The 104,868-nt window shown below is 61.5% G+C and carries 108 protein-coding genes and 7 tRNA genes; 73 read left to right on the forward strand and 42 right to left on the reverse strand.

All coding sequences use genetic code 11. The annotated features are described in order from the left end of the window. Nucleotides 1-113: 113 nt before the first annotated feature. The gene (gene nadC, locus BN1134_RS13450) at nucleotides 114-971 is read right to left on the reverse strand and encodes a carboxylating nicotinate-nucleotide diphosphorylase (protein WP_042047836.1); all 858 of its coding nucleotides are present in this window, start codon (nucleotides 969-971) and stop codon (nucleotides 114-116) included. Between the two features lie 5 nt (nucleotides 972-976). Next, nucleotides 977-1,459, reverse strand: coding sequence for a retropepsin-like aspartic protease family protein (locus tag BN1134_RS13455; protein WP_042047837.1), 483 nt, complete (start codon nucleotides 1,457-1,459; stop codon nucleotides 977-979). A 23-nt stretch (nucleotides 1,460-1,482) separates the two neighbouring features. Between BN1134_RS13455 and ampD the strand changes: the two genes are divergently transcribed. The 6 genes from ampD (at nucleotide 1,483) to BN1134_RS13485 (ending at nucleotide 10,335) form a co-directional block, all read left to right on the forward strand. Then, nucleotides 1,483-2,058 (forward strand): 1,6-anhydro-N-acetylmuramyl-L-alanine amidase AmpD, encoded by a 576-nt coding sequence (ampD, locus tag BN1134_RS13460; RefSeq protein WP_042047838.1) that lies wholly within the window; start codon nucleotides 1,483-1,485, stop codon nucleotides 2,056-2,058. Between the two features lie 272 nt (nucleotides 2,059-2,330). Beyond that, nucleotides 2,331-3,092, forward strand: coding sequence for a pyruvate dehydrogenase complex transcriptional repressor PdhR (pdhR, locus tag BN1134_RS13465; RefSeq protein ID WP_042047839.1), 762 nt, complete (start codon nucleotides 2,331-2,333; stop codon nucleotides 3,090-3,092). Between the two features lie 58 nt (nucleotides 3,093-3,150). Next, on the forward strand, nucleotides 3,151-5,811 hold the full coding sequence (gene aceE, locus BN1134_RS13470) for a pyruvate dehydrogenase (acetyl-transferring), homodimeric type (protein WP_042047841.1): 2,661 nt from the start codon (nucleotides 3,151-3,153) through the stop codon (nucleotides 5,809-5,811). 14 nt (nucleotides 5,812-5,825) lie between these two features. Then, nucleotides 5,826-7,697, forward strand: coding sequence for a pyruvate dehydrogenase complex dihydrolipoyllysine-residue acetyltransferase (gene aceF / locus BN1134_RS13475; RefSeq protein ID WP_042047842.1), 1,872 nt, complete (start codon nucleotides 5,826-5,828; stop codon nucleotides 7,695-7,697). A gap of 151 nt (nucleotides 7,698-7,848) precedes the next feature. After that, on the forward strand, nucleotides 7,849-9,276 hold the full coding sequence (lpdA, locus tag BN1134_RS13480) for a dihydrolipoyl dehydrogenase (protein WP_042047843.1): 1,428 nt from the start codon (nucleotides 7,849-7,851) through the stop codon (nucleotides 9,274-9,276). A 123-nt stretch (nucleotides 9,277-9,399) separates the two neighbouring features. Then, nucleotides 9,400-10,335 (forward strand): sensor domain-containing diguanylate cyclase, encoded by a 936-nt coding sequence (locus tag BN1134_RS13485; RefSeq protein WP_042047844.1) that lies wholly within the window; start codon nucleotides 9,400-9,402, stop codon nucleotides 10,333-10,335. Here the strand turns inward: BN1134_RS13485 and BN1134_RS13490 are convergent. Then, complete coding sequence (locus tag BN1134_RS13490) at nucleotides 10,332-10,517, reverse strand: hypothetical protein (RefSeq protein WP_042047845.1); 186 nt, start codon at nucleotides 10,515-10,517, stop codon at nucleotides 10,332-10,334. The genes BN1134_RS13485 and BN1134_RS13490 overlap by 4 nt on opposite strands. 259 nt (nucleotides 10,518-10,776) lie before the next feature. On the opposite strand from BN1134_RS13490, the gene BN1134_RS13495 reads away from it, so the two are divergent. The 3 genes from BN1134_RS13495 to BN1134_RS13505 all read left to right on the forward strand — a co-directional run bounded on the left by BN1134_RS13495 (nucleotide 10,777) and on the right by BN1134_RS13505 (nucleotide 17,843). Further along, on the forward strand, nucleotides 10,777-13,038 hold the full coding sequence (locus BN1134_RS13495) for a patatin-like phospholipase family protein (protein ID WP_042047846.1): 2,262 nt from the start codon (nucleotides 10,777-10,779) through the stop codon (nucleotides 13,036-13,038). Nucleotides 13,039-13,254: 216 nt separating this feature from the next. Further along, nucleotides 13,255-15,852, forward strand: a complete 2,598-nt coding sequence (gene acnB, locus BN1134_RS13500; RefSeq protein WP_042047847.1) for a bifunctional aconitate hydratase 2/2-methylisocitrate dehydratase — start codon at nucleotides 13,255-13,257, stop codon at nucleotides 15,850-15,852. Nucleotides 15,853-16,013: 161 nt separating this feature from the next. After that, nucleotides 16,014-17,843 carry an SLC13 family permease gene (locus tag BN1134_RS13505; protein WP_042047849.1) on the forward strand — a complete coding sequence of 610 codons (1,830 nt, stop codon included), beginning with the start codon at nucleotides 16,014-16,016 and terminating at the stop codon, nucleotides 17,841-17,843. A gap of 75 nt (nucleotides 17,844-17,918) precedes the next feature. On the opposite strand, the gene BN1134_RS13510 is transcribed toward BN1134_RS13505, so the two are convergent. The 12 genes from BN1134_RS13510 to lolB form a co-directional block, all read right to left on the reverse strand. Continuing rightward, a tRNA-Met gene (locus tag BN1134_RS13510) sits at nucleotides 17,919-17,995 on the reverse strand. Nucleotides 17,996-18,027: 32 nt separating this feature from the next. Further along, nucleotides 18,028-18,102: transfer RNA gene (locus BN1134_RS13515), tRNA-Gln, on the reverse strand. A gap of 38 nt (nucleotides 18,103-18,140) precedes the next feature. Continuing rightward, nucleotides 18,141-18,215: transfer RNA gene (locus tag BN1134_RS13520), tRNA-Gln, on the reverse strand. Nucleotides 18,216-18,222: 7 nt separating this feature from the next. Then, nucleotides 18,223-18,299 (reverse strand) — tRNA-Met (locus BN1134_RS13525). 34 nt (nucleotides 18,300-18,333) lie between these two features. Further along, a tRNA-Gln gene (locus BN1134_RS13530) sits at nucleotides 18,334-18,408 on the reverse strand. 38 nt (nucleotides 18,409-18,446) lie between these two features. Then, nucleotides 18,447-18,521, reverse strand: a tRNA-Gln gene (locus tag BN1134_RS13535). Nucleotides 18,522-18,528: 7 nt separating this feature from the next. After that, nucleotides 18,529-18,605, reverse strand: a tRNA-Met gene (locus BN1134_RS13540). Between the two features lie 221 nt (nucleotides 18,606-18,826). Then, nucleotides 18,827-19,918 (reverse strand): redox-regulated ATPase YchF, encoded by a 1,092-nt coding sequence (ychF, locus tag BN1134_RS13545; protein ID WP_042047850.1) that lies wholly within the window; start codon nucleotides 19,916-19,918, stop codon nucleotides 18,827-18,829. Nucleotides 19,919-19,956: 38 nt separating this feature from the next. Continuing rightward, complete coding sequence (gene pth / locus BN1134_RS13550; RefSeq protein ID WP_042047851.1) at nucleotides 19,957-20,547, reverse strand: aminoacyl-tRNA hydrolase; 591 nt, start codon at nucleotides 20,545-20,547, stop codon at nucleotides 19,957-19,959. Nucleotides 20,548-20,713: 166 nt separating this feature from the next. Further along, nucleotides 20,714-21,661 carry a ribose-phosphate pyrophosphokinase gene (locus tag BN1134_RS13555; RefSeq protein WP_042047852.1) on the reverse strand — a complete coding sequence of 316 codons (948 nt, stop codon included), beginning with the start codon at nucleotides 21,659-21,661 and terminating at the stop codon, nucleotides 20,714-20,716. 130 nt (nucleotides 21,662-21,791) lie between these two features. Beyond that, complete coding sequence (ispE, locus tag BN1134_RS13560) at nucleotides 21,792-22,661, reverse strand: 4-(cytidine 5'-diphospho)-2-C-methyl-D-erythritol kinase (RefSeq protein ID WP_042047853.1); 870 nt, start codon at nucleotides 22,659-22,661, stop codon at nucleotides 21,792-21,794. Further along, nucleotides 22,658-23,233, reverse strand: coding sequence for a lipoprotein insertase outer membrane protein LolB (lolB, locus tag BN1134_RS13565; RefSeq protein WP_042047854.1), 576 nt, complete (start codon nucleotides 23,231-23,233; stop codon nucleotides 22,658-22,660). Before lolB ends, ispE begins: the two co-directional genes overlap by 4 nt. A gap of 127 nt (nucleotides 23,234-23,360) precedes the next feature. Here lolB and hemA point away from each other — a divergent pair, with 127 nt between their 5' ends. The 18 genes from hemA to BN1134_RS13655 all read left to right on the forward strand — a co-directional run bounded on the left by hemA (nucleotide 23,361) and on the right by BN1134_RS13655 (nucleotide 37,865). Then, nucleotides 23,361-24,617 (forward strand): glutamyl-tRNA reductase, encoded by a 1,257-nt coding sequence (gene hemA / locus BN1134_RS13570; protein WP_042047855.1) that lies wholly within the window; start codon nucleotides 23,361-23,363, stop codon nucleotides 24,615-24,617. A gap of 43 nt (nucleotides 24,618-24,660) precedes the next feature. Continuing rightward, a complete protein-coding gene (gene prfA, locus BN1134_RS13575) occupies nucleotides 24,661-25,749 on the forward strand; it encodes a peptide chain release factor 1 (protein ID WP_042047856.1) in 1,089 nt (362 codons plus the stop codon). Then, entirely contained in the window at nucleotides 25,749-26,588 is an 840-nt protein-coding gene (prmC, locus tag BN1134_RS13580) for a peptide chain release factor N(5)-glutamine methyltransferase (protein WP_042047859.1), read from the forward strand. The genes prfA and prmC overlap by 1 nt, the downstream gene beginning before the upstream one ends. Next, nucleotides 26,588-26,968, forward strand: a complete 381-nt coding sequence (locus BN1134_RS13585; protein WP_042047861.1) for a SirB2 family protein — start codon at nucleotides 26,588-26,590, stop codon at nucleotides 26,966-26,968. The genes prmC and BN1134_RS13585 overlap by 1 nt, the downstream gene beginning before the upstream one ends. Nucleotides 26,969-26,976: 8 nt before the next feature. Then, complete coding sequence (locus BN1134_RS13590; protein ID WP_042047863.1) at nucleotides 26,977-27,789, forward strand: SirB1 family protein; 813 nt, start codon at nucleotides 26,977-26,979, stop codon at nucleotides 27,787-27,789. Nucleotides 27,790-27,799: 10 nt separating this feature from the next. Next, nucleotides 27,800-28,654: a 3-deoxy-8-phosphooctulonate synthase gene (gene kdsA / locus BN1134_RS13595; RefSeq protein ID WP_042047865.1), complete on the forward strand. Its 855-nt coding sequence runs from the start codon at nucleotides 27,800-27,802 to the stop codon at nucleotides 28,652-28,654. Nucleotides 28,655-28,942: 288 nt separating this feature from the next. Further along, a complete protein-coding gene (locus BN1134_RS13600) occupies nucleotides 28,943-30,241 on the forward strand; it encodes a dicarboxylate/amino acid:cation symporter (RefSeq protein ID WP_042047866.1) in 1,299 nt (432 codons plus the stop codon). Nucleotides 30,242-30,403: 162 nt separating this feature from the next. Beyond that, a complete protein-coding gene (ftsB, locus tag BN1134_RS13605; RefSeq protein WP_042047867.1) occupies nucleotides 30,404-30,709 on the forward strand; it encodes a cell division protein FtsB in 306 nt (101 codons plus the stop codon). After that, the gene (gene ispD / locus BN1134_RS13610) at nucleotides 30,702-31,391 is read left to right on the forward strand and encodes a 2-C-methyl-D-erythritol 4-phosphate cytidylyltransferase (protein ID WP_042047869.1); all 690 of its coding nucleotides are present in this window, start codon (nucleotides 30,702-30,704) and stop codon (nucleotides 31,389-31,391) included. The genes ftsB and ispD overlap by 8 nt, the downstream gene beginning before the upstream one ends. Nucleotides 31,392-31,431: 40 nt before the next feature. Beyond that, the gene (ispF, locus tag BN1134_RS13615; RefSeq protein WP_042047870.1) at nucleotides 31,432-31,908 is read left to right on the forward strand and encodes a 2-C-methyl-D-erythritol 2,4-cyclodiphosphate synthase; all 477 of its coding nucleotides are present in this window, start codon (nucleotides 31,432-31,434) and stop codon (nucleotides 31,906-31,908) included. Beyond that, on the forward strand, nucleotides 31,908-32,966 hold the full coding sequence (truD, locus tag BN1134_RS13620) for a tRNA pseudouridine(13) synthase TruD (RefSeq protein WP_042047873.1): 1,059 nt from the start codon (nucleotides 31,908-31,910) through the stop codon (nucleotides 32,964-32,966). Before ispF ends, truD begins: the two co-directional genes overlap by 1 nt. Further along, a complete protein-coding gene (gene surE / locus BN1134_RS13625; RefSeq protein ID WP_042047874.1) occupies nucleotides 32,947-33,693 on the forward strand; it encodes a 5'/3'-nucleotidase SurE in 747 nt (248 codons plus the stop codon). The genes truD and surE overlap by 20 nt, the downstream gene beginning before the upstream one ends. A gap of 4 nt (nucleotides 33,694-33,697) precedes the next feature. After that, nucleotides 33,698-34,315 (forward strand): protein-L-isoaspartate(D-aspartate) O-methyltransferase, encoded by a 618-nt coding sequence (locus BN1134_RS13630; protein ID WP_042047875.1) that lies wholly within the window; start codon nucleotides 33,698-33,700, stop codon nucleotides 34,313-34,315. Next, nucleotides 34,312-34,893, forward strand: a complete 582-nt coding sequence (locus BN1134_RS13635; protein WP_042047876.1) for a YqaA family protein — start codon at nucleotides 34,312-34,314, stop codon at nucleotides 34,891-34,893. The genes BN1134_RS13630 and BN1134_RS13635 overlap by 4 nt, the downstream gene beginning before the upstream one ends. Before the next feature lie 9 nt (nucleotides 34,894-34,902). Next, nucleotides 34,903-35,790, forward strand: coding sequence for a peptidoglycan DD-metalloendopeptidase family protein (locus BN1134_RS13640; protein ID WP_042047878.1), 888 nt, complete (start codon nucleotides 34,903-34,905; stop codon nucleotides 35,788-35,790). A 45-nt stretch (nucleotides 35,791-35,835) separates the two neighbouring features. After that, nucleotides 35,836-36,822, forward strand: coding sequence for an RNA polymerase sigma factor RpoS (gene rpoS / locus BN1134_RS13645; RefSeq protein ID WP_042047879.1), 987 nt, complete (start codon nucleotides 35,836-35,838; stop codon nucleotides 36,820-36,822). A 215-nt stretch (nucleotides 36,823-37,037) separates the two neighbouring features. Then, nucleotides 37,038-37,334: a nucleoid-associated protein HU-alpha gene (gene hupA / locus BN1134_RS13650; protein WP_193001734.1), complete on the forward strand. Its 297-nt coding sequence runs from the start codon at nucleotides 37,038-37,040 to the stop codon at nucleotides 37,332-37,334. Nucleotides 37,335-37,448: 114 nt separating this feature from the next. Then, nucleotides 37,449-37,865: a hypothetical protein gene (locus tag BN1134_RS13655; protein ID WP_042047882.1), complete on the forward strand. Its 417-nt coding sequence runs from the start codon at nucleotides 37,449-37,451 to the stop codon at nucleotides 37,863-37,865. Between the two features lie 31 nt (nucleotides 37,866-37,896). Here BN1134_RS13655 and BN1134_RS13660 read toward each other — a convergent pair whose 3' ends face one another. From BN1134_RS13660 to BN1134_RS13675, 4 genes are read right to left on the reverse strand one after another with little or no spacing between them, the layout of a single operon-like run. After that, nucleotides 37,897-38,316 carry a DUF4426 domain-containing protein gene (locus BN1134_RS13660; protein ID WP_042047883.1) on the reverse strand — a complete coding sequence of 140 codons (420 nt, stop codon included), beginning with the start codon at nucleotides 38,314-38,316 and terminating at the stop codon, nucleotides 37,897-37,899. 19 nt (nucleotides 38,317-38,335) lie between these two features. Further along, nucleotides 38,336-38,626 carry a DUF167 family protein YggU gene (gene yggU, locus BN1134_RS13665; RefSeq protein WP_042047884.1) on the reverse strand — a complete coding sequence of 97 codons (291 nt, stop codon included), beginning with the start codon at nucleotides 38,624-38,626 and terminating at the stop codon, nucleotides 38,336-38,338. Next, nucleotides 38,626-39,177, reverse strand: coding sequence for a YggT family protein (locus tag BN1134_RS13670; protein ID WP_042047885.1), 552 nt, complete (start codon nucleotides 39,175-39,177; stop codon nucleotides 38,626-38,628). The genes yggU and BN1134_RS13670 overlap by 1 nt, the downstream gene beginning before the upstream one ends. Before the next feature lie 60 nt (nucleotides 39,178-39,237). Then, complete coding sequence (locus BN1134_RS13675; RefSeq protein WP_042047886.1) at nucleotides 39,238-39,939, reverse strand: YggS family pyridoxal phosphate-dependent enzyme; 702 nt, start codon at nucleotides 39,937-39,939, stop codon at nucleotides 39,238-39,240. Nucleotides 39,940-39,978: 39 nt separating this feature from the next. On the opposite strand from BN1134_RS13675, the gene tapT reads away from it, so the two are divergent. From tapT to yaaA, 3 genes are read left to right on the forward strand one after another with little or no spacing between them, the layout of a single operon-like run. Beyond that, complete coding sequence (gene tapT / locus BN1134_RS13680; protein WP_042047887.1) at nucleotides 39,979-41,013, forward strand: type IVa pilus ATPase TapT; 1,035 nt, start codon at nucleotides 39,979-39,981, stop codon at nucleotides 41,011-41,013. Between the two features lie 16 nt (nucleotides 41,014-41,029). Then, entirely contained in the window at nucleotides 41,030-42,148 is a 1,119-nt protein-coding gene (locus BN1134_RS13685) for a PilT/PilU family type 4a pilus ATPase (RefSeq protein ID WP_042047888.1), read from the forward strand. 14 nt (nucleotides 42,149-42,162) lie between these two features. Then, entirely contained in the window at nucleotides 42,163-42,939 is a 777-nt protein-coding gene (yaaA, locus tag BN1134_RS13690) for a peroxide stress protein YaaA (protein ID WP_042047889.1), read from the forward strand. A 447-nt stretch (nucleotides 42,940-43,386) separates the two neighbouring features. On the opposite strand, the gene BN1134_RS13695 is transcribed toward yaaA, so the two are convergent. The 3 genes from BN1134_RS13695 to BN1134_RS13705 all read right to left on the reverse strand — a co-directional run bounded on the left by BN1134_RS13695 (nucleotide 43,387) and on the right by BN1134_RS13705 (nucleotide 44,976). Then, entirely contained in the window at nucleotides 43,387-43,782 is a 396-nt protein-coding gene (locus BN1134_RS13695) for a PilZ domain-containing protein (protein WP_042047890.1), read from the reverse strand. Between the two features lie 218 nt (nucleotides 43,783-44,000). Further along, complete coding sequence (locus BN1134_RS19365; RefSeq protein WP_084214811.1) at nucleotides 44,001-44,402, reverse strand: PilZ domain-containing protein; 402 nt, start codon at nucleotides 44,400-44,402, stop codon at nucleotides 44,001-44,003. 82 nt (nucleotides 44,403-44,484) lie between these two features. After that, nucleotides 44,485-44,976, reverse strand: coding sequence for an Rsd/AlgQ family anti-sigma factor (locus tag BN1134_RS13705; protein WP_042047894.1), 492 nt, complete (start codon nucleotides 44,974-44,976; stop codon nucleotides 44,485-44,487). 155 nt (nucleotides 44,977-45,131) lie between these two features. Between BN1134_RS13705 and nudC the strand changes: the two genes are divergently transcribed. Next, on the forward strand, nucleotides 45,132-45,926 hold the full coding sequence (gene nudC / locus BN1134_RS13710) for an NAD(+) diphosphatase (RefSeq protein WP_042047978.1): 795 nt from the start codon (nucleotides 45,132-45,134) through the stop codon (nucleotides 45,924-45,926). Nucleotides 45,927-46,013: 87 nt separating this feature from the next. Continuing rightward, the gene (gene hemE / locus BN1134_RS13715; protein ID WP_042047896.1) at nucleotides 46,014-47,081 is read left to right on the forward strand and encodes a uroporphyrinogen decarboxylase; all 1,068 of its coding nucleotides are present in this window, start codon (nucleotides 46,014-46,016) and stop codon (nucleotides 47,079-47,081) included. A gap of 57 nt (nucleotides 47,082-47,138) precedes the next feature. On the opposite strand, the gene BN1134_RS13720 is transcribed toward hemE, so the two are convergent. The 3 genes from BN1134_RS13720 to cutA form a co-directional block, all read right to left on the reverse strand. Further along, nucleotides 47,139-47,558 (reverse strand): hypothetical protein, encoded by a 420-nt coding sequence (locus BN1134_RS13720; protein ID WP_042047897.1) that lies wholly within the window; start codon nucleotides 47,556-47,558, stop codon nucleotides 47,139-47,141. 74 nt (nucleotides 47,559-47,632) lie between these two features. Continuing rightward, a complete protein-coding gene (locus BN1134_RS13725) occupies nucleotides 47,633-49,384 on the reverse strand; it encodes a protein-disulfide reductase DsbD (protein ID WP_042047899.1) in 1,752 nt (583 codons plus the stop codon). After that, the gene (cutA, locus tag BN1134_RS13730) at nucleotides 49,381-49,698 is read right to left on the reverse strand and encodes a divalent-cation tolerance protein CutA (protein WP_042047900.1); all 318 of its coding nucleotides are present in this window, start codon (nucleotides 49,696-49,698) and stop codon (nucleotides 49,381-49,383) included. Before cutA ends, BN1134_RS13725 begins: the two co-directional genes overlap by 4 nt. A 166-nt stretch (nucleotides 49,699-49,864) precedes the next feature. Between cutA and BN1134_RS13735 the strand changes: the two genes are divergently transcribed. Next, entirely contained in the window at nucleotides 49,865-50,191 is a 327-nt protein-coding gene (locus BN1134_RS13735) for a hypothetical protein (protein ID WP_042047901.1), read from the forward strand. Nucleotides 50,192-50,245: 54 nt separating this feature from the next. Here BN1134_RS13735 and BN1134_RS13740 read toward each other — a convergent pair whose 3' ends face one another. Continuing rightward, the gene (locus tag BN1134_RS13740) at nucleotides 50,246-50,671 is read right to left on the reverse strand and encodes a PACE efflux transporter (RefSeq protein WP_042047903.1); all 426 of its coding nucleotides are present in this window, start codon (nucleotides 50,669-50,671) and stop codon (nucleotides 50,246-50,248) included. Between the two features lie 92 nt (nucleotides 50,672-50,763). Between BN1134_RS13740 and BN1134_RS13745 the strand changes: the two genes are divergently transcribed. Beyond that, nucleotides 50,764-51,666, forward strand: coding sequence for a LysR family transcriptional regulator (locus BN1134_RS13745; protein WP_042047905.1), 903 nt, complete (start codon nucleotides 50,764-50,766; stop codon nucleotides 51,664-51,666). Here the strand turns inward: BN1134_RS13745 and ygfZ are convergent. Then, nucleotides 51,648-52,559 carry a tRNA-modifying protein YgfZ gene (gene ygfZ / locus BN1134_RS13750; RefSeq protein WP_042047906.1) on the reverse strand — a complete coding sequence of 304 codons (912 nt, stop codon included), beginning with the start codon at nucleotides 52,557-52,559 and terminating at the stop codon, nucleotides 51,648-51,650. The genes BN1134_RS13745 and ygfZ overlap by 19 nt on opposite strands. Before the next feature lie 116 nt (nucleotides 52,560-52,675). Between ygfZ and BN1134_RS13755 the strand changes: the two genes are divergently transcribed. The 6 genes from BN1134_RS13755 (at nucleotide 52,676) to parC (ending at nucleotide 58,666) form a co-directional block, all read left to right on the forward strand. Then, nucleotides 52,676-52,945, forward strand: a complete 270-nt coding sequence (locus tag BN1134_RS13755) for an FAD assembly factor SdhE (protein ID WP_042047907.1) — start codon at nucleotides 52,676-52,678, stop codon at nucleotides 52,943-52,945. Then, nucleotides 52,942-53,313, forward strand: a complete 372-nt coding sequence (locus BN1134_RS13760) for a hypothetical protein (RefSeq protein ID WP_052449496.1) — start codon at nucleotides 52,942-52,944, stop codon at nucleotides 53,311-53,313. Before BN1134_RS13755 ends, BN1134_RS13760 begins: the two co-directional genes overlap by 4 nt. Further along, on the forward strand, nucleotides 53,310-53,936 hold the full coding sequence (locus tag BN1134_RS13765) for an NUDIX hydrolase (RefSeq protein ID WP_042047909.1): 627 nt from the start codon (nucleotides 53,310-53,312) through the stop codon (nucleotides 53,934-53,936). Before BN1134_RS13760 ends, BN1134_RS13765 begins: the two co-directional genes overlap by 4 nt. 164 nt (nucleotides 53,937-54,100) lie before the next feature. Continuing rightward, nucleotides 54,101-55,984, forward strand: a complete 1,884-nt coding sequence (gene parE, locus BN1134_RS13770; protein ID WP_042047910.1) for a DNA topoisomerase IV subunit B — start codon at nucleotides 54,101-54,103, stop codon at nucleotides 55,982-55,984. 15 nt (nucleotides 55,985-55,999) lie between these two features. Further along, nucleotides 56,000-56,311, forward strand: coding sequence for an antibiotic biosynthesis monooxygenase family protein (locus BN1134_RS13775; RefSeq protein ID WP_042047911.1), 312 nt, complete (start codon nucleotides 56,000-56,002; stop codon nucleotides 56,309-56,311). Between the two features lie 63 nt (nucleotides 56,312-56,374). After that, nucleotides 56,375-58,666 (forward strand): DNA topoisomerase IV subunit A, encoded by a 2,292-nt coding sequence (gene parC, locus BN1134_RS13780; RefSeq protein WP_042047912.1) that lies wholly within the window; start codon nucleotides 56,375-56,377, stop codon nucleotides 58,664-58,666. A 123-nt stretch (nucleotides 58,667-58,789) separates the two neighbouring features. Here parC and BN1134_RS19370 read toward each other — a convergent pair whose 3' ends face one another. Further along, complete coding sequence (locus BN1134_RS19370) at nucleotides 58,790-59,476, reverse strand: DUF4272 domain-containing protein (protein WP_198133189.1); 687 nt, start codon at nucleotides 59,474-59,476, stop codon at nucleotides 58,790-58,792. 546 nt (nucleotides 59,477-60,022) lie between these two features. Between BN1134_RS19370 and BN1134_RS13790 the strand changes: the two genes are divergently transcribed. Further along, nucleotides 60,023-60,235: a hypothetical protein gene (locus BN1134_RS13790; protein WP_042047916.1), complete on the forward strand. Its 213-nt coding sequence runs from the start codon at nucleotides 60,023-60,025 to the stop codon at nucleotides 60,233-60,235. Between the two features lie 109 nt (nucleotides 60,236-60,344). On the opposite strand, the gene BN1134_RS13795 is transcribed toward BN1134_RS13790, so the two are convergent. From BN1134_RS13795 to BN1134_RS13805, 3 genes are all read right to left on the reverse strand, one after another. After that, nucleotides 60,345-60,719 carry a hypothetical protein gene (locus tag BN1134_RS13795; protein WP_042047918.1) on the reverse strand — a complete coding sequence of 125 codons (375 nt, stop codon included), beginning with the start codon at nucleotides 60,717-60,719 and terminating at the stop codon, nucleotides 60,345-60,347. A 30-nt stretch (nucleotides 60,720-60,749) separates the two neighbouring features. Continuing rightward, the gene (locus BN1134_RS13800; protein WP_042047981.1) at nucleotides 60,750-61,001 is read right to left on the reverse strand and encodes a hypothetical protein; all 252 of its coding nucleotides are present in this window, start codon (nucleotides 60,999-61,001) and stop codon (nucleotides 60,750-60,752) included. A 166-nt stretch (nucleotides 61,002-61,167) separates the two neighbouring features. Next, entirely contained in the window at nucleotides 61,168-61,890 is a 723-nt protein-coding gene (locus BN1134_RS13805; protein ID WP_042047919.1) for an SDR family oxidoreductase, read from the reverse strand. Nucleotides 61,891-62,000: 110 nt separating this feature from the next. Between BN1134_RS13805 and BN1134_RS13810 the strand changes: the two genes are divergently transcribed. Then, nucleotides 62,001-62,816, forward strand: a complete 816-nt coding sequence (locus tag BN1134_RS13810; protein ID WP_042047921.1) for a LysR family transcriptional regulator — start codon at nucleotides 62,001-62,003, stop codon at nucleotides 62,814-62,816. 59 nt (nucleotides 62,817-62,875) lie between these two features. Here the strand turns inward: BN1134_RS13810 and BN1134_RS13815 are convergent, their stop codons facing one another. Then, nucleotides 62,876-64,267, reverse strand: coding sequence for an SLC13 family permease (locus BN1134_RS13815; protein WP_042047923.1), 1,392 nt, complete (start codon nucleotides 64,265-64,267; stop codon nucleotides 62,876-62,878). A 120-nt stretch (nucleotides 64,268-64,387) separates the two neighbouring features. On the opposite strand from BN1134_RS13815, the gene BN1134_RS13820 reads away from it, so the two are divergent. The 5 genes from BN1134_RS13820 (at nucleotide 64,388) to pspG (ending at nucleotide 67,341) form a co-directional block, all read left to right on the forward strand. After that, nucleotides 64,388-65,137, forward strand: coding sequence for an AraC family transcriptional regulator (locus BN1134_RS13820; protein ID WP_232300652.1), 750 nt, complete (start codon nucleotides 64,388-64,390; stop codon nucleotides 65,135-65,137). Between the two features lie 163 nt (nucleotides 65,138-65,300). Continuing rightward, nucleotides 65,301-66,023, forward strand: coding sequence for a 1-acylglycerol-3-phosphate O-acyltransferase (locus tag BN1134_RS13825; protein ID WP_042047926.1), 723 nt, complete (start codon nucleotides 65,301-65,303; stop codon nucleotides 66,021-66,023). 202 nt (nucleotides 66,024-66,225) lie between these two features. Continuing rightward, nucleotides 66,226-66,894: a phage shock protein PspA gene (pspA, locus tag BN1134_RS13830; protein ID WP_042047928.1), complete on the forward strand. Its 669-nt coding sequence runs from the start codon at nucleotides 66,226-66,228 to the stop codon at nucleotides 66,892-66,894. Then, nucleotides 66,891-67,097: a PspC domain-containing protein gene (locus BN1134_RS13835; RefSeq protein ID WP_042047929.1), complete on the forward strand. Its 207-nt coding sequence runs from the start codon at nucleotides 66,891-66,893 to the stop codon at nucleotides 67,095-67,097. The genes pspA and BN1134_RS13835 overlap by 4 nt, the downstream gene beginning before the upstream one ends. Before the next feature lie 25 nt (nucleotides 67,098-67,122). Further along, entirely contained in the window at nucleotides 67,123-67,341 is a 219-nt protein-coding gene (gene pspG / locus BN1134_RS13840; RefSeq protein WP_042047931.1) for an envelope stress response protein PspG, read from the forward strand. Between the two features lie 47 nt (nucleotides 67,342-67,388). On the opposite strand, the gene tolC is transcribed toward pspG, so the two are convergent. Continuing rightward, nucleotides 67,389-68,705: an outer membrane channel protein TolC gene (gene tolC / locus BN1134_RS13845; protein ID WP_042047932.1), complete on the reverse strand. Its 1,317-nt coding sequence runs from the start codon at nucleotides 68,703-68,705 to the stop codon at nucleotides 67,389-67,391. A gap of 324 nt (nucleotides 68,706-69,029) precedes the next feature. Here tolC and nudF point away from each other — a divergent pair, with 324 nt between their 5' ends. The 4 genes from nudF to BN1134_RS13865 are packed head-to-tail and all read left to right on the forward strand — an operon-like array spanning nucleotide 69,030 to nucleotide 71,521. Beyond that, nucleotides 69,030-69,665, forward strand: coding sequence for an ADP-ribose diphosphatase (nudF, locus tag BN1134_RS13850; protein ID WP_042047934.1), 636 nt, complete (start codon nucleotides 69,030-69,032; stop codon nucleotides 69,663-69,665). Nucleotides 69,666-69,707: 42 nt separating this feature from the next. Beyond that, nucleotides 69,708-70,103, forward strand: coding sequence for a DUF1249 domain-containing protein (locus BN1134_RS13855; RefSeq protein ID WP_042047982.1), 396 nt, complete (start codon nucleotides 69,708-69,710; stop codon nucleotides 70,101-70,103). A 22-nt stretch (nucleotides 70,104-70,125) separates the two neighbouring features. Next, nucleotides 70,126-70,944 carry a 3',5'-cyclic-AMP phosphodiesterase gene (gene cpdA, locus BN1134_RS13860; RefSeq protein WP_042047936.1) on the forward strand — a complete coding sequence of 273 codons (819 nt, stop codon included), beginning with the start codon at nucleotides 70,126-70,128 and terminating at the stop codon, nucleotides 70,942-70,944. 1 nt (nucleotide 70,945) lies between these two features. Beyond that, nucleotides 70,946-71,521, forward strand: coding sequence for a YqiA/YcfP family alpha/beta fold hydrolase (locus BN1134_RS13865; protein WP_042047937.1), 576 nt, complete (start codon nucleotides 70,946-70,948; stop codon nucleotides 71,519-71,521). 64 nt (nucleotides 71,522-71,585) lie between these two features. On the opposite strand, the gene BN1134_RS13870 is transcribed toward BN1134_RS13865, so the two are convergent. Continuing rightward, nucleotides 71,586-72,458 (reverse strand): Tim44 domain-containing protein, encoded by an 873-nt coding sequence (locus BN1134_RS13870; RefSeq protein ID WP_042047939.1) that lies wholly within the window; start codon nucleotides 72,456-72,458, stop codon nucleotides 71,586-71,588. Between the two features lie 344 nt (nucleotides 72,459-72,802). Between BN1134_RS13870 and dnaB the strand changes: the two genes are divergently transcribed. From dnaB to BN1134_RS13890, 4 genes are all read left to right on the forward strand, one after another. Beyond that, nucleotides 72,803-74,197 carry a replicative DNA helicase gene (gene dnaB, locus BN1134_RS13875; RefSeq protein WP_042047940.1) on the forward strand — a complete coding sequence of 465 codons (1,395 nt, stop codon included), beginning with the start codon at nucleotides 72,803-72,805 and terminating at the stop codon, nucleotides 74,195-74,197. Nucleotides 74,198-74,394: 197 nt separating this feature from the next. Beyond that, complete coding sequence (alr, locus tag BN1134_RS13880) at nucleotides 74,395-75,468, forward strand: alanine racemase (RefSeq protein ID WP_042047942.1); 1,074 nt, start codon at nucleotides 74,395-74,397, stop codon at nucleotides 75,466-75,468. Further along, nucleotides 75,468-75,887 carry a secondary thiamine-phosphate synthase enzyme YjbQ gene (locus BN1134_RS13885; RefSeq protein ID WP_042047945.1) on the forward strand — a complete coding sequence of 140 codons (420 nt, stop codon included), beginning with the start codon at nucleotides 75,468-75,470 and terminating at the stop codon, nucleotides 75,885-75,887. The genes alr and BN1134_RS13885 overlap by 1 nt, the downstream gene beginning before the upstream one ends. Nucleotides 75,888-75,957: 70 nt before the next feature. Continuing rightward, nucleotides 75,958-76,392 (forward strand): VOC family protein, encoded by a 435-nt coding sequence (locus tag BN1134_RS13890; RefSeq protein ID WP_042047946.1) that lies wholly within the window; start codon nucleotides 75,958-75,960, stop codon nucleotides 76,390-76,392. A 51-nt stretch (nucleotides 76,393-76,443) separates the two neighbouring features. On the opposite strand, the gene fumC is transcribed toward BN1134_RS13890, so the two are convergent. After that, on the reverse strand, nucleotides 76,444-77,835 hold the full coding sequence (fumC, locus tag BN1134_RS13895; protein ID WP_042047947.1) for a class II fumarate hydratase: 1,392 nt from the start codon (nucleotides 77,833-77,835) through the stop codon (nucleotides 76,444-76,446). Nucleotides 77,836-77,997: 162 nt separating this feature from the next. Here fumC and BN1134_RS13900 point away from each other — a divergent pair, with 162 nt between their 5' ends. Beyond that, entirely contained in the window at nucleotides 77,998-78,843 is an 846-nt protein-coding gene (locus tag BN1134_RS13900; RefSeq protein ID WP_042047948.1) for a patatin-like phospholipase family protein, read from the forward strand. Nucleotides 78,844-78,873: 30 nt separating this feature from the next. Here the strand turns inward: BN1134_RS13900 and nadB are convergent, their stop codons facing one another. Next, a complete protein-coding gene (gene nadB, locus BN1134_RS13905) occupies nucleotides 78,874-80,481 on the reverse strand; it encodes an L-aspartate oxidase (protein WP_042047949.1) in 1,608 nt (535 codons plus the stop codon). Nucleotides 80,482-80,662: 181 nt separating this feature from the next. On the opposite strand from nadB, the gene rpoE reads away from it, so the two are divergent. The 10 genes from rpoE (at nucleotide 80,663) to pdxJ (ending at nucleotide 89,203) form a co-directional block, all read left to right on the forward strand. Continuing rightward, nucleotides 80,663-81,244: an RNA polymerase sigma factor RpoE gene (gene rpoE, locus BN1134_RS13910; RefSeq protein WP_042047951.1), complete on the forward strand. Its 582-nt coding sequence runs from the start codon at nucleotides 80,663-80,665 to the stop codon at nucleotides 81,242-81,244. A gap of 20 nt (nucleotides 81,245-81,264) precedes the next feature. Then, a complete protein-coding gene (locus BN1134_RS13915; RefSeq protein ID WP_084214813.1) occupies nucleotides 81,265-81,852 on the forward strand; it encodes a sigma-E factor negative regulatory protein in 588 nt (195 codons plus the stop codon). A 5-nt stretch (nucleotides 81,853-81,857) separates the two neighbouring features. Further along, nucleotides 81,858-82,838, forward strand: coding sequence for a MucB/RseB C-terminal domain-containing protein (locus tag BN1134_RS13920; protein WP_042047954.1), 981 nt, complete (start codon nucleotides 81,858-81,860; stop codon nucleotides 82,836-82,838). A 5-nt stretch (nucleotides 82,839-82,843) separates the two neighbouring features. Beyond that, nucleotides 82,844-83,305 (forward strand): SoxR reducing system RseC family protein, encoded by a 462-nt coding sequence (locus BN1134_RS13925; RefSeq protein ID WP_042047955.1) that lies wholly within the window; start codon nucleotides 82,844-82,846, stop codon nucleotides 83,303-83,305. A 117-nt stretch (nucleotides 83,306-83,422) separates the two neighbouring features. After that, nucleotides 83,423-85,216 carry a translation elongation factor 4 gene (gene lepA / locus BN1134_RS13930; protein WP_042047956.1) on the forward strand — a complete coding sequence of 598 codons (1,794 nt, stop codon included), beginning with the start codon at nucleotides 83,423-83,425 and terminating at the stop codon, nucleotides 85,214-85,216. A gap of 6 nt (nucleotides 85,217-85,222) precedes the next feature. Next, nucleotides 85,223-86,140 (forward strand): signal peptidase I, encoded by a 918-nt coding sequence (gene lepB / locus BN1134_RS13935; RefSeq protein WP_042047957.1) that lies wholly within the window; start codon nucleotides 85,223-85,225, stop codon nucleotides 86,138-86,140. Continuing rightward, nucleotides 86,140-86,811, forward strand: a complete 672-nt coding sequence (rnc, locus tag BN1134_RS13940; RefSeq protein WP_042047958.1) for a ribonuclease III — start codon at nucleotides 86,140-86,142, stop codon at nucleotides 86,809-86,811. The genes lepB and rnc overlap by 1 nt, the downstream gene beginning before the upstream one ends. Then, nucleotides 86,808-87,707, forward strand: a complete 900-nt coding sequence (gene era, locus BN1134_RS13945; protein ID WP_042047959.1) for a GTPase Era — start codon at nucleotides 86,808-86,810, stop codon at nucleotides 87,705-87,707. The genes rnc and era overlap by 4 nt, the downstream gene beginning before the upstream one ends. An 11-nt stretch (nucleotides 87,708-87,718) precedes the next feature. Further along, nucleotides 87,719-88,462 (forward strand): DNA repair protein RecO, encoded by a 744-nt coding sequence (gene recO / locus BN1134_RS13950; protein ID WP_042047960.1) that lies wholly within the window; start codon nucleotides 87,719-87,721, stop codon nucleotides 88,460-88,462. A 3-nt stretch (nucleotides 88,463-88,465) separates the two neighbouring features. Beyond that, the gene (pdxJ, locus tag BN1134_RS13955; RefSeq protein ID WP_042047961.1) at nucleotides 88,466-89,203 is read left to right on the forward strand and encodes a pyridoxine 5'-phosphate synthase; all 738 of its coding nucleotides are present in this window, start codon (nucleotides 88,466-88,468) and stop codon (nucleotides 89,201-89,203) included. A 76-nt stretch (nucleotides 89,204-89,279) separates the two neighbouring features. On the opposite strand, the gene BN1134_RS13960 is transcribed toward pdxJ, so the two are convergent. The 3 genes from BN1134_RS13960 to barA all read right to left on the reverse strand — a co-directional run bounded on the left by BN1134_RS13960 (nucleotide 89,280) and on the right by barA (nucleotide 93,412). After that, a complete protein-coding gene (locus BN1134_RS13960) occupies nucleotides 89,280-90,161 on the reverse strand; it encodes an N-acetylmuramoyl-L-alanine amidase (RefSeq protein ID WP_084214814.1) in 882 nt (293 codons plus the stop codon). 5 nt (nucleotides 90,162-90,166) lie between these two features. Further along, nucleotides 90,167-90,646, reverse strand: a complete 480-nt coding sequence (locus tag BN1134_RS13965; protein ID WP_042047963.1) for a YehS family protein — start codon at nucleotides 90,644-90,646, stop codon at nucleotides 90,167-90,169. Nucleotides 90,647-90,709: 63 nt separating this feature from the next. Then, entirely contained in the window at nucleotides 90,710-93,412 is a 2,703-nt protein-coding gene (barA, locus tag BN1134_RS13970; RefSeq protein WP_042047964.1) for a two-component sensor histidine kinase BarA, read from the reverse strand. A gap of 77 nt (nucleotides 93,413-93,489) precedes the next feature. Between barA and rlmD the strand changes: the two genes are divergently transcribed. The 5 genes from rlmD (at nucleotide 93,490) to eno (ending at nucleotide 101,166) form a co-directional block, all read left to right on the forward strand. Then, the gene (gene rlmD / locus BN1134_RS13975) at nucleotides 93,490-94,812 is read left to right on the forward strand and encodes a 23S rRNA (uracil(1939)-C(5))-methyltransferase RlmD (RefSeq protein WP_042047965.1); all 1,323 of its coding nucleotides are present in this window, start codon (nucleotides 93,490-93,492) and stop codon (nucleotides 94,810-94,812) included. A 121-nt stretch (nucleotides 94,813-94,933) separates the two neighbouring features. Further along, nucleotides 94,934-97,138 (forward strand): GTP diphosphokinase, encoded by a 2,205-nt coding sequence (relA, locus tag BN1134_RS13980; protein WP_042047966.1) that lies wholly within the window; start codon nucleotides 94,934-94,936, stop codon nucleotides 97,136-97,138. 63 nt (nucleotides 97,139-97,201) lie between these two features. After that, on the forward strand, nucleotides 97,202-97,999 hold the full coding sequence (mazG, locus tag BN1134_RS13985; protein ID WP_042047967.1) for a nucleoside triphosphate pyrophosphohydrolase: 798 nt from the start codon (nucleotides 97,202-97,204) through the stop codon (nucleotides 97,997-97,999). Nucleotides 98,000-98,143: 144 nt separating this feature from the next. Continuing rightward, nucleotides 98,144-99,781: a CTP synthase gene (locus BN1134_RS13990; protein ID WP_042047968.1), complete on the forward strand. Its 1,638-nt coding sequence runs from the start codon at nucleotides 98,144-98,146 to the stop codon at nucleotides 99,779-99,781. 83 nt (nucleotides 99,782-99,864) lie between these two features. After that, on the forward strand, nucleotides 99,865-101,166 hold the full coding sequence (eno, locus tag BN1134_RS13995) for a phosphopyruvate hydratase (protein WP_042047969.1): 1,302 nt from the start codon (nucleotides 99,865-99,867) through the stop codon (nucleotides 101,164-101,166). Between the two features lie 141 nt (nucleotides 101,167-101,307). Here the strand turns inward: eno and grcA are convergent, their stop codons facing one another. Further along, nucleotides 101,308-101,688 (reverse strand): autonomous glycyl radical cofactor GrcA, encoded by a 381-nt coding sequence (grcA, locus tag BN1134_RS14000; protein ID WP_042047970.1) that lies wholly within the window; start codon nucleotides 101,686-101,688, stop codon nucleotides 101,308-101,310. A 384-nt stretch (nucleotides 101,689-102,072) separates the two neighbouring features. Here grcA and ung point away from each other — a divergent pair, with 384 nt between their 5' ends. Together ung and BN1134_RS14010 are read left to right on the forward strand one after the other, a co-directional pair. Next, the gene (gene ung / locus BN1134_RS14005; RefSeq protein ID WP_042047971.1) at nucleotides 102,073-102,741 is read left to right on the forward strand and encodes a uracil-DNA glycosylase; all 669 of its coding nucleotides are present in this window, start codon (nucleotides 102,073-102,075) and stop codon (nucleotides 102,739-102,741) included. An 86-nt stretch (nucleotides 102,742-102,827) separates the two neighbouring features. Further along, complete coding sequence (locus tag BN1134_RS14010; protein ID WP_042047972.1) at nucleotides 102,828-103,364, forward strand: hemerythrin domain-containing protein; 537 nt, start codon at nucleotides 102,828-102,830, stop codon at nucleotides 103,362-103,364. Nucleotides 103,365-103,409: 45 nt separating this feature from the next. On the opposite strand, the gene BN1134_RS14015 is transcribed toward BN1134_RS14010, so the two are convergent. Then, on the reverse strand, nucleotides 103,410-103,589 hold the full coding sequence (locus BN1134_RS14015; protein WP_042047973.1) for a DUF3545 family protein: 180 nt from the start codon (nucleotides 103,587-103,589) through the stop codon (nucleotides 103,410-103,412). Nucleotides 103,590-103,733: 144 nt separating this feature from the next. Beyond that, on the reverse strand, nucleotides 103,734-104,684 hold the full coding sequence (gene tal / locus BN1134_RS14020) for a transaldolase (RefSeq protein WP_042047976.1): 951 nt from the start codon (nucleotides 104,682-104,684) through the stop codon (nucleotides 103,734-103,736). Nucleotides 104,685-104,868 lie beyond the last annotated feature (184 nt).

The raw sequence follows: 104,868 nt of genomic DNA on the forward strand, positions 1-104,868 counted from the left end.
GGGCATGTTCCTTCGAGTCTCTCTGAGCGCCTCCCTGCTGCGTCATGCTGGTATTGATAAATAAAAGAAAAGGCGCCGTTGGCGCCTTTTGCAAGTCGAAACAGTGCGGGAGATCAGAGAACCCGCATAGAAAGATCCAATGCCCTGACATGCTTGGTCAGCGCACCGACTGAAATGAAGTCAACGCCGGTGGCGGCGTACTCGGCCAGCGTCTCAATAGTGACGTTACCGGAGATCTCGAGGCGGGCTCTGCCGGCATTGAGGGCCACCGCATCGCGCATCATGGGCACATCGAAATTGTCCAGCATCACGATGTCGGCGCCGGCCGCCAGGGCCAGCTCCAGTTCCGCCAGGCTTTCGACCTCGACCTCGACCGGCTTGCCGGGGTTAAGGCGACGCGCCTCACCCACCGCCTCGGCAATGCCGCCGCAGGCCAGGATGTGGTTCTCCTTGATGAGGTAGGCATCGAACAGGCCGATACGGTGATTCTTGCCGCCGCCGCAGGTGACGGCGTACTTCTGGGCGCTGCGCAGCCCCGGCAGGGTCTTGCGGGTGTCGAGCAGGCGGCAGTGGGTGCCGGCCAGTTGCTCGACATAGCGGGCGGTGAGGCTGGCCACACCGGAGAGGGTCTGCACAAAGTTGAGCGCATTGCGCTCGCCGGTCAACAGTAGACGGGCGGGGCCGGTCAGCCGGAACAGCTCCTGATTGGGAACTAGGGGATCGCCATCTTGCACCTTCCATTCGATCTGTACCTGGCCACCGAGCTGGGCAAAGACCTCATCGACCCACGCTTTGCCGCAGAAAACGCCGGCTTCGCGGGTGATGACCCGGGCGGTGGAGACACGTTCGGCCGGGATCAGCTGTGCCGTGATGTCGGCAGCGGCGTCCGGCAGTCCGTCGGGAGTGAGGGCACCGCCGAGATCTTCCAGCAGCGCGGCGCGTACGGCGCGGGTAATGTCCTGTTGTAACATGCCTTCTATTCCTGCAAGGGGCGAAGCAGCAGAGTCTGCTGCTTCTGGGTCAGTTCGAGTCGGCCCAACGCGTTCATGCCGACCAGCACTTGCTGACCGGATTGCGCCGGGTTAATAAAGACGGCCAGATCGTACAGGGTCAACGGCCCCATCTCCAGTGAATCGATGTGGCCCGTCCCGACGAGCACTTCTCCGGCGGCGGTCGCAACCCGGTCGGTGCCGCGTGGTTCGATACCGAGACGAGCCGCCACCGACTGTGGCAGGCTGACGAGGGTGGCGCCGGTATCGAGCATCAGTTGCACCGGTTGACCATTGATGGCACCCTCCAGCCGATAGTGGCCTGACGCATCGCGCGGCAGCATCAGCACCCCTTCCGCCGTCACCTTGGGGCGGCTCTTCTGGGTAAAATAGAGCGTGAGCAGCCCCAGCAGGGCCAGCCATGCCAGCAACCAAAACCAGCGGGCCGTTGCGGTCGCAAGATTACGCATAGGGGCGCCTGCAGAGAATCAAGATGACCCAGACTAACATAACTTTTTCCATTAATTCAGATGGTTGGTGTGAGCAGGCTCGCAAGGTGCCCTCGCCGCATTACAACGAGCGACCGGTCGCAGAGGATATCTCCCTGCTGGTGGTGCACAACATCAGCCTGCCGCCGGGGGAGTTTGGCGGCCCCTGGATTGACGATCTCTTCCTTGGCCGGCTCGATCCGGCGGCGCACCCCTATTTTGCCGAGATAGGCCAGTTACGGGTCTCCGCCCACTGCCTGATCCGCCGCGATGGTGAGGTGGTGCAGTATGTTCCCTTCCACCTGCGGGCCTGGCATGCGGGCGTCTCTTCCTTTGCGGGGAGGGAGGCGTGCAACGATTTTTCCATCGGCATCGAGCTGGAAGGCACCGATACCCAGCCTTTTACCGAGCCGCAGTATCGTGTGCTGGCCGCGCTCACCCAGGCGCTGATGGCGCGCTTTCCTGCGATTACCCCCGAGCGCCTCACCGGCCATAGCGACATAGCGCCGGGTCGCAAGAGCGATCCCGGCCCCTGTTTTGACTGGTGCGAATACCGCCATCGGCTGCACGTAGACGAGTAATTACTAAAATATTTTTTAATATTTCAAATCAATGGCTTGTCTTGTCTGGCAAGCCATTGCCGCTTCTGTTATCGGCTTGTTTGTGTGATAAGCGTCAACTTTATTGGTCTTACCAATTTCTTTGATGCACATCATGCTGGTTCGAAAATACCTCTCTTTAGCTAGCCCTCTTACTTGATTCAGATCATCTTTTTGATGGACTTCACTCCGTCTCTCTGCTAATTTTCGTCGCACCTATAAAATTGGTAATACCAATTTAACAAAAATACTCCATGCCCTATCGCAAGATCTCCCAGCCCAAATTGGCCGACGCTATCGTGGCCGAGCTGGAAAACATGATTCTGGAAGGCAGCCTGCAACCGGGTCAGAAACTGCCCCCCGAGCGGGAACTCGCCATCCAGTTTCAGGTATCGCGCCCCTCTTTGCGCGAGGCGATTCAACGTCTCGAAGCCAAAGGGCTGCTGTACCGTCGGCAGGGTGGTGGAACCTATGTGCAGAATGCCCTGAGTCAGGGGATGGCTGATCCCCTGTTCGAGCTCCTCTCCAGCCATCCGGAAGCCCAGTATGACCTGCTGGAGTTCCGTCATGCGCTGGAAGGGATCAGTGCCTACTATGCTGCCCTGCGTGGCACCGAGGCCGATTTCGAACGCATCCGGGCGGCCCAGGCCGCCATCGAGGAGGCCGGCAAGCATGGTCTTGCCGAGGAGTCGGTGGCCGTGACCGGGTTCTACCTGGCGGTGGCCGAGGCCTCCCACAACGTGGTGCTGCTGCACCTGCTGCGGGCGATGCGCCCGATGCTGGAGCAGAACATTTTGCGCAATAACGAGATTTTAAATCGCCGTCCCGGGGTGGTTGCCAAGATCCGTCGCCATCGGGTGACACTGATCGAGACGATCCTCTCGGGTGAGCCGGAGCAGGCCAGGACCGCTTGTCATGAGCACCTGGCCTTTATCGAAGAAACCCTGCTCGACATGCAGAGGGAAGAGAGCCGGATCCAGCGATCCATGCGTCGCTTCCGTCAGCAAGAGTCGTAGGGCCTGTTGACCCCATTTTGCAGACTCAACTGCCGTGCAATAACAATAGGAAACAGCCATGTCTGATATCCTGAAGAGTGATGTGGATCCGGTAGAGACCAACGAGTGGCTTGCCGCCCTGGAATCTCTGCTCCGTGAAGAGGGCCCGGAACGTGCCCAGTTCATCCTGGAACAACTGTCCGAGAAGGCCCGCGCAGGCGGTGTCGACATCGCGCAGGGCCTGGTCTCCGACTACCTGAACACCATCCCGGTGGATCAGGAGCCGGCTTATCCGGGCAACCAGAGCCTGGAGCGCCGCATTCGCGCCATCATCCGCTGGAATGCGGTGATGATCGTGCTGCGTGCCTCCAAGAAGGATCTGGATCTGGGTGGCCACATGTCCTCCTTCGCCTCCAGCGCCACCATCTATGATGTCTGCTTCAACCACTTCTTCCGTGCTCGCAACGAGAAGGATGGCGGCGACCTGGTTTACTTCCAGGGTCACATCTCTCCGGGTATCTACGCACGCGCCTTCGTTGAAGGTCGCCTGAGCGCAGCCCAGCTCGACAACTTCCGTCAGGAAGTGGACGGCCACGGCATCCCCTCCTATCCGCATCCGAAGCTGATGCCGGAGTTCTGGCAGTTCCCGACCGTCTCCATGGGCCTGGGCCCGATCGCCGCCATCTATCAGGCGCGCTTCCTCAAGTATCTGACCGACCGTGGCCTCAAGGACTGCTCCGAGCAGAAGGTTTACGCCTTCCTGGGTGACGGCGAGATGGACGAGCCGGAAGCCAAGGGCGCCCTGACCGTTGCCGTGCGCGAGAAGCTCGACAACCTGGTGTTCGTGGTCAACTGCAACCTGCAGCGTCTGGATGGCCCGGTCGTGGGTAACGGCAAGGTGGTCAACGAGCTGGAAGGCCTGTTCCGTGGCGCCGGCTGGGATGTCACCAAGGTCATCTGGGGCCGCAAGTGGGATGAGCTGCTGCAAAAGGACACCTCGGGCAAGCTGATCCAGCTGATGAACGAGACCGTCGACGGCGACTATCAGACCATGAAGTCCCGCGATGGCGCCTATGTGCGCGAGCACTTCTTCAACCGCTACCCGGAAACCGCCGCCCTGGTCAAAGACATGACCGACGAGGAGATCTTCGCCCTCAACCGTGGTGGTCACGATCCGCAGAAGCTGTTTGCCGCCTTTGCCAAGGCTGCCCAGACCAAGGACAAGCCGACCGTTATCCTGGCCAAGACCATCAAGGGTTACGGCATGGGCGCGGCTGCCGAAGGCAAGAACATCGCTCACCAGGTCAAGAAGATGGAGCTGGACTCCGTGCGTCACCTGCGTGATCGCTTCGACCTGCCGGTCTCCGACGAGCAACTGGCCGAGCTGCCCTACCTCGAGATCAAGGAAGGCACCGAAGAGTACGCCTACCTGCACGGTCGTCGTCAGGCCCTGAAGGGCTACCTGCCGACCCGCCTGCGCGAGACCACCATCAAGCTGGAGGTGCCGCAGCTGGAGGCGTTCGACGCCCTGCTCGGCGAGCAGGCCCGTGAGATCTCCACCACCATGGCGTTCGTCCGTTCCCTGAACGTGATGCTCAAAGACAAGTCCATCGGCAAGCGCATCGTCCCCATCATCGCTGACGAGGCCCGTACCTTTGGTATGGAAGGCCTGTTCCGCCAGATCGGTATCTACAGCCCGCACGGTCAGCAGTACACCCCGCAAGACCGCGACATCGTCTCCTACTACAAGGAAGACAAGCAGGGTCAGGTTCTGCAGGAAGGGATCAACGAGCTGGGCGCCATGTCCTCTTGGCTGGCGGCGGCGACCTCCTACAGCACCAACGACTGCCCGATGATCCCGTTCTACATCTACTACTCGATGTTCGGCTTCCAGCGTGTCGGTGACATGTGCTGGGCAGCCGGTGACCAGCAGGCCCGTGGCTTCCTGGTCGGCGGTACCTCCGGTCGCACCACCCTCAACGGCGAAGGTTTGCAGCACGAAGACGGTCACAGCCACATCCTGGCCGGCACCATCCCGAACTGCGTCTCTTACGATCCGACCTACGCCTATGAAGTGGCGGTGATCATCCAGGACGGTCTGCGCCGTATGTACGGTGAGAAGCCGGAGAACGTCTTCTATTACCTGACCACCCTGAACGAGAACTACGCCATGCCGGCCATGCCGGCCGGTGCTGAAGAGGGTATCCGCAAGGGTATCTACAAGCTGGAATCCGTGGCCGGCACCAAGGCCAAGGTACAGCTGCTGGGTTGTGGCTCGATCCTCAATCATGTGCGCAAGGCCGCCGAGATCCTGGCCGCCGACTACGGCGTGGGCTCCGATGTCTACAGCGTGACCTCCTTCAACGAGCTGGCCCGTGACGGTCAAGATTGCGATCGCTGGAACCTGCTGCACCCGACCGAGCAGGCCCGCGTGCCTTACATCACCCAGGTGATGGGCAACGAGCCGGCCATCGCCGCGACCGACTACATGAAGTCCTTCGCCGATCAGGTTCGTGCCTTCGTGCCGGCTGAGAGCTATCGCGTGCTGGGTACCGACGGTTTCGGCCGTTCCGACAGCCGTGACAACCTGCGCCGTCACTTCGAGGTGAACGAGTTTTACGTAGTGGTTGCCGCCCTGAGCGAGCTGGCCAAGCGTGGCGACATCGACGCTCAGGTCGTTGCCGATGCCATCAAGAAGTTCGGTATCGATGCCGACAAGGTCAACCCGCTGTACGCCTAAGAGGATCACGCACAATGTCCAAACAGATTATGGTGCCGGATATCGGTGCTGATGAAGTTGAAGTCACTGAAATCATGGTTGCCGTTGGCGACAAGGTAGAACTGGATCAGTCCATCATCTCTGTGGAGGGCGACAAGGCCTCCATGGAGGTACCCGCCCCGCAGGCCGGTATCGTCAAGGAGATCCTGATCAAGGTGGGCGACAAGGTCGCCACCGGCAGCGCCATCATGGTCTTCGAAGAAGCGGGGGCGGTTGCCGCCGCCCCGGCTCCGGCCGCCGCAGCTCCGGCCCCGGTTGCTGCTCCGGCGGCGAGCGCCGCGCCGCAGGATGTCTTCGTGCCGGATATCGGTGACGACGAAGTGGCCGTGACTGAGATCATGGTCGCCGTCGGTGACATGGTGGAAGCCGAGCAGTCTCTGATCACCGTGGAAGGCGACAAGGCCTCTATGGAAGTGCCGGCGCCGTTCGCCGGTCGCGTCAAGGAGATCAAGGTCGCCGCTGGCGCCAAGGTCTCCACCGGCTCGCTCATCATGGTGTTCGACGTGGCTGGCGCCGCGCCGGCTGCTGCCGCGGCCCCGGCTCAGGCGGCCGCTCCGGTTGCGGCGGCCCCTGCGGCTACCGCTGCCAAGGACGTCAACGTGCCGGATATCGGCGGTGACGAGGTCGAAGTGACCGAGATCATGGTTGCCGTCGGTGACAAGGTCGAGGCCGACCAGTCCCTGATCACCGTGGAAGGCGACAAGGCCTCCATGGAAGTGCCGGCTCCGTTTGCCGGTGTGATCAAGGAGATCAAGGTGAAGGCGGGTGACAAGGTCACCACCGGCTCGCTCATCATGGTATTCGAAGTCGCGGGCGCCGCTCCGGCGGCTGCCCCGGCTCCGGTTGCTGCTCCGGCTCCGGCCGCTGCCGCGCCGGTCGCCGCCAAGGCTGAAGAGAAGGGTGACTTCGTGGCTAACGACGCCTACGTCCACGCCTCGCCGGCGGTGCGTCGCCTGGCGCGCGAGTTCGGTGTCAACCTGGCCAAGGTCAAGGGCTCCGGTCGCAAGGGCCGCATCGTCAAAGAGGACGTGCAGGCTTACGTGAAGGACGCCATCAAGCGTGCCGAGTCTGCTCCGGCGGCGGGTCAAGGCACGGGCAATGGCATGAGCGTGCTGCCGTGGCCGAAGGTCGACTTCACCAAGTTCGGTGAAGTGGAAGAGGTCGAGCTGACCCGCATCCAGAAGATCTCTGGCCCGAACCTGCATCGCAACTGGGCCATGATCCCGCACGTGACCCAGTTCGACGAGGCCGATACCACCGAGCTGGAGGCGTTCCGCAAGGAGCAGAACATCCTGGCCGAGAAGCAGAAGCTGGATGTGAAGATCACCCCGTTGGTGTTCATCCTGAAGGCGGCTGCCAAGGCGCTGGAAGCCCATCCGCGCTTCTGCAGCTCCCTGTCCGAAGACGGCAGCAAGCTCATCATGAAGAAGTACATCCATATCGGTGTAGCGGTGGATACCCCCAACGGTCTGGTTGTGCCCGTGGTGCGCGATGTGAACAAGAAGGGCATCATCGAGCTGTCGCGCGATCTGGCCGAGATCTCCAAGAAGGCCCGCGCCGGCAAGCTGACCGCGGCCGACATGCAGGGCGGTTGCTTCACCATCTCCAGCCTGGGTGGCATCGGCGGTACCAGCTTTACCCCGATCGTCAACGCGCCGGAAGTGGCCATTCTCGGCGTCTCGAAGTCCGAGATGAAGCCGAAGTGGAACGGCAAGGAGTTCGTGCCGCGCCTGATGCTGCCGCTGGCGCTGAGCTACGACCACCGCGTCATCGACGGTGCCGATGGAGCCCGCTTCATCACCACCATGAATGGCGTACTGTCCGACATTCGTCGACTGGTCCTGTAAGTGAGAGGGCGGGCCCACGGCTCGCCCTTTTTACTTCTCAATTCGTTAACAGGATTGTAAACTTGCCCCGGTTTTTCTAGCGCTGACAGCCCACCGATATGGCATTTCATACTGCGCTGTCCGGGGATATAAGAACGACAAAGAGGTCATGATGAGTAAAGAAATCAAAACCCAGGTCGTGGTTCTGGGTGCTGGCCCTGCCGGTTATTCTGCTGCCTTCCGTGCAGCCGACCTGGGCCTCGATACCATTATCGTCGAACGTTACTCCACCCTGGGTGGCGTCTGCCTGAACGTGGGTTGCATCCCCTCCAAGGCCCTGCTGCACGTGGCCAAGGTGATCGAAGAGGCCAAGGCCCTGGCCGAGCACGGCATCGTCTTTGGCGAGCCCAAGACCGACATCGACAAGATCCGCCTGTGGAAAGAGAAGGTCATCAACCAGCTGACCGGTGGTCTGGCCGGCATGGCCAAGATGCGCAAGGTGCAGGTGGTCAACGGCTTCGGCAAATTCACCGGCCCGAACACCCTCGAGGTGGAAGGGGCGGATGGCAAGACCACCGTTACCTTCGACAACGCCATCATCGCCGCCGGCTCCCGTCCGGTGAAGCTGCCCTTCATCCCCCACGATGATCCGCGCGTATGGGATTCGACCGATGCGCTGGAGCTGACGACCGTTCCGGGCAAGCTGCTGGTTCTGGGTGGCGGCATCATCGGCCTGGAGATGGGGACCGTTTACTCCTCCCTGGGCTCTGAGATCGACGTGGTCGAGTTTGCCGACCAGCTGGTACCGGCGGCCGACAAGGACATCGTCAAGGTCTACACCAAGCGCGTGGCCAAGAAGTTCAACATCATGCTGGAGACCAAGGTCACCGCCGTTGAAGCCCGCGAAGACGGCCTGTACGTCTCCTTCGAAGGCAAGCAGGCGCCGAGCGAGCCGGTACGCTACGACAACGTGCTGGTGGCGGTCGGTCGTGTGCCGAACGGCAAGCTGCTCGACGCCGAGAAGGCCGGTGTGACCGTGACCGAGCGCGGCTTCATCGAAGTGGACAAGCAGCTGCGCACCAACGTGGCCCACATCCACGCCATCGGTGACATCGTCGGTCAGCCCATGCTGGCCCACAAGGGTGTCCACGAAGGTCACGTGGCCGCCGAAGTGATCGCCGGCAAGAAGCACTACTTCGATCCCAAGGTGATCCCGTCTATCGCCTACACCGAGCCGGAGATGGCCTGGGTGGGGCTGACCGAGAAGGAAGCCAAGGAGAAGGGGATCACCTTCGAAGTGGCCACCTTCCCGTGGGCGGCCTCCGGCCGTGCCATCGCCTCCGACTGTGCCGACGGCATGACCAAGCTGATCTTCGAAAAGGAGACCGGTCGCGTCATCGGTGGTGCCATCGTGGGGACCAACGGCGGTGAGCTGCTGGGTGAAATCGGTCTGGCCATCGAGATGGGGGCTGACGCCGAAGACATCGCGCTGACCATCCACGCTCACCCGACTCTGCACGAGTCGGTGGGCCTGGCCGCCGAGGTGTTCGAAGGCTCCATCACCGACCTGCCGAATGCCAAGGCCAAGAAGAAGAAATAAGCTCGCTGCGAGCCGCCATAACCGCCCTTCGGGGCGGTTTTTTTATGGGCGGGAAAGTCGACAGGTCAGCGCGGCGGCGTGCGTTTATGCTCATTGGGAGCCCATTTTGTTATGGAGACCCCGATGCAGACCCCCTCCCTGCCCAAGGATGAGGCGCTGCGGCTACGCTGCCTGTTGCGCCTGGAGCTGCTCGATAGTCCACGGGAGGCGCAATTTGATCGCCTGACCCAGCTGGCCTGCGACATCTTCAATGTTCCCATTGCGCTGATTTCGTTGGTCGACCGTGAGCGTCAGTGGTTCAAATCGGCCCAAGGGCTGACGGTGCGCGAGACGGCCCGCGACTACTCCTTCTGTGCTCACGCGATTTTGGGCGACACGGCGCTGGTGGTGGAAGACGCCAGCCGGGATGAACGTTTTTGCGGTAATCCGCTGGTCGATGGGGAGCCGCATATCGCCTTCTATGCCGGCCATCCCGTGCGCGCGCCGGAGGGCGCCAAGATTGGCACGCTGTGCATCATCGATCGTGAACCGAGGCAGCTGTCCGAGCGGGAGCTGCGAATCCTTGCCCAACTGGCGCTGTTGGTGGAAAGCGAGATTGCGATGCATCGGCAGGCTATTCAGGACGAATTGACCCGGTTGCTGAACCGTCGCGGCTTCGCCCTGATGGCCGGTCAGGTGTTGCACCAGTTATATCGGATCGGCATGCCGGTCAGCGTGCTGTTTCTCGATCTGGACGGGGTGCGTCACCTCAATGAACGTTTTGGTCACGGGGAGGGGGATCGGGCGCTGCGCCAGTGCGCCGAGGCGCTCGGGGCGGTATTTCGCGCCTCGGATCTGTGCGCCCGCATCGGGGGCGACGAGTTTGCCGTGTTGCTGGCCGATGCCGATGAGGGGAGCGCGGCCGTGGCGGCCGGGCGCCTGCACGAGGCGTTGCTGCTCAGTGGCCGCTCGGCGGCGCTGGGGTGGGCGACCAGCCACATGCAGGAGTGCCCACAGCTTGACGATCTGCTGCTGCGGGCGGAGCAGGCCATGCACAGGGCAAAAAAAGGGGGCGCTTAGCAGCGCCCCTTCTTCGCTTGCCCCGGCGGGCAGAAGGTGCCGTAGCCCCCGCGTCCGCTGCCGTCATTGACCCGGATCCGGGTATCGTCGACGCTGACATCGGCACCGTGCACCCGTACCGGGCCGTGGCTGCACCCTGCCAGCAGCAGGCCGAGCAGGATCAATCCCATCTTCTGTTTCATCACATAACTCCTGGATGTGTCGCCGTCATCATGCCGTAAAGTATGGCCGAAGAAAGAGGCGGACTGAGGGGCAGCGTCATCCTCTGTCCGCTCGCTGGTGCCGCCTGCTGGGCGGGCCTGAAAGGAGCCGGTGATCGGCGCCCCCAGGGGTTTTTGAGTAAAGAGACGAAAAAAACAGCGTATGCCTGTGCGCTCACCCTTGCGCGGCGAAGCTTGCCCCTTATAGTAGGGGCGCCCAGATCGACTGGAAGGATGCCTCATGACTCTGTTGATGCGCGCGTGTGCGCTGCTGCTTCTGCTCGGCGGTTCGTTGTCGCTGGCCGCGGCCGAACGGCCGAAGATTGCCTTGGTATTGAGTGGTGGTGGTGCCAAGGGGGCCGCCCATATCGGCGTGCTCAAAGCGCTGGAGCGGCGGCGCATTCCGGTCGATATCGTGGTCGGCACCAGCATGGGTTCCTACGTGGCCGGTCTCTACGCCATGGGGCTCTCCGCCGACGAGGTGGAGAAGATCACCCTCGGCATCGACTGGAACAAGGGGTATCAGGATCGGGTGGGGCGCGATGAGCTCTCGATGCGCCAGAAGAAGCAGGAAGAGCTCTATCAACTGCGCACCGATATCGGCGTCAAGGGAAATCAGGTGCAGACGCCGGATGGCTTCTTCCAGGGGCAATCAATGGCGGCGCTGCTGCGCAGTGCCACCTCCAACCTGCCGGTACAAACGAGTTTCGACAACCTGCCCATCCCCTACCGGGCAGTGGCCACCGACATGGAGACGGTGACCCCCTATGTGCTCGATCACGGCAGCCTGGCTAAGGCGATGCAGGCCTCCATGTCGATTCAGGGGATCCTCAAACCGGTGGAGTGGGAGGGGCGGATCCTGGCGGACGGTGGGGCGGTCAACAACATGCCGGTGGACGTGGCCAAGGCGATGGGCGCCGACGTGGTGATCGCGGTGGACATCAGCGCCAAGCTGCGCGACAAACACGAACTGACCTCTGGGCTGGCCATGCTGGATCAGCTCACCACCTACATGACCCAGGTCGGCACCGACAAGCAGAAGGCCCTGATGGGGGAGCGCGACATCCTCATCACCCCGGCCTTCGGCGACATGGGGATCTCCGATTTTGCCCGCATGCCGGAGGGGATCGGTTATGGCGAGGTGGCGGTGCGCCGGGTGGCAAGCCAGCTCGATCGCCTCTCTCTTTCCGCGGCGCGCTACAAGGCCTATCGGGATGAGAAGCTGAGCCGCCGTGCCGAGCGCAGTGGCCTGCCTGCCTATTACATCGATAAGGTGGAGATCCACAACCAATCCTCCCTCGCCGACGAGACCATCCGCTCGGCAATGCGCATCAAGCCGCACAAGATCCAGAGCAGCGAGAACCTGGAGGCGGGGATGCGCCGTCTCTATGCCCTCGAGTCCTTTGACCGGATCACCTATCAGATAGAAGAGCGCGCTAACGAGAACGTGCTGGTGGTCGATGCCAGCGAGAAGAAGTGGGGACCGGGTTACCTCAACTTCCAGTTTGGTTTTTCCGATGACTTCGAGAGCAATTCCAACTACAACGTGGGGGCCTCTTACACCCGCACCAACGTCAACGAGTGGGGCGGGGAGTGGCACAACGAGGCGTCGCTCGGCACCTGGAAGCACCTCAAAAGCGAGTTTTATACCCCCCTGGAGCCGTCGCAGACCTTCTTCGGCCAGGTCGCGCTGGGTTACGACAAGGAGACCCGCCGCCTGTTTTTGAACCGGCAGGGTGGGGTGCAGCCGGAGTATGACCGCAGTGGTTACCTCTATGTCGACAGCCAGTACGGCTTCTGGTCGGGCAATGCCGCCCTCGGCTGGAATAACAAGCCGTGGCAGCGCTTCAGCCTGGGCATGCTCGGCTCCACCGGTCATATCAGCATCGACAACCTGGATATCGGTGACATCCGCACCCGCGCCTGGGGCCCCTTCATCGCCATCGAGCATGACACCCTCGACAGCCGGTATTTCCCCTACTCTGGCCTGCTGCTGGAGGGCTCCCTCGGTTATATGCGGGTCAACCAGGATCTGGTCGACAGCGGCACCGAGCGCACGCGCGGCTCCAATTACGACTTCTCGCTGATCAAGCCCCTGTCGTGGGGGCGCCACAGTCTCAACCTGATGCTGGAGGCGGGGGGAACCCAGACCAATGAAACCCTGCCATTGCTGGCCAAGGATCTGGGGGGGATGTTCCACCTCTCCGGGATCCAGCCTCACGAGCTGTCCGGCCGCTATAGCCTGTTTGGCGGCATGCGTTACATCTATCGGCTGGCGGAGAACGACTTCGGCGCCTTCCGCCTGCCGCTCTATGTGGGGGGCTCGCTCGAGCAGGGTGGGGTGTGGGACAGGGGCAGGGATATCCGTTTCGACACCTCCTACAGTGCCGGCTCGCTCTATATCGGCAGCGATACCTTCCTCGGCCCGGTCTTTTTCGGGGTGGGAACGGCCGAGGGGGGCAGCCATGCGGTCTATCTGCAACTGGGCAGCACCTTCCGCTGACAAATGTTGTGAAGTTGTGATTGCGTTAACAGAGTCAGTATCGGGCCTGTTTCGTAACTGATTGTAAGTAAAGAAAATGCTGCCGTAGCGCCGGAGAGCGGGGCGGGAGTGGATTTTAATTAGTCGTTAAAACTTATATAGTGGGGCGCACCCTACGGGTGTCCCGCAAGGACGATCGCCACCGCGGCGACCCATAAGACCAAAGAGGAATTAGTCGTGCTTGAAACCTACCGTAAACACGTCGCAGAACGTGCCGCCGAGGGAGTTGTTCCCAAACCTCTGGACGCAGAGCAAGTTGCCGCCCTGGTCGAGCTGCTCAAGAATCCTCCCGCCGGTGAAGAGAGCTTCCTGAAAGAACTGTTGTCCGATCGCATTCCCCCCGGCGTTGACGAAGCGGCTTACGTGAAGGCCGGCTTCCTCACCGCCGTGGCCAAGGGCGAGGCCCATTCCCCGATCCTGAGCCGCGAAGAGGCGGTCACCCTGCTCGGTACCATGCAGGGGGGCTACAACATCCAGCCGCTCATCGATCTGCTGGACGACGCCGCCCTGGCCCCGCTGGCCGCCAAGGCCCTCTCCCACACCCTGCTGATGTTTGACTCCTTCCACGACGTGGAAGAGAAGGCCAAGGCCGGCAACGCCTTCGCCAAGCAGGTGATGCAGTCCTGGGCTGATGCCGAGTGGTTCCTCTCCCGCCCGGCCCTGGCCGAGAAGATGACCGTGACCGTGTTCAAGGTACCTGGCGAAACCAACACCGACGATCTGTCGCCGGCGCCGGATGCCTGGTCGCGCCCCGATATCCCGCTGCACGCCTTGGCCATGTTGAAGATGGCCCGCCCTGGCATCACCCCGGATAAAGACGGCACCATCGGCCCCATCAAGACCATCGACGAGCTCAAGCAAAAGGGCTTCCCGCTCGCCTACGTGGGCGACGTGGTCGGCACCGGCTCCTCCCGTAAATCCGCCACCAACTCGGTGCTGTGGTTCATGGGGGACGACATCCCCAACGTGCCGAACAAGCGTGCTGGCGGCATCTGCCTTGGCGGCAAGATCGCCCCCATCTTCTTCAATACCATGGAAGATGCCGGCGCCCTGCCCATCGAGGTGGACGTCTCCCAGTTGGAGATGGGCGATGTCATCGACATCTACCCGTTTGCCGGCAAGATCTGCAAGCACGGCACCGATCAGGTGCTGGCGCAGTTTGAACTGAAGACCGACGTGCTGATCGACGAGGTGCGCGCCGGTGGCCGTATTCCGCTGATCATCGGCCGTGGCTTGACCGACAAGGCCCGCGAGGCGCTCGGCCTGCCCCACTCCGAGGTGTTCCGTCGCCCGCAGCCCGTGGCCGACACCGGCAAGGGCTTCACCCTGGCCCAGAAGATGGTGGGCAAGGCGTGCGGCGTGAAGGGCATTCGTCCCGGCACCTACTGCGAGCCCAAGATGACCACGGTCGGCTCGCAAGACACCACGGGCCCGATGACCCGCGATGAGCTCAAAGACTTGGCCTGCCTCGGCTTCTCCGCCGATCTGACCATGCAGTCCTTCTGCCACACCGCGGCCTATCCCAAGCCCATCGACGTGCAGACCCACCACACCCTGCCGGACTTCATCATGAACCGCGGCGGTGTCTCCCTGCGTCCGGGTGACGGCGTCATCCACTCCTGGCTCAACCGCATGCTGCTGCCCGATACCGTGGGCACCGGCGGTGACTCCCACACCCGTTTCCCCATCGGTATCTCCTTCCCGGCGGGCTCCGGTCTGGTGGCGTTTGCCGCCGCCACCGGCGTGATGCCGCTGGACATGCCGGAATCGGTGCTGGTGCGCTTCAAGGGCGAACTGCAACCGGGCATCACCCTGCGTGATCTGGTGCACGCCATCCCCTACGCGGCCATCCAGAAGGGGCTGCTGACGGTCGAGAAGGCGGGCAAGAAGAACATCTTCTCCGGCCGCATCCTCGAAATTGAAGGGCTGCCGACGTTGAAGGTGGAGCAGGCCTTCGAGCTGGCCGACGCCAGCGCCGAGCGCTCTGCCGCCGGCTGCACCATCAAGCTGGATAAAGAGCCGATCATCGAGTATCTGAAGTCCAACATCGTGATGCTCAAATGGATGCTCTCCGAAGGCTACGGCGATGTGCGCACCATCACCCGCCGTATCAAGGGGATGGAGGAGTGGCTGGCCAACCCGACCCTGATGGAGGCGGACAAGGACGCCGAGTACGCCGAAATCATCGAGATCGATCTGGCCACCATCAAGGAGCCGATCCTGTGTGCGCCGAACGATCCGGATGACGCCCGCCTGCTGAGCAGCGTGGCCGGCGACAAGATTGACGAGGTGTTCATCGGCTCCTGCATGACCAACATCGGCCACTTCCGCGCCGCCGGTAAGTTGCTCGGCAAGTTCAGCGGCCAGCTGCCGACCCGCATGTGGATCGCGCCGCCGACCAAAATGGACAAGGATCAGCTGACCGAAGAGGGCTACTACGGCATCTTCGGCCGGGTCGGTGCTCGCATCGAGATCCCCGGCTGCTCCCTGTGCATGGGTAACCAGGCCCGCGTGGCGGACGAGGCGACCGTGGTCTCCACCTCCACCCGTAACTTCCCGAACCGTCTGGGCAAGGGGGCCAATGTCTACCTGGCTTCCGCCGAACTGGCTGCGGTTGCCGCCATCCTCGGCAAGATCCCGACCGTGGAAGAGTACCTGCACTATGCCAAGGAGCTGGACGCCACCGCGGCCGACACCTACCGCTACCTGAACTTCAACGAGATCGCCACCTACACCAAGAAGGCGGACTCGGTGATCTTGCAGCAAGCGGTCTAAGCTGCACCGAGCTTGAACAACCGGCCCATTGGGCCGGTTTTTTTATGGCGGCGCGGCGCATTCTGTCAGGCTGCTTTCACCGTTGTTGACATGCCACAAGACAGGATTGGGCCGAGTGTGGTCATATAACTCCCAGCTGCCATGGATAAAGGAGGGAAGGCGTGAATCTCGAGCTCTACTGGGTGCTTGGACTGTTGCTGGGGGCGGTCTATTTCTTTGTGACTAACCGTATTCGCATGGATGTGGTGGCCTTGCTGCTTATCGTGCTGTTTGTCTTAAGCGGTACCCTGACCCTGGAAGAGGCCCTCTCCGGTTTTAGCGACCCCAACGTCATTCTGATCGGTGCCCTGTTCGTGGTCGGGGAGGGGTTGGTGCGCACCGGTATTGCGTATCAGGTAGGAGACGCGCTGGTCAAGGTGGCCGGCAGCAGCGAGATCCGGCTGCTGGTGTTGCTGATGGTGGCGGTGGCGACCCTGGGGGCTTTCATGAGCTCGACCGGGGTGGTGGCCATCTTCATTCCGGTGGCGCTCAGTGTGGCGCAGCGGCTGGAGATCCCACCCGGTCGCCTGATGATGCCGCTCGGTTTTGCTGGCCTTATCAGTGGCATGATGACGCTGGTGGCGACCCCGCCCAACATGGTGGTCAACAGTGAGCTGATGCGCAATGGCATCAAGGGCTTTGGCTTCTTCGGGGTGACCCCGCTTGGGATAATTATCCTGCTGCTTGGCATCGGCTACATGCTGCTGATGCGTCACCGTCTGGTGCGTGAGCCCAGCGACAAGAAGCGCAGCGGCCTCGGCCGGCGCAGCATGCGCGATCTGGTGCGCGAATATCGCCTCGGTGGCCGGGCCCGTCGTCTGGCCATTCTGCCCGACTCCCCCCTCATCGGTCACACCCTCGACGAGTTGCAGCTGCGCGCCCGCTTTGGCGCCAACATCATCGGCGTGGAGCGCTGGCGCAAGTTTCGCCGGGTGATGGTGAGCGTCTCGGCCATCTCCCAGTTCCAGGCCCGCGACGTGCTGCTCATCGACATGCCCGATCCTCAGGAGGTGCGCCGTCTGTGCAGCGAAGGGCGGCTCGAGCCGATGGTGCTGCGGGGCGAGTACTTCTCGGATCAGGCGCGCGAGGTGGGGTTGGCGGAGGTGTCGCTGGTCCCTGATTCCAGCCTGCTTGGCAAGACCCTGCGCGAGGTGATGTTTCGTAACGTCTACGGGGTGAGTGTGGTGGGATTGCGCCGCGATGGCAGCGCACTGGAAGGGTGGCTGGTGGATGAGCCGCTGCGCATGGGGGATACCCTGCTGGTGGCCGGCAACTGGAGCTTCATCCGTCAGTTGCAGACCCATGTGCGTGACTTCCTGCTGCTCGGCCTGCCCGCCGAGGTGGACGAGATGGCGCCGGCCCGCAGCCAGGCGGCCTACGCGCTGATTGCGCTGGCGGTGATGGTGCTGCTGATGGTGACCGATCCGGTGCCCAACGTCATCGCGGCGCTGGTGGCCTGCCTGTTGATGGGGAAATTCCGCTGTGTGGATCTGGAGAGCGCCTATCGCTCCATCCACTGGCCGACCCTGTTGCTCATCATCGGCATGCTGCCGTTTGCCATGGCGCTGCATAAGACCGGCGGGGTTACCTTGATCGTGGATGGCCTGATGGCGCTGGTGGGGGGCATGGGGCCGCGGGTGATGGTGGCCAGTCTGTTCATACTGACTGCGGTGATTGGGTTGTTCATCTCCAACACGGCCACGGCGGTGCTGATGGCGCCCATCGCCCTCGGTGCGGCGCAGCAGATGCAGGTCTCGCCTTATCCTCTGGCCATGACGGTGGCGCTGGCGGCTTCTGCGGCCTTCATGACGCCGGTCTCATCACCGGTCAACACCTTGGTGCTTGGCCCTGGGGAGTATCGCTTCATGGATTTCGTGCGCATCGGTGTGCCCTTTACCCTGCTGGTGCTGGCGGTATGCGTCGTGATGGTGCCGCTGCTGTTCCCATTCTGATATGAGCGGGGGCAAGGCGCCCCCTGAGCATCGAGCAGAAACAAAAAAACCAGCCGGAAGGCTGGTTTTTTTATGTGGTGGCTATGACGGGATTCGAACCTGTGACCCCCGCATTATGAGTGCGATGCTCTAACCAACTGAGCTACATAGCCGTGTGTCACCGATGTGTGTCGACAACAGAAGATGGCTGGGGTACTAGGATTCGAACCTAGGGATGGCGAGATCAAAACCCGCTGCCTTACCGCTTGGCGATACCCCAACAGCAGCGACGGCGTAATTACCGGCGCGCTTGAAAAGTGGCTGGGGTACTAGGATTCGAACCTAGGAATGGCGAGATCAAAACCCGCTGCCTTACCGCTTGGCGATACCCCAACAGAGATGGTGGCTATGACGGGATTCGAACCTGTGACCCCCGCATTATGAGTGCGATGCTCTAACCAACTGAGCTACATAGCCGTGTGTCACCGATGTGTGCATCGGCAACAGAAAATGGCTGGGGTACTAGGATTCGAACCTAGGGATGGCGAGATCAAAACCCGCTGCCTTACCGCTTGGCGATACCCCAACAGCAGCGACGGCGTAATAACCGGCGCGCTTGAAAAATGGCTGGGGTACTAGGATTCGAACCTAGGAATGGCGAGATCAAAACCCGCTGCCTTACCGCTTGGCGATACCCCAGCAGAGATGGTGGCTATGACGGGATTCGAACCTGTGACCCCCGCATTATGAGTGCGATGCTCTAACCAACTGAGCTACATAGCCATCACTGCTGTCAGTGCGAGTTACCTCGTCACTGTGCGGCGAGATTATGCGGATCAGGCCTTGGGGCGTCAACCCTTTTTTCCCAGAAAAACTGAAAAGCGGCGCGTTTGGCCAGTTCTTGGCCTGTATTGAACAAAACCCCGACAATTCACAGGGTTCCATGCTGCGGGAGGGGCGGTAACAGGTAAAAAAAGGGCCAGCAGAGCCGGCCCCGGAGGCGATTATACGTTGAACAGGAAGTTCATGATGTCACCGTCTTTGACGATGTAATCTTTCCCTTCTGCACGCATTTTGCCCGCCTCTTTGGCGCCCTGTTCACCCTTGTACTGGATAAAGTCCTCAAAGGCGATGGTTTGGGCGCGGATGAAGCCTTTCTCGAAGTCGGTGTGGATCTTACCGGCCGCCTGCGGGGCGGTGGCACCGACCGGGATGGTCCAGGCACGCACTTCCTTCACACCGGCGGTGAAGTAGGTTTGCAGGTTGAGCAGGGTGTAACCGGAGCGGATCACCCGGTTCAGACCCGGCTCTTCGATGCCCAGATCGGCCATGAAGTCGGCGCGGTCGGCGTCGTCGAGCTCGGCGATGTCAGACTCGATGGCGCAGCATACCGGCACCACGACGGCCCCCTCGGCGGCGGCAATCTCACGCACCTGATCCAGGTAGGGATTGTTCTCGAAGCCGTCTTCGGCCACGTTGGCAATGTACATGGTGGGCTTTAAGGTCAGGAAGTTGAGGTAATCGACGGCGGCGATCTCCTCCTTGGAGAGGCCGATGCCGCGGATCATCTTGTCCGCTTCCAGGCCGGCCTTGACCTTCTCAAGCACTTCCACCTCGAACTTGGCATCCTTGTCGCCGCCCTTGGCGCGCTTGGACTGGCGCAGGATGGCGCGATCGCACGCCTCCAGATCGGAGAGGGCCAGCTCGGTGTTGATCACCTCGATGTCATCGGCCGGGGAGACCTTGCCCGCCACGTGGACGATGTTCTCGTCTTCGAAGCAGCGCACCACGTGACCGATGGCGTCGGTTTCGCGGATGTTGGCCAGGAACTGGTTACCAAGACCCTCACCCTTGGAGGCGCCCGCCACCAGACCGGCGATGTCGACGAACTCCATGGTGGTGGATACGGTGCGCTGGGGTTTGACGATCTCCGCCAGCTGATCCATGCGGGGATCCGGCACCGGCACCACGCCGGTGTTCGGCTCGATGGTGCAGAAGGGGAAGTTGGCGGCTTCGATACCGGCCTTGGTCAGCGCGTTGAACAGGGTGGATTTGCCCACATTGGGCAGGCCCACGATACCGCATTTAAAACCCATGGTCGTTTTACCTTATCTTGATGGATGCTGTGAGTGGCTCACTCGGCCTTGAAGCTGTGCAGCCGATTCATGGCCTTGGTCATGTCCTGCTTGAACAGGATGTCGGTGGCGCGCAGGGATTCATCCAGCGCGGCATCGATCAGATCCTGCTCTTTGGCCGGCGCCTTGGTCAGCACGAAGCCGGCGACCAGCTCCTTGCTGCCCGGGTGGCCGATGCCGAGGCGCAGCCGGAAGAAATTGTTACTGTTGCCCAGTTTGCTGATGATGTCCTTGAGGCCGTTGTGGCCGCCATGCCCGCCGCCCTGCTTGAACTTGGCGATGCCGGGCGGCAGATCCAGTTCGTCATGGGCCACCAGGATGGCTTCCGGCTCGATCTGATAGAAGCGCGCCAGCGCCGCCACAGCCTTCCCCGACAGGTTCATGTAGGTCGCAGGAATGAGCAGGCGTACATCCTGCCCCTCGATCTGAAGGCGGGCGGTGTGGCCGAAGAACTTGGGTTCTTCGCGCAGGCTGACGTTGTGCCAACGGGCCAGCTGCTCCACATACCAGGCGCCCGCATTGTGGCGCGTCTTGGCGTATTCGGGGCCGGGATTGCCGAGGCCCACAATCAACTTGATCTGGCTTGTCACGCGTTCACTCTTTTGTCGACAGGAAGAGATGCCCGCAGGCAGGGGACGTGCCCGAAGGGCAAGAGGGGTATTCTAGCCGCGAGGCGGCGATCTCTCAACCAAGGGGCGGTGCCCCGAAAAAACGAAAACCGCCATGCGGCGGTTTTCGTGGGGCAACCTCGGCCTATCAATGCTCAAACATGGCAGAGATGGACTCTTCGTTGCTGATGCGGCGAATGGCTTCGGCCAGCATGGAGGCCAGGCTCAGCTGCTTCACCTTGCCGATCGCCTTCATCTCTTCGGTCAGCGGGATGGAGTCGGTGATGATCACCTCGTCGATCACGGATTCCTTGATGTTTTGCAGGGCGTTGCCGGAGAACACCGGGTGAGTTGCATAAGCAAATACCCGCTTGGCACCGCGCTCTTTCAGCGCTTCGGCCGCCTTGCACAGGGTGCCGCCGGTATCGATCATGTCGTCGACGATGATGCAGTCGCGACCGGCAACGTCACCGATCAGGTGCATAACCTGGGAGACGTTGGCACGCGGACGACGCTTGTCGATGATGGCGATGTCGGTGTCGTCCAGCAGCTTGGCGATGGCACGGGCACGCACCACGCCGCCGATGTCCGGAGAGACCACCACCGGATCTTCCAGCTTCTTGGCCAGCATGTCTTCGAGCAGCACCGGGCTGCCGAACACGTTGTCTACCGGCACGTCGAAGAAGCCCTGGATCTGCTCGGCGTGGAGATCCACGGTCAGCACACGGTCAACACCGACGCTGGAGAGGAAATCCGCGACCACTTTGGCGGTGATGGGCACACGGGCAGAGCGGACACGACGATCCTGACGGGCATAGCCGAAGTAAGGAATCACGGCGGTGATTCGGCCGGCAGAGGCGCGACGCAGGGCATCCACCATGACGATCAACTCCATCAGGTTGTCGTTGGTCGGGGCGCAGGTGGATTGAATGATGAAGATATCGCCACCACGTACATTCTCATTGATCTGTACGCTGATCTCGCCGTCGCTAAAGCGACCTACGGCAGCATTGCCGAGTTTGATAAACAGGCGATCCGCGATCTTCTGGGCCAGTTCCGGCGTTGCGTTACCAGCAAACAGCTTCATGTCAGGCACGGTTTGAAACCTCGGGGTTGCATCCAGTGTGTGGGGGCGGACTCGAAGTCCGGTTCGTTCGGGGCAAACGATTCATCAAGGTGACGGACGATCAGCCTGGCCTGGGAAATGTGTCGTCCATCGCGGAAGGTCAGACCGACTCAACCAGACCGGACTCACGAACCTGTTGCAAGGCACGAAGCAGAGGTGATATGTTCACGCCCTTGGCGACAAATCCCGTCAATTCATCCGGCAGTTTTGCCAACACTTCCCGAGCAAGGCTCTCGTCTTCAAAGGCTGCGAAGACGCAAGCTCCTGTGCCCGTCATTCTTGACGGCGCGTATTCTAGCAACCAGCCGAGCGCATTGGCAACCTCGGGGTAGCGCTTTTTGACAAGCAACTCGCAATCGTTTTTCCATTCCCCTTCCAGCAGGTTCTGCAATCCCATCTTAGGGGTGTTTCGTGGTAGTTCCGGATCCTGAAACACGGCCGCCGTGGCGACGTGACAGTGGGGATTCACCACCAGATACCAGCGCTCCGGCACCGTGACCGGCTGCAATTTTTCCCCCACGCCTTCGGCAAAGGCGGCGTTGCCGCGCACGAATACCGGCACGTCGGCACCGAGCTGCACCCCAAGTGCGGCCAGCTCGTCGACGGACAATCCGGCCCCCCACAGCTCGTTGAGGGCCACCAGGGTGGTGGCCGCATCCGACGAGCCTCCCCCTATACCGCCGCCCATGGGCAGCACCTTGTTCAGGGTGATGCGGGCGCCTTTCGGTGCCGGTAACCGCGCTTGCAGCAGGCGCGCGGCGCGCACGACAAGGTTTTGCTCATCCGGCACGCCAGGAATGGCGGGAGAGAGGGTCAGCGCATCGCCTGCGGTCACCTCGAAGTGCAGGGTGTCGCCGTGCTCGAGGAAGATGAACAGGGTTTGCAGTTCGTGATAGCCGTCGGGGCGGCGGCCATTGACGTGCAAAAACAGGTTCAGCTTGGCCGGTGCCGGCCAGGTGATGCGGTTCATTTCAGGCTCCACTGGTTGATCTGCAACTTGAGGCGGGTGCCTTCTCCTTGCAGAACTATTTGGTGTGGCAGCCGGTAGCCGTCCTGATCCCGGTACTGCTGGTAGTCTATCTGCCACAGGCCATCGGTGACGCTGGCCAGACTCTTGTCCGGGTTGAGGGTGTAGCGGGCCTCGCCCGGCAGCCCCTTGATCCACTGGGGCAGGCCGTCAACCGGCAGCTCCCAGCCGGTCAACTGGTAGACCAGCTCGGCGGCATGTTGGCTCTGGTGGGTCTGGCCATCCCGGTCGGTCAGGGTGAGACGGCCATCGTGACAGGTCAGCTCGAGGATGTGGGTGCCGATGATGCTGGTCAGGTTGAGACGGTAATCGTCGCCATTTTGTTGCCAATTGAGGCGGGCGCTGCCCTTCTCCTTGGCGGTGATAATGGCCAGCTTGCCGGTCAGTTGCCAGTGATCGAGCCGCTCGAGACGGGTTCGCTCCTGGCTCCAGTCCACCTGCTCGCGCTGGGGTTGGGTGGTGGTACAGCCGGCCAGTAACAGGGCCAGGGCCAGGAAGAGAAAAGAAGAACGCACGGGAAGAGCTCCGGGTGAAGGTTTGCGACAGTATAAGTGGCGGCCGTATCGCTTTTAAAGATCCCCCCTTTCTCGTACAATCTGGGCCCTTGCCACCGCCCTGCTCCAAGGATCATTCCACAGCCCCATGAGTCTGCTTGCGCTAGGAATCAATCACAAGACGGCCAGCGTCTCGTTGCGCGAGCGTGTGGCCTTCGGGCCCGATTGCATCGAACGAGCCCTGCACGAGCTGGTGCAGCAGCCGGGGGTGAGCGAGGCGGTGATCCTGTCGACCTGCAACCGCACCGAACTCTACTGTAACCTCGAGGCAGGACAGGGGGAGCAGGTACTGCAATGGCTACAGCAGTTCCACCACCTCAGCGCCAGCGAGCTGGACAGCGCGACCTACCTGCATCATGACGAAGAGGCGGTGCGCCATCTGATGCGGGTCGCCTGCGGCCTCGACTCCCTGGTGCTCGGCGAGCCGCAGATCCTCGGTCAGATTAAGCAGTCTTATGGCACGGCCCATCAGGCCGGCGGCCTCAAGGCGATCCTCGAGCGCCTGTTCCAGAAGGCCTTCTCGGTGGCAAAACGGGTGCGCACCGACACCGAGATCGGCGCCAGCGCCGTCTCGGTGGCGTTTGCCGCCGTTGGGCTGGCCCGCCAGATTTTCTCCGATCTCTCTCAGACCAAGGTGCTGCTGGTCGGTGCCGGCGAGACCATCGAACTGGTGGCCCGCCACCTGCGCGAGCAGAACGTGACCCAGATGATGGTGGCTAACCGCACCTTGCAACGGGCTCAGGGGCTGGCCGAGGAGTTTGGCGCCCAGGTGATGACGCTGGAGGCGATCCCCGAGCACCTGCACGAGGCCGATATCGTCATCAGCTCGACCGCGAGCCCCCTGCCGCTCATCGGCAAGGGGATGGTGGAGCGGGCCCTCAAGGCGCGTCGTCATCGCCCCATGTTCCTGGTCGATATCGCCGTGCCGCGCGACATCGAGGCCGAGGTGGACGAGCTCTCCGACGCCTACCTCTACACGGTGGACGATCTGCAAGGGATCATCGAGCAGAATCTGGAGGCGCGCCGGCGCGCCGCCCAGCAGGCCGAGCGGATCGTGCTGGAAGAGCGCGATGATTTCATGGGCTGGTTCCGCTCGCTGCACGCGGTGGATATCATCCGCGATTATCGCCAGCAGGCGCAGCAGCACGCCGATGAAGAGCTCGAGCGCGCCCTGCTGGGGCTACAGCAAGGCGAGGAGGCCGAGGCCGTGCTGCGTCAACTGGCCCACCGCCTCACCAACAAACTGATTCACGCCCCGACCCAGGCTCTGCGCCATGCTGGCCAGCAAGGGGATCGGGAGCAGTTGGCCCTGCTGCGCAGCGCCCTCGGCCTACAGCAGGAGTGACCTGTCGGCCACCCTTGGCCAGTGTCCATTTTTTGAGAGAACCATGAATCCATCCATCATTCGTAAGCTGGAAGGGCTCATCGAGCGCCACGAAGAAGTGCAGGCCATGCTCGGCGAACCCGATGTTGTCACCGATCAGGAGCGTTATCGCGCCCTGACCCGCGAATACTCCCAGCTCGAGGAGCTCGTTGCCGCGTTCCGGCGCTGGCGTCAGGCCGAAGAGGAGCTCGACACCACCAAGCTGATGCTGGAGGAGAGCGATCCCGAGCTGCGCGAGATGGCGCAAGAGGAGCTGCCGCTCGCCAAGGCCAACCTGGAGGCGATCGAGCAGGAGCTGCAAATCATGCTGCTGCCCAAGGACCCCAAGGATGACAACAACTGCTACCTGGAGATCCGGGCCGGCGCCGGCGGGGACGAGGCGGCGATCTTTGCCGGCGACCTTTACCGCATGTATGCACGCTATGCCGAGCGCCAAGGGTGGCGAGTCAGCATCGTCAGCTGCAACGAAGGGGAGCACGGCGGCTACAAGGAGGTGATCGCCAAGGTCGATGGCGAGCACGTCTATGGCCGGCTCAAGTTCGAGTCCGGTGGCCATCGGGTGCAGCGGGTGCCCGAGACCGAATCCCAGGGGCGCATCCACACCTCCGCCTGCACCGTTGCGGTGCTGCCCGAGGTGCCCGAAGCCGAGCAGATCGAGATCAACCCGGCGGATCTGAAGGTCGACACCTTCCGCGCCTCTGGCGCCGGTGGTCAGCACGTTAACAAGACCGACTCGGCCATCCGCATCACCCACCTGCCGACCGGCCTGGTGGTGGAGTGCCAGGACGAGCGCTCCCAGCACAAGAACCGCGCCAAGGCGATGGCGGTGCTCTCGGCCCGCTTGCAGGCGGCCGAGGATGAGCGCCACCGCGCCGCCGAACAGAGCACCCGTCGCAACCTGGTGGGGTCGGGGGATCGCTCCGAGCGTATCCGTACCTACAACTACCCGCAGGGGCGGCTGTCCGAGCACCGCATCAACCTGACCCTGTACCGTCTGTCCGAGATCCTCGAAGGGGATCTCGACTGCGTCATCACGCCGCTGGTGCAGGAGTACCAAGCTGATCAGCTCGCCTCGCTGGCAGATAACGGCTGATGCGCATCGATGCCGCCCGCGCCTGGCTGGTCACCGCCCTGGAAGGGGGGGAGTCGCCGCGCGCCGACGCCGATGCCCTGCTCTGCCATCTACTCGGACGCGATCGCGCCTACCTGATGAGCTGGCCGGAGCGCGAGATAGGGGATGAGCAGGTACAGACCCTGCACACCTGGCTGGCCCGCCGCCTGGCCGGCGAGCCGATCGCCCATATCCTCGGGGTACGCGAGTTCTGGTCACTGCCGCTTGAGGTGAGCCCGGCCACCCTGATCCCGCGCCCGGATACCGAAGTGCTGGTCGAGCAGGCGCTGGCCCGTTTGCCGTCGCGGCCGGCCCGGCTGCTCGATCTTGGCACCGGCACTGGCGCCATCGCGCTCGCCCTCAAGTCGGAGCGACCCGATGACGAGGTGTGGGCGGTGGAGCTGCAACCTGATGCCCTGGCGCTGGCGCAGCGAAACAGCGAACGGCTGTCGCTGCCGCTCACCCTGCGTCTCGGAGCCTGGTTTGCGCCGCTGGCCGATGCGCCGCGCTTCGATCTCATCGTCTCCAACCCCCCTTACATCGACGGCGCGGATCCGCACCTGAGCGAGGGGGATGTACGTTTCGAGCCCAAGAGTGCCTTGGTGGCCGCAGAGGCGGGACTGGCCGATCTACGGCTGATTGCCGATGGCGCTTTGGCCCATCTGCTGCCCGGCGGCTGGCTGCTGCTTGAGCATGGCTGGCTGCAGGGGGCGGCGGTGCGTTCGCTGCTGGAGCACACCGGCTACCAGTCGGTGGCGACCCTGCGCGACTACGGTGACAACGATCGCGTCACGCTCGGTCGCAAGCCGGAGGAGATGTGATGCCACCTTTCGTCATGCTGCATCTGCTGCTGATCGCCCTGGCTCTGCTGCTCTTTTGTCTGCGTTTTGTGGCGGTGCAGCGCCCTTGCTCTGCGGCGCTACAGACCCGGCTGGGGCGGGGGAGCGGTCTGCTCAATGGTGTGGTGGTGCTGTCGGGCGGGGCGCTATGCCTGCTGACGGGCCTTAACCCGTTCAACAACCTTCACCCCTGGCTGAGTGAGAAACTGGTTTGTATCCTGATTGCTGCCTTCCTCGGCTGGATGTCCCTCAGCCGCTACGGAAGCCGGACCACCCGCTGGTTTGCCTTCTTCGGCGCCCTGGGGTGGATCTTCTTCGCCGCCAAGCTGGCGGTGTTCAAGCAGCCGTCCCTGTTCGGCTGAGGCAATGAATGAATAGCGTGCAAATAGATGAGTGGAGCGACCTCGAAGCCCACGATATTGCCGAACTGGCCCTGTCGATGGCCGCTCGGGTATACGGCGAGCAGAGCGCCCTGCAAGGGCAGGCCCGTCTGTTAGAGCTGGAGCAGTGGATCGGCGAGCGGTTACAGGCCGAAGAGGCGGATGAGCTGCGGCGTCAATTGCTGACCCTGCTCTATCGCGAGCTGGGGTTTCGCGGTGACTGGCAGGATTATTTCTCCTCCGCCCACTGCGATCTCAGCGAGGTGATGCGCCGGCGCCGGGGCATTCCGGTGAGCCTCGGTATCCTGCTGATGCAGCTAGGTCGCGAGCTGGGGCTCAAGGTGGAGGGGATCTGCTTCCCCGGCCACTTTCTGGTGAGCTTCGAGAGCGGGGAGCAACTTGTTTACGTCGATCCCTTCAACGGCGAGGAGCTCTCCTTACATCAGGTTGAGCTGCTGCTGCGCGGGGCGCTCGGCAACCTGGCCTCCCTGAGCGGCCAGTACTTGCAGCCGGCCACTCACTGGGAGGTGATGGAGCGGCTGCTTAACGTTGGTAAGGCGGCGCTGCTGCGCGAGGAGCGTATGAGCGAGGCGCTACGCTGCTGCGAGCTGCTGCTGTGCATGAAGCCCGGCGATCCGCTCGAGACCCGCGATCGCGGCTTCATCTATGAACAGCTCGATTGCCCGCAGTTTGCGGCCGATGATTTCGAATATTTCATTGAACAGTGCCCGGACGATCCGGTGTCCGACATGCTGAAAGTGCAGTTGCAGTCCCTGGATCTGAGTCCCAAGACCCTCCATTAAGGAACCCGTGATGGAACAGAAAATCGTCAAGGTAAATGCCATCGAGGTGGCCAACGACAAGCCGTTCGTGCTGTTTGGCGGCATGAACGTGCTGGAATCCCGCGACATGGCCATGGCCGTGTGCGAGAAGTACGTGGAAGTGACCAGCAAGCTCGGTATCCCGTTTGTCTTCAAGGCGAGCTGGGACAAGGCGAACCGCTCCTCGATCCACTCTTACCGTGGCCCGGGTCTGGAAGAGGGGATGAAGCTGTTCCAGGAGCTGAAAGAGACCTTCGGCATGCCGGTCATCTCCGATCTGCACGAGCCGTGGCAGGCCAAGCCGGTGGCCGAGGTGGTGGACGTGATCCAACTGCCGGCTTTCCTGGCGCGCCAGACCGATCTGGTGGAGGCTATGGCCCGCACCGGCAACGTCATCAACATCAAGAAGCCGCAGTTCCTGAGCCCGAGCCAGATGAAGAACATCACCGAGAAGTTCGAGGAGTGCGGCAACGACCAGCTGATCCTGTGCGAGCGCGGCGTCAACTTCGGTTACGACAACCTGGTGGTCGACATGCTGGGCTTTGGGGTGATGCAAAAGAGCACTGGCGGCTATCCGGTCATCTTCGACGTGACCCACTCACTGCAGTGCCGCGATCCGATGGGGGCCGCCTCCGGCGGGCGCCGTGATCAGGTGACCGAGCTGGCCCGCGCCGGCATGGCGGTCGGTCTGGCGGGCCTGTTTATCGAGTCCCACCCCGATCCCAAAAACGCTCGCTGCGACGGGCCGAGTGCTCTGCCGCTGGAGAAGTTGGAGGGGTTCCTCAAGCAGATGAAGGCGATCGACGATCTGGTGAAAAACTTCGAGCCGCTCGATACCTCCGCCTGATTGCGCTCACCAAGCCCTCTCATCCATGCCCCGCGTTGACGGGGCATGGTCGTTTCTGGGGGGCAGTGAAAGGGGCCGGGTGGTTAAATGAGGTTGCTGTGGTGTTAATATTGTTAAATCTAGTGCGTGACACACCTCTCTAAACGGTTCTCCTCCCCATGGGAAAGTAGCCCCGCCATGCCGAGTACTGCGCATGTTTGCGTCGTGATAGCCGTCATTTCACCACGAATTGCGGCTGGTTGGCGCGGCCCACGACCCACACCACTTTCATTGACAGGACGTTACATCATGGGGAAGAAAATAGTCAGCAGCCTCTATTTCCAGGTGCTGCTCGCCATTACCTGCGGGGTGCTGCTTGGGCATCTCTACCCGGATCTGGGCGCGGACATGAAGCCGCTTGGCGACGGGTTCGTGAAGCTGATCAAGATGATCATCGCCCCCGTCATCTTCTGCACCGTGGTGACCGGTATCGCCGGCATGGAGAGCATGAAGGCGGTCGGCCGCACCGGCGCGGTGGCCCTGCTCTACTTCGAAGTGGTGAGCACCATCGCCCTCATCATCGGCCTGTGCGTGGTGAACCTGCTCCAGCCTGGGGCGGGCATGCACGTCGATCCGGGCTCGCTCGATAGCAGCGCCATTGCCGTCTATGCCGAGCAGGCCAAGCAGCAGGGGATCGTCGCCTTCCTGCTTGACGTGATCCCCGCCAGTGCGGTCGGCGCCTTTGCCGGTGGCAACATATTGCAAGTGCTGCTGTTTGCCGTGCTGTTCGGCTTCTCGCTGCACCACGCCGGTGAGAAGGGTCGGCTGGTGTTCAACGTGATCGAGAGCTTCTCCCACACCATCTTCGGCATCATCAACATGATCATGCGGCTGGCTCCGCTCGGTGCCTTTGGGGCCATGGCTTTCACCATCGGCAAGTACGGGGTGGGGTCGCTGCTGCAACTGGGGCAGCTCATCGCCTGCTTCTACCTCACCTGCCTGCTGTTCGTGTTCCTGGTGCTGGGCTCCATCGCCCGCGCCTGTGGTTTTAGCATCGTACGCTTCATCCGCTACCTGCGTGAGGAGCTGCTCATCGTGCTGGGGACCTCCTCCTCCGAGTCGGTGCTGCCGCGCATGCTGATCAAGATGGAGCGTCTTGGCTGTAACAAGTCGGTGGTGGGGCTGGTCATTCCGACCGGGTATTCGTTCAATCTGGACGGCACCTCCATCTATCTGACCATGGCGGCGGTGTTCATCGCCCAAGCCACCGACACCCCGCTCGATCTGTTCCAGCAGATCACCCTGCTGCTGGTGCTGCTCATCTCCTCCAAGGGGGCGGCCGGGGTGACCGGTAGCGGCTTCATCGTGCTGGCGGCCACCATCTCGGCGGTGGGGCATCTGCCGTTGGCCGGGTTGGCGCTGATCCTCGGCATCGACCGCTTCATGTCCGAGGCGCGCGCCCTGACCAACCTGGTGGGCAACGGGGTGGCCACCGTGGTAGTGGCGCGCTGGTGCAAGCAGCTCGATGGGGCGCGTTTGCAGAGCGAACTGGCGAGCCACGGCGCGACATCGGCCTCGCTGGTGGCGGGTGAGCGTCCCCTCTCCTGAGTCGGGGGCGCCGGTGAGATCCGGCGCCCTTTTCCCCTTTTTCCCCTATCTGGTTGTTTCGCCTCTCTTCTCCTCCTGGGTTTTGCCGCTTCTCCCCTTGACGCTCGCTTTTGTCTTGCCGCCGAATATGGGAAAATGCGCCCCTTGAAGGAGACACAGCACATGCGGCTATTCACCCTGACCCTGCTGGCTCTGCTCGGCGGGCTGCAATATCACCTCTGGCTTGGCAAGAACGGGCTGGAGGACTACTACAAGATGTCCGATACCGTGGTGCGCCAGCAGCAGGACAATCAGGTCCTCAAGGATCGCAATGCCCTCATCTATCGTGAGATCGCCGATCTGACCAGCGGCCTCGAGGCGATCGAGGAGCTTTCCCGTAACGATCTCGGCTACATCAAGCAGGGTGAAACCTTCTATCGCATCATTCCGAAGCAGGATAAGCAGAGCGGGGAGCAGATCGATGACTGACCGGCCCTGGCTCACCGCTGTGGTGCCGGCCGCTGGCATCGGCAGCCGGATGGGCGCCACCCTGCCCAAGCAGTACCTGGCCCTGGGCGATCAGTGCATTCTTGCGCACACCCTGACGCGGCTGCTGGCCCACCCGGCAGTTGAGCAAGTGGTGGTGGCCCTGGCGCCCCATGATGTCTGGTTCGAGACGCTGGCGCTGGCCGCCGATCCCCGCATCTTGCGGGTGCAGGGGGGGAGTGAACGCGCCCATTCGGTACTCAACGCCCTGATGGTGGTCGAGAGCGACTGGGTCATGGTGCATGACGCCGCCCGCCCCTGTATCACGGCGGGGGACATCGACCGGTTGTTCGAGGTCGCCATGCAGGGGGAGGGGGCCATCCTCGGCAGTCAGGTGCGTGACACCATGAAGCGCACCAATGCGGCGGGCGAGATAGTGGCCACCGTTGAGCGCGAGGCGCTGTGGCATGCCCTTACCCCGCAGATGTTCCCGACCCAAACCCTGCGCCGCGCCCTGGAAGAGGGGCTGGCGCTGGGAGCACAGATTACCGATGAAGCGTCGGCCATGGAGCGGGCCGGCTATCGTCCACGGATGGTGGAGGGTCGGGCCGACAACCTGAAGGTGACCCGTCCCGAGGACTTGGCGTTGGCCAGCCTCTATTTGCGTCAGCAGGACGCTCACTGAAGATTCAAGCGCGGGTAACTCCGCGGCAGGAGGAGATGGCGTGATCCGGATCGGACATGGTTTTGACGTGCATAAGTTCGGAGGGGAGGGCCCCTGCATGCTGGGCGGTGTGGCCGTACCTTACGAGCAGGGGCTGCTGGCCCACTCGGATGGTGATGTGGTGCTGCACGCAGTGAGCGACGCCCTGCTCGGCGCCATCGCCGCCGGCGACATCGGTCGCCACTTCCCCGATACCAGTGCCGAGTTTGAGAACATCGACAGCCGCATTTTGCTGCGTGACGTGTTTGCCCGGGTCAAGGCCGCCGGTTACCGCATCGGCAACCTGGATGTCACCATCATTGCCCAGGCGCCCAAGATGGCGCCGCATATCGACGCCATGTGCGCCGTGCTGGCCGCCGATCTCGAATGCGAGCCAAGCCGGGTCAACGTCAAGGCGACGACCACTGAAAAACTTGGCTTTACCGGCCGCAAAGAGGGGATCGCCACCGAAGCCGTCGTGCTGCTGGTGCAACAATAATGCTGGAACAACTCACTTATCTGCACGGTCAGCCGACCGCGCGCGGCGTGCTCAAGGCCGCTCCTTCCGATTTCGTCGTCATCGAGGATCTCGGCTTCGAACCCTGTGGCGAGGGGGAACACATCTTCGTTCGGGTGCGTAAAACCGGTGAGAACACCGCCTGGGTCGCGGGCCTGCTGGCCGATGCCGCCGGCGTGAACCGCAATGCGGTGACCTGGGCTGGCCTCAAGGATCGTCACGCCGTGACCGAACAGTGGTTCGGCATCCATCTGCCGGGCAAGGCCGAACCGGACCTGCGGGTCATTGAGAGCGACAGCATCCAGATCCTCGAGACCCGGCGCCATAACCGCAAGCTGCGGACCGGTTACCTCAAGGGCAACCACTTCACCCTGCGCCTGACCGAGCTGGAAGGGGCCCAGGAGCTGGAAGCGCGCCTACAGGCCGTGGCCGCCCAAGGGGTACCCAACTACTACGGCGAGCAGCGCTTTGGCCGCGGTGGTAACAACTTAGAGGCCGCCAAGGCCATGTTCGGTGGCAAGCGCATCAAGGATCGCAACAAACGCTCGCTCTACCTTTCGGCGGCGCGCAGCATGCTGTTCAACACGGTCGTGACCGCCCGTATCGAGCAGGGGCTGGCCCACACCCTGCTGGCCGGTGACTGCCTGATGCTCAAAGGCACCCACTCCATCTTCAGCGAGAGCGAGGTGACCCCCGAGCTGGCCGCCCGTCTGGCCAGCGGCGACGTGCAGCTGACCGCGCCCCTGTGGGGCCGCGGCCGACTGGCCAGCCAAGGAGAGGCTGCGGCCTTTGAAGAGCGCGCGCTAAGTGAGCTCGACCTGTGGCGCGAGGGGCTGGAGAAGGCGGGGCTGGATCAGGAGCGCCGTCCCCTGCTGCTGCTGCCGGAAGCGATGAGCTGGCAGCTGGAGGGCACTAGCCTCACACTGTCGTTCTTCCTGCCGGCCGGCGCCTTTGCCACCAGCGTGGTGCGCGAGCTGCTCGACGCCACGGAAGCGGATCACCATGCAGGGAGCCAGGCCGATGCGCATTCTGGTGAGTAATGATGACGGGGTGAATGCCCGTGGTATCCGGGCGCTCTCCCGGGCGCTGGCCGAGTGCGGCGAAGTGACCGTGGTGGCCCCCGATCGTAACCGCAGCGGGGCCAGTCACTCGCTCACCCTAGAGGTGCCGCTGCGGGTCAGCCTCATTGAGGAGACCGGTTTTTATGCGGTGAAGGGGACGCCGACCGATTGCGTGCATCTGGCGGCCCATGAGTTGCTCAAACCCGAGCCCGACATGGTGGTCTCCGGCATCAATCACGGGGCGAACCTGGGGGACGATGTCATCTATTCGGGGACGGTTGCGGCCGCCACCGAGGGGCGTCACCTCGGTTTTCCCTCCATCGCGATCTCGCTGGTGGGGGATACCCACTTCGAGAGCGCAGCCCATTTTGCCGTCAAGTTGGTGCGCGCCCTGATCCGCCACCCGCTGCCGGCGGATCAGATCCTCAACGTCAACGTGCCGGATCTGCCGCTGGAGGCCATCAAGGGGATGCGGGTGACTCGTCTCGGTAATCGCCATCCGGCCGAGCTGGTGATCGTGGAGCGCGATCCGCGCGGCCAGACCATCTATTGGATCGGCCCACCGGGAGAGCGCCAGGACGCAGGAGAAGGAACTGACTTTGCCGCCATCGAGCAGGGCTATGTCTCGATCACGCCGTTGACTATCGATATGACGGCGTATCGCAACATGAGCAACCTGGAGGCCTGGCTGGCACAACAGGGGTGAAGGGGTGATAGAACAGCGCCTTTTGAATCAACTGATTGCCAAGGGAATCTCCGATTATCGCGTGTTGGCGGCCATTGCCGAGATTCCGCGCGACTATTTCGTGGATGAGGCGATGGCCCATCAGGCGTGGGACAACACGGCACTCCCCATCGGTCATGGTCAGACCATCTCCCAACCTTATATGGTGGCGCGCATGACCGAGCTGGTGGTGGAACACGATCCGGCTCATGTGCTGGAGATCGGCACCGGGTCTGGTTATCAAACCGCCATACTGGCCCGTCTCGTTCAACATGTGTACACAGTGGAGCGAATAAAGTCGCTGCAGTATCAGGCCCGGCGCCGGCTGCGCAATCTGGAGCTGCACAACATCTCGACCAAGCATGGCAATGGCTGGGAGGGGTGGGCGTCCAAAGGGCCCTTTGATGCCATCTTGGTCACGGCGGCGGCGAGCGAGGTGCCGCAGGCGTTGACCGATCAGCTGGCGGAGGGAGGACGGCTGGTGATCCCGGTGGGGGATGCACAGCAATCCTTGATGCTCGTTGAGCGCTCCGGCTCCCAGTTGATCCGCAGGGCGCTGGAGCCGGTACGCTTTGTCCCCCTGGTTAACGGAGATCTCGAGTGAAGCTCTTTTCACACCTATATCTGAGGGTGATGCTGTGGGCGCGTCATCGTCACGCCCCTTATTACCTGTCGGGTACCGCCTTTATCGAATCCATCTTCTGGCCGATCCCGGTGGATGTGATGCTGGCGCCGATGGCACTGGCCCAGCCGCAGAAGGCGTGGCGTTATGCCTCGCTGGCGACCCTGTTCTCGGTGCTCGGTGCCCTGTTTGGTTATGCCCTCGGTTATGCATTGTGGGAGCCTGTCGTACAGCCTTTCATTGTCGCCGTGGGTTATCAGGACAAGATCGTGCTGGCCGAACAGTGGTTCCAGCAGTGGGGGATCTGGGTCATTTTCATCGCCAGCTTTACACCGATCCCCTACAAGGTCTTCACCGTCACGGCCGGGCTGTTGCATATGGCACTGCTCCCCTTTATTGTCACTTCTCTCATTGGTCGAGGATTGCGCTTCTTCCTGGTGGCGGGATTGATGCGCTGGGGCGGGGAGAAGATGGAGCGCAAGCTGATGCACTACATTGATGTGCTCGGCTGGGCCTGTATTTTGTTGGCCGTTGTGGCCTATTTCTGGTTGAGCAAGTAAGGAAGAGTTATGAGTCTGTACCCGTGGCGAAAGTACGGCGTGGTGGTGCTGTCTGGCCTGCTGTTCGCCTGTTCTGCCAGTAAGACGCCGGCCCCGGTGGCCAGCGTAGATGGCAACGATCGCGTGGCAAGTGGTGGCATTCCGGTGCGTGGCAAGACCTTAAGTGGTAGCACCTATACGGTGCAAAAGGGCGATACGCTCTATTCCATCGCGTTTAGTGCCGGCAGCAACGTGCCCGCCTTGGCCAGTCTCAACGGGATTGAAGCCCCCTACAACATCTATCCCGGGCAGAAGCTGCGTCTGCATGTCTTCGACAGCCAGTCCAGTGGCGCGGCATCCGGTGGTGCTGTGATGGTCGGTGAACCGATCGCGCGGCCCACCACCAGCACGGCCACCGCGGTGGCGAGTACCAGCACTCCGAGCGCTGGACAGACCACCCAATGGGTTGAAAAGAAAACGATTGCTCCTACACCGGCAAAAGAATACTCTGACAAGACCGCTCAAAATAACAACACTGCAGTGATGTCGGGCGACTGGCGCTGGCCGGCCGAAGGCAAAATCGTTGAAGGTTTTTCCACGGCCGAGCAGGGCAATAAGGGGGTCGACATCAGTGGCAAGAAGGGGCAGCCCATCTATGCCGCGCGTGATGGCAAGGTGGTGTATGCCGGTAGCGCACTGCGGGGATATGGCAAGCTGATCATTCTCAAGCATGACGAGGATTACCTGTCGGCCTACGCCCACAACGATCAGTTGCGGGTCACGGAGGGGCAGAGCGTCAAGAAGGGGATGGTCATCGCCGATATGGGAAGCACGGATGCACCGGATGTGCGGTTGCACTTTGAAGTCCGGTATAAAGGCAAGTCGGTCAACCCGATGAGCTATTTGCCCAAGCGTTAATCCAGAGGGAAAGCGTGACTCTGGTTCTGGTCAGGGAGATACACCATGAGCCAAGAAGAAAAGCTGGACATACAGGATGCAGAGTTTGAGTTTGATGAGGAGCTAGAAGCGCGAGCGGAGGAAGAGGAAGAAGCTCAAGCCGTCCTGACGGAAGAGTCGGGGGCGGAGGAGCTGTTCAGCCCCGAGCTTAACCGGGTCATGGATGCGACCCAGCTCTATCTGGGAGAGATCGGATTCTCTCCCCTCCTCACTGCCGCTGAGGAGGTCTATTTTGCCCGCCGAGCCTTGCGTGGCGATAAGGCCGCCCGCAAGCGGATGATTGAATCCAATTTACGACTGGTGGTGAAAATTGCCCGTCGCTACAACAACCGGGGGCTGGCCCTGCTCGATCTCATCGAGGAAGGTAACCTCGGCCTCATCCGCGCTGTCGAGAAGTTCGATCCCGAGCGGGGTTTTCGTTTCTCGACTTATGCCACCTGGTGGATCCGCCAGACCATAGAGCGGGCCATCATGAACCAGACCCGCACCATCCGTTTGCCTATCCATGTGGTCAAGGAGCTTAATGTCTACTTGCGAACCGCCCGTGAGCTGGCCCATCGCCTCGATCACGAGCCGACCGCAGAGGACATTGCCCACGCCCTCGATAAGCCGGTTGAAGACGTAAACCGGATGCTCAAGCTCAACGAGAAGATCAGCTCGGTGGATACGCCGATCGGTGGGGATAAAGACAAGGCGCTGCTCGATGTGCTCTCCGATGAGCGTGGGATCGGTCCTGAACTGGAGACCCAAGAGGATGATATGCGTGCCAGCATCATCCATTGGCTGGAGGAGCTCAATCCGAAACAGCGTGAGGTATTGGCTCGTCGTTTTGGCCTGCTTGGCTATGAAGCCGCCACCTTGGAAGATGTCGGTCACGAAATCGGACTGACCCGCGAACGGGTGCGCCAGATCCAGGTGGAGGCCTTGCGGCGCCTGCGTGAGATCCTATTGGCTCAGGGCCTCTCTATTGAGGCGCTGTTTCGTACAAACTAGCGGCACGGTTCGACGCAGCAAGGGGGGCAGAGCCCCCCTTTTCTGTGGCCTTTAGCCGCCGTCGCTGCTAATGTCGGAATCGGTTTCAGGAGGGCCTGGAGCCGGTTCTGTGACTATTTCCGCAGATCTTGATGAAAAGCCCGACACTCGTGGTGCCAAGCGGGATAAAGACTTTGCCTGGTAGCCTCTTTTTGCATAGAGTGATGCGGTGCTACATGCCAGTTGATAAAGGAAAACCTATGAACAAAGCTCAACTTGTCGATGCAATCGCAGCCAAAGCCGATCTGAGCAAGGCCCAGGCTAAAGCCGCCCTGGAAGAGATCCTGGCTGGTATCACCCAGAGCCTGAAAGAAGGCGATGCCGTTCAGCTGGTTGGTTTCGGTACCTTCAAGGTGAATCATCGTGCTGGCCGTACTGGCCGCAACCCGCAGACTGGCAAGGAAATCGAGATTGCAGCCGCCAATGTTCCGGCTTTCGTTGCCGGCAAGGCGCTGAAAGACGCCATCAAGTAAGCGTCTTCGGATGAGTTGAAAAGACCCGGCCTTCTGGCCGGGTCTTTTTTATTCCGCTTTCCGGCCCCTCGATTTCGGGTACACTCAGAAATAAAGCGGTCTCGGGAGGTTTGTATGACGCATTCACTCACCATCAGCCAGGTTGCAGTGCCCTGGGCCCCGTCCCGCCAGCTTCCTGCCGGCCTTATCATCGCCGATCTGCATCATGATATCTGGAGCGGTGTGCTGAATATTTCACTCGGTCACGCCCGTAGTATCGATCTGCCACCCGCACTGCTGTGCCGGGTCTATTTCAACAAGGTCTTTGCATTTCGAGTCATGGAGGACAGCGACATGTCGGATGGCATGAGCAGTCATCCGGTCGAGGAGCAGATCCAGATCATCACGCCTTCGCGTTTTGTGGCCTGGTTTCATCAGGAGTCAAAAGGGGTGCATCTGGATGAAGACATTCAGCACTACCGGATCTCTACCTGGGATCGCTGTGTGGACGTGCTGACCTCCTCACCACCCGAACTGAAGATGCAGCAATAAACAGAGTCAGAGGGGGCCGTGGCCCCCTCGCTCATTCCTGCTCGACGTAGAAGGTCTGCTGGAACGCCATTTGCTGCGTCTGCCCCATCCCCATCAGGGTGAGTTGGATGCGATAGGTGTCCTCATTACGGTAGGGCAGCTCGGCCAGGTAATAGATGGCCGGCCCTTCGCGTATTTCCCTAAACGCCAATTGGCGTACCGTTCCCGTCAGGTTACGCGCCTCCCCTATGACGGAGAGTGCCAGAGGTTCCCCCTCCTTAGAGTGGATAGCCACATTGATGAGCCCGGCGTAGCGGCTGCGGGTCAGCTGGTACTGCTTGGCAATGTCGGCAGACAGAAAGGTGGAGGGAAAGGCGCTGTAGTAGACGCGCCAAGGGCCCACCACCATGGACTGCTCGGCCTGGGCGGGCAGTGTCAGCAACAGCAGCAATCCGATACACCATGCTCTCATCGTTCTCTCCCGAAGCGGGTTATTCCAGTAGGGCGGTTATCTCGGCGGGCAACTGTTTCGGGGCTTCGATAGAGACAGTTTTGTGGCGGCCCAGCTCGCCACGCACTATGGATACCTGCCCCTTGGCAACCCGAAACTGCTTGGCCAGAAACTTCACCAGATGGGAGTTGGCCTGGCCGTCGACGGGCGGGGCGGTGATCGCCACCTTGAGCTCTTCGCCATGCAGGCCAACGATCTGGTCGCGGCTCGCTTTGGGCTGGATAAACAGCTGCAACTGCAAATGTTCCCCCTGCCACTGCACGGCTGGCATCAGATCATCCACCACAGTTGACCAAACAGATCGCCCAGCAGGTAGTTGATCGCTTGCAGTGCGATGAAGGCCACCAGCACTGAGAGATCGAGCCCCCCCAGCGGCGGCAGAATGCGGCGGATAGGGTGCAGGAAGGGTTCGGTGAGCTGGTACATGACGTGCTCGATCGGGTTGCGCCCCTGGCTGACCCAGCTCAGGATGGCTCGGATCAGCAGGATCCAGAACACCATGGCGCCGGCCTTCTTGAGCACGGTGAGGGCGGCGAACAGCAGCATCATGAGCCAGTCCGCCTGCAAGATAGACATCGACTTGAGCAGCACCAACTTGGCGAGAGCAACCAGCAGCGCCAGCAGCACGCCGGCCAGATCAATGCCAGCCAGACCGGGGATGACGCGGCGCATGGGAACGAGCAATGGGCTGGTCAGCCGCACCACTACCTGGCTCATTGGGTTGTAGAAATCGGCGCGGGCCCACTGCAACCAGACGCGCAGGAGCACCACCATCAGGTAGAGGTCAAACAGAGTATTAATAAGGAAGTAGGCTGCGTTCATTGCGGTTCCTTGCTGGGAATGGAAAGGGCGGTGTTGGGCTGCGCAATAGAGAGTAACGGGTCAGGCATAGTCACGGGCACCGAAGATGGCCGTGCCGATGCGCACCATGGTGCTGCCATGGGCGATGGCCAGCTCCAGATCTTCTGTCATCCCCATCGAGAGGGTATCAACGCTGGCATAGTCTGCCTGCAACCGGGTGAACAGTTGCTGCATACGGGCCATCTGATCTGCTAGGCGAACTTCGTCACGGGTGTGTTCCGGAATCGCCATGATGCCGCGCAGCACCAGCCGATCACAGTCTGCGACCTGGCGAGCCAGAGCGAAAATCTCTTCGGCTTGTACCCCTGATTTGCTGGCTTCCCCACTCACGTTAACTTGCAGACAGACATTGAGCGGCGCCATCGCTGCGGGGCGCTGCTGTTGCAGCCGTTCAATCAGCTTGCTGCGATCGACGCTCTGCACCCAGTCAAAACGCTCGGCAACCAGTCGGCTCTTGTTCGATTGCAGGGGCCCGATAAAGTGCCATTCGATATCGTCAAAACCCGGCATCTGAGACAGGCGATCTATCTTGGCGGCCGCCTCCTGAGCATAAGACTCACCAAAACGGCGCTGGCCAAACTGGTAGGCCTCCATGATGGCTTCCAGAGGCTTTGTCTTGCTGACGGCAAGCAGTGTCACCTCGTTTGGGCTGCGGTTGGAGTTACGGGCTACTTTAGTGATACGATCCGTAACAATATTCAAGTGCTGGGCAATCTGGCTCATGATGCAACGGTGATCTTCAGAAAGGGGAAAAACAAATCTATGGATATCACAGAGTTACTCGCCTTCAGTGTAAAGCATAAAGCGTCGGATCTACACCTCTCGGCCGGCGTTCCCCCGATGATCCGGGTTGATGGCGAAGTCCGCAAGATTAACTTACCTGCGCTGGAGCATCGGGAAGTTCACGCCCTCATCTATGACATCATGAATGATCATCAGCGTAAGGAGCTTGAGGAGAACTATGAAGTCGACTTCTCCTTCGAGATCCCCGGCATGGCCCGCTTCCGGGTTAACGCCTTTCAGCACTCCCGCGGGGCCGGTGCGGTCTTTCGTACCATCCCCAGTGTGGTGTTGAGTCTGGAGGATCTGGAGGCGCCTGAGATTTTCCGCAAGATCTCCGAGTACCCGAGAGGCCTGGTGCTGGTGACCGGGCCGACCGGATCGGGCAAGTCCACGACGCTGGCGGCCATGATCAACTACATCAACGAGAACTTCCACCACCATATCCTCACCATCGAAGATCCGATCGAATTCGTGCATGAGAACAAGCGCTGCCTTATCAACCAGCGTGAAGTGCATCGCGATACGCGCAGCTTCAGCAACGCCTTGCGTTCGGCGCTGCGGGAAGACCCGGACATCATACTGGTGGGGGAGTTGCGTGACCTGGAAACCATTCGACTGGCCCTGACGGCCGCTGAGACCGGTCACCTGGTGTTCGGTACCCTGCACACCTCATCGGCAGCCAAGACCATCGACCGTATCATCGACGTCTTTCCCGGCGAGGAGAAGGACATGGTGCGTTCCATGCTTTCTGAGTCGCTGCGCGCCGTTATCTCCCAGACACTGCTCAAGCGTCTCGGTGGGGGGCGAGTGGCCGCCCACGAGATCATGCTCGGCATTCCGGCGGTACGAAACCTGATCCGTGAGGACAAGGTGGCTCAGCTCTATTCGGTGATCCAGACCGGTATGACCCATGGCATGCAGACGATGGATCAAAACCTCAAGCAGTTGGTGGCGCGCGGGATCGTGGCTCAGCTCGATGCCAGAACCAAAGCCACCGACCCTAACAGTATCTAGCGAGCAGGAGCCGGCCATGAGCATGGAAGCTTGGTTATCACGTCTTGTCGACGAGCAGGGATCAGACCTCTTTATCACTGTGGGTCGGGCTCCGACCGTAAAATGCAGTGGTCTCTTCACATCGTTAACGGAAGCGCCACTCGATCTGGAGCAGGTACGCCAGGCGATGGCCAGCGTGATGGACGCCCAGGTGCTGGAGCGCTTTGAACGCAAACGTGAGGCCAACTTCGCCATTTCCCGTCCCGGATTGGGGCGTTTTCGGGTCAGCGCCTTCTGGCAGCAGGATGTTCCCGGCATGGTGCTGCGGCGAATACAGATGCAGATCCCGACCTGTGAAGAGCTGAAACTGCCCGCCATCCTCAAGGATATCGTGATGGCCAAGCGGGGGCTCATCCTCTTTGTCGGGGCGACCGGGGTCGGCAAGTCGACCACTCAGGCGGCCATGATTGGTTATCGCAATGCCCATGGCGACGGGCACATCCTGACGGTGGAAGATCCAGTCGAGTTCGTCCACCAGCATGGGCGTTGTATCGTGACCCAGCGCGAAGTGGGCAGCGATACGCTCTCGTTTGATGAGGGGCTGCGCAGCTCCTTGCGTCAGGCGCCCGATCTCATCTTGATTGGCGAAATCCGCTCACCCGAGACCATGGAGTTTGCCATCCAGTTTGCCGAAACCGGGCATATCTGCATGGCGACACTGCATGCTAACAATGCGGATCAGGCCATTGAGCGGATCATGCACCTCATGCCGGAGGAGCGGCATCGCCAGTTACGTTACGATCTGGCCTTTAACCTCAAAGCCATTGTCGCTCAGCAGTTGTTGCCACTTGCGGATGGCAGCGGGCGCTGCGCGGCCTTTGAGATCCTGCTCAATACCCCGCTCGTGGCCGATATCATCCGTAAGGGAGAGGTCGATCGCCTGAAAGAGGTGATGGGTCGCTCACGGGAACAGGGAATGCTCACCTTTGACCAGTCGCTTTTCGAGCTTTATATGGCGGGCCTAATTGGTTATGAGGATGCCTTGGCCTATGCCGATTCCGCCAATGATCTGCGCCTGATGATCAAACTGGGTGGGGGCGAGAAACTTGGCTCGGGAACATTGGATAATGTTACCCTGCAACAAGACGCCGACTAAACCAGAGGAACCCTATGCTGATTGTGGTCTCGCCGGCCAAAACGCTGGATTACGACACTCCCCTGCAAACCCGTGAATTCACCCAGCCCGAACTGCTGGAGCACGCCGCCCTGTTGATTGAACGTGCTCGGCAATTGACGCCGGCCCAGATCGGCTCGCTGATGAAGATCAGCGACAAGCTGGCGGGCCTCAACGCCGCCCGTTTTGCCGAATGGCAGCCGGACTTCTCGCTTGAAAATGCCCGTCAGGCCATTCTGGCGTTTAAGGGGGATGTGTATACCGGATTGGCGGTCGAGAGCTTCAGCAACGCGGATCTTGCCTATGCCCAGCAGCATCTACGTATGCTCTCCGGTCTGTACGGGGTATTGCGCCCCCTCGATCTGATGATGCCCTATCGCCTTGAGATGGGGACTCGTCTTGACAACCCGCGTGGCAAGGATCTCTATGCATTCTGGGGTGAGATCATCACCGACAAACTGAATGAGGCCCTGGCGAGCCAAGGGGATGACACCCTCATCAATCTTGCCTCTGACGAGTACTTCAAGTCGGTGAAACCGGGCCGCCTTCGGGGGCGAATCGTGACGCCGGTGTTCCTTGATGAGAAGAATGGTCAGTACAAGATCATCAGCTTCTATGCCAAGAAGGCGCGCGGCATGATGGCCCGTTGGGTGTTGCAACAGCGCGTTGCCCATCCTGAAGGGCTGACCGCTTTCGATGTCGATGGCTATGGGTTTGTTGCCGCAGAATCCACCGCGGATCGGCTGGTGTTCAAGCGCGCAGAAAAAATCTGAAATCTCACGGAACCAAACCCGAAGTCGAGGGGTCTGATACTGTGAATCCTCTGTTGTAAGCACTTTGATAAGGCCGATGTCCAATTGACGTCGGCTTTTTTTATTCTGTTGCCTGTGCCACCCTCACCGGTTCCCCGCTCTTGCTTGGCAGGCCGGTGCATCGCTGTTCAAAGGGGGAGTGTACCCTGGTGGGGGATATTAACATCGGCGGAAAATAATAAAGGAACGATATTCGCTGAGGCGCAAAAATGCGCTATTTACGTTGATTTCATCATGAGGCGTGCATAAGAAGCGAACGGCGGGATTGATATGCTGAATACAGGAGTGTAATACGTTTTATATTTATTGCTGCTGGTGAATAAAACGTATGCTTTTACAACATTACCTAAGAGGGCCATTCAGTGAATGCCACTGCACTGGTATTCATATCGCGTGTGGCAATATTGATTACGACATGGGCGGGGTATTTTGTGAGTGCTGAATATGCTCTTGTAACAGCTGTTCCAGCTCTCGATGTAGCAGCGTTTCATCACCAATATTGAGCTCGATGATGCGTTTTAAATGAGTGGCGCTATCGATATCGATGTGATGACAGTAAAAACCGAGTTTCTCTTCGTCAAGATGCGAGAGCTCAGCGTCCATATGGATGGTGATGTCACTGCCAGCCAGGTGAAATGAGAGGTGATAGTTAAGGGTTTCCCCATGCTGCCAGTCAGGGGGACGACGAACCAAGGCACCTTGCAAGGAGATGTCGATGAGCTCGCTGTGCCAGTGATGGTCACCTTGACTCATGTGAATCTTTGTTGAGTAGAGTACGCGAGAAAAACGACGACGCTCGGACATGATTCCCTCTTGCGATTGGCTAGCTAATGTCTTTTGATAATTGTACCGCAATTAGGCACATTTGATAGTGAGGTTTTCTGCAAAAGCGATGTCTGTCACTGAGCCATGCCGCATCACTGGCGTGATGGCGATCTGGGTCAGACCTATGGGTAAGCAAGAACATATTTATTGATGTGATCACATCACGGAACGTACAAAGAAAATAACAACAGGCCGCACTAGAGGGTTGCGACAGATTCGTGATTATCCAGTAATAATTGTGTGAGTTCCCGAAGCAGCAGCTTTTCACAACCCAGGTTCAGCTCAACCATGCGTCGCAGATGAGTTGCGCTATTGATATCGGTATTTTGACAGTAAAAACCGAGCTTTTCCCCCTCTTGGTGGGCGAGTTCCACCGCCATTCGAATGGCGATATCACTTTCACTGAGGCAAAAAGAGAGATACTTATCCCCCTCTTGTTGAGAGCGCTGGTATTGAGGGCAGTGAACCAAGGCTCCCTTCAATGAAATATCGATAAGTTCACAGGGCCAGCTTTCCCCATCCTGATGCAACTCGGCTGCGACGGAGTAAAAAATCCGTTGAAAACGGCGGCGTTCACGAACGTTAGGGTGTGCAGGCATTGAGCGTTCCTGTTGCTGGCAGGTGTGTTAATACTCCATAGTACTGAAAAATGGTCTTTACGTCGTGGAAAATCTTGCGTTGTTAGTTTTGTGTGGTTGTTTTGTCGGATAGTCGTTCCACGATATGCAGCGCCTTGACCAACTGATCCTCTAGGCAGAAACGGGTTTCCAGGACGGGGCCGAGGCGATTGAGATCGTCGTCCAGTGTGAGCAGGTCCTCTTCCCCCGCATTGCTGTACTTATCATTGAAGCGCAGGACGACATCGGTGCAGGCGCGCAGCTTGGGATAGATGGTCTCTGCCAGCGCAAGTTGCTCGCCCTTGGCGCTCTCATAGGCGCCCATTACATGGTCGTAGATCTCGAAGTGGCTGGCCGAGATGTAGTCGACCAGATTGTTGCAAAAGTGCTGAATGCTCTCACAGCAGGGGAGTGAGCGGTGTTTGCCCCGTTGGGGGGTGAATCCCGCGAGCTGGATGTACTCGACCAGTAGTGCCTGGCGAGCATCCAGAAAGGCATCGATGGCATGGTGTTTCCCTGCGTAAACCGCCCTGGTCTGTTCCAGTTTGCTTAACATAGCCCCTCCGTGGTGCAAGCCTGCTTCAGGCTGGTGAAACTATAACTAAGTAAATTCCTAACAGGCGTCAATAGACGTTTATGAGGATCGTCAATCTCTGCTGGCGGGAGTACCATGAAAGGCCAGGCTATTTAGGCAACAAAGGCAAGATGATCATGGGGTTGTGCGATCAAGAGGGGATTTGGTTTGTGATCGGTGGGGAGCATCGTCTATGGCTGGATGGGGAGGGGCATCTGCCGGTCGGCCCCTTAAGTCAGCTACCCCCGACGTGGCGTTCCCTGCCGTTTGAGCGTTTCGACGAGTGGCAGGGAAGGGCGTGCTTCATGATCGATCTCGGTGAGGCCGATCCGGGCGATGGGTTTGTCTCCCTGCGCGCGCTGATGGAGGCGGGGGATGACGAAGGATTTCGCCTCGCCGGGCGGGCCTGGCAACTGCTCAACTTTCGCCGTACCCATCGCTTCTGCGGCCAGTGCGCTGCCCCCATGCAGCCCCTCGAGCGGGAGTGGGCGGTACGCTGCGCCAGCGGCCACGTTGCCTACCCGCGCATCTCCCCCTGCATCATCGTCGCGGTGCGGCGCGAAGGGAAGATCCTGCTCGGGGCGCACCTGCGCCACTATCGCCATGAAGATCCCATGTATACGGTGCTGGCCGGCTTTGCCGAGGCGGGAGAGAACCTCGAGCAGTGCGTGGCGCGCGAGGTGTTTGAGGAGAGCGGCATCCGGGTCGGCAACATCCGCTACGTGGCGAGTCAGCCATGGCCCTTCCCTCACAGCCTGATGATGGGGTTTCTGGCCGATTACGAGGGGGGAGAGCTGAAGGTTCAGGAAGATGAACTGGTGGCGGCCGGCTTCTTCGAGCCTGACGCCCTGCCCCGTTTGCCACCTCATGGCACCATAGCGCGGCGCCTGATCGAACTGACGCTGGAGGCGATCCGCCGCGGGCACGCCTGAGTTTGCGTCCTCTCACACTTTGCCACCCCCGCCATCCAGTCTGGGGTGGTACAATGCACCATTTTCGATACCTGATTGGATGTTGGAATGAGCGAACTGAACAATGATCGTTACCTGCGCGCCCTGCTGCGTCAGGATGTCGACACCACCCCGGTGTGGATGATGCGCCAGGCTGGCCGTTATCTGCCGGAGTACAAGGCAACCCGCGCCCAGGCGGGGGACTTCATGTCACTGTGCCGCAATGCCGAGCTGGCCTGCGAGGTCACCTTGCAGCCCCTGCGCCGTTATCCGCTCGATGCCGCCATCCTCTTCTCCGACATTCTCACCGTGCCCGATGCGATGGGGCTCGGCCTCTACTTCGAACAGGGCGAGGGGCCGCGCTTCGAGCGTCCGCTGCGCTCGATGGCCGATGTGCAGGCTCTGCCGGTGCCAGATCCGGAAGATGAACTGGGCTATGTGATGAACGCGGTGCGCACCATCCGCCGCGAGCTAAAAGGCCAGGTGCCGCTGATCGGCTTCTCCGGCAGCCCGTGGACGCTGGCCACCTACATGGTCGAGGGGGGCAGCTCCAAGGCCTTCACCAAGATAAAGCAGATGATGTATGCCGAGCCGGCGGCCCTGCACCTGCTGCTCGACAAGCTGGCCGACAGCGTCATCCTCTACCTCAACGCCCAGATCCGCGCCGGCGCCCAGTCGGTGATGGTGTTCGATACCTGGGGTGGGGTGCTGACCCCGCGCGACTACCTCGAGTTCTCCTTGCGCTACATGCACAAGATTGTCGACGGTCTTATCCGCGAGCACGACGGGCGCCGGGTTCCGGTCACCCTGTTCACCAAAAATGGCGGCCAGTGGCTGGAGCAGATTGCCGCCACCGGCTGTGATGCGGTGGGGCTGGACTGGACCACCGACATCAGCGACGCCAAGCGCCGTATTGGTGACAAGGTGGCGTTGCAGGGCAACATGGACCCCTCCCTGCTTTACGCCGCTCCGGCGCGGATCCGTGAAGAGGTGGCGACCATTTTGGCCGGCTTCGGCAAGGGCAACGGCCATGTCTTCAACCTGGGCCACGGCATCCATCAGGATGTCGATCCCGAGCATGCCGGCGTCTTCGTCGATGCGGTACACGAGCTGTCTCGCCCCTATCACGGTGGCTGATGACCGAGACGAAAGAGGGCCCACAACGGGCCCTCTTTTATTGATGGATGAACACGCTTAGGCGTGCGGTGCGACGGGTTGAGCCAGGTGCCAGCCCTGCTCGGTCTTGACCAGCCAGAGCGTGGCCTCCTCGCTCTTGAGATCGCCGGCCTTGAAGGCGCCATAGCGGCTCTCCAGCGCCATCATGGGAAGATCCTGATGGAACTTGCCATTGCTGTCGTAGACCAGATCGTCGTTGCTGGCGCTGCTCAGCTCGTCGAAGTCCTTGAGAAAGCGCAGGTTGTAGTGAACCTTGATGCGATACAACCCCTCCTGGGTCTCCTCTTTCTCGACCACGGTAAACTCGGCCGGTTCGACCACGCTGCTGCCCAGATCCGCCTGCAGGCGGGCCAGCACCAACTGCTTAATCTCATCCTCGCCGGGGCCTGAGCTGCACGCGCCGAGCAGCAGGGTCAGCAACAGAAACCATCTTTTCATGAAAACTCCGAAACAGGGCGCGAAACGTCGGGGGGCCGATTGTGCCACGCCCGCGGGGCAGGGGAAACCGGGAGTCACTGACCGATGACCCGATCGAGCCGCTCGGCAAATGGCTGTGGCCCCATAAAGCCGGTGATGCGGCTGCCCTTCACTTCGTTGCCGGCCCGATCAAACAGGATCAGGGTGGGCAGGCCGAGCACCTTGAGGTCGTTGAGCAAGGTCACGTCATCATCGTCGTTGGCGGTGACGTCGGCTTGCAGCAGCACCATGTCGGCAAAGCGGCGGCGCACCGCGGGATCGCTGAAGGTTTTGTGCTCGAACTCCTTACAGGCCACGCACCAGTCGGCATAAAGATCGAGCAGCATCGGCTTGCCATGGGCCTCCTTGAGGCGGGCCTCCAGGTCGGCGTGGGTCTTGATCCGCACAAACTGCGGCGCTTCAGGTTGGGCCTGCGCCGTTACCGGTGCCGCGCGCCAGCTGTCATAGGCCAACAACAGGGCCCCCATCATGGCCAGCAGCAGCACGAAGCCGCGCACGTTGCGCCACACGCTGGCCGCTGCCTGCTGATTGTGGTGATAGAGGTAGCCGCACAGCAGCAGGGCCCAGCCAATCCAGGCCAGCGTGCTCACTTGATCCCCCCACAGGCGAGAGAGCAGCAGCAGGGGCACCGCCAGCAGGGCGAAGCCGAACAGCTGCTTGACCCTATCCATCCAGGCGCCGGCCTTGGGGAGCAGGCGTCCGCCCGAGGTGCCAAGCAGCAGCAGCGGCAGTCCCATCCCCAGTGAAAGGGCATAGAGCGCCGCCGCGCCGAGCAGCATATCGCCGCTCTGGGCCACGTAGAGCAGGGCGCCAGAGAGTGGCGCCGTGGTGCAGGGGGAGCAGACCAGGCCGGAGATGGCCCCCATCAGGGTGACGCCGATGAGGCTGCCCCCTTGCTGGCGGTTAGAGAGCTGGGCCAGCCGGGTTTGCAGGGCGGAGGGGAGTTGCAGGGTATAGAGCCCGAACATGGAGAGGGCCAGCAGCACGAACAGCAGCGACAGGGTGATGAGCACCACGGGCGCCTGCAAGGCGGCCTGAAATTGCAGCCCCGCCGAGGCGACCACCAGTCCGAGCAGGGTATAGGTGACGGCCATCCCCTGCACATAGGCCAGCGAGAGGGCAAAGGCGCGGCCGGTAGAGAGGCGCGTCCCGCTCCCGGCGATGATGCCGGTCAGGATCGGGTACATGGGAAACATGCAGGGGGTCAGTGCCAGCCCCAGCCCCAGAGCGAAGAAGGCGGCCACGCTCAGCCACAGCCCCTGATGGCTGAGCTTATCGGCAAGTTGCTCCTGCTCGCTGGTCAGCGGCCGTGGGTCGTCGCTCAAGGGGGCCGCTTCGGCGGCCGCCACCGGGGTGATGGTGATGAGGCGCCCGGTGGGTGGATAGCAGAGTCCCTCGGTGCAGCCCTGATAGGAGAGGCGCAGTTGTCCCCCCTGGGCGGCATCGGTCAGGGTGACCGGAATGCTCACCTCTTGGTAATAGACCTGGCTCTTGCCGAAGAAGTCATCCTCGTGCGGCGTCCCTGCGGGCAGGGCGGGGGGCGCTATGGTCACCCCTTCTCCCTGGAAGGCAAAGCGGTGGCGATAGAGGTAGTAGTCGTCGGCGATGGTGAGGGTCAGGGTGAGCTGGTTCCCTTCCTGATGGCTGTCGAGGCGAAATGCCTCGTCCACCTTGAGAAAGCGTGGCGCCTGTGAAATGCCGAGGGCGCCCAGCAGATCATTGCCGCTGGCCTGTGACAAAAACGGGGTGATCATGAGGGTGAGCAGCAGCAACAGCGGGCGGATCATCGGGTCTCCTCGTCAATCCAGGCGAGATAGGGGGCGTGGCCGCCGTTGACCGGCAGCACCAGGATCTCCGGTACCTGATAGGGGTGGTGGGCCAGGATGCAGGCCTCGATGGCCGTGGCGTGGCGGGCCGCACTCTTGATGACTAACTGGGTCTCGGTCGCGCGCTCCACCTTGCCTTCCCAGCGGTAGACCGAGGTGATGCCGGGCAACTGGTTGATGCAGGCGGCGAGGCGCGCCTCCAGCAGGGCATGGCAGAGCCGGTCGGCACTCTCTTGGTCGGGACAGGTGCAGAGCACCACAATGGCGTCGGTCATCGGTGGATCCGGTCAGCAAATCGAAGCCCAATACTATACCCCCAGTGCGCGAAAATGACAGTCGCCGGGCAGGTTGTAAAAGGGGCATCGTCAGGATGGACGAGGTGCGCGAGGCAGGGCAAAATCAAGCCTCTTTCCCCATGATCCGGATTGCTTGAGTATGCCAATGACCCAACCCACCGAGCAGCTACAGAACCGCAGGGCGCATCTGCTGCGCGAAGCAGAGCGTCGCATGCTGGTTCAGCTGCACGGTCTGATGCGCAGCACTGCCGATGAGATCAACGCCGAGCTGGAAAAAGAGGAGCTGTGCGGTGAGCCGGTGACGGTAGAGCAGCTGCGCGAGGTGATCCAGAGCCACCTGTTCGAGCGGGTACACAAGGGCGATCTGCAACTGGCGCGCTCCCTGCTTGAGCACTACCAGCAGAGCCTCGATAGCCCGCCGCTGCCGGATGAAGAGGTCGCGCCGTTGCCGCGCGACGCGCAGGGCTCGTGAACCGGGCTTGAGTGTGCAGATGGCGGCCATGGTCCGCCATCTTCATTTATCGGGTCAGCGCAGGGCCAGCGCCGGGACGGGGAAGACCTTGTCGTAGGCCAGGTTGTAGACGAAGGCGTAGACCAGGTAGAAGAAGACAAACCCCAGATCCAGCAGCAGCGCCTGCCACAGGCTGATGGAGAGCCACCATGCCACCAGTGGCAGGGCGACGAGCAACAACCCCCCTTCGAAGCCGATGGCGTGCCACACCCGCTCGCCCCAGGTTTTGTCGAGCCGGCCGAGGTAGCGCAGCATCAGCTTGTCGACCAGCAGGTTGTAGACGTAGTTCCAGAGCGTGGCGATGGTGGCGAGCATGATGGACATGGCGCCCATGTGGGAGAGCGTCATCCCCAAGAGCCAGCTCGCGATGAGGGAGGTGATCACCACGCCAATCAGCTCGAAGCAGAGGGCGTGACGCAGGCGATCGGCGCCGGTTCTCATGACAGATTCCTCTTTATGTGGTGCAAGGTTGCGTAGAATCTATCAACACTTCACTATGGAACTAAGTTAGATACTATCTGTTAAGGCGATAGATGAACCTTACCCTGGAGCAGCTGCGCACTCTGCGGGCCGCCGCCGAGAGCGGCTCTTTCTCCGCGGCGGCGCGGCGTCTTGGCAAGGCCCAGTCGGTGGTGAGCACCACCATTGCCAACCTCGAGATCGATCTCGGCCTTGTCTTGTTTGATCGCAGCAAGCGTCTGCCCACCCTGACCCCGGCCGGGGCGCGCATCCTGGCCGAGGCGCAGCAGGTGCTGGAGCTGTGTGCCCACCTCGAGGCGATGGCGGGTGAACTGGCGGCCGGCATCGAGCCGCGCCTGACCCTGGCCATTGACGATGACTCCCAGCTCCCCTGGCTCGGTGCCCTGCTGGAGGCCTTTGCCGAGCGCTATCCTGCGGTGGAGCTCGAGCTGCTGTTCCCGCTGCTCGAGGATCTCACCGACATGCTGCTTGCCGGGCGCGCCCAGCTTGGCGTCAGCTATCAACAGCTGCACCCCAGCCCGGAGATCGCCTTTCACTCTCTTGGCAATGTGACCATGCCGGTGATCGTGGCGCCGGATCACCCGTTGGCGCGCAAGGCCAGCCTCACCCGCGCCGATCTGCAAGGGGCCCGCCAGCTGATGGTGACCGGCCGACGTGAAGGGGCGGAGCGCCAGCGCTTTCGGCTCGGCTCGCAGGTGTGGTGGATTGAGGGGGACTTAGGGGTGCTTGAGATGGTGAAGCGGGGATTGGGGTGGGCCTCGGTGCCTGAGTTTTTGCTGCGCGATGCCCTGGCGCGCGGCGAGGTGGTGCGCCTGAGCGCTGATTTCATGGCGGATCCCACGCTCGGGCTTGAACTGTTGTGGCACCGCGCCCGCCCGCTTGGGCAGGCGGGACGCTGGCTGAAACAGGCCCTCCTGGCGCGCCAGGAGGGGCCACATCAGTCGATCAACGGGTAGGGGAGGGGGCGCAGGCACAGGGCTGAGGCTTCGTCATCCTTGAGACGAAAGGCGGCGTCGGCCTCGGTATCCTTGGGCAGTACGGCGCTCACCAGCAGCGACTCGCCCTGCTGCCAGACGTTCAGCACTACGCCGCTGCGGCGCCAGTTCTCGCCAAGTTGGATCTCTAAGGGGGCGCCGGCCTCGACCGCGCCGCTCGCCGTGCCCTCGAGCAGGAACAGGGCGCGGTTGTTGGCGCCGCGGTACTTGGCGCGCGCCACCGTCTCCTGACCCATGTAGCAGCCTTTGCTGAAGCTGATACCGCCAAGGGCTTGCAGGTTGACCATCTGGGGAATGTACTCCCCCTGATGCGCCGCCTCGATGTGGGGCAGGCCGGCGAGGATCTCAAAGCCAAGCCAGTCGGTCTCGCCCCCCTCGGGCAGGGTCATCGCCGGCAGGGCATCGCTGGCCAGCAGCCAGCGGTCGGCCTCGAGACGTACCGCCATACCGCCGGGGATGAGACCGGTGTCGGCCAGACCAAACTGCCCGGCCACCCACCCGTCACTGCCCGCCCCGGCCAGCCCACACAGGGTATGGGGGGCCTCGGTGAGCTCCACCTTGGAGAAGACGGCGAATTTCTTCAGCTCCGGCAGCTGGCGCGCCAGCGCCGAGCGGCGCAGCAGCAGCAGCAGGCTCTCTTCCAGTACCAGCAGGCGAAAATCGCTCCACAGCTTGCCCTTAGGATCGCAGTGGCCGCCGAGGGTCTGGCTGCCGGCGTTCAGCGTCGCCACGTTACAGGTGACCTGGCCTTGCAGGAACTTGACCCGCTCTGCCCCGGCAAGTTGGATAGCGGCGAAGCCGGGCAGGGGATAGAGGGTGGGTTGTGCTGGAAAAACAGGCAGTTGGCGACTCATGATGCAGTGTCCGACAGGCATGAAGATGTGACCGCCATGGTAAAGATGGAAGGAAAATTTGTCAGCCGGAAAATCCGGCTGGTACCATCCCCAGGTATTTACTTGGAGTAATGTCGATGTTGACCCCTGCCGAGAAATCCCGTCTCAAGTGGGCCTGCCGTCGCGGCATGCTGGAGCTGGACGTGATCGTGATGCCGTTTTTCGAACACGAATTTGACTCCCTCACCCCCGAGCAGCAGCAGACCTTTGTGCGCCTGCTCGAGAGCGACGACCCGGATCTGTTTAAATGGTTCATGGGCCACGGTGTGCCCTCTGATCCTGACTTTGCCACCCTGGTGCCCTTCATCTTGCAGCGCAACCAGGCCCGCCACGACGCCAAGCTGTGACCGCCACCACCCTGCTCCCGCGCCCTTCGCGCCGGGCGCAGGGGGTGTTGCTGCTGCTCTACCTGCTGCTGCTCGCGCCAGCCCCCCTGTTGCTGCAAGGCTGGCAGTGGCCCATCCTGCTTTCCCTCTGGCTGTTCGCCCTGTGGCGCTCTTGGTTGTCTCTGCGGTTGCCTGCGCCCGCGCTGGCGTGGGACGGGGGGCAACTGCTACGTGAAGGAGTGGCGCTCGATGCATCCCGCAGCCGGGTGCTGCCCGGTTGTCTCTGGCTGGTGTTTGCCGGCGAGGGGACGCTGCTGTTTGCCGACCAGCTGGATGATGAGGCCTATCGCGCCTTGGCGCGCGCCATTCACCTTGGTAAAGCCCCATGAGATCGCCGCCACTGCACGCCTTCATCGAGCAGGTGCTCGCCACCGCCCAGGCGGGGCTCACCTACTCGCGCGATCCGTTCGACATCCAGCGTTTCGAGGCACTGCGCGCCGCCTGTGTGGCGCTGCTGGCCGAGCCCAACGGGCTAGATCCAGCGGCACTGGCCGGCTGGATCCGGCTCGATGCCGGCTACCCCACCCCCAAGCTCGACGTGCGCGCCATGATGCGCGACGAGCACGATCGCCTGTTGCTGGTGCGTGAAAAGAGCGATGGCCTCTGGACCCTGCCCGGCGGCTGGTGCGATATCGGTGACTCACCGGCGGACGCCGTGGTGCGCGAGGTGCGTGAAGAGACGGGGCTGGAGTGTGAGGCGGTGCAACTGCTGGCGCTGTTTGACAAGCTCAAGCACCCCCATCCGCCCCAACTGCCCCATGCCCACAAGGCGTTTTTTCACTGCCGTATCATCGCAGGGGCGCTGCAAGAGGAGACCGATGAAACCAGTGCGGCCGGCTGGTTTGCCATCGACGCCCTGCCGCCGCTTTCGCGCCACCGGGTGGTGGCTGAGCAGCTCGTCCGCTTGCACGCCCACCTGCTGGCAGGGCGCCCCGAGACCCTGTTTGACTGAGCCGGGCGGGTCGATGCATCGAGCAAGAGGTTAAGGTCTCAGCAGACTCCCTGAGGGCGGTCAAGGTCACACTAACATGCCCCGTACACCTGCATGGATTTTCCAAGGTGCCCGCAAACGGGTAAGATTCCCTCCAACTGTCTTTTGCTAAGACCCGAGAATCCATGTCCCAATACAATGCCGATGCCATTGAGGTTCTCAATGGCCTGGAGCCGGTGCGACGTCGCCCCGGCATGTACACCGACACCACCCGCCCCAACCACATGGGTCAGGAGGTCATCGATAACAGCGTCGACGAGGCGCTGGCGGGCCATGCGCGCAGTGTCGAGGTCATCCTGCACGAGGATCAATCCCTCGAGGTGATCGATGACGGGCGCGGCATGCCGGTGGACATTCACCCGGAGGAGGGGGTATCGGGGGTCGAGCTTATTCTCTGTAAACTGCACGCGGGCGGCAAGTTCTCCAATCAGAACTACCAGTTCTCCGGCGGCCTGCACGGGGTAGGGATCTCGGTGGTGAACGCCCTCTCGACCCGGGTTGAAGTCACAGTACGTCGCGACGGGCAGGTCTACGAGATCGCCTTTGCAAAGGGCGAGAAGGTGTCGGATCTGACCGTCACCGGCACCTGCGGGCGCCGCAACACCGGCACCCGGGTCCGTTTCTGGCCCGAGGCTCACTACTTCGATTCGCCCAGGTTTTCGGTCTCCAAGCTTGAGCACCTGCTCAAAGCGAAGGCCGTGCTCTGCCCTGGGCTGTCGATCACCTTCCTCGACAAGAACACCGGCATCAAGCTCGCCTGGTGCTACGAAGATGGGTTGAAAGATTATCTGGTCGATGCGGTCAAGAACGTTCCCTGTCTGCCGGAGCAGCCGTTTGTCGGCACCTTTACCACCGAGCAGTCGGCGGTCGACTGGGCTCTGTGCTGGCTGCCCGAAGGGGGCGAGAGCCTCGCCGAGTCTTACGTCAACCTCATCCCCACTGCCCTTGGCGGTACCCATGTCAACGGCCTGCGTCAGGGACTGCTCGACGCCATGCGCGAGTTCTGCGAGTTTCGCAATCTGCTGCCGCGTGGGGTCAAGCTCACTCCGGAAGATATCTGGGATCGCTGCGCCTACATCCTCTCGGTCAAAATTCAGGACCCGCAGTTTGCCGGTCAGACCAAGGAGCGCCTCTCCTCGCGTCAGTGCGCGGCCTTTGTCTCGGGCGTGGTGAAAGACGCCTTCAGCCTGTTTTTGAACAGCAACACCGAGCTGGCCGAGCAAATCGCCGAGCTGTGCATCTCCAGTGCCCAGCGCCGGATGCGCGCCGCCAAGACGGTGGTGCGCAAGAAGGTGACCCAGGGGCCGGCCCTGCCGGGCAAGCTCACCGACTGCGGCTGCGCCGACCCCATGCAGGGCGAGCTGTTCCTGGTGGAGGGGGATTCGGCGGGCGGCAGTGCCAAGCAGGCGCGCGATCGCGAATTCCAGGCCATCATGCCGCTGCGCGGCAAGATCCTGAACACCTGGGAGGTGGAAGCCGGTCAGGTGCTCGCCTCGCAAGAGGTGCACGACATCTCGGTCGCCATTGGCCTCGATCCGGATTCGGACGACCTCTCGGGCCTGCGCTACGGCAAGGTGTGCATCCTCGCCGATGCGGACTCCGACGGCCTGCACATCGCCACCCTCTTGTGCGCCCTGTTCGTCAAACACTTCCGCGCCCTGGTGGAGAAGGGCCACGTTTACGTGGCCATGCCACCCCTGTTTCGCATCGACATCGGCAAGGAGGTGCACTACGCCCTCGACGAGGATGAGAAGAACGGCATTCTCGAGCGGATGGAGGCCGAGAAGCGGCGCGGCAAGGTGATGGTGACCCGATTCAAGGGGCTGGGTGAGATGAACCCCAAGCAGCTGCGTGAGACCACCATGGACCCCAATACCCGTCGTCTGGTGCAGCTCACCATGGAGGACGCCGAGGCGACCATGCGGCTGATGGACATGCTGCTGGCCAAGAAGCGCGCCGGTGATCGCCGCGAGTGGCTGGAAGAGAAGGGCAACCTCGCCGAGGTGTGACCGCAAGGAGCGACCATGATTGCCAATACCCCGGCTCCCCCCTACTACGCGGTGATCTTCACCTCCGAGCGTACCGAAGGGGATGAGGGCTACGCCGCCATGGCCGAGCGCATGCTCGAGCTGGCTCGCCAGCAGGAGGGCTTTCTCGGGGTCGAGTCGGCCCGCGAAGGGGTCGGCATCACGGTCTCTTACTGGCGCGATCTCGACGCCATCGCCCGCTGGAAGGGGGATGTCGAGCACCAGGAGGCCCAGCGCCTCGGTCGCAAGCAGTGGTATCGCACCTTCAAGACACGCATTGCACGGGTGGAGCGCGATTACGGCCTGTAAGGCGCCCCGCCCCACGATTCTGGCGGCCCAGCGCCGCCACCCAATGACAAAGAGAAGCATCACATGAGTGACCTAGAGCAGAGCCTCGACGGCGTGGAGCGCCAGCCGCTGCACGCCTTCACCGAGAAGGCTTACCTCGACTACTCCATGTACGTCATCATGGATCGCGCCCTGCCGCACATCGGCGACGGCCTGAAACCGGTGCAGCGCCGCATCATCTACGCCATGAGCGAGCTGGGGCTGTCGGCCCTCTCCAAGCACAAGAAGTCGGCCCGTACCGTGGGCGACGTGCTGGGTAAGTACCATCCCCACGGCGACAGCGCCTGCTATGAAGCCATGGTGCTGATGGCCCAGCCTTTCTCCTACCGCTACCCGCTGGTGGACGGTCAGGGCAACTGGGGGGCGCCGGACGATCCTAAATCCTTCGCCGCCATGCGTTACACCGAGGCGCGCCTGTCGCGCTTCTCCGAGATTTTGCTCTCCGAGCTGGGGCAGGGCACTGCCGACTGGATCCCCAACTTCGACGGCACCATGAAGGAGCCCAAGGTGCTCCCCTCGCGCCTGCCGCACATCCTGCTCAACGGGGTGACCGGCATTGCGGTGGGGATGGCGACCGACATTCCGCCCCACAATGCCCGCGAAGTGGCCTATGCCTGCGCCGAGCTGCTCGACAACCCGGACGCCGGGCTGGATGTGTTGATGCAACACATCCAAGGGCCGGACTACCCGACCAACGCCGAGATCATCACGCCGCGCGATGAAATTCGCAAAATCTACGAGACCGGCAAGGGCTCCATCAAGCAGCGCGCCGTGTGGACGCTGGAAGAGGGCGAGATCGTCATCACCGCCCTGCCGCACCAGGCCTCGGGCGCCAAGATCCTCGAGCAGATCGCCGGGCAAATGACCGCCAAGAAGCTGCCCATGGTCACCGATCTGCGTGACGAGTCGGATCACGAGAACCCGACCCGTCTGGTGATCGTGCCGCGCTCCAACCGCATCGATATCGACGCCCTGATGGCGCATCTGTTTGCCAGCACCGATCTCGAGAAGAACTACCGGGTCAACCTCAACATACTGGGGTTGGATAACCGCCCCCAGGTCAAAGACCTCAGGACCATCCTCACCGAGTGGCTCACGTTCCGCCGCGAAACCGTGCGCCGCCGCCTGCAATACCGCCTCGACAAGGTGCTGGCCCGCCTGCACATCCTCGAAGGCCTGCTGGTGGCCTACCTCAACATCGACGAGGTGATCCACATCATCCGTACCGAGGATGAGCCGGGCGCCGTCATGATCGCGCGCTTTGGCATCACCGAGACCCAGGCCGAGGCGATCCTCGAGCTGAAACTGCGTCACCTCGCCAAGCTCGAAGAGTTTAAGATCCGCGCCGAGCAGAAGGAGCTGGAAGAGGAGCGGGGTAAGCTGGAGCTGATCTTAGGCTCCGAGCGCCGCCTCTCGACCCTCATCAAGAAAGAGCTGCTGGCCGATGCCGAGAAGTACGGCGACGAGCGCCGCACCCCGCTGGTGGAGCGTTCTGCCGCCGTGGCGCTGACCGAAAAGGAGCTGACCCCGAGCGAGCCGGTCACCGTGATCCTCTCGGCCGCAGGCTGGATCCGCGCCGCCAAGGGCCACGAAGTGGACAGCGCGGGCCTGAGCTACAAGGCTGGCGACCAGTTCCTCGGCGACGCCCAGGGGCGCAGCAACCAGCAGGCGGTGTTCCTCTCCACGCTGGGCCGCACCTATTCGCTAGAGGCCCACTCCCTGCCCTCGGCCCGTAGCCAAGGCGAGCCGCTGACCGGCCGCTTTGCGTTAAGCCCCGGCGAGGAGGTACGCCACGTGGTGATGGGCAGCGACAAGGAGCCGTTCCTCATCTCGAGCGACGCGGGCTACGGTTTTGTCTGCACCTATGACGATCTCATCGCCAAGAACAAGAATGGCAAGGCGCTATTGTCGGTGCCGGAGGGGGGAGTGGTGCTGGCGCCGCAGCCCATCAAGAGCCCACAGAGCGATCTGTGCATGGCCATCTCCAACGAGGGGCGCATGCTGCTGTTCCCGCTCTCGACCCTGCCGGTGCTCGGCAAGGGTAAGGGCAACAAGATCATCAGCATCCCGTCGGCCCGGGTGAAGGCGCGCGAGGAGTTTGTCACCCAGCTCGCCGTGGTGCCCGCCGGCGTGTCGGTGACCCTGTTTGCCGGCAAGCGCAAGCTGACCCTCAAACCCTCGGATCTCGAGCACTACCGTGGCGAGCGCGGTCGCCGCGGCGCCAAGCTGCCGCGCGGCTTGCAGCGGGTGGACCGCATCGAGATCGAACCTGTCGCCAGCACCGAGCCGGCAGCCGGGGAGAATCAGGAAGGGTAATAAATAGAAAGGGCGCGAAAGCGCCCTTTTTTATTGTTTTCTTAATTATTGTTTTCTTAATTATTGTTTGATGATACCTAGTGTCGGGTAATAACGATATAGGTACACACTCTCTGTAACACATTAAGTATCGGTACTGATGTCATCCCACTCTTGCCCCATGTATCCGATCAACCAGTTAAGGGCATAATGGCGCTCCATCGTTACACCAGGTTCAAGCGAGGCCGGGATATCATTTCCGTGGAGATTGGCATCTACAACGGCCCAATGATATCGATAGATTCGGTCTGCTTGATCCAATATTTCGTGCGTGGAGCGAAGTTTTGCATCGGCAAGAAATTGCTCTACAGGTCGATCCATCATAAATCTGATTGCGCGTGGTACATCGCATATTTCGGTTGGCTTATCGAGTTTTTCTACATACCCAAGAGCCCACAGTAATGTCCATGCGGCTTCATAGCGCCATGTAAATTGAACCCTATCATGTTGTGATGGGGATGGATTGTAGATGAAGGCCATCTCCTTTCGCGTAAAATGTTTATCGAGACCGTAGTTCTCAACTACGTTATCGATAACGGTTTGTTCCAATCCCTCTCCTTTGGCCGCAATAACCAATAGTGACAAGGCTCTATATGCAACTTGCTCTTTTGACCTGAGCGTTATTTCTTGCTCTGTGGCGATGACAGGAAGCGCTTGGTTTACCGGCACGCCTTCATCTCTTAGAATAAGTTGTGATGTTATTTTTCGTTGCAATGCTTCTGGCGCTAAAACCATATTCATTTCATTTATTTTTTTCTTTCTATCATCCACGGATGGTGAACTGATAGAAATTAGTATTGCTATAGAAAATGCTATTGTTCCAATAATGATGTGTATACGCCGCATTGAGATATTTGACCGTAATTATGTATAAGTTTTCATACAATACTATATAAATAGTATTTATTTGTGTCTGTTTTATCTTGTTTTTCATTAGGATGAGTCAGCATGTTGTTTCAAAAATAAAATAGGGTGAGTAAACAAAGTAAATTGCAGCATTATTCGTTCCCTTTGATAACAGCGAAAATTCTGGGGTTCTCGCCGTTGTGAGCATTGTCTAAGTGAACAGGGAGCACCTTAAGCTAAGGAAGCTAAGGCTGGCACGGTATTGAGTCTCCCCTCTGAACCGAGGGAAACCGCATAGTGGTCGGATTGGCGGGAGTGGCAAACGCTATCCGAAGGTCATGGATTTTCGTGATACCGGTATGGAGAGCGCCATGTTGAGCATTGTGCCCTGATCTTGCCGCCTTGCCGTCGGCCAATGGCTGGCCCCGGGCCTAAACTGGGAGAGAACAACCGAGTGCCAGGAGGCCAATCATGGAAATCGATAAAGCCATCGGACTGATCGAGGCCCACGGGGTCTTTCACGGGGATCACTACAGCTTCAACAGCGACGAGTTCGTGCAGTGGTGCGAGCAGGATGCCCACCAGACCCTCAGCCTGGAGCAGGCCAACCACGAGCTGGCGCCCTTCTGCATCCGGGTCGGCTATGCCGAGCCGGTGCGGACGTGGCGTTACTATCTCACCTGAGATGTGACGCAGAGGGCAGGACGATCCGAGCGATGCGGTGAGTCAGTGAACAAGGAGCCGGCAAGGCTCCTTTCTTGTGATGGGCAGGACGCTGAGCGAAGGCGTAGCCCTAGTTGTCGAAGTTCCACACAATGGGTAGCTCAAGATCGAATATCAGCTGATCCCCGTCGAGGGTAAAAGCCACGCAGGTCTGGTGCTGGTCGTACTCGTCGATCAGCCGGCAGCTCTCGGCGAAGTTGGACTCGTAGTTGAGGCGGGCGCTGCCCGTGCGGCCCTGCGGGTCGAGGGTCACGGCAAGCACCCGCAGCGGGTGGCGCTGGCTCAAGGTCACCCGGCTGTCTCCCACCTCCACCAACCGTTCCAGCAGGGGGAAGAAGTCCTGCTGGTGGGCCTCAATTGCCTGGGCGATGGCCTGCTCTTGTTCGGCGCGCTGGGTCAGGGGGCCGGTAAGGAGATAGCGGGTCTGGATGCGTTCTTGGGTCATACTCTGCGCCTTGTCGGGTGGGGATGGCCGTCAGGCCGGAATGCGGCCATTGCGCACCAGCGCCCGGCGGATGTTCTGGCACATTTTGCCAAAGCGGCGCAGCTCGTCAAAGGTGGGGGGGATGCCACGGCGGATCTGGCTTTGCCAGTAGCCAAGCTCCATGTCCACCAGCTCCATCAGCTTCTTGGGGCAGCCGATGCAGCCGTTGTCCGGCCCACAGCGGAAGGTGTCCGGCTGATAGAGCGGAAACTGCGCCTTCACGGCGTCGATGATCTGCTGCATCGCGGTGATCCGGTCTGGCTTGCTGCTCATTAGGCGCTCTCCTATGGTGGCAATGGGAGCCATTATACTCCCCATGTCGTGCCGACCAATGACGCGAAAGTGGTAGATCCTGCTGACAGAAATAGAAAAAGGAGCCGTTAAGGCTCCTGTTTGGTGCGAGGGGCGCTCAGGGCTCCTGGCGGGTGGCGGCCAGCACGATCTCGCGGATGCACAGGTGCTGGGGCTGCTCGTAGGCAAAGCGCACCGCCTCGGCGATATCCTGGGCCGAGATGACCCCGCCCATGTGGGCCTTCCACTGGTCATAGCCGGCCTTGATCTCATCGCTGCTGGTGTGGCTCAGCAGCTCGGTTTCGGCGGCGCCGGGGGCGATGGTGATGATGCGCACGTCCTGCATCGCCACCTCTTCGCGCAGGTTCTCCGAGATGGCGTGCACCGCGAACTTGGTGCCGCAGTAGGCGGCGTGGTTCGGGAAGGTCTTGCGCCCGGCGATGGAGCTGATGTTGATGATGGTGCCGTGGCGGCGCGCCAACATGCCCGGCAGCACGGCGTGGATACCGTTGAGCACCCCCTTCACGTTCACATCCAGCATGCGATCCCACTCGCCCGGATCTTGCTCGGCGAGCTTGCCAAGCAGCATCTGGCCGGCGTTGTTGACGATGAGATCGGCCGGGCCGAAGCGGGCCTCGGCCTCGGCCACGGCGGCGCTCATGGCGCTGCGATCGGTCACGTCCACCTGGCGGCACAGGGTATTGGGGAGCCCCAGCGCCTCGAGGCGCTCGATGCGGCGTGCCAGCAGCAGCAGGGGATAGCCCCGCTCGGCAAACAGTTGGGCGCAGGCGGCGCCAAAGCCCGAGCTGGCGCCGGTGATCACGATAAGGGGCTTGGTCATCTGGATTCTCCCATAGAAATGCTTGATGTCTTTTACGTTGCTGGCCACTATAGGGCGGCAAAATCCCGGTGAAAAATGGCTTTTTTCACTCTCTGGTATAGGTCTTTTCTATGGATATCCGCCCCCTGCGCGCCTTCGTCGCGGTGTTTGAAGAGCGCAACATCACCGCCGCTGCGGCGCGCCTGTTCATCACCCAGCCCACCCTGTCGGCCACCCTGAAGGGGCTCGAAGCGGAGCTCGGTACGGCCCTGTTTGCCCGGCAGGCGCGCGGGGTGGCGGCCACCGAGGCGGCGCGCCGCCTCTACCCCAGGGCCAAGCGGCTGATCGGCGATGCCGAGGCGCTGGTGCGCTCGTTTCACGGCGCCGAGCCGCACCTGGCGCTGACGGTCGGCATCGAGGACGATCTGGGGCCGGCGCTGGTGGCGCAACTGTGCCGCCAGCTGACCGCCATCGAGGGGCTGCGCTTTACCTTTGCGCCTGGGTGTTGCGGCGATCTGCGGCTGGGCTGCGAGTCGCTGCGCTGCGAGGACGAGCTGTTTTTACCCCTGCTGGAGGACCCCTTCCTGCTGGCCCTGCCGCCCGACCACCCTCTGGAAGGGCAACCGTCGATCGCGCTGGAGCAGCTGGCCGGCGAGTCCTGGGTCATGTGTCCGGCCCACGATGCCCAGCAGCGGCTGCTGGCCCTGCTCGGCAATCAGGCACCGGTCTGGCCGCAGCATGCCGGCTCGTTGGCGCTGGCCGCGCGCATGGTGGCCGCCGGCGCCGGGATCGCCTGGCTGCCCGACTCCCTGATCGCGCCTGAATGCGGCAAGGTGCCGCTCGCTGCGCCGCCGCTCATCCGCCGCCTAGGGCTGTGCTATGCCGCCGATGCCCTGCGCCTGCCGGCCGTGGCCGCCCTGATGGGGCGCCTCGATGCCCCCGCCTGAGGCGCAAGCCACTGACAAAAAGGGCCATCCCGTGGGATGGCCCTTTGCATAGGACGGCGCTACCCCAGCCAGCCGAGCACTCGCCACCAGAGGTAGTCGAGGGGCAGCAGGGCGATAAAGGTGAGCAGCGCCAGCGGCAGGGTAATTTTCAGCACTTCGCCAAGGCGTTCGCCGGAGAGCTGCATGGCCACGATGAGTGGCCCCACCTGATAGGGGAAGATGACGGTGGAAAAGCCGATCACCTGGATCATCAACACGGCGGGCAGCGACAAACCGGAGGCGGCGGCCAAGTCCGGCGCCATGGGGGTGAGCACGGTCGGCACCCCAGGAATGGTGGCGACCAGCCCGGTCAGGGCGGCCATGGCCGAGAGCGAGAAGAAGTTGCCGGCGTCGTGGCCGGGGGCGAGCGGCAGCCAGCGCTGCAAGGCGCCGCCCACCTCGGCGCCGAGGCCGGAGGCGTTGACTAAGGCGCCAAGGCCGAGCGCCCCGGCCACAAACAGCACGATGCCAAAGTCGATGGCGCCATTGAACGCCTTGGGTTGCACCACCCCGATACCGGGCAGCAGCAGCAAGATGGCGCTGATCAGCCCGACCCAGGCCGGGTTGATGCCGTGCAGGCTGTCGGTCATCCACATGGCCAGGGTCAACAGCAGCAGGATGGCGACCTTGCGCTGGGCGCCGGGGGCGCCGACCTGTGCCCCTTCGGCGGCGGCGCCGTTGTCTTCATGCTGGTCGATGCGGGCGGGGAAGATGACCAGCACCAATGCCACGATGAGGGCGCTCTTGAGCAGGCCGAGGATGGGGAAGTGCAGCAGTAGGTAGTCGGTGTAGCTGAAGTGGATGCCGTGCAGGGTCTCGCTCGCCCCGGAGAGGATCATGTTGGGGATGTTGGCGGGCAGGATGGCGAAGCTCGGCATGTTGCAGGTGAGCGCCAGGGTGACGGCGATGCCGAGGCGCCCCGGGGTGCCACGGGCAAAGCCGACTCGCTCGGCCAGTGCCATGCCGATGGGCACCAGCACCACGGCCCGGCCGACCGAGGAGGGCATCACGAAGCCGAGCAGCATGGCCAACATGGCCAGACCGCCGATGAGGCGCGGGTAGCTCAGTGCCAGGTGGGGGGCGAGCAGGCCGGCCATGCGCTGACCGAGCCCCGAGTCGGTGATGGCCGCCCCGATGACAAACCCCGAGATGATGAGCCAGACCGCGGTGGAGCCAAAGCCGGCGAAGATGAGGCCGGGCTCGGCCAGTCCCAGGATGATCACCAGGGCGAAGAAGAGCAGGCTGGTGAGGAAGGGGGGCAGGGCCGCGGTGCTCCACAGCACCAGCGTCAGCAGCACCACGGCGCCGGAGCGCCACAAGGTGGCATCGCCGAGCGGAAACAGGGCCAGCCAGAGCGCGGTGATGAGGGCGCCGGCGACCAGCCACTGCTTGATGGACAGGTTCTTAACCATGATGGTTCTCCCAAAGAAGTCAGGGGCAGCATAGCGCAGGGGGGCTTGTCGCGTTAGACTCGTCTCATGCCAAACCATATCGCTAATGCGACAACTCAACCCCCTTCCCACGTGGCGTTCGTGCTTGACCCCGAGCGCCCGGTGCTCAGCCACGGACGTCATTTTGAGGCGGAGGCCAGCATCGAGCCCCACCATCATCCGAGGGGGCAGTTGCTGTGGGCCGCGCAGGGGGTATTGCGGGTGACGACCGAAACCTCGGTCTGGATCGTGCCATCGAGCCACGCCGTCTGGATCCCGGGTGGGGTGGTGCACCACGTCGTCACCGAGACGGCGGCATATACCCGCAACCTCTACATTGACCCGGCCTACCCGGTGCGCCCCGAGGCGCGCGGCACCATGGTGCGGCTCACCCCCCTGATGCGCGAGGTGATCCTGCGCCTGACCCAGGAAGAGAGTCCGGACGATGCTTTGCTGCGCAAGCACTTAGGGCTGGTGGCCATCGGCGAGATTGGCCGCCTCATGGCCGCTCCGCTCGATCTGCCGGCCGGACGGGATGCACGGCTGCGCCGGCTTATCGGCCATCTGGTGAGCCAGCCTGCCGAGCGGCGTTCGCTGGCCGAGCTGGCCGAGCTGTATGGCGCCAGCCTGCGCACCATGGAGCGGCTGTTTCGCGCCGAGACCGGCATGACCTTTCGCCAGTGGCGCAGCCGGCTGCGGCTGCTTGGCGCCATCGAGCTGCTCGGCCAGGGGCAAAGCAGCACCACGATCGCCCATTCACTGGGTTACGCGACGGCCAGCGCCTTTGTGGCGGCCTTTCGTGAGCAATACGGGGTGCCGCCCCAGACCTTCCTCAAACGCGAGCTGGGCTGACGCAAGGGTCTCGCGGGGATGCACTCGGGTGGGCGTGGGGCGTAGTTAACATGCAGCTGGCGCTTGGCGAGGGGCAAGGTGCCGCCTCGGCCCATTTTGGCGAACGCTTGTTAGCCAAAATGGAGGCCAGTATACTGCGGCCAGTCAAACTTTGAGGTGTTCGATGCTTAAACTTGCCCGTGTGCTGCTGCTTGGTCTGCTGCTTATCTTCTGGTTTATCTTCGGCCTGCTGCTTTGCCTGTTCCGGCCGCGTCATCCCAACAACGTCTTTGTGTTTGCCCGCATGTATCATGCCGTTTGCCCCCTGATCGGCCTCAAGGTCAAGGTGACCTTCCCCGAGGGGATCGACCAGGCGGGGCCCGCCGTCTATGTGTGCAACCATCAGAGCAACTTCGATATCTTTACCGTCACCGGGGCCGTGCTGCCCGGCGTGGTGGCCGTGGGCAAGAAGAGTCTGGCCTGGATCCCCTTTTTTGGTCTGCTGTTCTGGCTGTCGGGCAACGTGCTGATCGACCGCTCCAACCGCAGCCGTGCCATCGGCACCATAGGTCAGGTGGTGGATCGCATCAAGCGCCGTGGCACCTCGATTTGGATGTTCCCCGAGGGGACCCGCTCCCAGGGGCGCGGCCTGTTGCCGTTCAAGGCGGGCGCCTTCCACACGGCGGTGCAGGCCGAGGTGCCCGTGGTGCCCATCATCTGCTCGAGCTATTTCGGCCAGGTCGATCTCAACCGCTGGGACAACGGTGAGGTGCTCATCGAGATGTTGCCGCCCCTGTGCACCAAGGAGCACGGCGCGGCCGGGATCCGCGAGCTCTCCGAGCGCTGCCGCGAGCAGATGGAGCGCAAGCTGGTCGAACTCGATGCCAGGGCGCGCCGCCCGGTTTGAGCCACGAACGTGCAGAAAAGGGAGCCTGGGCTCCCTTTTTTATTTGGTAAAAATGACCATGCCATCTGGTGATATTCACCACTTCGTGGGCCTTGTTGTCTTTTGTTCATCATTAACGTATTGAAAATACTGTATTTAAACTCGTTGGCACACTCCTTGTAGTAACGATAGTGAATTTGATCCCTACGCATAGGAGAGAGCCATGAGCCTGTTTCGCCGACTGACCGACGTGGTCAATGCCAACCTGCATGCCCTGCTCGATAAGAGCGAGGAGCCCGAGAAACTGCTGCGCCTGATGATCGAGGAGATGGAAGAGGTGCAGGTGGAGATGCGCAGTCAGGCCGCCCGCCTCATCGCCGAAGAGAAGCAGCTTGAGCGCCAGCAAAGTGCGCTGGAGCGTCAGGTGGCCGAGTGGGGAGCCAAGGCTGAGCTGGCGCTGACCAAGGGGCGCGAGGATCTGGCCCGGGCGGCGCTGGCGGAGAAACTGGCCGAGCAGGAGCGGCTCAAGGCGCTGGCAGATGAACGGGTTCGCCTGGGGGAGATGCAGGCGCAGCTGCGCAGCGACAGCGAGCGGCTTACCGCCAAGCTCGCCGAAGCGCGCGAGAAGCAGAACGTGCTCACCCTGCGCGAGCAGACCGCCCACAGCCGGTTGCGGGCCCGCGCCCAGCTCGATTCACGCCGTATGCATGAGCTGCTGTCCCGTTTCGACGGTTTTCAGGGGCGGGTTGAACAGCTGGAGGCCCAACTCGAGGCGAGCAGCTGGGAGCAAAATCCTTCGCTGGCAGCCCAGTTCCGCGAGCTGGAGCTTTCCGATGAGATTGAGCGTGAGCTGGCTCGTCTCAAGGGGCAGCGGGAGCCTGCCCGCCCATGATGCGCTGGCCGCGTGACCGGGGCCACGCCAAACTGGCCGGCGTGTGCGCCGGGGTGGCGCGGGGGCTTGGCATCTCCCGGGTGGCGGTCAGGTTGGTGGCCCTGTTTGCCTTGATCCTGATGCCGCCGCTGGCGCTGGCCCTCTATCTGGCCGGTATCTTGCTGATGACGCCGCGCGCCGAGGTGCGCCGCTGGCTGGATTGAAGGGGGAGCCCCTCGGGAGTCGACGATGATGGAGTTTCTGCTGTTGCTGGTGGTGCTGGTGGTGATGGGCATTGCCGGGTTTACGCTGCTGGCCATGCTGCTGGTGATCGGACTGTTTGTGCTGTTTGGCCTGCTCAGCGGCATGCTGGCGCTGATCGTCAAGCTGGCGCCCTGGATTTTGCTGGTGGTGCTGCTCTGCTGGTGGCTGGGGCGGCGCAGGCAGCGCCGAATGCATCACTACTGAGATAAAAAAAGGGCGCCTGGGGCGCCCTTCTCAATGGTGCGGAGCGGTTAGTCGGCCTTCTTGGCCGGGCTCATCAGCCCTTCGTTGATCTCGACCAGATCCTGCTCTTCCAGCACGCCGGCGGCCTGCTTGAGCTGAAGAATACTCAGGATGTAGTTGTAGCGAGCCTGGGAGAGATTCTGCTTGGCCTGGTAGAGCTTACGGGTGGAGTCGAGCACGTCGACGATGGTACGGGTGCCCACCTCGTAGCCAGCCTCGGTCGCCTTGAGCGAGCTTTCGGCGGAGACCACGTACTGGGTGTAGGCGCGCACCGAGCCGATGTTGGCGTTGACGTTGTTGTAGTTGGAGCGCACCGAGCTTTGTACCGAGCGGTAGCTTTGCTCGAGCTGCTCGCTGGCCGCCACGTAGCTGTGCTGGGCCTGCTTGACCTGGGAGCTGGTGGCGCCACCGCTGTAGAGCGGCAGGGAGAGCGTCAGGCCGATGTTGCCCTGATTGCCGATGGTGTCGGGGTTCTCATCGAGCTTGTAGTCGGTGCGGGTGCGGCCCACGCCGGCGCCGAGATCCAGGGTCGGCTCGTGGCCGGTCTTGGCCAAGTCGATCTGCTCCTTGGCGATATCCTTGCCGATACGGGCACTGTGCAGGGAGAGGTTCTTATCCAGTGCGGTGCCGAGCCACTGATCCGAATCCAGCGCACTCTTGGTCGGGCTGAAGCGCTCGGTATTGAGCACGTCGAGCTGACGGTAGTCGACGCCGGTCAGTTCACGCAGCGCCTCATAGCTGTTGGCCAGGGTGTTCTCGGCGGCGATCTCATCGGCCAGTGCCTGGTCGCGCTCGGCTTGGGCTTCGTTCACGTCGGTGATGGCGGTCAGCCCCACCTCGAAACGCTGCTGGGTTTGCTCGAGCTGGCGCTCGACCGCCTTCTTGTTGGCGCGCACATATTCCAGGGTGTCTTGCGCCTTGAGCACGTCGAAATAGGCCTGGGAGGTGCGCAGCATCAGGTTCTGCTGCTCGAGGTTGTAGGCCACGTCGGTCTGGGTGGCGCTCTTCTCGGTCAGGCTCAGGTTGACCCAGTTACTGCGGCGGTAGATCGATTGATCCAGCCCCAGCTGGCCACCCAACTGGTTGTTGGTGCTCAGATCGTGGCTGGTCTTGGTGTAGGTGGCGTTGCCGGTCAGCTTGATCTGGGGCAACAGGGCCGCGCGGCTTTCATTGATCTTCTCGAAGGCGGCATCGCGCTTGGCCTTGGACTCCAGTAACTGGGGGTCCTTGAGCTGGGCCTGATGATAGATGTCGAGCAGGTTTTCGGCCTGGGCCATCGAGCTGACCCCCAGCATGACGAGCACAGACAGGAGAGTACGTTTCATAGATTCCATAACCTTATTGATAAATCCAACGCGGCTGCCGGACAGAATTAAAGGGGGAAACAAGGGCCCCCTCGTCGCCTGATATGAGCGTGATAAGACACTACTATAAGCAAAAAAGGGTTTGTTTCACTCATTTAAACCGTTAACGAAGCGCAAAAACAGGCTTACCCCCACGCTGCGACGGATTTACAAACTGTCATTTAGCCCTTGGCCCTTCAACTGCTAAAATCCGCACTCTGCTGTGCGGCGAAGCGTCAGAATGAACGTTCATTCACTGGCGATTCTAGGTGCAATCTTTCTCAAGTCAAGTGCCAGGAGGCGGGCATGACAGGCGAAATCCCCGAGGTGACATTCGATGTGAAGGATGTCGAGGTACTGGAAAAACGGGTGGGCTACGACGGTTTTTTCAAGGTTAACAGCTATCGTCTGCGCCACCGTTTGTTCGCCGGCGGCTGGTGCGAGCCCATCGTGCGTGAGCTGTTCGAGCGCGGCCATGCGGTGGCCTTGCTGGCCTACGACCCGCGCCGGGATCAGGTGGTGATGATCGAGCAGTTTCGCATCGGGGCGCTGGAGACCGCCTCCTCCCCGTGGCTGCTGGAGCTCATCGCCGGCATCATCGAGCCGGGCGAGGCGCCCGACGAGGTGGCCCGCCGCGAGTCGGAGGAAGAGGCGGGCGTGACCCTTGGGCGTATCGAGCATGCCATGAGCTATCTGGTCAGCCCGGGAGGCACCACGGAGCGCATCGAGATCTTCATCGGTGAAGTGGATGCCAGCCAGGCGAACGGACTGCATGGCCTCCCAGAAGAGGGGGAAGATATCCGCGTTCATGTCATCGACAGACAAAATGCGTATGCTCTAGTGCAGTCCGGTCGCATCGACAACGCCGCCTCCATCATCGCGTTGCAGTGGTTGCAGCTGCACCATGAGGCACTGCGTTCGCGTTGGTTGGGGGAGGCCTGAGTGGCGGCCACGGCACGCAAATATGTTCCCGATCTGGGGGCCATGCAGCGCACCTGCGAGGTGAACTACATGACCCTGATGCGGCTGCTGCCCCGGGATCTCCATCCGGGCAGTGAACGCAGCTATCAGGTCGGGGAGAGCCTTCAGTTCCAACTGCGGGTACTGGAGGAGAGTCGCTTCACCTCGACGGTGGCGCTGACTCAGCACAATCCCGAGCTGCCTGCATGGTTGCAAAGTCGCATCGAGATTCGTTTGTATCATGACGTGCGTATGGCGGAAGTGTGTGCGGCACAACAGATTTCCCGCCTGCAGCCGCGATATGATTATCCGAATGACGGCATGCATCAGCCGGACGAGAAGGCACAGGTCAATCTCTTCCTGGCCGATTGGTTGAATTTTTGTCTCCGGCATGGCGCCAGTCTTGCCAAGATTTTCTAATCCAATAAGAAGAAGCGTGATTTTGGAAACAGAGCTACCCCAGGCGCCGGACGGGTGTGTGCGCCTGCTGCAGATAACCGATACCCATCTTTTCGCCAACGCCGAGGCTCAGTTGCTCGGCGTGCGTACGGCCGACAGTCTGGCGGCCGTCATCGAGCGTATTCAGGGCAACGATCACCCCTTTGACCTCATCTTGGCCACCGGCGATCTCTCTCAGGATCACAGCGCCGAGTCCTATCAGCGCTTTGCCGATATGCTGGCCCCCCTCGGCAAGCCTATCTACTGGCTGCCGGGCAACCACGATGACGGCGCCCTGATGACCCAGAGCCTCTATGAGGCCGGGATCAGCGAGCAGAAGTGGATGATCGGCAAGCACTGGCAGATCATCCTGCTCGACACCCAGGTGCGTGGTAAGCCGCACGGCCTGCTCGCCGATCACCAGCTGGCGGCCCTCGATCATGTGCTGCGCAGCCACCCGGACAAGCACACCCTGATCGCGCTGCATCATCAGGGGATCCCGGTCGGCTGTGCCTGGCTCGATCAGCACAACCTCAAGAACGCCGACGATCTGTTTGCGGTGCTGGCGCGCCACCCGCAGGGCAAGACCCTGCTGTTTGGTCATGTACACCAGGAGTTCGATGAGCTGCACAAAGGGGTGAGGCTGATTGCCAGCCCCTCCACCTGCATCCAGTTCAAGCCGTTGTGCGATGAGTTCACCCTCGACGAGTCGGGGCCGGGCTGGCGCTATCTGACCCTGCATCCGGATGGACGGGTCGAGAGTCAGGTGTGGCGCCTGCCCCCGAACAGCTTCATCCCCGATCCGACGGCCAGGGGGTATTGAGATGCAGTCGGTGCTGCTTTATCTGCACGGATTCCAGTCCTCGCCGGCCTCCCTCAAGGCGACCCAGATGGCCGAGTGGGTTGGCGCCCATCGGCCCGATATCCAGGTGGTGATCCCAGCCCAGCCCAATACTCCGGCTGCGGCCTGGGCTGCCATCGAGCAGGCCATTGCCGCCTTGCCGGTCGGTTGCCGGCTCGGGGTGGTGGGGAGCTCTCTTGGCGGCTTCATGGCGACCCGGGTGGCCGAGCGCTACGGTTGCCGCGCCGTGTTGGTGAATCCGGCGGTGCGTCCGCACGAGCTGCTGCACGACTACCTTGGGCCGCAACAAAATCCCTACAGCGGGGAGCATTTCGAGCTGACCGAGGCGCACATGCAGGAGCTGGTCGAGCTGGCGGTACCGGTCAGTGCACCGGAGCGTCTCTGGGTGCTGCAACAGCAGGCCGATGAGGTGCTCGATTACCGCAAGGCGCTAGCTGAGTATCGCTTCGCCCGGCTCACCATCGAGTGCGAGGGCAACCACGCCTTCGTTGGCTTTGAGCGCTACTGCGCCCAGATAGTGCATTTCCTCGGGCTCTAGCGGCCGTCATGGCATGAAAAAAGGCGACCCCATGGGTCGCCTTTTTACGTGGAGGAGAGGGGGATTATGCCTCTTCAATCCCCACGATATGCCAGGGGGCGCCTGCCTTGGTGAGGTCACGCTCGAGGTGCCACACCTCCTTGATGTCGGCCTCCACGTTCTCGGTGCGATCCATGTAGCGGCCGGTGAAGAGCACGCTCACCTGAGCCCAGTCGCTGCCGTGGTCGGCGCGCACCAGCTGGGTATCGACGTACATCACCTCGGTGTGCTGCTCACCGACCAGCTCGGCACGCTCGCCTTTGAGCTGCTCGAACAGCTCGGGGCTGACGTATTCGCGCACCTTCTCCAGGTCGTTCTTGTTCCAGGCTTCTTGCAGGGTGCGGTAGTGATCGCGGGCGCCAGCCAGGAAGGCGTTCATGTCAAAGCCGGGAGGCAGACGGAACGGCACGTCGCTCTCGGTGAAGCCACTGGCCTGCGCGGCGGCGCTGTCGGCCTGGAAGGCTTGCGGCAGCGGTTGCTGCGGGGCGCTGGCGGGCTGATAGCCGGCATAGGCGTTCTGCGGGCGGGCGGCTTGTGGCGCTCCCCCCTTGCGCAGGGTGCGCAGCAGGAACATGACGCCGAAGGCCAGGGCGGCGATCAGGACGAAGTCCATCGCTTGCAGCCCCTCAAAGGCTCCGCTGCCGAGCAGCCAGGCAAACAGGCCGCCCGCCAGCAGGCCGCCAAGCAGACCACCCATCAGGCCGCTCTTTTTCGGGGCTGCCTGCTGGCCGCCCAGGGTCGGGTTCTTGCTGTCGACCGGTTTGGCCGCCGGTTGGGCGGGCGCGGTCTTGTAGCTCTTGCCGTAGGACTTGCCACCGCCAAACTTCTTGGCTTCCGCCATGGGGGCGTGCAGGACAAAGGCCAGCAGGACGGCAAACAAGGTGAATAGTTTCTTCATGTCAGCTTCTTTTCACTCTCAATGGTTCTAATGGGGGCGTCACCATCCCGGTGTCAGACGGCGCGCAGGCCGGAAATCATCCCATGATTCGCCAGCGTGGGCGATTGATATCAGAGACGGGATGAATTATTGATGAATGAGGCCATTGCGGCCCGACAGAAGAGGGAGTGCGCCATGAAGATTCGCCGAGCCAGCCGCCGTGAACGCAAACAGCGTCAGCGTCAGAGGATGCGTCCAGAGCCCTTGCCTAACGTCTGGCTCATCTGTCCCGTCTGACGGGATAGCCCGAGGGGGGGATATTCGGTAGAATTCCCCCCTTACTCCACAGTGCAATTCAGATCCCTATGGCAGAGCAAGCGGCGGCCAAGAAAGACGCCAAGACACAACAGCTGAAGGTTCCCCCTCATTCGTTCGAGGCCGAACAGTCCGTGCTGGGAGGTCTGATGCTGGATAACGAGGCCTGGGATCGGGTCGCCGAGCGGGTCATCGACAAAGATTTCTACAGCCGCCCGCACCGCCTGATCTTCCAGGCCATGTCCCGCCTCTCCAATGCGGGCAGCCCCATCGATCTCATCACGGTGCAAGAAGATCTCGAGCGCTCCGAGCAGCTCGAAGAGGTGGGCGGGCTCGCCTACCTGGTTGAGATCGCCAAGAACACCCCGAGCGCCGCCAACATTGGCGCCTACGCCGAGATCGTGCGCGAGCGCGCCGTGGTACGCGAGATGATCGCGGTGGCCAATGAGATCGTCGAGGCCGGTTATGAGCCGCAGGGGCGTAACTCGGGGGATCTGCTCGATCTGGCCGAGAGCAAGGTGTTCCAGATTGCCGAGCAGCGCACCAGCGCGAGCGAGGGGCCGCAGCCGCTCAAGCTGATCCTCGAGCAGACCGTCGACAAGATTGAAGAGCTGTTCAAGACCCCCCACAACGGGGTGACCGGGGTCTCCTCGGGCTACAACGATCTCGACAAGATGACGGCCGGCCTGCAACCCTCGGATCTGGTCATCGTCGCCGCCCGTCCCTCCATGGGTAAGACCACCTTTGCCATGAACCTGTGCGAGCACGCCGCGCTCACCTCCGACAAGCCGGTGCTGATCTTCTCGCTGGAAATGCCCTCCGAGCAGATCATCATGCGTATGCTCGCCTCGGTGGGGCGTATCGACCAGACCAAGGTGCGGACCGGCCAGCTCGACGACGAGGATTGGGCGCGGCTCTCCTCGACCATGGGGCTGCTGCTGGAGAAGGGGAAGATGTACATCGACGACTCCTCCGGCCTGACCCCGACCGAAGTGCGCTCGCGGGCGCGCCGGGTGGCGCGCGACAACGGCGGTATCAGCATGATCATGGTCGACTACTTGCAGCTGATGCGGGTGCCGAGCCTCTCTGACAACCGTACCCTGGAAATCGGTGAAATCTCCCGCTCCCTCAAGGCGCTGGCGAAAGAGCTGCACTGCCCTGTGGTGGCCCTCTCCCAGCTCAACCGAAGCCTGGAGCAGCGGGCCGACAAGCGCCCGGTCAACTCCGACCTTCGTGAATCCGGCTCCATCGAGCAGGATGCCGACCTCATCATGTTCATCTACCGTGACGAGGTCTATCACGACGACAGCCCGGACAAGGGGATCGCCGAGATTATCATCGGCAAGCAGCGTAACGGCCCCATCGGGCGGGTGCGCCTCACCTTCCAGGGGCAGTTCTCGCGCTTCGATAACTACGCCGGCCCGGCGTTTGACGATGACTATTAAGGTGAGCGCCCACTAGGCCTCACCCCGACCGCCCAGGCTGGGGGAGTGGCAGATCGCCGCGCGGCTTGCCGGCTTTCTTGCGCCTGGGTCTGTTTTCCCGGTTCGACAATTATGCCGGTCCGGCCACGACTACTGAGCGGCGGCCTCCGGCCTCCCTGCGGGGGGCTGCGCCATCTGTGCTCTCGTAAGGGAAAACCATGAAAGCGGCTACAGCCCAAATCAATACCGAGGCCCTGCGCCACAACCTCGCCGTGGTGAAACGCCACGCTCCCCACTGCAAGATCATCGCCGTGGTCAAGGCCAACGCCTATGGCCACGGCCTGTTGCCGGTCGCCCGTACCCTGGCCGAGGCCGATGCCTACGCGGTGGCCCGCATCGAAGAGGCCTTGATGCTGCGCTCCTGCGCCGTGGTTAAACCCATAGTGCTGCTCGAAGGCTTCTTCAGCACCGACGATCTGCCGGTGTTGGCGGCCAACAACTTGCAGACCGCCGTGCACACCTGGGAGCAGCTTGAGGCGCTGGAGCAGGCCGAGCTGCCGGCCCCCGTGGTGGCCTGGCTCAAGCTCGATACCGGCATGCACCGTCTCGGGGTGCGGGCCGAGGAGATGCCGGCCTTTATCGAGCGGCTCGGCAAGTGCAAGAACGTGGTGCAGCCGTTTAACGTGATGACCCACTTCAGCCGCTCCGACGAGCTGGAGCAGCCCACCACCCGCGAGCAGATAGCGCTATTTAGCCGCCTCACGGCGCCGCTCAAGGGCGAGCGCGCCATGGCCAACTCGGCCGGCATCCTGGCCTGGCCGGACTCTCACTGCGAGTGGGTGCGCCCCGGCGTCATCCTCTACGGCGTCTCTCCCTTCCCGAACACGGTGGCGGCCGATTATGACCTCAAGCCGGTGATGACCCTCAAGACCCAGCTCATCGCGGTGCGCGACCACAAGGCGGGTGAGCCGGTGGGGTATGGCGCCAACTGGGTGTCGACCCGCGATACCCGGCTCGGGGTGGTGGCCATCGGCTACGGTGACGGCTATCCACGTATGGCCCCCAACGGTACCTCCATGCTCATCAATGGCCGCATCGTGCCGCTGGTGGGGCGCGTCTCCATGGACATGACCACGGTTGATCTCGGCCCCGGCGCTACCGACAAGGCCGGTGACGAGGTGATCCTGTGGGGCGAGGGGCTGCCGGTGGAGCGAGTTTCCGACGAGATTGGCACCATTCCCTATGAGCTCATCACCAAGCTCACCTCGCGGGTCTTCATGGAGTACGTCTGATGTGGTGCCAGCGCCTGCTCACCCTGAGGCCCCGCCCGCGCGGCTTTCACCTGGTGACCGACGAGCTGCTGGCCCAACTGCCGGAGCTGGCCGAGCTGCGGGTGGGGTTGGTACACCTGCTGCTGCAACACACCTCGGCCTCTCTCACCCTCGACGAGAATTGCGACCCGAGCGTGCGTGCCGACATGGAGGCGCAGCTGCACCGCTTAGCGCCGGAAGATGCCCCCTACTACCGCCACACCGATGAGGGGCCTGACGACATGCCGGCCCACATCAAGTCTTCCCTGCTCGGGGTGAGCCTGACCCTGCCCCTTCGCGAGGGGGCGCTGGCGCTCGGCACCTGGCAGGGGATCTGGCTCGGCGAGCACCGCCACGATGGCGGCAGCCGGCGCATCCTGGTGACCATTCAGGGGGAGTAACGTCCCCTTTTGCGGCGTATCGAGCGCGGGCCACTATGCTTGAGGCCGGTTCATCGGCAAGGAGACCACCATGGCCAGAGTCAGCACCTACCTTAATTTCGAGCGGGAGACTGAGGCGGCATTCTGTTTCTACCGCGAGGTTTTCGGCACCGAGTTTTCCATGCCACTGATGCGCTTTGGCGATGGGCCGCCCTGTCCGGGGCAGAGCCTGTCGCCGGAGGATGCCCAGCTGGTGCTGCACGTGGAGCTACCCATTCTCGGCGGTCACGTGCTGATGGGGACCGACGCTGCTACCTCGATGGGCTTTACCCTGCGTCAGGGCAACAACTGCTACCTCAATTTAGAGCCGGACACGCGCGGCGAGACCGAGCGGCTGTTTGCGGCGCTGGCCGAGGGGGGCGAGGTGGAGACGCCGTTGCAGGAGATGTTCTGGGGCGGCTACTACGGCAGCGTGAAAGATCGCTTCGGCGTGCAGTGGATGTTCAACTGCATGAGCAAGGAGTAGGAAGCACGAGGTTGAAGAGGGGCGCGATTGCGCCCCTCTTTGTTATCAGGATCAGGCTTTGGGGCCGGTCATCTCGGCCGGGATCACCCAGGCGTCGAACTGCTCGGCGCTGAGGTGTCCCGAGGTGATGGCCGCCTCGCGCAGGCTCAGCCCCTCGTGGTGGGCCCGCTTGGCGATCTCGGCCGCCTTGTCATAGCCGATATGGGGATTGAGGGCGGTCACCAACATCAGGGAGCGGCTCACCAGCTCGTCGATACGGGCGCGGTTGGGCTCGATGCCGACCGCACAGTGGCGGTTGAAGCTGGCCATGCCGTCGGCCAGCAGGCGCACGCTTTGCAGGAAGTTGTGGGCCACCAGGGGGCGGAACACGTTGAGCTCGAAGTTGCCACTGGCCCCGCCGATGTTGATGGCCACGTCGTTGCCGAGCACCTGGGCACACAGCATGGTGAGCGCCTCGCACTGGGTCGGGTTGACCTTGCCCGGCATGATGGAGGAGCCCGGCTCATTCTCGGGGATGGCGATCTCACCGAGGCCACTGCGCGGGCCGCTGGCCAGCCAGCGCACGTCGTTGGCGATTTTCAGCAGCGACGCGGCCAGGGTCTTGAGGGCGCCGTGGGCATGCACCAGCGCATCGCAGCTGGCCAGCGCCTCGAACTTGTTCGGCGCCGTGACCAGCGGCAGACCGGTCTGCTCGGCCAGCTCCTGGGCAACCGCCTCGGCAAAGCCGGGCAGGGTGTTGAGGCCGGTGCCGACCGCGGTGCCGCCGAGGGCCAGCTCGCACAGGTGGGGCAGGGTGGCGCGCAGGTGGCGCTCCCCGTGCTCGAGTTGGGCCACCCAGCCGGAGATCTCCTGACCCAGGGTCAGCGGGGTGGCGTCTTGCAGATGGGTGCGACCAATTTTGACGATATCGGCAAAGTCTGCCGATTTTGCCGCCAGGGTGCTGCGCAGTGCTTGGAGGGCCGGCAGCAGCTGCTGCTCGATGGCGGTGACGGCAGCCAGATGCATGGCGGTAGGGAAGACATCGTTGCTCGACTGACTCTTGTTGACGTCGTCGTTGGGGTGGATCAGCCGCCCCTCGCCGCGCTTGCCGCCAAGCAGCTCGCTGGCCCGATTGGCCAGCACCTCGTTGACGTTCATGTTGGTCTGGGTGCCGGATCCGGTCTGCCATACCGAGAGGGGAAACTCGTCCGGATGGCGGCCAGCCAGCACCTCATCGGCGGCGGCCACGATGGCGCAGGCGCGGGCACTGTCGAGCTTGCCGAGATGCTGGTTGACCCGGGCGCAGGCGCGCTTGATGGCGGCCAGCGCCGCGATGATCTCCGGGCTCTGGCGCTCGCTGGAGATGGCAAAATGGTGCAGTGAGCGCGCGGTCTGGGCGCCCCACAGACGATCGGAGGGGACATCGATGGGACCGAAGCTGTCCCGCTCTTGGCGTGTGTTCATGATCACTCTCTCTCGGATGGCGGAGTCATCCGAGTTAACACCCAAACCAAATGAAAGTCATTATCGTCTTTTCGCTTGCGCCTTGATCTGCTGATGGAAAATACCGTATTAAGCGGGGTGGTTCAGGATGCGGATGAGCGGCATATGGCGCAAGGAGGGGAGATGCAAGACGGTTTATCGGCTCTGGTGGTGGAAGGGGGCGCCATGCGCGGCATCTTTGCCGCCGGTGTGCTCGACGCCTTTCTTGACGCCGGCCATACCGGCTTCGATCGCTGCATCGGGGTTTCGGCGGGGGCGGTCAATCTGGCGGCGTTCTTGGCCGGGCAGCGCGGGCGTAACTACAAGGTCATCACCGACTACTCCTGTCGCCCCGACTTCATCAACTTCGGCAAGTTTGTCCGTGGCGGCCATTGGCTCGATCTCGACTGGTTGTGGGAGGTGACCATCCGCGAGATCCGTCTCGATCTGGCCCGTTTTGCCGCCAATCCGGTGCCGCTGACCGTGGTGACCACCCGGGTGAGCGACGGCCAGCCCGCCTATATCCAGGCCGATGCCGCGCGGCTGGAGAATCAAATCAAGGCCTCCTGTTCGGTGCCGCTCGCCTATCGCGGTTTTGTCTCGCTGGAAGGGGAGGCGATGACCGACGGCGGGGTCGCCGACTCCATTCCGGTGCTGCACGCCTATGAGCAGGGGGCGCGTGACATCACGGTAGTGCTCTCACGCCCCCTTGGTTATCGCAAGCAGGCCCCGCGCCTGCCGGCCCTGGTGCGTCGTCTGCTGCGCGCGACGCCGGCGCTGGCCGAGGCGATGCTGCGCCGCCATGAGGCCTACAACCGGGCCATCGACTTCATCATGGCGCCGCCTGCCGACTGCCGGCTGCATCTCATCGTACCGTCGTCCGGGTTTCGGGTCGGGCGCATGACCACCGACAAGGCATGTCTCGAGGAGGGCTATCGCATGGGGATGGCGATGGCCCACGCCCATCTGGAGAGGCGGCGACAAGGCTAAAAAAGAAGGGCCCGGAGGGGCCCTTCTTGCTTACTCCGGCTTCGGAGTAAGAATGGTCGGTTTGGGGTCGGGCAACTGCTCGGGGTAGTCTAGGTTGTAGTGCAGGCCACGGGACTCCTTGCGGCGAATGGCGCAGTCGACGATAAGCTCGGCCACTTGCAGCAGGTTGCGCAGCTCCAGCAGGTTGTTGGAGACCCGGAAGTGGGCGTAGTACTCCTGCACTTCCTGCTTGAGCAGCTCGATGCGGCGTTTGGCGCGCTCGAGGCGCTTGTTGGTGCGCACTATGCCCACATAGTCCCACATCATTAGGCGCAGTTCGTGCCAGTTGTGCTGGATCACCACCCGTTCGTCGGAGTCGTCCACCTGGCTCTCGTCCCAGGCGGGAAGCTCGGGCGGCTCTTCGCTGTCGGCCAGCTTGCTGAGAATATCTTCGGCGGCGAAGCGGGCGTAGACCACGCACTCGAGCAGGGAGTTGGAGGCCATGCGGTTGGCCCCGTGCAGGCCGGTGTAGGTCACCTCGCCGATGGCGTAGAGACCCGGTATGTCGGTTTGGCCACGCTTGTCGACCATGACGCCGCCACAGGTGTAGTGGGCCGCAGGGACAATCGGAATGGGCTCCTTGGTGATGTCGATCCCGACCGCCATGCAGCGCTCATAGATGGTCGGGAAGTGCTTGACGATGAACTCGCTCGGCTTGTGGCTGATGTCGAGATACATGCAGTCCACCCCGAGGCGCTTCATCTCGTGGTCGATGGCGCGGGCGACGATGTCGCGCGGGGCCAGTTCGCCCCGTTCGTCGAAGTCCTGCATGAAACGGCTGCCGTCGGGGCGGCGCAAGTAGGCCCCTTCGCCACGCAGCGCCTCGGTCAGCAGAAAGTTGCGATCATCCGGGTGATAGAGGCTGGTGGGGTGGAACTGGTTGAACTCCAGGTTGGCAACCCGGCAGCCGGCGCGCCACGCCATGGCGATGCCGTCACCCGAACTGACATCCGGGTTGGAGGTGTACTGGTAGACCTTGGAGGCCCCGCCGGTGCCCAGGGCCACGAAACGGGCACGCACCACTTCCACCTCTTCGGTGTTGCGGTTCCAGACATAGGCGCCGAGCACCTTGTTACCCGGCAGGCCGAGCTTGCGGGTGGTGATGAGGTCGACCGCGTTGAAGCGCTCCATCAAGGTGATGTTGGGATGCTGGCGTACCTGATCGACCAGGGTGGTCTGCACGGCTTTACCGGTGGCGTCGGCGGCGTGGAAGATGCGGCGGTGGCTGTGGCCCCCTTCGCGGGTGAGGTGGTAGTGCTCCTCTCCCTCTTCGCCCTTCTCCTTGTCAAACGCGACCCCCTGACCGATCAGCCACTGGATCGAGTCACGGGCGTGCCGGGCAGTGAACTCGACCGCCCGCGCGTCGCACAATCCGGCGCCGGCGTTGAGGGTGTCGTTCACGTGGGATTCGATGCTGTCGGTTTCGTCGAAAACGGCAGCGATGCCTCCTTGCGCATAGAAGGTGGCCCCCTCACTGATGGGCCCCTTGCTCAGTACGAGGACCTTGGCCTTGTCTGCCAGACGCAGGGCGAGAGACAGACCGGCGGCACCGCTACCAATGACGAGTACGTCGCAAAGGTATTCAACACTTGCTTTCATAAGTATCATTGGCCTGAGTAAAAACTGGCCCTATGGTAGCCCAATGGGCTGGTGTGATGCAGCTCGCATCACATTTTTTTGCGCCCGAGCGAACTTTCTTTGATGAACCCTGTCTGAACTAGTGCGCTTAGGAAGGGCCGGAACGAGAAGAACAATAACCTATGGGGGTTTTACGGCTCCGATGAGCGACCAGAATCTACTGGATGAACAACTGGTTGAGCGGGTTCAACGCGGTGACAAAAATGCGTTCAACCTACTGGTGCGAAAGTATCAGCACAAGGTGGTCAACCTGGTGGCGCGTTACGTCAATAACCCTGGCGACGTGCCCGATGTGGCGCAGGAGGCTTTTATCAAAGCCTACAGGTCACTGCCGACATTTCGCGGTGACAGTGCGTTTTACACCTGGTTGTACCGAATCGCCGTGAACACGGCCAAAAACTATCTCACCTCCCAGGGGCGGCGCCCGCCCAGCAGTGATGTGGAGGCTGAAGATGCGGAATATTACGATGGTGGCGAGGCGCTGACGGAGATCTCGACCCCGGAAAACCTGGCGTTGACCGATGAGATCAAGCGTACCGTGTTTGCCGCCATCGAGGCCCTACCCGAAGATTTGAGGACGGCCATCACCCTTCGTGAACTGGAAGGGCTGAGTTATGAGGAGATTGCAGAGATCATGGAGTGCCCGGTCGGTACTGTGCGCTCACGGATCTTCCGGGCTCGGGAAGCGATTGACCGGAAACTGCAACCTCTGATTGAACACTAACTTGGGGATACAGGTTTACTATGGCGAACAAAGAGCAACTTTCGGCACTGATGGATGGTGAGCTGGAGCGTGAAGTACAGGCGTCCCTGCTGGATTCTTTCGGTGATGATGTAGAGCTGCAAGAGGCGTGGTCCCGCTACCACCTCATCGGCGATACGATGCGTGGTGAGCTCGCAATGGACATGCCGTTCGACCTGTGCGACAAGATTGCCTTGGCGCTTGAGGATGAGCCGACCGTACTGGCGCCGCAGCCGGCCCCTGCCGCGCCCATCCGTCAACGCAATGTTGTGGTGCCCTTCGTGCGCCGTGTCGGTCAGCAGTTTGGCCAGTACGCCATCGCCGCTTCGGTGGCGGCCGCCGTTATCTTCGGTGTGCAGCAGTATCAGGGGCAGGATCATGTGGTCCCGACCTCTCCCGTTCTCAATACCATTCCGGTCGGGGGCAATGCCTCTCCGGTGAGTGTGCACTATCCCAAGGATGACAGTCGCGCCCGGCAGCAGGCGCTGACCGAGCAGCAGATGAGTGAGCAGCGTGAGCGCATCAATGCCTTCCTGCGGGATCACCAGTTGCAGCAACGTCTCCATCAGGCACAACAGGTTCAGGAATAAGCTACGTGCGTCAGAGCAGCCTCGTTTTTCTGGTTTCTGCTCTTCTGATTTCAGCCCAGGCCTCGGCCGACGACATGTCGGCCGAGGCCTTGCTGCAACAGATGCAGAGCGCCGCCCAAACCCGCAATTATGAACTCTCCATGGTCAAGGTTCGTCAGGGGCGTCTGGAATCCCTGCGCTACAGCCATGCCCAGATCGACGGCCAGCCGGTTGCCCACCTCGGTCACCTGGATGGGCAAAATGTGGAGTATCTGCAGCGGGGCGATGAATTCACCTTCTTCGAAAACAGCCACGCCCCCTATACCCTGAAGGGGGCTCGCTTCCCCGGTATCTGGAACGCGCTGCTGAGTGCGCCACTTAACAAGGTGCTGGCCTCTTATGATGTCGTACTGGCCGGGCGCAGCCGGGTGGCCGGGCTGGTCTCCCAGGTGGTGCGTCTGGTGCCCCGTGATGGCGACAAGTACGGGTTCATGCTGTGGCTCGATGAGGAGAGCCACCTGTTGCTGCGGGTCGACATGGTCGATCGGGAAGGCACCTTGGTGGAGCAGATGCTGGGGGTAGATCTCGATTTCTTCACCACGCCCCCGGAGTGGTTGCTCAAGCTGGCGCGTGGTAAGCAGCCCAAGGCGCTGGAATTGAATGAAGCCTATCAGGCACCGCAGCAGGTGCTGGGGTGGCGCGTGACCTGGTTGCCGGAGGGGTTCAAGCTCAAGTCGAGCGACCGCCACCAGCTGGTGGCCACCAACCTGGCGGTGGACTACATCATGGCCTCCGACGGGCTGGTGGATTTCTCTGTGTATGTGACCCGGGTCGATCCGCAACAGAGCGTGCGTCATCAGTTGATCCGTCAGGGGGCGACCAACCTGATCAGTTATGTTAACGACGTCGGCGTTGAAATCACCGTGGTCGGCGAGATCCCGGCCGAGACGGCCAAGAAGATCGCCGAGTCGGTGCGTCCGCTCTCTCGCACCGAGGCGACCCAATGAATGCAATGAGTGAAGAGTTGGCCACTGTGGTTGAACTTGATGGCGACCACGCCTGGGTGACCTGCGAGCGCCGCAGCGCCTGTGGCAGTTGTCATCAGCAGAGCGATTGTGGCACCGGCACAGTGGCCAAGGCGCTGGCCAATCGTGCCCATCGGGTGCGGGTCAGGCTCGTCGGCGAGGTGAGGGTTGGTCAACAGATCCGCATCGGCATTCCCCAGCGCAGCCTGGTGAGCAGTGCGGCGCTGGTCTATCTGTTGCCGCTCTTTACGCTCATGCTGGGGGCCCTGCTCGGCCAGCTCTGGCTGCGACCGCTGCTGGAGGCCGGAGAGGGGGCCACCATTGCCATGACGGCCCTGGGTGGCGCGGTCGGATTTTTACTGGTTCGTTACCTTTCCCGCCGTCTCAGCGAGGGGGATTACGCCCCGCGCATGTTGGGGGCTGTCATTTCGACCCATTTCCATCCGTAAGCCTGTATGATGTGATTTCTCTGGCTCGGCCGACTAAAGAATGGCCGAGCGTTCGCATATCCAGTAAAATCCTGCCTTCACATCCGGACACAACCTTTTTTGAGTGATTATTGCTCGATGAAATATATTCGAAACTTTTCCGTTATTGCGCACATTGACCATGGTAAGTCGACGCTCTCCGACCGCCTGATCCAGATCTGCGGCGGCCTCTCCGATCGGGAGATGCAGGAGCAGGTGCTGGACTCGATGGATCTGGAACGTGAGCGTGGCATCACCATCAAGGCGCAGAGTGTGACCCTGAACTACCAGGCCAAAGACGGTAACACCTATCAGCTGAACTTTATCGACACCCCGGGCCACGTGGACTTCTCCTACGAGGTCTCCCGTTCCCTGGCGGCCTGTGAAGGGGCGCTGCTGGTGGTCGACGCCGGTCAGGGGGTTGAGGCACAGACTCTGGCCAACTGCTACACCGCCATGGAAATGGATCTGGAAGTGGTGCCGGTGCTCAACAAGATCGACCTGCCGGCTGCCGAGCCCGAGCGCGTTGCCGAAGAGATCGAAGATATCGTCGGTATCGATGCGATCGACGCGGTGCGCTGCTCCGCCAAGACCGGCCTCGGTGTCGATCTGGTGCTCGAAGAGATCGTGGCCAAGATCCCGTCTCCGAAGGGGGACCCCGAGGCCCCGTTGCAGGCCCTGATCATCGACTCCTGGTTTGACTCCTACCTCGGCGTCGTCTCCCTGGTGCGCATCAAGAACGGTTCGCTCAAGAAGGGCGACAAGATCAAGGTGATGAGCACCGGTCAGGTGTGGGGCGTCGATCGCATCGGTATCTTCACACCCAAGCAGGTGGACACCACCGGCCTTGGCTGCGGCGAGGTAGGTTGGGTGGTCTGCGGCATCAAGGACATCCACGGCGCGCCGGTGGGCGATACCCTGACCCAGGCCAAGAACGGGGCCGACAAGCCGCTTTCCGGTTTCAAGAAGGTCAAGCCGCAGGTCTATGCGGGGCTGTTCCCCATCTCCAGCGACGATTACGAGGCGTTCCGTGACGCCCTCGAGAAGCTCTCGCTCAACGATGCATCCCTGTTCTTCGAACCGGAGAACTCCACCGCGCTGGGCTTTGGCTTCCGCTGTGGCTTCCTCGGCATGCTGCACATGGAGATCATCCAGGAGCGTCTGGAGCGGGAATACGATCTCGATCTCATCACCACGGCGCCGACCGTGGTCTACGAGGTGCTCACCACCGACGGCGAGACCAAGTACATCGACAGCCCGGCCCACCTGCCGGCGGTCACCAGCATCGAAGAGGTGCGCGAGCCCATCGCCGAGTGCAACATCCTGCTGCCGCAGGAGTACATGGGCAACGTCATCACCCTGTGTATCGAGAAGCGCGGTGTGCAGACCAACATGGTCTACCACGGCAACCAGGTGGCCCTCACCTATGAGATCCCGATGGCGGAAGTGGTGCTCGACTTCTTCGACCGCCTCAAGTCCACCAGCCGTGGCTACGCCTCGCTCGATTACAGCTTCAAGCGTTTCCAGACCTCCGACATGGTGCGTCTCGACATCATGATCAACGGCGAGCGGGTGGACGCTCTGGCCATCATCACCCACAAGGACAACGCCCAGTATCGCGGTCGCCAGGTGGTGGAGAAGATGCGCGAGCTGATCCCGCGCCAGATGTTCGACATCGCCATCCAGGCCGCCATCGGCAACCACGTCATCGCTCGTAGCACCGTCAAGGCACTGCGCAAGGACGTGACCGCCAAGTGCTATGGCGGTGACGTGAGCCGGAAGAAGAAGCTGCTGCAAAAGCAGAAAGAGGGTAAGAAACGGATGAAGTCCCTGGGCCGTGTCGATGTGCCGCAGGAGGCTTTCCTGGCCATTCTCCACGTAGGTAAGGATTAATCCCCCATGGCGAGCACTTTTTCCCTGATCCTGGTCGTCGTTACCGTACTGACCGGCATCATCTGGACGCTGGACAAGCTGGTCTGGTCCAAGCAACGCGCCGCCAAGGTGGCCGCTGCCAGGGTGAATGCCGGCGCGGCGGTGGATGAGAAGACCCTGGCCAAGGTGGCCCAGACCCCGGTCTGGATCGAGCAGACCGGCGGCGTCTTCCCGGTGATCGCGCTGGTGCTGATCTTGCGCTCGTTTATCTACGAGCCGTTTCAGATCCCGTCCGGCTCCATGATGCCGACCCTGCTGGTGGGCGACTTCATCCTGGTGGAGAAGTTCGCCTATGGCCTGCGTGACCCGGTGACCAACACCAAGTTCCTGGAGACGGGCGAGCCTGAGCGCGGCGACGTGGTGGTGTTCAAGTATCCGCTCGATCCGCGCGTCGACTACATCAAGCGAGTGGTCGGCCTGCCGGGCGATCGTGTCATCTATCGCAACAAGGAGCTGCTGATCCGTCCCCGCTGTGTTGAGGGGCAGGAGTGTGGCGGCTTCAAGAAGCTGGACGTGACGTTCGAGCAGCGCGGTGAATTCTCCCAGATGGGGATCCCGCTCGATCGCTACACCGAGCAGTTGGGTGAGGTAAAGCACGAGACGCTGCGCAACCCCCTGATGCCGGATCTGGTGGATCGCTACTATCGCCAGAGCGGTACTTACCAGGATGAGTGGGTCGTGCCGGAGGGGCACTACTTTGTGATGGGCGACAACCGTGACAACAGTACCGACAGCCGGTTCTGGGGCTTTGTGCCCGAGCAGAACCTGGTCGGCAAGGCCGTCGCCATCTGGATTAGTTTTGAATTTGAACGGGAAGAAGGGTCAGTGTTGCCGGGTTGGATCCCGACCGGTGTCCGCTTCAACCGTATTGGCGCAATCAAGTGATGACCATCAAGCGTAACCGGCTGCAGTCCCGTCTGGGCTACAGCTTCAATGACGGCGAGCTGCTGACCCGGGCTCTGACCCACCGCAGCGCGGGCTCCCGTCATAACGAACGTCTGGAGTTTCTGGGCGATTCCATCCTCAGTCTGGTGATCGCGGAGGAGCTGTTCCACCGCTTCCCCCAAGTCGCAGAAGGGGACATGAGCCGCATGCGTGCCACCCTGGTACGCGAGAAGACCCTGGCCGAACTGGCCCGTGAATTTGAGCTGGGGGATCACCTGATCCTGGGGCCGGGCGAGCTCAAGAGTGGCGGTTTTCGCCGCGAATCGATCCTGGCTGACACCGTTGAGGCGGTGATCGGTGCCGTCTACCTCGACAGCAATATCGACGTGACCCGCACCCTGCTGCTCGGCTGGTACGCCAGCCGTCTCGAAGCGATCAAGCCGGGGGTCGAGCAAAAAGATCCCAAGACCCGTCTGCAGGAGATCTTGCAGGGCAACCGCAAGTCGCTGCCCACCTACACGGTGATCGATGTGAAGGGCGAGGCCCACAATCAGGAGTTCACCGTGCAGTGTGACGTCGAGGGGCTACAGGCGCCCCTGGTCGGCGTCGGCACCAGCCGTCGTAAGGCCGAACAGGCCGCCGCCCAACAAGCTCTGGAGCAACTGTTATGAGCGATACCACCTACTGCGGCTTTGTCGCCATCGTCGGCCGCCCCAACGTGGGCAAGTCGACCCTGCTCAACCAGCTGCTGGGTCAGAAGGTGAGTATCACCTCGAAAAAACCCCAGACCACCCGCCACCGTATTCTGGGGATCGATACCGAAGATAACTACCAGACCATCTATGTCGATACGCCGGGTCTGCACATCGAAGAGAAGCGGGCCATCAACCGCCTGATGAACCGCGCCGCCACCAGTTCGCTGGGGGATGTGGCCATGGTGGTGTTCGTGGTCGACGGCACCCACTGGACCAAGGATGACGAGATGGTGCTCGGCAAGCTGCGGGGTCTCAAGTGCCCTGTGGTGCTGGCAATCAACAAGGTGGATCAGATCAAGGACAAGGAGGCGCTGCTGCCCCATCTGGAGTTCTTAAACAGCCAGATGCAGTTCGCCCACGTGCTGCCCATCTCCGCCCGCAAGGGCGACAACGTGGAGAAGATCCGCGAGTGGGCCAGGCAGTGGCTGCCCGAGAACGAGCACTTCTTCCCCGAGGATTACATCACCGATCGCTCCTCGCGCTTCATGGCGGCCGAGATCATCCGCGAGAAGCTGATGCGCTTCACCGGTGAAGAGCTGCCCTATTCGGTCACCGTGGAGATCGAGCGCTTCAAGATCGAAGATAACGGCATCTTCCACATCAACGGCCTCATTTTGGTCGAGCGCGATGGTCAGAAGAAGATGGTGATCGGCAACAAGGGCGAGAAGATCAAGACCATCGGCACCGAGGCCCGTCTCGACATGGAGCGCCTGTTCCAGAACAAGGTGCACCTCGAGCTGTGGGTCAAGGTCAAGGCCGGCTGGGCCGATGACGAGCGCGCCCTGCGCAGCCTCGGTTACGGTGACGACTGATATGCGGGGGGATGCCCTTGCAGCCCCGCCAGCGTGAGGGCGGCGACCAGGTCGCCGCCTTCGTCATCCATGCCCGCCCCTATCGGGAGACCAGCCAGCTGGTCGAGGTGTTCAGCGCCGAGCTGGGCCGTTTAAGCCTCATCGCCAAAGGCTCCCGTGCCGCTCGCTCTCCCCTCAAGGGGATGTTACAGCCGTTTGCCCGTCTCTCGCTCAGCTGGCGCGGGAGGGGCGATCTCAAGACCCTCACCCGTGCCGAGCCGCTCGGGCTGCCACGCCGTCTCACCGGCGATCGCCTGTTCTACGGCCTCTACCTCAACGAGCTGGTCTACTACCTGCTGGAATCCGGCAGTCCCTTTCCCGATGTCTTCGAGGCGTACGCCGAGGCGTTGACCCTGCTGGTCGACACCCCGGTGCCCGAGCTGCCCCTGCGCCGCTTCGAGTTTTTGCTGCTGGAGGCGCTCGGTTATGCGGTCGATTTTGTCACTGCGGCCGATGATGACTCCCCGATCCGCACCGATCTACTGTATGGTTTCGAACGTGAGCTGGGGTTTGTGGCGCGTGAGCGTACCCCTGATCCTGCGAACCTGTTTCTTGGCGCGCACCTGCATGCGTTCGCCGAACACCGATTCGATAGCCCGGCCATCTTGCAGGCAGCCAAGCGTTTTAGCCGGCTAGCGCTGCAACCTTATCTGGGGCAGCGTCGCCTCAAGAGCCGGGAACTGTTTCTCAAACGCAAGGTTTCATCCAAGGAGTAGCCAATGAGCGAGATCTATCTGGGGGTCAACATCGACCACATCGCCACCCTGCGTAACGCCCGCGGTACCCAATACCCGGATCCGGTGCAGGCCGCCTTCGTGGCCGAGCAGGCCGGCGCCGATGGCATCACGGTGCACCTGCGGGAAGATCGTCGCCACATCACCGATCGGGATGTGGAGATCCTGCGCCAGACCATCCAGACCAGAATGAACCTGGAGATGGCGGTGACCGAGGAGATGGTGGGGATCGCCTGCCGCATCCAACCCCATTTCGCCTGTCTGGTGCCGGAGAAGCGCACTGAGGTGACCACAGAGGGTGGGCTGGATGTGGCCGGCCAGCTCGACAAGATCAAGGATGCGGTGGCGCGTCTGGCGGCTGTCGGTACCCAGGTGTCACTCTTTATCGATGCCGATCCTGAGCAGATCGACGCCGCCGCCGAGAGCGGTGCCCCCTATATCGAGATCCACACCGGCCGTTACGCCGATGCCACCACCGAGAGCGAGCAGAATGCCGAGCTCAAGCGCATCGTGGCCGGCGCCGCCTATGCCGCCGGCAAGGGGTTGAAGGTGAACGCCGGTCATGGCCTGCACTATCACAACGTCAAGCCGATCGCCGCCATCCCCGAGATGAATGAGCTCAACATCGGCCATGCCATCATAGGTCGCGCCGCGTTTGACGGGCTGGCCAAGGCGGTGGCCGACATGCGGGCCCTGATGCAGGAAGCGCGCGCCGGTCTGTGACCCCAGGCTCTCCCACGATCTGGCGGGAGCGGCGCACATAAAAAGAGAGGCCTATGGCCTCTCTTTTTTGTTGGGATCAGGGTACGTACTGCTCGAGCAGCACATTCAGCCGGGCCCAACTGTCGGCATCGGGCTCCCCGTCGATGCGGGCGGGGCGAAAATGGAGCTGGAAGGCGCGCAGCACCTGGCGCGAGGGCTCATCCCACTCGCCGCTTTGGGGCACCCCGTAGCCATAGCGAGCGAGCGCCTGCTGCCAGGGGAGGGCGTCGACGGGGAAGGGCTCCTGGCGGCGTAGGGCGACCCGCGCCTCGTCCGGCCAGGCGCCAACACCGAACTCGGCGTGTAGGCGTTGCCAGGGGAAGCGGGGGCCCGGATCGACCTTGCGATCGGGGGCCACGTCGCTGTGGCCGAGTACCCGGGTGGGCGGAATGCGGTACTGGGCCACCTTGTCTTGCAGCAGGTGGGCAACGGCCTGAAATTGGGCCTCGGGATAGGGGGGCCAGCGGCGCTGCTCGAGGGGAAGCGCCGCCTCCTCAGGCGGATAACCCAGATTGACGATCTCGATGCCAAGCGAGCTGGCGTTGAGCCCGGCCTGGCTCTGCCAGCGGCTTTTGCCCGCATGCCAGGCGCGCTGGCTATCGGCGACCAGTTGCAAGATGGGGTAGGGAGAGACGCCATCGGCCGCTGCCGGGACAAGATAGTGAGCGCTGACCTGATAGGCCGGCTCGGTGAGCAGGTGCAGGGAGCGCTCATCATCCTCGTCGGTGTAGTGCAAGATGATGAACTGAATGCGCTCATCCTGATTGGCGCTCGGGTAACGGCTATCGAGGCGATAGGGGGCGGGCTGACAAGCCCCCAGCAGCAGGGTGAGCAAGAGGGCATAGCCACACACTGGCCACCCCCGCCCTCTGCTGGCAACCAAGCGTGGAGCTAACCGTGAGCGAGGGCGCCAGCGCATGGGGATCAGCCGCGATACTTGGCGGTGAGGCCGATGAGGAAGTTACGCAGGATCTGATCGCCGCAATCTTGGTAGTGCTTGTGCTCCCGGGAGCGGAACAGGGCAGTGAGCTCTGACTTTGACAGGTTAAAGTCGGCCAGCTTGAGCGTGCCGAGCATCTCCTCTTCCTTGAAGTTAAGGGCGATGCGCAGCTTGCGCAGGATCAGGTTGTTGTTGATCCGGTTGGGGATCACCTGGGGCGGCGCATCATCGCGCACCCCGCGGCGCACGGCAATCAAGCCGTCGAGGAACTGGCTGAGGGCCGCATCCGGGCAGGGGACAAAGCCGGCCTCCTGCTCTTCCCCCTCGGCGGCCTCTTTCATCAGCCAGCCGTGCAGCTGGGCGTGGGTGACGGTCAGGTTGCCCTTGGCAAACATCTCGACCATCTGGTCGTTGTTGATGCTGAGGGCGTAGCGCAGACGGCGCAAAATATCGTTATTGGTCAAGGTTGACTCCTCTGGATAGGGGGCAACTGTACCATCTGCCGGGATGCGCGTCGAAAAAGCCGGTCACCCGAGATAGCGGGGGGCCTCTTGTTGCACCTGGGCCATGGCATCTTGCAGTTCGAGCAGCTCGGGTTCGAGTTCGCTGGGATCGACGCCATCACGCAGTAACTGCTCGAGCTGGGCCAGCAACCGTTGCAAGGCGGGCACGCCGCAATAGGCGCTGCCACCGTGCAGCTTGTGTAGCCGTTGCATCAACTCTTCGGGGGCGGCCTCTCCCTCGAGCGCCTGCTCGATGCAGGGGGCGGTGTCGTCGAAACTGGCCAGCAGCATGGTGAGCATCTCACGGGCCAACTCCTCCTTGCCGGCGGCCTGACGCAGAGCCAGCGACCAGTCGATGAGCTGGCTCTGGGTACGCGGGTGGCGCTGCTCGGCGAAGGTGGTGATGAGCTGTTCGAGCACGCTCTCGTCGATGGGTTTGGCTAGGTAGTCGTCCATCCCCTGGCGGATGAGGCGCTCTCGCTCACCAGGAATGGCATGGGCGGTGACCGCGACGATGGGGGTGTCGAGGTTGCGGGAGTGGCGACGGATCTCCTGGGTGGCGCTGATGCCATCCATGATCGGCATCTGAATATCCATGAAGATGATGTCGAACACCTGCTCCTGGGCCAGCTTGACCGCTTCTTTGCCGTTCTGGCAGCGCACCACTTCGCTCACCATCTCCTCGAGCAGGGCGGCAATCAGTTTCAGGTTGGCGGGGTTGTCATCCACCGCCAGCACGCGGATGTCGTGGTGCGGGTGGGGAGAGGCCAGCAAGGGGGCACCGGCCTCATCGCGCGTGGTCTCTTCGCTGGTGAGGGCCTGCAACAGCTTGCGGTGGTGGGCCGGCTTGGAGAGGCAGTGGCGGGCGCCATGCTCCAGCATCAGGTCATGCAGCGCCTGATCGTGGCTGCCGAGCAGTACGATAACGGGATTGTGTTGGGTGAGCGTCTCCAGCTTGAGCAGCACCTGCTCGGTGGGCAGCCGGCTGCCAGCGCCGATGATGACGGTCTCTCCGGGCTCGGGGGCACTCTCGAGCTGGGCGGGCTCGACGCCCCACTCGCGCAGCTGGGACTCGAGCGCCGAGCTGGCATAGGGGTCGGGTTCGAGCAGCCACACCTGTTGCCCGGCCAGGCCGGCCAGCGGCAATGGCTCTTCAAAGTGCAGGGGGGATACATCGAGCTCCAGCACGAAAGAGAAAACCGAGCCTTCACCCGGCAGGGAGACAATCTGGATCTGTCCCCCCATCTGCTGCACCAGCTTCTGGGTGATGACCAGGCCAAGACCGGTGCCGCCATAACGGCGCGAGATGGAGGAGTCGGCCTGGTTGAAGGCCTGGAACAGTTGCCGCTGCTGCTCAGAGGAGATGCCGATGCCGGTGTCGGTAATCTGGGCTTGCAGGCGGACCCGGCCCGTTGGGTGCGATGCCTGTAGTTCGAGACGCACGTCCACGTTGCCGCGTTCGGTGAACTTGATGGCATTGCCGGCCAGGTTGGTGAGTACCTGCTGTAGCCGCAGCGGGTCACCGGTCAGGTGATCCGGGATGGCGCTGTCAATGCGCAAGGTCAGCTCCAGCCCCTTGTCGTGGGCGCTGGGGCCGAGCAGGGTCATCACCTCGGCGACGGTATCGCGCAGGCTGAAGGGGATGTTTTCCAGCTGCAACTTACCGGCTTCGAGTTTTGAAAAATCGAGGATGTCGTTGATGATGCCGAGCAGGTTGCGGGCCGACTTCTCGATGGTCTGCATGTAGTCGGCCTGGTTGGGCGTCAGGTTGGTCTTGAACAGCTGGCGGGTAAAGCCGATGACGCCGTTGAGCGGGGTGCGCAGCTCATGGGACATGTTGGCGAGGAACTCGGATTTGACCCGGGCCGCCTCTTGGGCCCGCTTCTTGGCCATGTCGAGCTCGACGTTCTGGATCTCGATCTGCTCCAGCGTTTCGCGTAAATCCGAGGTGGCCTGATCGATGTTTTGCTGCATCTCCTCATGGTATTCCGAGAGGGCCTTGGCCATGGCGTTGATGCCGTTTTTCAGCATATCCAACTCGCCGGTGAGCTGACCGCTGACCCGGGTGTCGAGGCGCCCTTCACGGATCCGGTGCACCGCCTGCACCATCTCGGTGATGGGCTGGGTCACGCTCTTGACCAGCCGAAAGCCGAACAACACGCTCACGCACAGGCCGAAGACCAGCATCATGATGGCGAAAAAGGTGTCGCGGTATTGCAGCACCAGGGCGCTGTCGGTCGCCATCTGCATGGCGATGTAACCAATAACGGGGGGCTCGCTGTCGCTCGGTAGCGGGAAGCCGTCGAGGTTGGTCTCCGCCTGGATCGGCGTGCGCAGAATGATGTCATCCCCCAGCTGTTCAACACTGGTGAGCTCGGGGGTGGCCTCTCCCTTGGGCAGGCGCAGCAGGGCGAAGTCCCGGTGATAGTTGGAGGTGACGAAGAGCTGGTTGTCTTGGGTGAAGACGGCAATCGACTTGATGAGCGGCGAGTTCTTGCGATGGGTGAGGCCGATGAGCCGCTTGAGGGATTCCCGGCTGTGCTGAGTCATGCCGTACTCGCTGGCGATGGCGAGCGGCTCAATGATATTGATGCCCTGATTGATCAGGTTGTTTTCCAACTGCTGGTAGCGGTGAAACGAGAAATAAGCGGCCATCAAGCCGCCGATCAGTAGGGTCGGTAGTATGGTAAATGCCAGTACCCGGGCGCGGAGTCCGTATTTGGTCATACTATGCTTCTTGTGGGAGAATCACCGGCTGCAAATACCCCACATGATGACATAGCCACCTATAGGCACCAAGTTTTATGGCCCAGTTTTTCACCCCAAAGAAAGTCGCAAAGCAATCCCAACATATTGAATGCACTATAGATAACCTCGATCACCATTGCGTGGGGGTGGGCCGCTTCGATGGCAAGGCCATCTTCGTCGAAGGGGCGCTGCCCGGTGAGCGGGTCAAGGTGCGCCTGACCGAGCAGAAAAAACAGTATGCCCATGGCCAACTGCTCAAGGTGGTTCAGGCCTCCCCCGAGCGGATTGAACCCTTCTGCCCCCACTATCGGGAGTGCGGCGGTTGCAGTACCCAGCACATGACGCTGGCGCACCAGCATGAGGCAAAGCAGCAAGGGTTGCGCACCCTGATGGTGCGTCTTGGTGGTATCGAAGCCCCGCCCCTTGAGCCGGTGCTGACTGGTGCCGAGCGTGGCTATCGCCGGGTGTGCCGTCTGGCCTTGCGCTTTGACAAGGGTGAGCGCCGAGCGCGACTCGGTTTTCGTCGCCGTCAGTCCAGTGAACTGGTCGAGATCGCCGCCTGCCCGGTGCTGGAGGCCTCCCTCTCCGCCCTCATCACGCCGCTGCGCGCCCTGTTCGCTCGCCTCAAGAACCAACGTGAGTTGGGCCATGTCGAGCTGTTGCAGGCAGATCAGGGCATGCTGATGCTGCTGCGCCACACCGGCCGCCCCAACGAGCATGACCGCGCCCTGCTGACCGAGTTTGCCCAACGCCATGAGCTGGATCTCTATTTGCAAGATGGCAGTGACCGCTTCGAGCCGCTGCATCAGAGCATGACCCCTTCGTATCGCCTTGGGGAGCTGTCGCTGACCTTTGCCCCTGGGGATTTCATCCAGGTCAATCGCAGTGTCAACGATGCCATGGTGACGCGGGCCCTGGCATGGCTGGATGTTCAGCCTGGCGACAAGGTTCTCGACTTATTCTGCGGCGTCGGTAATTTCACCCTGCCACTGGCGGCGATGGCCCGCGAGGTGGTCGGGGTGGAAGGGGAGCTCGCCATGGTGCGCCGTGGCCAGCAAAACGCCGAGCGTAACGGCCTGAACAATGTCCGCTTCTACAAGGCGGATCTGGCGGCCGATATCACGGATCTGCCGTGGGCACGCGAGGGGTTCGATCGGGTGCTGCTTGACCCGGCTCGTCCCGGCGCGCTGGAGGTGATGCCGCATATTGCGAAACTTGCGCCGCGCCGCGTGGTCTATGTGTCGTGCAACCCGGTTTCTCTGGCCCGTGACAGCAAGGTGCTGACCCAGGCCGGCTACCGGCTCGCCCGGCTCGGCATGCTGGATATGTTCCCCCATACCGGTCATTTGGAGTCGATCGCCCTGTTCGAAAGGGAGTAGACTGGCACTCGGCCGACCCTCTGCCTGCGGCATGCTTTGAACGGGGTCGTGCCACCCCCTTGTTGAGGGGGACTCTTCACCGGGGGCAAGGCCCCACCCAACCAGAAGAAGGATGAACAATATGGTCTCGGTGCGCGATATACACCTCAAGGAGAACTTCACTCTTGAAGAGTGGCTCTCGTCCCTGAATTTGGGCGAGAGTGAGCGTGAACAGTTGCGCACCCTGTACCAATACTGTCTCGGCTCGGCCGATGAGGTGGTGGCGCATCGCCTGCTGGTGCGCGGCGTGGAGATGGTGGGCATCCTGCTGATGCTCAGCATGGATATCGGCACCCTCAAGGCGGCCATCCTCTACCCCTTTGTCGAAGCCGGCTATGTCTCGCTGGAGCAGGTGGAGGCCGATTTTGGCCGCAAGATCGGCAAGCTGGTGGAAGGGGTGCTGGAGATGGAGGCGATCCGCTCCTTGCAGACCGCCCAGCGCACCGAGACCTCCCTCGAGCAGGTAGACAACGTGCGGCGCATGCTGCTCGCCATGGTCGAGGATGTGCGTGCCGTGGTGATCAAGCTGGCCGAGCGGATTGCCTGTCTGCGTGAGGCCAAGCTGGCCGACGAGGAGACCCGGGTGCTGATGGCCCAGGAGATCTCCAACATCTATGCGCCGCTTGCCAACCGGCTCGGCATCGGCCAGCTCAAGTGGGAGCTGGAGGATCTCGCCTTCCGTTACCTGCATCCGGAAACCTACCGGCAGATCGCCAAGCAGCTCGACGAGAAGCGGCTCGACCGGGAGCGCTACATCCGCGATTTCGTGCGCGATCTCAAGGCGTCGCTGGCCGAGGCCGGTATCGAGGCCGAGGTGTATGGCCGCCCGAAACACATCTACAGCATCTGGCGCAAGATGCAGAAAAAGCACCTCGAGTTTACCGAACTGTTCGATGTGCGCGCGGTGCGGGTGGTGACCAAGCGGCTGCAGGACTGCTATGCCGCGCTGGGGATAGTGCACACTCACTTTCATCACATCCCACGTGAGTTTGATGACTACGTGGCCAACCCTAAGCCGAATGGGTATCAGTCGATCCACACCGTAGTGGTCGGCCCCGAGGGCAAGACGGTCGAGATCCAAATCCGTACCGATCAGATGCACCAGGACGCCGAGCTGGGGGTTGCCGCCCACTGGCGCTACAAGGAGGGGACCAGCGCCGGCAAGGGGGGCTTCGAGGACAAGATCGAGTGGCTGCGCAAGCTGCTCGCCTGGCAGGAGGACATGTCCGAGAGCGGATCGCTGCTCGAGGATCTACGCAGTCAGGTGTTCGAGGACAGGGTGTACGTCTTCACCCCCAAGGGGGATGTCATCGATCTGCCGGCCGGGGCCACCCCGCTCGATTTTGCCTATCACATCCACAGCATGATCGGCCACCGCTGCATCGGCGCCAAGATTGACGGGCGCATCGTGCCCTTCACCTATGCCTTGCAGACCGGCGATCAGGTTGAGGTGATCACCCAAAAAGAGCCCAACCCGAGCCGTGACTGGATGAACCCCAACTCGGGCTTCCTGCGCTCGAGCCGGGCCCGTGCCAAGGTCGCCACCTGGTTTAGGAAGCTGGATCGCGATAAAAACATCGCCGCCGGCCGCGAGCTGCTCGACAAGGAGCTGGACAGGCACAACCTCACCTTCTCCAAGATCGACAAGGTGGCGCTCGAGCGCTTCAATGCCGAGGAGCTCGACGATCTGTTGGCGGGGATCGGCAGTGGCGACGTGCGCATCAACCAGCTGCTCAACTACTTGGAGTCCCGCTACAACAAGCCGAGTGTCGAGGAGGAGGAGCGCCGCCTGCTGGAAAAACTGGAGCAGAAGGCGAGCACCCCGTTCCGTCCCAAGCCTAAGGATCACATCGTGGTCGAGGGCGTCGGCAATCTGATGACCCACATCGCCCGCTGCTGCCAGCCCATTCCGGGCGACAGCATCGTTGGTTTCATCACCCAGGGGCGCGGCGTCTCCATCCACCGGGATGATTGTGAGCAGCTCAAGGAGCTGTCACGCCGCAACCCGGAGCGGATCATCGATGCCATCTGGGGTGAGAACTACTCGGGGGGCTATGGGCTGACCATTCGCATCGAGTCCAACGACCGTTCGGGCCTGCTGCGCGACATCACTACCGTGCTGGCCAACGAAAAGATCAACGTGATGGGGGTGCGCTCGCGCTCCAACGTCAAGTTGCAAACCGCCCAGATCGACATGGAGCTGGAGATCTACAACATCGACGCCTTCAACCGGGCGCTGGCCAAGCTGAGCCAGCTGCCGGACATGATCAGCGTCAAGCGCCTGTAATCTCACCTGGCCGGCCTGTGGGCCGGCTAGGGTTTTCCCCCTTTCTCATCCCACGAGGACTGCATGACACCGCCGTATCAACTCGCCGACCTGCTTGCCATCATGGAGACACTGCGCGATCCCGAACGTGGCTGCCCTTGGGACAAAAAGCAGAGCTTTGCCAGCATAGTGCCCTACACCCTGGAGGAGGCCTATGAGGTGGCGGCGGCCATCGAGGCCGGCCAGTGGGATGAGCTCAAAGGAGAGCTGGGGGATCTCTTGTTCCAGGTGATCTTCTATGCCCAGCTTGGCAAGGAGCAGGCGCTGTTCGACTTTGGTGACATCGTCGACACGGTGAGCGACAAGCTCATTCGCCGTCATCCCCATGTGTTTGGCGAGGCGGATCTTGGCAATGAGCAGGCGGTGAAGGCGAACTGGGAAGCGACCAAGTCGCGTGAGCGTGCCGAGCGCGACCAGACCAGCGTGCTCGACGACATTCCGCAGGCCCTGCCGGCCCTGAGCCGGGCACTCAAGATCCAAAAGCGTTGCGCCAGCGTCGGCTTTGACTGGAAGACCTTGGGCCCCGTGGTCGACAAGGTGCACGAAGAGATCGATGAGGTGATGGAAGAGGCGCTGATGGCCGACGTCAATCCGGAGCGGGTGGCCGACGAGCTCGGCGATCTGCTGTTTGCCACCGTCAATCTGGTGCGCCATCTGGGGCACGATCCTGAAAAAGTGCTACGCGGGGCCAATGCCAAGTTTGAGCGGCGTTTTCGCAAGGTGGAGGCGTTGATCGCCGAGCAGGGGCTGGCAGTGAGCGACTGCTCGTTGGAGAAACTCGATGCCACCTGGAACCGGGTGAAAGAAACTTACGAAAGTTGATTTGGCGCAAGACGGCCCGCCTCGCAGGCTGTTAGATTTTTGTTCGTTGTTTGGGAGTGGGGGGTTTGGTATACTGTTTCCCCGTCCTGCTTCATCTCCCCGAAGCACCTTTAAACATTTCCTAAACTTTCTTTCAGGTTCAGCATGACGACCAAATATATTTTTGTAACTGGTGGCGTTGTTTCATCCCTCGGCAAAGGCATTGCCGCAGCTTCTCTGGCAGCCATTCTGGAAGCCCGTGGTCTGGATGTGACCATCATGAAACTGGACCCCTATATCAACGTGGACCCGGGCACCATGAGCCCGACTCAGCATGGCGAAGTGTTCGTCACCGAGGACGGGGCTGAGACCGATCTGGACTTGGGTCACTACGAGCGTTTCATCCGTACCAAGATGACCCGCCGCAACAACTTCACCACCGGTCGTATCTATGCTGACGTACTGCGCAAAGAGCGCCGTGGTGACTATCTGGGGGCCACTATCCAGGTGATCCCGCACATCACCAACGCCATTAAAGAGCGGGTGATTGCTGGCGGTGAAGGCCATCAGGTGGCCATCGTCGAGATCGGTGGCACTGTGGGCGATATCGAATCCCTGCCGTTCCTGGAGGCCATTCGTCAGCTGGCTGCCGAAGTGGGTCGCAACAACGCCATGTTCATGCACCTGACCCTGGTGCCTTATCTGGCCGCCGCCGGCGAGGTGAAGACCAAGCCGACCCAGCACTCCGTCAAGGAGCTGCTCTCCATTGGCATCCAGCCGGATGTGCTGATCTGCCGCTCCGACCGTGCTATCCCGGCCAATGAGCGCGCCAAGATCGCCCTGTTCTGCAATGTGCCCGAGCGCGCCGTCATCTCGATGAAGGACGTCGACTCCATCTACAAGATCCCTTCGCTGCTCAAGTCTCAGGGGCTGGATCACTACATCACCGAGCGCTTCGGCATCGAGTGCAAGGAAGCCGATCTCTCTGAGTGGGATCAGGTGGTCTATGAAGAAGCCAATTCGACCGGTGAAGTGACCATCGGCATGGTGGGCAAGTATGTCTCTTTGCCGGATGCCTACAAGTCGGTGAACGAGGCGCTCAAGCATGGCGGTCTGAAGAACCGTCTCTCCGTGCAGATCAAGTACATCGACTCTCAGGACATCGAGACCCGTGGCGAAGAGCTGCTCGAAGGGCTCGACGCGATCCTGGTTCCCGGTGGTTTTGGCGAGCGTGGGGTGGAAGGCAAGATCCTGGCCGCCAAGTACGCTCGTGAGAACAAGATCCCGTACCTCGGCATCTGCCTTGGTATGCAAGTTGCCATGATTGAATTTGCCCGCAACGTTGCCGGTATGGAAGGGGCTCACTCCTCCGAGTTCAAGAAAGATTCTCCGTTCCCCGTGGTAGGCCTCATCACCGAGTGGGTGGATGAAGAGGGCAATGTCGAGACCCGTACCGAGAAATCCGATCTGGGCGGTACCATGCGTCTTGGCTCTCAGCTCTGCCATCTGGTCGATGGCTCCAAGGTTCGCGAGCTGTACGGCTCTGCTACCATCTACGAGCGCCACCGCCACCGTTATGAAGTCAACAACACCCTGCTGCCGAAGATTGAAGCGGCGGGTCTGAAGGTGACCGGTCTTTCCGCTGACAAAAAGTTGGTGGAGATCATCGAAATTCCGGATCACCCCTGGTTTGTTGCTGCCCAGTTCCACCCGGAGTTTACCTCTACTCCGCGTGACGGGCATGCCCTGTTCGCCGGCTTTGTCAAGGCGGCGGGTGAGTACCAGAAACGTAATTTGAAGTAATCGGGAGCGGTTGGGGCATTGTGCCTCAGCCGCTTTTACTTAATAATTTCTGTCGTTTTTTTACGAAACCTGAGGAAAGAAACATGTCCAAGATCGTTAAAGTGATCGGCCGTGAGATCATCGACTCCCGTGGTAACCCGACCGTAGAGGCCGAGGTTCATCTGGAAGGTGGTTTTGTGGGTATGGCTGCCGCTCCGTCCGGCGCCTCCACCGGCTCCCGTGAAGCCCTGGAACTGCGTGACGGCGACAAGAGCCGTTTCCTGGGCAAGGGTGTGCTGAAGGCTGTTGAAGCCGTTAACGGCCCGATCGCTCAAGCTCTGCTGGGCAAAGACGCCAAGGACCAGGCCACCGTTGACCAGATCATGATCGATCTGGACGGTACCGAGAACAAGTCCAAGTTTGGCGCCAACGCCATCCTGGCCGTCTCCCTGGCTAACGCCAAGGCTGCTGCTGCTGCCAAGGGCATGCCCCTGTACGCGCACATCGCCGAGCTGAACGGCACTGCCGGTGTTTACTCCATGCCGCTGCCGATGATGAACATCATCAATGGTGGTGAGCACGCCGACAACAACGTCGACATCCAAGAGTTCATGATCCAGCCGGTTGGCGCCAAGACCCTGAAAGAAGCCGTTCGCATGGGTGCTGAAGTGTTCCACAACCTGGCCAAGGTGCTGAAGTCCAAGGGCTACAACACTGCCGTTGGTGACGAAGGTGGTTTCGCTCCGAACCTGAAGTCCAACGCCGAAGCGCTGGAAGTGATCGCCGAAGCCGTTGCTGCTGCCGGTTACAAGCTGGGCACTGATGTGACCCTGGCCATGGACTGCGCCGCTTCCGAGTTCTACGACGCTGAGAAGAACGAGTACAACCTGAAGGGCGAAGGTCGTATCTTCACCTCCAACGAGTTCTCCGAGTACCTGGCTGACCTGACCACCAAGTTCCCGATCGTCTCCATCGAAGACGGCCTGGACGAGTCTGACTGGGAAGGCTTCGCCTACCAGACCAAGATCCTGGGTGACAAGATCCAGCTGGTTGGTGACGACCTGTTCGTAACCAACACCAAGATCCTCAAGCGCGGTATCGAGAACGGCATCGCCAACTCCATCCTGATCAAGTTCAACCAGATCGGTTCCCTGACCGAGACCCTGGCTGCCATCAAGATGGCCAAGGACGCCGGTTACACCGCCGTTATCTCCCACCGCTCCGGTGAGACCGAAGACGCCACCATCGCCGATCTGGCCGTGGGTACCGCTGCAGGTCAAATCAAGACTGGCTCCATGAGCCGTTCTGACCGTGTTGCCAAGTACAACCAGCTGATCCGTATCGAGGAAGCGCTGGGTGCCAAGGCTCCGTTCCGCGGTCTGAAGGAAGTGAAGGGCCAGGCTTAATCGCCCCCTGACTTCCCGTCATTGAAAAGCCCCGCCTTGGCGGGGCTTTTTTTATACGTGCCGGTGAGAGGGTTGTGGGGCCATCTTATCAGGCATAAAAAAAGCCACCCCGCAGGGTGGCTTTTTGTTACCGCGGGCCTCTTACAGGCTCTGGGTAAAGGTACGGGTGATGACGTCGCGCTGCTGCTCCGGGGTGAGGGAGTTGAAGCGAACGGCATAGCCGGATACGCGGATGGTCAGCTGCGGGTACTTCTCCGGGTTGGCCACGGCGTCTTCCAGCGTTTCACGGCTCAGTACGTTAACGTTCAGGTGTTGGCCACCTTCAACCTGGGGGGCGGCTTGTACCGGCACTTCGCGGTACTCGAACTGACCCAGCTCGGAGAGCTTGACCTGCTGATCGGTCGTGAAGGCATCACCCTTGACGCAGATGCAGCGAGCTTCCTGATTGGCGTCGTCGAGCAGCCAGAAAGAGTTCAGCAGAGCGGCGTTGTCGGCCTGGGTGATTTGAATGCCCTTGATCATGATACGACTCCTATTGAGAGCGAACGGATTGTAAGGAAGGAACCCATATCTCATGAAAAGGGGAGCTTGCCTTACACCTTTAAAACTGTGTGGGCATATATATCATGTTAGTAAACATACGCAAATTGATTTAAATCAATAAAATGCCATTTAGATGCATATGTTTCACGATAAACCATTGAGTTTAATCAATAAAAGTAAAGTTTTAGCTTTATTTAAGGTGTATCTTGAATATATCAAAATGATCTTTTTTAGTGGTAATTTTTTTACTATTTTAGCGATTTCGTTGACGTGATTCGTCAATTTGACCTCTCTGTCGTGGTTGCGCCAAAAGAGAGCAGTCCCTATGCTGGGCGCTCGATTGATGAGTGGGGGTGATGCAAGGTGCAAACGTGGAGTGATGTGCTGGGCGCAGAGAAACAGCAGGACTATTTCCAGCAGACATTGGCAGCAGTCAGGGCCGAACGTGAGGCGGGCAAGATCATTTATCCGCCTGCGACAGAGGTTTTCAATGCTTTCAAGTTCACCGAGCTGGGCGAGGTCAAGGTGGTCATTCTCGGCCAGGATCCTTACCACGGTCCCAACCAGGCGCATGGTCTCTGCTTCTCGGTGCAGCACGGGGTTCGCATCCCCCCTTCACTGGTCAACATCTATAAGGAGCTGGAGCGGGATCTGCCGGGCTTTACCGCTCCCGGGCATGGCTATCTGGAAAGTTGGGCCAGGCAGGGGGTGTTGCTCCTCAATACGGTGCTGACGGTGCAGGCCGGTATGGCGCACTCACATGCGAATTTGGGGTGGGAGACCTTCACCGACCGAGTTATCGAGGCACTCAACACCCATCGCAGCGGGATCGTATTCCTGTTGTGGGGCTCGCATGCACAGAAGAAGGGGCGATTTATCGATCGGGCTCGTCACCATGTTCTGACGGCCCCCCATCCCAGCCCGCTTTCAGCTCACCGCGGCTTCATTGGGTGTGGCCACTTCTCGCAAGCTAACCGACTATTGGAGCAACAGGAGATGGCGCCTATCGATTGGACCTCTGTCTGTCGATAGATTGACCAGAGGCATGGTAGCACCTTGCTGGATGCATATAATGCGAGTAGAACTTCAATTTATATTCAGAGCAAAGGAGTGCCGCCATGTTATCCAGTCTGCACCAGGAGCATCTTAATATTGCCAAGCTGCTCGATCTGCTCAAGCGCAAGCAGAGCTTCATCGAGCATGAGCAGAAGGTCTGCTATCGCCTGATCCGTGATGTGGTTGATTACCTCAGCGAAGTATCGGATAAGCGCCATCATCCCAAAGAGGACATGATTTACGAATACTATCTGAAGTATCGGGTCGTGGACGGTGAGGTGGGGCATCGCCTGAAAGAGGAGCACGATAAGCTGGTTGAGGCAGGTGCCGAGCTCAAGGAGATGGTGGAGATGATCCTGATGGATGCGGTCATCCCGCTCGATCAGTTTACGGCCAAACTGCAGCAATTTATCGAGTTGCAAGAAAAGCACATGAGTTATGAGGAGACGGTGATTTTCCCCCGTCTGCGCGAGGCGCTGACCGAAGATGATTGGCGTCATCTCGAGCAGAACTGGCAGATCCATTCCAATGCCGACCCTCTGTTCGGCCCCGAAGTGGCCCAGCATTTCCGAGATCTGGCAGGACGCCTGGCGTTATAGCCGCCGCCTTATATAAAGAGGCCCCGCATGCGGGGCCTCTTTATGTTAGAAATCCAGGTTTTCATTGCCGCCGTCGTAGGCAATATCAATCGACTGCAGCTCCTTTTGCAGACGGTGCTTATCTTTGAGTGCCTCGATTTCCCTCCATTTGCGCTTTTTCCCCGGGCTGCGGCTACGTGAACCGAGCTCAACTACGTCTTCAAAATCGAAGTCAAACCTTTCCATGGTCTTCTCCCGGCATTGTTGTAGTTTTCACCACCGATATATCACAGCGTCAGCGACTTTAAAACGTTTCCGTGTCGATAGGATGACGGATAGCACAAGGGCGGCCAGAGGCCGCCCTTGTTTTCTATTGGAACCTGTTTTTGATCACAGTTTACTGGCCAACATGGTTTCCAGCTTGCCCTGATCAACGGCGAACAGGCGAATGCCTTCGGCCAGCTTTTCGACGGCCATCGCATCCTGGTTTAACTCCCAGCGGAATTCGGCCTCGTTCAACGGGGTGGGTTTGGGCTGTGTCTCGCCGTGGAAACTCAGTTTATGTTCGACCAGCCCTTCTGCGTTGCTCAGCTCTTCCAGCAGGGCAGGGCCTATGGTCAGACGGTCACAGCCGGCCAGCTCGAGGATTTCCCCGGTATTGCGGAAACTGGCCCCCATGACCACGGTGTCATAGCCGTGCTGCTTGTAGTAGTGGTAGATGCCGGCGACGGAAACCACGCCCGGATCTTCGGCGGCGCTGTAATCACGGTTGTGTTTGGCCTTATACCAGTCGAGGATACGCCCGACAAACGGAGAGATGAGGAAGACCCCTGCCTCGGCGCAGGCGCGCGCCTGGGCGAAGGAGAACAGCAAGGTCAGGTTGCACTGGATCCCCTCTTGCTCCAGCACCTCGGCGGCGCGGATCCCCTCCCAGGTGGAGGCCAGCTTGATCAGGATCCGATCATTGCTAATGCCGGCTTCATTGTAGAGGCGCATCAGCTTGCGCGCCTTGGCGATGCTGGCGGCAGTATCAAAGGAGAGGCGAGCATCCACTTCGGTGGAGATACGGCCGGGGACAATCTTCAGGATCTCCAGGCCGATATTGACGGCCAGCTTGTCGCCGGCATCGATGATCTGCTGCGCCTTGTCACTGCTCTGGGCCTTGGCCCAAGTAATGGCGTCTTCAATCAGTGCGGCGTACTCAGGAATGGCTGAGGCCTTGAGCACCAACGAGGGGTTGGTGGTCGCATCGATCGGTTGGTAGCGTTTGATCGCTTCGATGTCACCGGTATCGGCGACAACGGTCGTAAGGGCTTTGAGCTGGGTCAGTTTATCGGCCATAGCGGTATCTATCTCTTTAGGTGTGAGCGACCATGCCGGAAGGCGAGGTGGTGCTTGAAAGCCAGTTACATTTATTGAGCCCTATCAGGGGGCTCTGGAGTGCGTCCGCCTACTTAATACCTAGCGGTAGGGGCCTGCAATAGGGGGGATTGGCTGGCATTTGTACAGGGGGAGGGGCGCAGGG

This window comes from Aeromonas simiae (genome assembly GCF_000820125.1).
GTDB classification, from domain to species: Bacteria; Pseudomonadota; Gammaproteobacteria; order Enterobacterales; family Aeromonadaceae; genus Aeromonas; species Aeromonas simiae.

Excerpts from the sequence above, each read along its gene's own strand:
- tolC (WP_042047932.1), bottom strand. The coding sequence starts at position 68,705 with ATGAAACGTACTCTCCTGTCTGTGCTCGTCATGCTGGGGGTCAGCTCG.
- BN1134_RS13815 (WP_042047923.1), bottom strand. The coding sequence starts at position 64,267 with ATGGTTAAGAACCTGTCCATCAAGCAGTGGCTGGTCGCCGGCGCCCTC.
- BN1134_RS13810 (WP_042047921.1), top strand. The coding sequence starts at position 62,001 with ATGGATATCCGCCCCCTGCGCGCCTTCGTCGCGGTGTTTGAAGAGCGC.
- BN1134_RS13790 (WP_042047916.1), top strand. The coding sequence starts at position 60,023 with ATGGAAATCGATAAAGCCATCGGACTGATCGAGGCCCACGGGGTCTTT.
- BN1134_RS13795 (WP_042047918.1), bottom strand. The coding sequence starts at position 60,719 with ATGACCCAAGAACGCATCCAGACCCGCTATCTCCTTACCGGCCCCCTG.
- pspA (WP_042047928.1), top strand. The coding sequence starts at position 66,226 with ATGAGCCTGTTTCGCCGACTGACCGACGTGGTCAATGCCAACCTGCAT.
- pdhR (WP_042047839.1), top strand. The coding sequence starts at position 2,331 with ATGCCCTATCGCAAGATCTCCCAGCCCAAATTGGCCGACGCTATCGTG.
- BN1134_RS13885 (WP_042047945.1), top strand. The coding sequence starts at position 75,468 with ATGTGGTGCCAGCGCCTGCTCACCCTGAGGCCCCGCCCGCGCGGCTTT.
- hemE (WP_042047896.1), top strand. The coding sequence starts at position 46,014 with ATGAGCGAACTGAACAATGATCGTTACCTGCGCGCCCTGCTGCGTCAG.
- rpoE (WP_042047951.1), top strand. The coding sequence starts at position 80,663 with ATGAGCGACCAGAATCTACTGGATGAACAACTGGTTGAGCGGGTTCAA.
- BN1134_RS14015 (WP_042047973.1), bottom strand. The coding sequence starts at position 103,589 with ATGGAAAGGTTTGACTTCGATTTTGAAGACGTAGTTGAGCTCGGTTCA.
- BN1134_RS13590 (WP_042047863.1), top strand. The coding sequence starts at position 26,977 with ATGAATAGCGTGCAAATAGATGAGTGGAGCGACCTCGAAGCCCACGAT.
- ampD (WP_042047838.1), top strand. The coding sequence starts at position 1,483 with ATGACCCAGACTAACATAACTTTTTCCATTAATTCAGATGGTTGGTGT.
- aceE (WP_042047841.1), top strand. The coding sequence starts at position 3,151 with ATGTCTGATATCCTGAAGAGTGATGTGGATCCGGTAGAGACCAACGAG.
- ftsB (WP_042047867.1), top strand. The coding sequence starts at position 30,404 with ATGCGGCTATTCACCCTGACCCTGCTGGCTCTGCTCGGCGGGCTGCAA.
- BN1134_RS13720 (WP_042047897.1), bottom strand. The coding sequence starts at position 47,558 with ATGAAAAGATGGTTTCTGTTGCTGACCCTGCTGCTCGGCGCGTGCAGC.
- pspG (WP_042047931.1), top strand. The coding sequence starts at position 67,123 with ATGATGGAGTTTCTGCTGTTGCTGGTGGTGCTGGTGGTGATGGGCATT.
- BN1134_RS13775 (WP_042047911.1), top strand. The coding sequence starts at position 56,000 with ATGATTGCCAATACCCCGGCTCCCCCCTACTACGCGGTGATCTTCACC.
- aceF (WP_042047842.1), top strand. The coding sequence starts at position 5,826 with ATGTCCAAACAGATTATGGTGCCGGATATCGGTGCTGATGAAGTTGAA.
- ygfZ (WP_042047906.1), bottom strand. The coding sequence starts at position 52,559 with ATGAGTCGCCAACTGCCTGTTTTTCCAGCACAACCCACCCTCTATCCC.
- BN1134_RS19365 (WP_084214811.1), bottom strand. The coding sequence starts at position 44,402 with ATGCCTGCACACCCTAACGTTCGTGAACGCCGCCGTTTTCAACGGATT.
- grcA (WP_042047970.1), bottom strand. The coding sequence starts at position 101,688 with ATGATCAAGGGCATTCAAATCACCCAGGCCGACAACGCCGCTCTGCTG.
- yaaA (WP_042047889.1), top strand. The coding sequence starts at position 42,163 with ATGCTGATTGTGGTCTCGCCGGCCAAAACGCTGGATTACGACACTCCC.
- nudC (WP_042047978.1), top strand. The coding sequence starts at position 45,132 with ATGGGGTTGTGCGATCAAGAGGGGATTTGGTTTGTGATCGGTGGGGAG.
- BN1134_RS13825 (WP_042047926.1), top strand. The coding sequence starts at position 65,301 with ATGCTTAAACTTGCCCGTGTGCTGCTGCTTGGTCTGCTGCTTATCTTC.
- fumC (WP_042047947.1), bottom strand. The coding sequence starts at position 77,835 with ATGAACACACGCCAAGAGCGGGACAGCTTCGGTCCCATCGATGTCCCC.
- pdxJ (WP_042047961.1), top strand. The coding sequence starts at position 88,466 with ATGAGCGAGATCTATCTGGGGGTCAACATCGACCACATCGCCACCCTG.
- nadB (WP_042047949.1), bottom strand. The coding sequence starts at position 80,481 with ATGAAAGCAAGTGTTGAATACCTTTGCGACGTACTCGTCATTGGTAGC.
- BN1134_RS13670 (WP_042047885.1), bottom strand. The coding sequence starts at position 39,177 with ATGAACGCAGCCTACTTCCTTATTAATACTCTGTTTGACCTCTACCTG.
- barA (WP_042047964.1), bottom strand. The coding sequence starts at position 93,412 with ATGACCAAATACGGACTCCGCGCCCGGGTACTGGCATTTACCATACTA.
- BN1134_RS13800 (WP_042047981.1), bottom strand. The coding sequence starts at position 61,001 with ATGCAGCAGATCATCGACGCCGTGAAGGCGCAGTTTCCGCTCTATCAG.
- cutA (WP_042047900.1), bottom strand. The coding sequence starts at position 49,698 with ATGACCGACGCCATTGTGGTGCTCTGCACCTGTCCCGACCAAGAGAGT.
- BN1134_RS13925 (WP_042047955.1), top strand. The coding sequence starts at position 82,844 with ATGAGTGAAGAGTTGGCCACTGTGGTTGAACTTGATGGCGACCACGCC.
- BN1134_RS13675 (WP_042047886.1), bottom strand. The coding sequence starts at position 39,939 with ATGAGCCAGATTGCCCAGCACTTGAATATTGTTACGGATCGTATCACT.
- hemA (WP_042047855.1), top strand. The coding sequence starts at position 23,361 with ATGAGTCTGCTTGCGCTAGGAATCAATCACAAGACGGCCAGCGTCTCG.
- recO (WP_042047960.1), top strand. The coding sequence starts at position 87,719 with ATGCCCTTGCAGCCCCGCCAGCGTGAGGGCGGCGACCAGGTCGCCGCC.
- prfA (WP_042047856.1), top strand. The coding sequence starts at position 24,661 with ATGAATCCATCCATCATTCGTAAGCTGGAAGGGCTCATCGAGCGCCAC.
- BN1134_RS13585 (WP_042047861.1), top strand. The coding sequence starts at position 26,588 with ATGCCACCTTTCGTCATGCTGCATCTGCTGCTGATCGCCCTGGCTCTG.
- BN1134_RS13485 (WP_042047844.1), top strand. The coding sequence starts at position 9,400 with ATGCAGACCCCCTCCCTGCCCAAGGATGAGGCGCTGCGGCTACGCTGC.
- BN1134_RS13745 (WP_042047905.1), top strand. The coding sequence starts at position 50,764 with ATGAACCTTACCCTGGAGCAGCTGCGCACTCTGCGGGCCGCCGCCGAG.
- BN1134_RS13960 (WP_084214814.1), bottom strand. The coding sequence starts at position 90,161 with ATGCGCTGGCGCCCTCGCTCACGGTTAGCTCCACGCTTGGTTGCCAGC.
- BN1134_RS13640 (WP_042047878.1), top strand. The coding sequence starts at position 34,903 with ATGAGTCTGTACCCGTGGCGAAAGTACGGCGTGGTGGTGCTGTCTGGC.
- tapT (WP_042047887.1), top strand. The coding sequence starts at position 39,979 with ATGGATATCACAGAGTTACTCGCCTTCAGTGTAAAGCATAAAGCGTCG.
- BN1134_RS13655 (WP_042047882.1), top strand. The coding sequence starts at position 37,449 with ATGACGCATTCACTCACCATCAGCCAGGTTGCAGTGCCCTGGGCCCCG.
- ispD (WP_042047869.1), top strand. The coding sequence starts at position 30,702 with ATGACTGACCGGCCCTGGCTCACCGCTGTGGTGCCGGCCGCTGGCATC.
- rlmD (WP_042047965.1), top strand. The coding sequence starts at position 93,490 with ATGGCCCAGTTTTTCACCCCAAAGAAAGTCGCAAAGCAATCCCAACAT.
- parC (WP_042047912.1), top strand. The coding sequence starts at position 56,375 with ATGAGTGACCTAGAGCAGAGCCTCGACGGCGTGGAGCGCCAGCCGCTG.
- tal (WP_042047976.1), bottom strand. The coding sequence starts at position 104,684 with ATGGCCGATAAACTGACCCAGCTCAAAGCCCTTACGACCGTTGTCGCC.
- prmC (WP_042047859.1), top strand. The coding sequence starts at position 25,749 with ATGCGCATCGATGCCGCCCGCGCCTGGCTGGTCACCGCCCTGGAAGGG.
- BN1134_RS13495 (WP_042047846.1), top strand. The coding sequence starts at position 10,777 with ATGACTCTGTTGATGCGCGCGTGTGCGCTGCTGCTTCTGCTCGGCGGT.
- hupA (WP_193001734.1), top strand. The coding sequence starts at position 37,038 with ATGCCAGTTGATAAAGGAAAACCTATGAACAAAGCTCAACTTGTCGAT.
- nadC (WP_042047836.1), bottom strand. The coding sequence starts at position 971 with ATGTTACAACAGGACATTACCCGCGCCGTACGCGCCGCGCTGCTGGAA.
- BN1134_RS13915 (WP_084214813.1), top strand. The coding sequence starts at position 81,265 with ATGGCGAACAAAGAGCAACTTTCGGCACTGATGGATGGTGAGCTGGAG.
- BN1134_RS13900 (WP_042047948.1), top strand. The coding sequence starts at position 77,998 with ATGCAAGACGGTTTATCGGCTCTGGTGGTGGAAGGGGGCGCCATGCGC.
- ychF (WP_042047850.1), bottom strand. The coding sequence starts at position 19,918 with ATGGGTTTTAAATGCGGTATCGTGGGCCTGCCCAATGTGGGCAAATCC.
- eno (WP_042047969.1), top strand. The coding sequence starts at position 99,865 with ATGTCCAAGATCGTTAAAGTGATCGGCCGTGAGATCATCGACTCCCGT.
- BN1134_RS13805 (WP_042047919.1), bottom strand. The coding sequence starts at position 61,890 with ATGACCAAGCCCCTTATCGTGATCACCGGCGCCAGCTCGGGCTTTGGC.
- BN1134_RS13695 (WP_042047890.1), bottom strand. The coding sequence starts at position 43,782 with ATGTCCGAGCGTCGTCGTTTTTCTCGCGTACTCTACTCAACAAAGATT.
- BN1134_RS13755 (WP_042047907.1), top strand. The coding sequence starts at position 52,676 with ATGTTGACCCCTGCCGAGAAATCCCGTCTCAAGTGGGCCTGCCGTCGC.
- BN1134_RS13600 (WP_042047866.1), top strand. The coding sequence starts at position 28,943 with ATGGGGAAGAAAATAGTCAGCAGCCTCTATTTCCAGGTGCTGCTCGCC.
- era (WP_042047959.1), top strand. The coding sequence starts at position 86,808 with ATGAGCGATACCACCTACTGCGGCTTTGTCGCCATCGTCGGCCGCCCC.
- BN1134_RS13735 (WP_042047901.1), top strand. The coding sequence starts at position 49,865 with ATGACCCAACCCACCGAGCAGCTACAGAACCGCAGGGCGCATCTGCTG.
- BN1134_RS13705 (WP_042047894.1), bottom strand. The coding sequence starts at position 44,976 with ATGTTAAGCAAACTGGAACAGACCAGGGCGGTTTACGCAGGGAAACAC.
- lepA (WP_042047956.1), top strand. The coding sequence starts at position 83,423 with ATGAAATATATTCGAAACTTTTCCGTTATTGCGCACATTGACCATGGT.
- parE (WP_042047910.1), top strand. The coding sequence starts at position 54,101 with ATGTCCCAATACAATGCCGATGCCATTGAGGTTCTCAATGGCCTGGAG.
- surE (WP_042047874.1), top strand. The coding sequence starts at position 32,947 with ATGCGCATTCTGGTGAGTAATGATGACGGGGTGAATGCCCGTGGTATC.
- BN1134_RS13890 (WP_042047946.1), top strand. The coding sequence starts at position 75,958 with ATGGCCAGAGTCAGCACCTACCTTAATTTCGAGCGGGAGACTGAGGCG.
- lepB (WP_042047957.1), top strand. The coding sequence starts at position 85,223 with ATGGCGAGCACTTTTTCCCTGATCCTGGTCGTCGTTACCGTACTGACC.
- BN1134_RS13660 (WP_042047883.1), bottom strand. The coding sequence starts at position 38,316 with ATGAGAGCATGGTGTATCGGATTGCTGCTGTTGCTGACACTGCCCGCC.
- truD (WP_042047873.1), top strand. The coding sequence starts at position 31,908 with ATGCTGGAACAACTCACTTATCTGCACGGTCAGCCGACCGCGCGCGGC.
- BN1134_RS13855 (WP_042047982.1), top strand. The coding sequence starts at position 69,708 with ATGCAGCGCACCTGCGAGGTGAACTACATGACCCTGATGCGGCTGCTG.
- BN1134_RS13865 (WP_042047937.1), top strand. The coding sequence starts at position 70,946 with ATGCAGTCGGTGCTGCTTTATCTGCACGGATTCCAGTCCTCGCCGGCC.
- BN1134_RS13685 (WP_042047888.1), top strand. The coding sequence starts at position 41,030 with ATGAGCATGGAAGCTTGGTTATCACGTCTTGTCGACGAGCAGGGATCA.
- BN1134_RS13835 (WP_042047929.1), top strand. The coding sequence starts at position 66,891 with ATGATGCGCTGGCCGCGTGACCGGGGCCACGCCAAACTGGCCGGCGTG.
- alr (WP_042047942.1), top strand. The coding sequence starts at position 74,395 with ATGAAAGCGGCTACAGCCCAAATCAATACCGAGGCCCTGCGCCACAAC.
- BN1134_RS13765 (WP_042047909.1), top strand. The coding sequence starts at position 53,310 with ATGAGATCGCCGCCACTGCACGCCTTCATCGAGCAGGTGCTCGCCACC.
- yggU (WP_042047884.1), bottom strand. The coding sequence starts at position 38,626 with ATGCCAGCCGTGCAGTGGCAGGGGGAACATTTGCAGTTGCAGCTGTTT.
- mazG (WP_042047967.1), top strand. The coding sequence starts at position 97,202 with ATGACACCGCCGTATCAACTCGCCGACCTGCTTGCCATCATGGAGACA.
- dnaB (WP_042047940.1), top strand. The coding sequence starts at position 72,803 with ATGGCAGAGCAAGCGGCGGCCAAGAAAGACGCCAAGACACAACAGCTG.
- BN1134_RS13740 (WP_042047903.1), bottom strand. The coding sequence starts at position 50,671 with ATGAGAACCGGCGCCGATCGCCTGCGTCACGCCCTCTGCTTCGAGCTG.
- relA (WP_042047966.1), top strand. The coding sequence starts at position 94,934 with ATGGTCTCGGTGCGCGATATACACCTCAAGGAGAACTTCACTCTTGAA.
- BN1134_RS13725 (WP_042047899.1), bottom strand. The coding sequence starts at position 49,384 with ATGATCCGCCCGCTGTTGCTGCTGCTCACCCTCATGATCACCCCGTTT.
- nudF (WP_042047934.1), top strand. The coding sequence starts at position 69,030 with ATGACAGGCGAAATCCCCGAGGTGACATTCGATGTGAAGGATGTCGAG.
- lpdA (WP_042047843.1), top strand. The coding sequence starts at position 7,849 with ATGAGTAAAGAAATCAAAACCCAGGTCGTGGTTCTGGGTGCTGGCCCT.
- BN1134_RS13455 (WP_042047837.1), bottom strand. The coding sequence starts at position 1,459 with ATGCGTAATCTTGCGACCGCAACGGCCCGCTGGTTTTGGTTGCTGGCA.
- rpoS (WP_042047879.1), top strand. The coding sequence starts at position 35,836 with ATGAGCCAAGAAGAAAAGCTGGACATACAGGATGCAGAGTTTGAGTTT.
- kdsA (WP_042047865.1), top strand. The coding sequence starts at position 27,800 with ATGGAACAGAAAATCGTCAAGGTAAATGCCATCGAGGTGGCCAACGAC.
- ispE (WP_042047853.1), bottom strand. The coding sequence starts at position 22,661 with ATGAACCGCATCACCTGGCCGGCACCGGCCAAGCTGAACCTGTTTTTG.
- BN1134_RS13990 (WP_042047968.1), top strand. The coding sequence starts at position 98,144 with ATGACGACCAAATATATTTTTGTAACTGGTGGCGTTGTTTCATCCCTC.
- BN1134_RS14010 (WP_042047972.1), top strand. The coding sequence starts at position 102,828 with ATGTTATCCAGTCTGCACCAGGAGCATCTTAATATTGCCAAGCTGCTC.
- BN1134_RS13870 (WP_042047939.1), bottom strand. The coding sequence starts at position 72,458 with ATGAAGAAACTATTCACCTTGTTTGCCGTCCTGCTGGCCTTTGTCCTG.
- rnc (WP_042047958.1), top strand. The coding sequence starts at position 86,140 with ATGACCATCAAGCGTAACCGGCTGCAGTCCCGTCTGGGCTACAGCTTC.
- BN1134_RS13490 (WP_042047845.1), bottom strand. The coding sequence starts at position 10,517 with ATGAAACAGAAGATGGGATTGATCCTGCTCGGCCTGCTGCTGGCAGGG.